We start from the raw sequence: 90,526 nt of genomic DNA on the forward strand, positions 1-90,526 counted from the left end.
CTCCTCGGGGTGTGTTGACCGTCTCACATCCGGGCGCCGCCCCCGACGGCAAACATGTGGGGCGGGGGGCGCCGCAGGTGAGGCTCGTTACGTTGCAGACCGGCGGACGGCCCCGCACACGGCCTCCGCGGGGCCCCAGGGGGCCCCACGTCGCCTTACAGGCCGAGGTCGACCTCGAACTCGCCGGCCTCCAGGATCGCCTTGACGGCCGTCAGGTAACGGGCGGCGTCCGCGCCGTCCACCAGGCGGTGGTCGTAGGACAGCGCGACGTACGTCATGTCGCGGATCGCGATCGTCTCACCCAGGTCCGGGTGGTTGATGACGACCGGACGGCGCACGGTGGCGCCGATGCCCAGGATGGCGACCTGGTTCGGGGGCACGATGATCGTGTCGAACAGCGCGCCGCGCGAACCGGTGTTGGAGATGGTGAAGGTCGCACCGGCCAGGTCGTCCGGCGTGATCTTGCTGGCGCGCACGGCGCCGGCCAGCTCCGCGGTCTTCTTCGAGATGCCGGCGATGTTGAGGTCGCCCGCACCCTTGATGACCGGGGTCATCAGACCCTTCTCGGAGTCCACCGCGATACCGATGTTCTCGGTGTCGAAGTAGGTGATCGTGCCCTCGTCCTCGTTGATCCGGGCGTTGATGACCGGGAACGCCTTCAGCGCCTGGGCCGCCGCCTTCACGAAGAACGGCATCGGGGAGAGCTTGACGCCCTCACGGGCGGCGAACGCGTCCTTGGCACGGGCGCGCAGCTTCATCAGCTTGGTGATGTCGACCTCGACGACCGAGGTCAGCTGAGCCTGGCCGTGCAGCGCCTTCATCATGTTGTCGCCGATGACCTTGCGCATGCGGGTCATCTTGACGGTCTGACCGCGCAGCGGGGAGACCGCGAGGGCCGGGGCCTTCGCCGCGGCGGCCGGAGCGGCGGCGACCGGGGCCGGAGCGGCCTTCTTGGCCTCGGCGGCCGCGAGGACGTCCTGCTTGCGGATACGGCCGCCGACGCCCGAGCCCTTGACGGCCGCCAGGTCGACACCGTTCTCGGTGGCGAGCTTGCGGACCAGCGGGGTCACGTACGCGCCGTCCTCGGCCGGAGCCGCGGCGGGCGTCGCCGGAACCGGGGTCACGACGGCCGGGGCGATCGACGGAGCGGCGGCCACCGGGGCCGGAGCGGCCACGGGAGCGGCGGGCGCGACCGGAGCCGGGGCGGCGACCGGGGCGGCCGGAGCCACCGGGGCCGGGGCCGGAGCCGCGGCGGGGGCGCCCGTGCCGTCGTCGATGATGGCCAGCTCGGCGCCGACCTCGACCGTCTCGTCCTCGGCGACCTTGATGGAGGCCAGGATGCCCGAGGCGGGGGCGGGGATCTCGGTGTCGACCTTGTCGGTCGAGACCTCGAGCAGCGGCTCGTCGGCCTCGACACGCTCACCCTCGGCCTTGAGCCAGCGGGTGACGGTGCCCTCGGTGACGCTCTCGCCGAGCGCCGGCAGGGTTACGGAAACCGACATGGTTTCAGTTGCTCCTAACGAATTGCGGAAAGTGGTCGTCGCGCCCTGTGATGACGTCAGCGTCAGTCGTGGGAGTGCAGCGGCTTGCCGGCCAGGGCCAGGTGGGCCTCGCCGAGCGCCTCGTTCTGCGTCGGGTGGGCGTGGATGAGCTGCGCGACCTCGGCCGGCAGCGCCTCCCAGTTGTAGATCAGCTGCGCTTCGCCGACCTGCTCGCCCATGCGGTCACCGACCATGTGGACGCCGACCACGGCACCGTCCTTGACCTGGACGAGCTTGATCTCGCCCGCGGTCTTGAGGATCTTGCTCTTGCCGTTGCCCGCGAGGTTGTACTTCAGGGCGACGACCTTGTCCGCGCCGTAGATCTCCTTGGCCTTGGCCTCGGTGATGCCGACGGAGGCGACCTCGGGGTGGCAGTACGTCACCCGCGGCACGCCGTCGTAGTCGATCGGGACGGCCTTCAGGCCGGCCAGGCGCTCCGCGACGAGGATGCCCTCGGCGAAGCCGACGTGCGCGAGCTGGAGCGTCGGGACGAGGTCGCCCACGGCCGAGATCGTCGGCACGTTGGTGCGCATGTACTCGTCGACCAGGACGTAGCCGCGGTCCATCGCGACGCCCTGCTCCTCGTAACCGAGACCGGCGGAGACCGGGCCGCGGCCGATGGCGACCAGCAGCACCTCGGCCTCGAAGGTCTTGCCGTCGGCCAGGGTGACCTTGACGCCGTTGTCGGTGTACTCGGCGGACTGGAAGAAGGTGCCGAGGTTGAACTTGATGCCGCGCTTGCGGAACGCGCGCTCAAGAAGCTTCGAGCTGTTCTCGTCCTCGACCGGGACGAGGTGCTTCATGCCCTCGATGACCGTGACGTCGGTGCCGAAGGACTTCCACGCGGAGGCGAACTCGACGCCGATGACACCGCCGCCGAGGATGATCGCGGACTCCGGGACCCGGTCCAGGGTCAGCGCGTGGTCCGAGGTGATGATCCGGTTGCCGTCGATCTCCAGGCCGGGGAGCGACTTCGGCACGGAACCGGTGGCCAGGAGGACGTGGCGGCCCTCGACGCGACGGCCGTCCACATCGACGGAGGTCGGGGACGACAGGCGGCCGGTGCCCTCGATGTAGGTCACCTTGCGGGAGGCGACGAGACCCTGCAGACCCTTGTACAGGCCCGAGATCACGTCGTCCTTGTACTTGTGCACGCCCTTGATGTCGATGCCCTCGAAAGAGGCCCTGACACCGAACTGCTCCGCCTCGCGCGCCTGGTCGGCGACCTCGCCGGCGTGGAGCAGGGCCTTCGTCGGGATGCAGCCGTTGTGCAGGCAGGTGCCGCCGAGCTTGTTCTTCTCGATCAGTGCGACGTCCAGGCCCAGCTGCGCTCCGCGCAGCGCCGCGGCGTAACCGCCGCTACCGCCGCCGAGGATCACTAGGTCGAAAACGGTGCTGGCGTCGTTCGCCACGTCACGTCCTCCATGCATGTGCGCTCGTCGCCGGTCTTCGATGACCGGGCGGCGGCTGGTGTTCGGCCGCTTTATTTCGGCCCTGTGGTGGGGGCCCTGTCCTGCCGAGAACCCATCTTCGCACTTGTTGACGGCTGACGGGACGCGGGGCCGGGCTCTGAGACGGCCGATCGTCCTTACGGGGGGATCGCCGCGGTGTACGAACCTACGGATTTCGTCGCGGGGGACCGCCGGCCGGGAAGGGCGACGGCCCCGGGCACGAAGCCCGGGGCCGTCGCCGTCACGGGGCGGTCAGAGCTCGCCGGCCGCCGTGCGCTCGGCCAGCTTCACCAGGGTGCGGACCGAGGATCCGGTGCCGCCCTTCGGGGTGTAGCCGTACGGGGCGCCCTCGTGGAAGGCCGGGCCCGCGATGTCCAGGTGGGCCCAGGTGATGCCCTCGCCCACGAACTCCTGGAGGAAGAGGCCGGCGACCAGGCCGCCGCCCATCCGCTCGCCCATGTTGGCGATGTCGGCGGTGGGGGAGTCCATGCCCTTGCGCAGGTCCGCCGGGAGCGGCATCGGCCAGGACGCCTCGCCGACCTCGTCGGCGATCTCGTGGATCGCGGAGCGGTAGTCGTCGTCGTTGGCCATGATGCCGAAGGTGCGGTTGCCCAGGGCCAGGACCATCGCGCCGGTCAGCGTCGCCACGTCGACGATCGCGTCCGGGTGCTCCTCGGAGGCCCTGGTCAGCGCGTCGGCGAGGACGAGCCGGCCCTCGGCGTCGGTGTTCAGGACCTCGACGGTCTTGCCGCTGTACATGCGCAGCACGTCACCCGGGCGGGTGGCGGAGCCGGACGGCATGTTCTCGGCGAGCGCCAGCCAGCCGGTGACGTTGACCTCGAGGCCGAGGCGGGCCGCGGCGACGACGGTGGAGAACACGGCGGCGGCGCCGCTCATGTCGCACTTCATCGTCTCGTTGTGGCCGGCCGGCTTCAGGGAGATGCCGCCCGAGTCGTAGGTGATGCCCTTGCCGACCAGGGCGAGGGTCTTCTCCGCCTTCGGGTGGGTGTAGCCGATCCGGACCAGGCGCGGCGGGTTCTCGGAGCCGACGCCGACGCCCAGGATGCCGCCGAAGCCGCCCTTGGCGAGGGCCTTCTCGTCGAGGACCTGGACCTTGAGGCCGTGCTCCTTGCCGGCGGCCTGGGCGGCGGCGGCGAAGGCGGCCGGGGTCAGGTCGTTCGGCGGCATGTTGATCAGGTCGCGGGCGCGGTTGATCTCCTCGGCGACGGCCTGCGCGCGCTCCGCGGCGGCCTTGTACGCCTTGTCGCGGGGCTTGGCGCCGAGCAGGGCGACCTCGGCGAGGGGCTTCTTCGCGTCCTTGCCGGTCTCCTGGTATGCGGTGAAGGCGTACGCGCCGAGCAGCGCGCCCTCGGCGATGGCGGAGGCGTCCTCGGGAGCGGCGATCGGCAGCGCGAAGGCGGCCTTCTTGGTGCCGTGCAGGGTGCGGGCGGCGGTGCCGGCGGCGCGGCGCAGGGTCTCCGCGCCGAACGACTCGCCGTCCTCGGGGGCGACGCCCAGGCCGACGGCCAGGACGAGCGGGGCCTTGAGGCCGGCGGGGGCGGGCAGCTTCGTCGCCTCACCCTCGGCACCCGAGGCGCCCAGGGTCTCCAGGACGGCGGCGAGCCGGCCTTCGAAGGCCGTGTCGACGGCCTCGGCGCCCGGGGCGACGACGAGCGCCTTGCCGGACTTCGCGACGCCGACGACGAGGGCGTCCGCGCGCAGCGTCGCCGCACCGGCAGTGCTGAGAGTGAGAGCAGTCACGGTGGTGAAATCTCGCTTCCATTGAGTTCTGTGGCGGTCGAGGGATGGGCCGACCGTGCCCGCCGCATCGTATTTCGGCCCGGAGAGCGCCGAGAACGAGCCTACGCTCGCTCGCCCGGTTCGCTCACGGCGGCGTTGATTCACTCATCCGTGGTGTCTCTTTCATGTTTACCGTTCCGGCCCGGAGAGCTCCTCCACACTCGCCTCATTCACGCAAGGACGATGCTCTCGCCTTTGCATCATCTGCATCATCTCCACAGGTCCCCCCGATCCGGCGACGGCGGGGCGGGACCTGCCGAGGGGGGACACACCCGATGGACTCCGGCCGAATCCGTACGCCCAGAATCGCGTCCCGCACCGCTCCGGGCGCCCGCACCGCACCCCGTACCGCCGCCGGCGCACCCCGCACGGCCCGGCTCGCGGTCCTCGCCGCCGCCGCGCTCCTCGCCACCGTCGTGCCGTCCGCGCAGGCCGTCGCCGCGCCGGTGCCCCGCGTCGACCTCACCGTCCTCGTCGTCGACGACGGAGGCAGCGCGGTCGAGGCGATCACCGCCGAACTGGCGGGCTCCGGCGTCCCGTACCGCAGGATCGACCTCGACGACCCGAACCGGCCGGTCCTCGACACAGCCTTCCTCAGCGACACGCTCGACGGTCGCCCCCGCGCCAAGTACCAGGGCGTCGTCCTGCCCCACGAGAGCGCCTTCGGCCCCGACTCCGCCGAGTACACCGCCCTGCAGACCTACGAGCGGACCTTCGGCATCCCGCAGGTCGACGCCTACACCTGGTCGCACCCCGGCGTCGGCCTCGACTACACCGACGCGGGCGGCTACTCCGGCGTCCTCGACGGCACCACGGCCGGCGTCACCGCCGCCGGACGGGCCGGCCCCTTCCGCTACCTGGCCGGAGCGCTCACCTTCGAGGACAACGACCCCGCCATCGCCGAGAGTTACGGCTACGCGGGCGGCCCACGGGCCGGCTACACCAGCTACCTCGACATCCCCGTCGACGGCGGCGGCCGGGCCAGCCTCATCGGCGAGTACGCCGCCGACGGGCGCCGCGAGCTCGTCGTCACCTTCGCCTACAACCAGTACCAGCGGCAGTTCCGCGCACTGGCCCGCGGCATCGTCGAATGGCTCACCCAGGGCGTCCACCTCGGCCAGAGCCGCAACTACCTCTCCGTCCACGTCGACGACGTGTTCGCCCCCGACGCCCGCTGGGACGCCGCCCTCGACTGCACCCCCGGCGACTTCGACTGCGTCGGCGACGACGGCGAGGGCGTCGACCCGATCCGGATGACGGTCGCCGACGCGCAGTACGCCGCCGCCTGGCAGAAGTCCTCCGGCTTCACCCTCGACATGGTCTACAACGGCGGCCAGGGCGAGCAGTGGAAGACCGAGCACGGCGGCACCGACCCGCTCACCGACCGGCTCGTCGCGGACCGCGCCCAGTATCGGTGGATCAACCACACCTACACCCACCCCTTCCTCGGCTGCGTCCAGGACAACACCGTCGTCCCCTGGCAGTGCGCCAAGGACACCGCCGGGAACACCCTCTGGGTGAGCCGCTCCGAGCTCTCCGCCCAGATCCGCGACAACCACAACTGGGCCGTCGGCAAGGGCATCTCCGTCGACCGCGCCGAACTCGTCACCGGCGAGCACTCCGGCCTCAGGACCCTGCCCCAGCAGCCCGTCGACAACCCCAACCTGGCCGGCGCCCTCGCCGACAACGGGGTGAAGTGGACCGGCAGCGACAACTCCCGCGAACCGCGCCAGCGGGCCGTCGGCACCGGTTCCGCCGCCGCGAGGACCGTGCCCCGCCACCCGATGAACGTGTACTACAACGTGGGCACCGCCGCCGAGATGGCCGACGAGTACAACTGGATCTACACCTCCCGCGCCGACGGCGGCAGCGGCCTCTGCGAGTCCAACCCGGCCTCCACCTGCCTGCCCGCCCCGCTCGACACCGCCACCGGCTACGCCGACCGGATCGTGCCGCAGGAGGCCCGCACCGCCCTCTCCCACGTGATGAACAACGACCCGCGCCCGCACTACGTGCACCAGTCCAACCTCGCCGAGGAACGGCTCCTCTACCCCGTCCTCGACCGCGTACTCGCCGACTACCGGGCCCTGTTCGCCCCCAGCGCGCCGTTGGTGAACCCCGCCCAGCGGGACGTCGGCACCGAGTTCACCCGCCGCGCCGACTGGGAGCAGGCCCTCGCCGCCGGAAAGGTCACCGCCTACCGCATCGGCACCACCGTCACGGTCAAGGCCCCCGCCGGCGTCACCGCGCCCGTCACCGCCCCCGAGGGCACCCGCAAGCGGCTCCTCCTCGGCACCACCGCCTTCGGCTCGCCCTACGCCGGCACCCGCTCCGCCTGGACCACGCCCGAACTGCTCCAGACCACCGTCACACTCACGCTCCCGACCGCCTGACCAGCACGTTCTGGGGGGAACCGCACATGCCGAGCCGTGGCCGCCATGTCACCATGCTCACCGAAGGCACCTACCCGCATGTCCACGGAGGCGTCAGCACCTGGTGCGACCAGCTCGTCCGCGGCATGCCCGAGGTCGACTTCGAGATCCTCGCCCTCACGGGCAGCGGCCGTGAACCCGTCACCTGGGAGCTGCCGTCCAACGTCACCCGGCACACCGCGTACCCCCTCTGGGGACTCCCGCAGGGGCCGGCGCCCGTCCGCGCGCGCCGGCCCCTGCGGGGGCGCGAACGCCGGCGCTTCCTCGACGCGTACGAAGGGCTCCTGCTCGCCCTCCTCGACCCCGAGGCGGGCCGCGACTTCGGCGCGAGCCTGTACGAACTGGCCGCCCTCGCCTGGCAGGGACGGCTGACCGCCGCCCTCCGCTCCGAGCCGGCCCTGCGCTCCCTCATGTGGATCTGGACCATGCCGCACCTGCCGACGGTCGCTGCCCGGCCCACCGTCCACGACGCCCTCACCGCCACCGACCTGCTGGAACACGCCCTGCGGCCGCTCGCCGCCCGGATAGCCGACGGCAGCGTGGCCCACGCCGTCTCCAGCGGTCTCGCCACCCTGCCCGCACTCGCCGCGCAGCACTTCGAAGGGGTGCCCTTCCTGCTCACCGAACACGGCATCTACCTCCGCGAGCGCTACCTCGGCTACCGCACCGAAGCGCAACGCTGGCCCGTCAAGGCCCTGATGCTCGGCTTCTACCGCGAGCTCAATACCCTCGGATACGTCAAGGCCGACCTCATCACCCCCTGCAACCAGTACAACCGGCGCTGGGAGGAGCGCGGCGGCGCCCCCGCCGAACGCATCCGCACCGTCTACAACGGCGTCGACCCGGCCCTCTTCCCCGAGGCCGGACCGGAACCCGAGACGCCCACCCTCAGCTGGTGCGGCCGCGTCGACCCCATCAAGGACCTCGTGACCCTGATCCGCGCGTACGCGATCTGCCGCGCCGAACTCCCCGAACTGCGGCTGCGGTTGTTCGGCCCCGTCCCCGCCGGCAACGAGGACTACCTGACCCGCCTGGAGAAGCTCGCCGCCGAACTCGGCGTCGCCGACGGGGTGTCCTTCGAGGGCCGGATCTCCGACGTCCCCGCCGCCTACGCGGCCGGCAGCGTCGTCATGCTCTCCTCCATCAGCGAGGGCTTCCCCTTCTCCCTCATCGAGGCGATGTCCTGCGGCCGCGCCACCGTCTCCACCGACGTCGGCGGCGTCCGGGAGGCCGTCGGCGACACCGGGATCGTCGTCCCTCCCCGCGAACCGGCCGTCATGGCGGCCGCCGTCACCGAACTCCTCCGGGACGGGGCCCGGCGCGCCGAACTCGGCCGCCTGGCACGGCAGCGGGTCGTCGACCGGTTCACCCTGAACCGGTCGGTGGACGGCTTCCGCCAGATCTACCTCGAACTGGCCGGCGCCCGACCGTCGCACCCGCTCCCCGCCGTCACCCCCGCCCCGCTCCGCCTCAGCATCCCCGCCCCCCGTCGCACCTCCCCGACCCTCGTCCCCGGAGGCACCCCGGTATGAGCGGCTCCCTCTGGCTGAAACCCCCGCCGGCGGCCCCGGCCACCCTCCCGGCGATCCCCCGCCCCCGCCGCGCACACCCGGCGGCACGCACCACGCCCCCGGCCGCCGCCCCGCCGCCGCCCGCACGCGGTCCCCGGCCCCCCGCCGACGACGGGCTCGCGGGCGACCCGCTCGACGAACTCGCCGAACGGCTCGACGGGTTCGTCGCCGCCGCCGTGCACCCCGACGAGATCGCCGCGATCCTCGAGTCCGACGGGATGACCGACGACCACATCCGGCTCACCTATGGCCGGGCCGACTCCTTCACGCTCGCCGAGGACCTCTACGCGCGCGTGGAGCGGCGCCACCCCGAACCGGAGGCACGGTCCTCCGGCGTCTGGCACAGCGAGCTCGCCGGCTGCCTGCTGCGCGGGCTCGTGTTCGCGCTGCCGGGCCTCGCGTACGTCCTCGCCGCCCCGCTCCTCGCCGGGGCACACGGCCGGGCCGGGCTCCCCGGGGGCACGATCCCGCTCCTCGCCGGGGCCGTCACCGGCTGGGTGTGGAACCAGGCGCTGTCGCACCGCGCGTACACCTGGCTCGGCCTCGGCGACCGGCCCGCCGCCGCCCGCGCCCTGCTCGTCGGGGCCCCGGCGGGCGCCCTCGCCGGAACGGCCGTCGCGTTCGCGGCCGCCGCGCCCGGCGAGACCCCGGCCGCCGTGTTCGCCGCCGGGCAGTCCCTCTACCTGGCCGCCGCGACCGTCCTCCTGGTCCTCGGCCGCGAACGGGCCCTGCTCTGCGCCCTGTCACCGCTCGCCGGGGCGCTCCCCGCGTTCCGCTGGGACCTGCCCGACGTGCTGCGGACCGGCCTGCTCCTCGCCTCGCTCGCCGCCTCCGTCGCCTGCGCCGCGCTCGTCCTGCGGCCGGGGGCCCGGCGCGGCACCGCGGGCCGGGGCGGGCCGCCGCGCGCGGCCTCCCTGCCGTACGGCCTGTTCGGCCTCGGCAGCGGCCTGCTCGTCCTCCAGGCGGGCGTGGGCGACACGTTGATCAGCGGGGCGGGGGCGGTGATGGCGCTCACCCTCTCCATGGGGCCCGCCGAATGGCTGCTGCACCGCTTCCGGGGCGAGAGCCTGACCCGGCTGCGGACCCTCACCACCGCCCGCGAGTTCCGCCGGGCGGTCACCGGCACCCTCGTCCTCTGCCTGGGCGGCTATCTGACCGTCCTCCTCGCCCTCACCCTCGCGGCCACCCTGGTCGGGCCGGACGCCCCCTGGCCGACGCTCCCTCGCCTGACCGCCCTGCTCCTGATCGGCACCGTCCTCTGGCTGGGGCTGCTGCTCCAGGCGTTCGGCGCGGTGCTCAGCGCGGCCGGCGTCTGCCTGCTCGCGGCGGCGGCCCAGGCGGCGGCGCCGGCGGCCGGACCGGTGGCCGCCGGGGGAGCGGCGGCGCTGCTCGCCGTCCTCAGCTGTGTTCTGCTGGTACGACCGACCGTCCACCGCGTCTAGGGGGGACCGTGACGACTCGCTCCCTGCTGGTGCCGTACTACGAGCACCCCGCCGAACGCCCCGAGGAGTGGGCCGCGCTCGTCGACGCGGCCCCCGCCCTCTACGGCGTGGTCCTCAACCCGGCGAGCGGCGCCGGCCAGGCGCCCGACCCGGCGTTCATCGACGCCGCCGGGCAACTGCGGGCCGCCGGGGTGCGGGTCCTCGGCTACGTCGACACCGCCTACGCCCGCCGCCCGCACATCGAGGTCGTCACCGAACTGCTCCGGCACCGCGACTGGTACGGCGCCGACGGGGCCTTCCTCGACCAGGTGGCGACCGCGCCCGAAGCCCTCGCCCACTACCGGCGGATCGCCGTGGCGGCGCGGGCCGCCGGGGCCGCCACCCTCGTCTTCAACCACGGCGCCCACCCGGACCCCGGATACGAGGCCCAGGCCGACCTCCTCGTCACCTTCGAGGGCCCCTGGGAGACGTACCGGACGCTCGACCTCCCCGTCGCCGCCCACTACTGCCACCTCGTCTACGCGGCCCCGCCCGGCGTCCGCCCCGCCACGCCGGTGCACTGCGCCGTCCCCGGCGCGGGCGCGCACCCCTGGGGCACCCTTCCGCACCCCCTGGAGCCCGCCCGATGAGACCCGCCCGCCCGAAGCGGCGCCTCCTTCCCCTGCTCGCGGGGCTGCTGCTCGCCACCGCCTGCACGTCGGCCCCCGGCCCGGACGCCAAGACCGCGGACGACCGCTGGCGGCCGAAGCCCGGCCTCGCCTGGCAGTGGCAGCTCAGCGGCCGCCTCGATCCGGCCGTCGACGTGCCCGTGTACGACATCGACGGCTTCGACCACCCCGCGGCCACCGTGAAGGACCTGCACGCGCGGGGCCGCAAGGTCATCTGCTACCTCTCCACCGGCGCCTGGGAGGACTTCCGCCCGGACGCGGCGAAGTTCCCCCGGTCCCTCCTCGGCAAGGGCAACGGCTGGAAGGGCGAGCGCTGGCTCGACATCCGCCGCACCGACCTCCTCGAACCCCTCATGGCCGCGCGCCTCGACATGTGCCGGGACAAGGGCTTCGACGCCGTCGAGCCCGACAACATGGACGGCTACCGCAACAGCACCGGCTTCCCCCTCACCGCCGCCGACCAGCTCCGCTACAACCGGCTCGTCGCCCGCCTCGCCCACGACCGCGGCCTCGCGGTCGGCCTCAAGAACGACCTGGACCAGATCCCCCGGCTCCTCCCCGACTTCGACTTCGCCGTCAACGAGCAGTGCGCCGAGTACGACGAGTGCGGCCGCCTCGCCCCCTTCGTGGCGGCCGGCAAGGCGGTCTTCCACGTCGAATACGAACTGACCACCTCCCAGTTCTGCCCCCAGGCCCGGAAACTGGGCCTCAGCTCCATGCGAAAGCGGTACGAACTGGGCGTGTGGCGCCAGGCGTGCTGACACCCGCCCCGCCGACCGGGCCGGACACTGCCTAGGCCGCCGAGCGCCGGGTGGAGACGGTGTAGCAGGTGGCGCGTCCCGCGCCCCGGTCGGTCCACTCGTCCTCGGTCGACCAGGTGTACCAGGGGGTGCCGGGGCCCTCGGCCCTGGCGCAGGCCCGCCCGGCGCGGTCCCTGGCGGCCTCGGACCCGGGATAGGCGCCGGGGAGCGGGTGCTGCCCGGTGACCTTCCCGTCGTGGGGGCCGGCGCAGGGCACGCGGGTCACCAGACGGCTGTGCCGCATGCCGGTGTTGAAGTCCATGCACGCGCCGGCCGCGACCTCGTAGCTGGGGCGGACGGCCCCGGCGGCGTCCAGGACCCGGCCGTCCGGAGTGGCGGAGACGGCCGGCTCCGGCGCGCCGAAGCGGCCCAGGGTCAGGTCGGCGCGGAGTGTGGTCACTCCGGCGAGCAGGCTGTCCGGCTCGTGGGAGAGCAGGGAGGAGAGGTCTGCCCGGGCGCGGACGATCCGGCCCTCGCGGTCGACGTCCACGGTCACCGGGACCGGCGGGCTCGGGTCCGTCACGTGCAGGGGGCCGGAGACGAACTCCGTGCGCAGGTCGTACGGGAAGAGGTCCAGGGCCGCGCCGAGCGGGAAGTCGGTCCGGTACGACCGGCCACCGTCGGCCGTCGTCGGCTGCGCGGTGGGCCGTGCGGCGCTCAGCACCTCCAGGAGCGTGCCGCCGATCGCGCCCTCGGTGCCCCGCAGATGGCTGATCGAGTCGATGCCCCAGAGCGGCTCGATGTCGCCCTCGTACCTCAGCCAGTACCCGGCGGAGTCCGCGCGGTAGTGGATGGCGCGGGTGTCCACGGTGTACCGGCCGGCCGCGTCGCCGGTGGCGTGGCCGGGCAGGGTGCCCAGGATCGTCTCCCGGGCGTCCTCGGGGAAGCCCGGGGTGAGGCTCCAGCGGCTCGCCGCCTCGCCGCGCGAGCCCGCGAAGTCCAGCCGTCCGGTGAGGTTCTGGACGGCCGTGTCCTTGCCCGCGCCGAAGGTGACGGTCTGCCGGAAGTCGGCGCCGCCGGTCTCCTGGGTGTGCCGGAGGGCGAGGTTGACCTGCCGGGCGAGCGGCTCGGAGAAGACCGGGTGGGCGGGGGTGCCGGTGCTCGTGGTGCCCCCGCCGCCGCAGGCGGCGAGCGACAGGACCGCGGCGGTGAGCACGGCGGAGGTGCGGGCGAGATGTCTGATCACGCCCTCAAGACCGGACAGCGGACCGGAAGGTTGCCCTCCGCCCGGTCACGGATAGGTCACCCGAAGGTCAGGGCCGCCAGGGCCACCGTCGCCGCCGTCTCCTCCACCGCGCCGAACACGTCGCCGGTCACCCCGCCGAACCGGCGTACGCAGCGGCGCAGCAGCAGCGCCGCCGCGCCGAGGGCGGCGCCGGCCGCGAGGACGTTGCGGACCGCGTCGAAGGGGGAGGAGAGGAGGCCGGCCGCGGCGGCCGCGACCAGGACGAGGGCGGTCGTGAGGGTCGCGGAGCGGACCGGGACCGTCTCGGCGACGATCGCGCCGAGGCCCTCGGGGCGGGCCGCGGGGACGCCCTGGCGGGAGGCGTGGGTGAGGGCGAGGCGGGCGACGGTCGCGGCGAGCGCGGCGGCGACCGTGCCGTGCGCCCAGCTCTCCTCGTACAGCCGGAACAGCGCGGCGACCTGGGCGAGCAGGACGAGGACGAGGGAGATGACGCCGAACGGCCCGATGTCCGACTGCTTCATGATGCGCAGCGCGTCCTCGGCCGGCTTGGCGCTGCCGAGGCCGTCGGCGGTGTCGGCGAGGCCGTCGAGGTGGAGGCCCCGGGTGAGCACGGCGGGGACGGCGGTGGCGGCGACGGCGGCGAGCAGCGGGCCCGAGCCGAGCAGCAGGAACGTGCCGCCGAGCGCGGCGGCGCAGACGCCGACGGTCAGTCCGGCCACGGGGGCGCAGAGCATGCCGGCGCGCGCCGCGTCCCGGTCCCAGCGGGTGATGCGGGCGGGGAACACCGTGAGGGTGCCGAAAGCGAAACGCAGGCCGTCCATCCGGGCAGGGTAATCGCCGCTTCCGGACGATAGATTGCGCATATCGCGCATATCGGAACGGGGTGGCATGGGTCACTGGTTCTCCCGCAACATCGTCGAGCCGGGCAAGCTCCCGATGCTGCTCGCTCTGACCTCCTTCGTCCTGACATTCCTGGTCACCCGCACCGTCACCCGGCTCATCCGGGCGGGGAAGGGACCTTTCCGGAACGTCTCCTCGGGAGGGCTCCACATCCATCACGTCGTGCCGGGCGTGGTCCTCACCGTCATCGGCGGGTTCGGCGCGGTGGGCAGCGACCGGCACGGTGTCGGCGCGGCCGTCTTCGCCGTCGTCTTCGGGGTCGGCGCCGGGCTCGTCCTGGACGAGTTCGCGCTCATCCTCCATCTCGACGACGTGTACTGGACGGACGAGGGCCGCAAGAGCGTCGAGGTGGTCGTCCTCACCGCGGCGCTGGTGGGGCTCACGCTCAGCGGCTTCTCGCCGCTCGGCGTCGACGACATGACCGCCGACGAACGCCAGGACCGGGCCACGTTCATCCTCAGCCTCGCGCTGAACTTCCTCCTCGTCCTGGTCACCCTGGTGAAGGGGAAGTTCCGGATGGCCGTGATCGGGACCCTGGTCCCGTTCGTGGCGATCGTCGGCGCCGTCCGGCTGGCCCGCCCCGGCTCCTGGTGGTCCCGGCGCCTCTACGCCCGGCGCCACCGGGCCAGGGCCCGCTCCACGATCCGTACGTACCGCCACGACAAGCGCTGGACCAGGATCCGGCGCCGCTCTCAGGACTTGATCGGCGGCTTCCAGGAGCGGGTGCCCGGACGGGGCACGCCCCCCTCCTGACGCCGCTCGCGCCAGGCCCGGACCGCGATCAGGACGAGGACGGAGGCGATCGCGGCGAGGTGCTCCTTGCCGGCCAGGTTCGGCTTGATCACCACCTCGACCACCATCGCCAGCACGACGAGCCCGGCCGTCCACCGGGCCCCGTACCGCCAGCAGACGTAGACGGCGAGGCCCACCACGGCCGCCGAGGGGCCGGTGTCGACGACCTGCGCGTCGGAGGCGGGCAGCCCGAACGGACCGTCCGGGCCGAGCGCGATGCCCACGCGCGCGTAGAGCGTGCCGCCCAGCGTCGCCAGGTAGGCGACGGCGAGCGTCCGCCACCGCCCGATGCAGATCTCGGCGATCCCGAACACCAGCAGCACCTGGGCGAGGGCGCCCCACACGGGCAGGTCGAGCGCGGGGACGAAGAGCGAGAGCGGGGTCCGCAGCAGCGCGAGCCACAGTGGGTCCTCGGCCCGTACGGAGCCGAGGTCCTGGACCGGCTGGTACCCCCAGTCCTGGTTCTGCACGAGCTGGCAGAGGGCGGTGAGGCAGACGGCCGTCAGCGTCATCGGGACGGCCCGCCACCCCCTCGTGGCCAGCGCGGTCCGCACGGTGGAGAACAGCGGCCCCCACTCGCGGCGGGCGAACTCCTTCAGGGTCCCGCTCAACGCCCGCTCTCCAGGTGTCTGCGGTGCATCCACTTCGGCAGTCCCGGAGCTTCCAGGAACCCCTCCGCGCGGCCCGCGGCGAGGCCGATGCGCAGCAGGTCCGCACTCTTCTCGAAGAGCATGAATCGGGGCTCCCAGATCGGTCGGTACTTGGCGTTGGCACGGTACAGCGACTCGATCTGCCACCAGCGGGAGAAGAAGCTGAGCAGCGAACGCCACATGCGCAGCACGGGTCCCGCCCCGAGCTTCGAGCCACGTTCGAAGACGGAGCGGAACATGGCGAAGTTCAGCGAGACCTGCGTGATCCCGATCTCCTTGGCGCGCTGGAGGAGTTCGATGACCATGAACTCCATCAGGCCGTTCTCCGACTCCCGGTCACGGCGCATCAGATCGAGCGAGAGACCCTTCGGGCCCCACGGGACGAAGGACAGCACGGCCCGCAGTTCGCCCTTCTCGTCGGTGCACTCCAGCATCACGCAGCGGCCGTCGCGCGGATCGCCGAGCCGGCCGAGCGCCATCGAGAAGCCCCGCTCGGTGGCCCCGTCCCGCCAGTCGTCGGCCTTGCGCAGCAGCTCGGCCATCTCGTCGGCCGGAATGTCCTCGTGGCGCCGGATCCGGACCTCGTACCCGGCCCGCTTGACCCGGTTGTACGCCTGCCGGACCGTGCGCATCGCCCGGCCGTCCAGGGTGAACTCGTCGGTCTCCACGATCGCCTCGTCGCCCAGCTCCAGGGCGTCCAGGCCGTGCCGGGCGTAGATGGTGCCGGCCTCCTCGCTCGCGCCCATCACGGCCGGGATCCAGCCGTGCTCGCGGGCCTCGGCCAGCCAGGGCTCGATCGCGCCGGGCCATGCCTCGGGGTCGCCGATCGGGTCGCCGGAGGCGAGGGACACCCCGCCGACCACCCGGTAGGTGACGGCCGCCTTCTCGCTCGGCGACCACACGACGCTCTTCTCGCGGCGCAGCGCGAAGTAGCCGAGCGAGTCGCGGTCCCCCTGCTTGTCCAGCAGGGCCCGCAGCCGCTCCTCGTCCTCCTCGGTCAGCGGGTCGACGGCCCGCCGGGAGCGGAAGGCCGCGAACAGCACGGCGAACAGGAGCAGCGTGGACAGGACGTTGATGGTGACGTCGACCCAGCCGGGGGTGGAGATGCCGGGCAGGCGGGAGTCGTCGGCGGCCAGGGTGATCAGCCGCATCACGCCGTACCGCCAGCGCTCCAGGAAGGTGGAGGGGACGGTGGAGGTGTTGGTGACGGTGACCAGGACGGCGGCGAGCAGCGAGGTGACGAGCAGTCCGCCCACCGCCACGACCGCGGCGAGCCACGGGTTGGAGCGGTCGCCCTTCGCGTAGAACTCCTTGCGGCTGAGCAGCAGCGCCACGACGAAGGCGGCGGTCAGGGCGAGCGAGATCCAGTTCTGGGCGTGCTGGCGGATCTCCGGGAAGATCATCACGAGCGCGAAGAGCAGCAGGAACAGTCCGCCGAGCACCATGTTGAGGATCCACGCGGCCCGTTTGTGGCGCCGCATGGTGACCGCCAGGAAGAGGGTGAAGACCCCCGAGGCGAAGCCCGCCGTGAGCATGTACGGAGTGAAGTAGTTGTCCTCGTTGTGCCGGCGCAGGTCCTGCCCGAAGGAGACCCAGACGGCGCTCAGGAAATTGATGAACGTGACGACGCGCAGATACCAGACGGCGAACGCGGCGCTGCGCCGCGAACGGACGGTGGTGCCCCGGGGCGCTGCTTCGGCGGACAAACGGACCTCTCCCATGAAAAGCGATCATATGGGGCACCGTTGGCCATGCCGACACCCCGGGGCGGCCGCGCGCGCGTGGCGTGCGACCGCCCCGGAGCCGGTCGGTCCGTCGTTCTCAGTGCTCCTCGTCCACCGCGCCCGACGCGGCCGTCTCCGGACGCTCGGGCAGCTCCGCCGCGAACGCGGCCGCGGCCTGGACGAGGGGAAGCGCGAGCAGGGCACCGGTTCCCTCACCCACATGGACGCCGTGGTCGAGAAGAGGGTTGAGGGCCATCCGGTCCAGCGCCTTCATCTGCGCCGGCTCCCCGCTCACCTGGCCCGCCAGCCACCAGTCCGGCGCCCGGAACGCCGCCCGCTGCGCCACCAGCGCACAGGCCGCGCCCACCACACCGTCCAGGATCACCGGCATCCGCCGCACCGACGCCTGGAGCAGGAAACCGGTCATCGCCGCCAGGTCCGCCCCGCCGACCGCCGCGAGCAGTTCCAGCTGGTCGCCCAGGACCGGCCGGGCCCGCCGCAGCGCGTCCCGGATCGCCGCGCACTTGCGCATCCACGCCAGATCGTCGATCCGGGCGCCGCCCCGGCCCGTCACCACCGAGGCATCCGTCCCGCACAGGGCCGCGATCAGCGTCGACGCCGGGGTCGTCCCGCCGACGCTCAGGTCGCCGAGCACCACCAGATCGGTGCCCGAGTCCGCCTCCTCGTCGGCGATCGCGATACCGAGCCGGACCGCCGCCTCGGTCTCCTCGGCCGTCAGCGCGTTCTCCACGTCGATCCGGCCGCTGCCGCGCCGCACCCGGTGCCGTACCACCTCGGCGGGCAGCAGCTCCGGCTCGCAGTCCAGACCGGCGTCCACGACCCGCACCGGCACCTTCATCGAGCGGGCGAGCACGGCCAGCGGGCTCGCCCCGTCCAGGACCGCCCGCACCAGCTCGTGCGCGGTGCCCGCCGCACGGCCGGAGACGTCGAGCGAGGCCACCCCGTGGTCGCCCGCGAAGAGCACCACCCGCGGCTGCTCGATCGCCCGCACCTTCACCGTCGCCTGCGCCGCCGCCAGCCACTCGCCCAGCTCGTCCAGGCGGCCCAGCGCCCCCGGCGGAACGCTCAGCCGCTCCCGGCGCTCCTCGGCGTCACGCCGGATCCCGCCGTCGGGGCGCTCGATCAGATCGGAGAAGTCGTCCAGGTTCACGGGTTCCGCCTTGGGGCAATCAGCTGGGGCCTGGCCGGTGGCCATCGGTGATCGCACCCTACCCGCGCAGCACCAGTGGCTGACCGGCGACCACGAGGACGACCTGCTCGCACTCGTCGGCGAAGGCCGCGTTCAGCCGCCCCAGTTCGTCCCGGAACCGGCGCCCCGACGCGGTGCCCGGCACCACCCCGGAGCCGACCTCGTTCGTCACCGCCACGACCGTGCGGCCCGTCGCCCGTACCGCCGCCACCAGCTCCGCCGTCCGTTCCCGCAGCGCCGCCTGCCCGCCCGCCGCCCACCGCTCGTCGTCCCAGGCGCCCACCCGGTCCATGGCGTCCGTCAGCCACAGCGACAGACAGTCGATCAGCAGCGCGGGTCCCTCCCCGGCCAGCAGCGGGACGAGGTCGCAGGTCTCGGCGGTACGCCAGGAACCGGGCCGCCGCTCCCGGTGCAGCCCCACCCGCTGGGCCCACTCCGCGTCGCCCTCCCGGGTCCCGCCCGTCGCCACGTACAGCACCTCGGGGAAGGTCTCCAGACGCCGCTCGGCCTCGACCGACTTGCCCGACCGGGCCCCGCCGGTCACCAGCGTCCGCCGCGGCACCTCCGGCACCTCGTGGTACTCGCCCACGTACAGCGTCGTCCCGTCCGGCACCGCCCGCGCGCCCGCCGCCGCGAGCCGCCGGTCCAGCTCGGCCCCGGCCGGAGCGTCGTGGTCCAGGTGCACCGCGATCACCTCGGTGGCCGGCCCGACCGCCCCGGTCGCCCGCAGCCGGGCCAGCGCGTCCGGCCTGCCCGTCACATCGCCGATCAGCATGTCGTACGGCACCTGCTGGTCCTCCGGCAGCCCGGCGGGGGCGCCGCCCGGCGGCAGGTACAGCAGCCGCTCGCCGTCCGCCGACGTCACCTCGTACCCCGTGCCGGGGGAGTCCATCGGCACCGCCCGCACCGTGTGCCCGCTGATCAGCGTCAGCTCCCGGCCGTCCGGCACCCGGCCCGCCGTCGGCAGCCCCGCGGGCACCTCCACCGCCGGCCCGTCGTGCGGATGCGTGAGCAGGACCTGCCGCACCCCCACGAGCGAATGCCCCGAGCGGGCCGCCGCCAGCGCGGCCCCCGGGGTCAGGTCGAGCAGCAGCGCCCCGTCCACGAGCAGCGCGGTCGCGGCCCGCGCCCGGGTCCCTCGGGAGAGCGCGCACACCGCGCAGGGGCAGTCGGGGCGGGGGAGGCCGAGCGGGGCTCCGGTGCCGAGCAGAGTCAGTTCCACCCTCAGATCCTCCCGCGCCACCGCGAGGCGTGCGCGCCCGGCTACGCTGCGGGCAGGATACCGATCATCCGGTGAGCGCCAGGAGGCGGACATGGCATGGACGTGGCGGTTCGAGAAGTCCGACGGCACACAGGTCGAGCCGGTGGTGACCCCCGAGGAGTTCACCACCCAGGGCGACGCCGAGAGCTGGATCGGCGAGCACTGGCGTGACCTCCTCGGCGGCGGCGCCGACCAGGTGACCCTCTCCGAGGACGGCACCAAGATCTACGGCCCCATGCCGCTGGACGCGGAGGGCTAGAGCCGGAGCCGGAACGGGGTGCGGGTCCAGGGCCCGCACCCCGCACGCGCGAAGGCGGGCGATCACGTCACCCGGTTCGAGCCCCGCCTTGCCGGCCGCCCCGTCCGCCGACGACTCGACCGCTCGGGACACCCCCTAGGGGCGGAGCATCTCCGTCATGGGCGACTGCGGCGGGATCAGGCCCGGCAGCAGCCAGGGCTGGAAGAGGCTCAGTACCGCGAGTACGAGGAAGGCGGCACCGGCGACCCGCGAGAAGACGGGGCCCAGCCGCCAGAGCTTCTCCACGAAGATCACCACGGCCACCACGGCCATCGCCAGGACGTTCATGACGCCCAGCGGGACGAGCACGACCATCAGTCCCCAGCAGCAGCCCACGCAGTACGCCCCGTGGTGCGCCCCGACGCGCAGGTCGCGGGCCCGAGGCCGGAAGCCCGCGTAGCGCACGAGCTGGCCCATCGGGCTCCGGCAGTGCCGCAGGCAGAGGTCCTTCCACCGGCCGAACTGGTACAGCCCGGCGACCAGGAAGGCCCCGGCGCCGATCCAGCGCCCGGCGCCCGGGTGCTCGTCCACCAGGGCCCCGGTCCCGGCGAGGAGCCCGTAGGCGATCAGGCCGAAGGCCGTCCAGGCCAGCAGGTACCCGCCGACGAACTGGGCGGTACGCGCCACCCGCACGACTCCCGTGGGCGACTGGCGTCCGATGGCCCGCGCCCAGGTGAGGGCCACCGGGGCCACCGACGGGAACATCATGGCGATCATCATGACCAGCCACAGCAGCAGGAACAGCGGGACGTCCATGCCCATGGTTCCCGGCTCGACCCCCATGTCGCGGGCCTGGTCGACCACCAGCACCCAGGCGAGGAGGGCGATCGACGCCATCACGGACCAGGCGAACGCAAGCTGCCGGGCCGTCAGCAGATTGGCCGGACGCAGAGGGGGTGACAGGGCCTTCCGGTCGAGGCGCACACCTCCAGCACATCACGGCGGACCCGCGCGTGCGCGCGGGAACGCGTGTACGCGGAAAGCACCTCCTCCGGGTGACCCCTGCGGTGGGACAATCGGGGTGGATACCCCGTACGACCCGGGCGTGGGCCGGCGATGGTTCCCGGGGGCTCTGCCGTCCTCCCGAGACCGACGTCCCGGCACGGTCACGAGGAGGCAGGGAGATGTCCGAGACGACGGCGACCGTTCCCCGGTGGCATGCGGCGGGCGACTGGTTCGACACCTGCAAGTGCAACATCCCCTGCCCCTGCTCGTTCGCGCAGCTGCCCACCCACGGCGATTGCGACGGCATCCTGGCCTGGCACATCCGCGAGGGCCGATACGGTGACGTACGGCTGGACGGCCTGAACGTGCTGATGCTGGGCTCGTTCGTCGGCAACGTCTGGGCCGAGCACACGGACACGTACGCCGCGGTCTTCGTCGACGAGCGCGCCGACGACTCCCAGCGCGAGGCGCTTCAGATGATCTTCGGTGGGCAGGCGGGCAGCTGGCCCGCCGAGATGGTGAGCATGATGGGCGCCGAGATGCGCGGCATGGAGTTCGCTCCCATCGAGATCGAGGTCGCCGACGACCTCGCGAGCTGGCGGGCCGTCGTACCGGGCCGGGTCGAGGCGAGCGCGGTCGCGCTCACGGGACCCACGACCCCGGAGGGCGCCCGCGTCCAGTCGACCAACCTGCCGGGTGCGGAGACCGGACCGGGCCAGGTCGCGACCTGGGGCCGCTCGACGGTGGACCGCGCCGATGCCCACGGCTTCCTCTGGAGCCGAGAAGGCCGCTCCAGCAAGCACATCACCTTCGACTGGACCGGGCCCGACTAGCCGGCTCGCCTCTTTCGGGTACGCCTCTTTCGGGTACGCCGCGAGGCGCGGTGCCCGGGGGCGCCTCCCGGCGGTGGCCGGGGGAGCGTCGCGGGTCAGGCAGGATCGGAGGAACCGGCCTGGCAGCCCCCTCGCTAGCCCCGGCGTACCCCGCACAGGTGCAGCAGCGCCGCGATCCGCCGGTACGGCTCGGTGCGCCCGGCCCGGTCCTCGGCGGCGAGCAGCCGCTCCAGTTCCTCGGCGGCCGGAAGTCCCGCCCCGGCGGGGAGGCCGTCCGTGAAGACCCGCACTCCGTACCAGGCGTGCAGCGGCGCGGCGATCCCCGCGAGCGTCGCCGTCAGCGCGTCCAGCCGGTCGGCCCGCACCTTCACGCCGTTGCCGTCGGTGACGACATCGCTGTCGAAGCCCGCGAGCGCGCCCGACCAGTCTCCGGCGAGGCCCGGCCGCATGGCGAGGGACTCGGCGTTGCGCACCACCAGGGAGAGCAGACCGCCGGGGGCCAGCATCCGGGCCAGCCCCGCGAGCAGCGCGTCAGGCTCGTCGGCGTACATGAGGACACCGTGGCAGAGCACCACGTCGAAACTGCCGGGCAGGAAGTGCACGCCGGTCTCGCGCCCGTCGCCCTCGATCATCCGGACCCGCTCACGGATGCCGGCGGGCTCCGTCGCCAGCGACTCGCGCGCCGCCTTGAGGAGCTCCGGGTCGGCCTCCAGGCCGGTCACGGTGTGCCCGGCCCGGGCGAGGCGCAGCGCCTGCGCGCCCTGCCCCATGCCCGCGTCGAGGATCCTCAGCCGCTGCCCCACGGGGTAGCGGCCGGATATCTGCTCGTCGAGCTGGCGGGCGACGATCTCCTGGCGGATGGTGTCGCGCAGACCGCCGGGTCCGGCGGGCTGGGCGACGGCGGGCAGCACCGGGCCGCCCGCCTCCGACGTGGCCGCGCCGAAAGCACCCTCGCCGAGAGTGGGTTCGCCGCGCTCCGAGCTGTCGGCGCTCAGGGCCGCTCTCCGCGCTTGACCTGCGGCTTCGGCAGCCGCAGACGGCGCATCTGGAGCGTACGCATCAGGCCGTAGGCGATCGCGCCGCGCTTGGGCTCGTCCGGGAACCGCTCGTTCAGCTGCTTGCGCAGGCGGATCCAGATACCGACCGAGTCGATGACGATCAGGATGATCACACCGAGCCAGAGCAGCAGCGAGATGTTCTGCAGACTGCGGTTGGCGTTGCCGAACAGCGACAGCACGAGGATCACCACGGCCATCGGCAGGAAGAACTCGGCGATCGCGAACCGGGAGTCGACGAAGTCGCGCACGAAACGGCGGACCGGACCCTTGTCGCGGGCCGGCAGATAGCGCTCGTCGCCACTGGCCAGCGCTTCGCGCTGACGGGCCAGGTCGGAGCGGCGTGCCTCGCGCTGGCGCTTGGCGGCCTCCTTGCGGTCGGTCGGCACCGTCGCGGCGCGTCGGCGCTGGGTCTGCGCGTCACTCCGCTTCGGGGTCGGGCGGCCCTTGGGGGCCTCGGGGTCGCGGGGCTGCTTGGTGGAGAGGTCCGCCGTCACCTTGTCGGTGGGGGCCTTCTCGTCCTTCGAACGGCTACGGAACACAAAACCCAAGGGTACGGGGTGGTGGGCATGGACCCCAGCTCGGGCGGGAACGATCCGCTAACGGACTGCGTCCTGGGGAGTACGTACGCAAGGACGAACAGGGTTTCCCCGAGATCCGTCTACACCCTGGGCCGGAGGGAACACCGGGCGTAGTCGTCCTTGGGGAGGAGCGCATCCCGCTCCGAACAGTGCGGTAATGGAGACAGGGCCCGTACTGTGGATCCTGTTGGAGAGCTGGAGCCGAAGTCCGTCAGAAGGGGGCGCGCGAAGCCCATGAGCGGTGTCATGAAGCGTATGGGGATGATCTTCCGCGCGAAGGCGAACAAGGCCCTTGACCGGGCCGAGGATCCGCGCGAGACGCTCGATTACTCCTACCAGAAGCAGCTGGAGCTGCTGCAGAAGGTGCGGCGCGGTGTCGCCGACGTCGCCACCTCCCGCAAGCGGCTCGAACTCCAGCTGAACCAGCTGCAGGGCCAGTCCGCCAAGCTGGAGGACCAGGGCCGCAAGGCCCTCGCCCTCGGCCGCGAGGACCTGGCGCGCGAGGCGCTGTCCCGGCGCGCCGCGCTCCAGCAGCAGGTCAGCGACCTGGAGGTGCAGCACCAGACGCTGCAGGGCGAGGAGGAGAAGCTCACCCTCGCCGCCCAGCGCCTCCAGGCCAAGGTCGACGCCTTCCGCACCAAGAAGGAGACCATCAAGGCCACGTACACGGCGGCCCAGGCCCAGACCCGGATCGCCGAGTCCTTCTCCGGCATCTCCGAGGAGATGAGCGACGTCGGTCTCGCGATCCAGCGGGCCGAGGACAAGACCGCCCAGCTCCAGGCGCGCGCGGGCGCGATCGACGAGCTGCTCGCCTCGGGCGCCCTGGACGACCAGTCCGGGCTCGCCAAGGACGACATCCAGGCGGAGCTCGACCGGCTCTCCGGCGGCACCGACGTCGAGCTGGAGCTCCAGCGGATGAAGGCCGAGCTGGCCGGAGGCCCGTCGGCGCAGCAGCAGGCGATCGAGGGCGGCGGCGCGGCCGCGCCGCAGGACCGCACCCAGCAGTCCCACCCGCGCTTCGAGAAGTAACGACCGGAAGCGGCGACAGACAGGACGCGTCATGATCGTACGGATCATGGGGGAGGGCCAGTGGAAGCTGGCCGACAGCCACCTCGCCGAGCTGAACAAGCTCGACGACGAGCTGCTCACCGAGATGGAGTCGGGGGACACGGAAGGGTTCCGGCGCACGCTCGGGGCCCTGCTCGACGCCGTCCGGCGGCTCGGCGAACCCCTCCCGGACGAGGCCCTCGAACCCTCCGAACTGATCCTCCCGGCTCCGGACGCGAGCCTTGAGGAAGTCCGGGCGCTGCTCTCCGACGACGGCCTCATCCCGGGCTGACCCTCCCGCACCACGGCCCCGCCCTTCCACACGAAGGTCCCGCCACCCCACGGGGTGACGGGACCTTCGCGCTTCCCGCGACCGCAGGCCCGCCCCTCGCGACGCCGAGCCGCCGGGGCGCGGGCCCCGTACCCCCGTGGCCGGGGGCCCCGTACCGTTGTGCCCCGTGACCCCCACCGGCGCCGCCACCGGGACCCCTTACGTCCGCCTCCGTGACGGGTTCCGCGCCCACCCCCTGGCCTTCGACGCGGTGCTCGCCTTCGGCGTGCTCGTGTCCATGATCGCCGGGTCGTTCACCGACCCCCACGGCAGTCCGGACGGGCCGACGTTCGGCGACCACTCGCCGGACGTGTGGAGCGTGCTGATCATGGTCGTCGGGGCGGCCTCGCTGGTGCTGCGCCGCCGCAACCCCTTCGCCGTGCTCTGCTTCACCGTGACGATCAGCCTCTTCGAGCTGGTCAGCGACAACAGGCCGGCGCCGATCGCGATGAGCGCCGTCGTCGCGCTCTACACGGTCGCCGCCCGCACCGACCGGCCCACCACCTGGCGCGTCGGCCTCGCCACGATGGCGGTGCTCACCGCCGCCGCCATGGCCTTCGGCCCCACGCACTGGTACGCCCAGGACAACCTGGGGGTCTTCGCCTGGACCGGCATGGCCGCCGCGGCCGGGGACGCCGTCCGCAGCCGCCGGGCCTTCGTCGACGCGATACGGGAACGGGCCGAGCGCGCCGAGCGCACCCGCGAGGAGGAGGCGGGCCGCCGGGTCGCCGAGGAGCGGCTGCGGATCGCCCGCGACCTCCACGACGTGGTCGCCCACCACATCGCCCTGGTGAACGTGCAGGCGGGCGTCGCCGCCCACGTCATGGACAAGCGCCCCGACCAGGCCAAGGAGGCCCTCGCGCACGTCCGCGAGGCGAGCCGCTCCGCGCTCGACGAGCTGCGCGCCACCGTCGGCCTGCTGCGCCAGTCCGGCGACCCCGAGGCGCCCACCGAGCCCGCCCCCGGCCTCGCCGTCCTCGACGGGCTGCTCGACAGCTTCCGCAAGGCGGGCCTCCCGGTCGCCCTGGCCCGCACCGACGGCGAGAAGCCGTTGCCCGCGACCGTCGACCTGGCCGCGTACCGGATCGTGCAGGAGGCCCTGACCAACGTCCGCAAGCACGCGGGACCCGACGCCGAGGCCGAGGTGAGCGTCGTCCGGGTGGGCCGGACGGTCGAGATCACCGTCCTCGACAACGGCGCCCCGCCGTCCGGCGTGCCCGACGCCTCCGGCGGCCACGGCCTGCTGGGCATGCGCGAGCGGGTCGGCGCGCTCGGCGGCACCCTGACCGCCGCACCCCGGTACGGCGGTGGCTTCCGCGTGCAGGCGATACTGCCGGTGACGTCCCGTACGGGGGAGGACACATGACGATCCGGGTACTGCTCGCCGACGACCAGGCCCTGCTGCGCAGCGCCTTCAAGGTCCTGGTGAACTCCGAGCCGGACATGGAGGTCGTCGGCGAGGCCGCCGACGGCGCCCAGGCCGTCGCCCTCGCCCGCTCCGAGCGGGCCGACGTGGTCCTGATGGACATCCGCATGCCGGGTACGGACGGACTCGCCGCCACCCGCATGATCACCGCCGATCCCGCGCTCGCCGACGTGCGGATCGTCATGCTGACCACCTTCGAGGTCGACGAGTACGTGGTGCAGTCGCTGCGCGCCGGCGCCTCCGGCTTCCTCGGCAAGGGCGCCGAGCCGGAGGAGCTGCTCGGCGCGATCCGGATCGCGCACGCCGGCGAGGCGCTGCTCTCCCCGGTCGCCACCAAGGGCCTGATCGCCACCTTCCTCGCGCAGGGCGCCGGCATGGGCGCGGACACCGGCGGCGAGGGCGGCCGGGCCCGCTCCGAGCGCCTCGGCGCGCTGACCGCCCGCGAGCGCGAGGTCCTCGTCCTCGTCGCGGGCGGCCTGTCGAACGACGAGATCGCCGAGCGGCTCGACGTCAGCCCGCTCACCGTGAAGACCCACGTCAACCGGACCATGGCGAAACTGGGCGCCCGCGACCGGGCCCAGCTGGTGGTCACGGCCTACGAATCGGGACTGGTACGTCCGAGGGTGGAGTGACGGAACACCCCGGCGTACTCCAGACGCGGTATGCGCGGCATAAGGAAGTGGACCCGGGGGCCGAGGACTTCCGGCCGCCGATGTCGGATCGTATAGACGGGGGGCACCTCCGGCGGATCCCGCGGATCCGTGCCGGGGTCTTGGCTGCTCCCGCCTGCCGACGAGTACGCCACAGAAGAGAGACCCCATGTCCTGGCTGTCCAGATTCAGCCTCGCGCAACGGGCCCTGATCGGGCTGATGTCCATCATCGCGATCGTGTTCGGGGCGATCGCGATCCCGCAGCTGAAGCAGCAGTTGTTCCCCTCGATCGAGCTGCCCATGGTCTCGGTCCTCGCCCCGTACCAGGGCGCCTCTCCCGATGTGGTCGAGAAGCAGGTCGTCGAACCGCTGGAGAGCAACCTCAAGGCCGTCGACGGCCTGAAGTCGGTCACCTCCACCGCCTCCGAGGGCATGGCCGTCATCATGGCCTCCTTCGACTACGGCGACGAGTCGACGAAGCAGCTCGTGGCCGACGTCCAGCAGGCCGTGAACCGCGCCCGCGCGCAGCTGCCCGACTCCGTCGACCCGCAGGTGATCGCCGGTTCGACGGACGACATGCCGACCGTCGTCCTCGCCGCCTCGTCCGGCAAGGACCCCCAGGCCCTGGCCGACCAGCTGGAGCGGACCGTCGTCCCCGCCCTCGAAGGCATCGAGGGCGTCGGCCAGGTCTCCGTCAGCGGGGTCCAGGAGCTCCAGGTCTCGGTCGTCCCGGACGAGCGGAAGCTCGCCGCGGCCGGCCTCAGCTCCATGAAGCTCGCCGAGGCCCTGCGCTCCGGCGGCGCCACCGTCCCGGCCGGCTCCTTCTCCGAGGCCGGCAAGAGCCGCACGATCCAGGTCGGCGGCGGCTACACCTCGCTGCGGCAGATCGAGGACCTGCGCATCCCGGCGGCCGTGCCCGGCAAGGGCAAGGCGGTCCGCCTCGGCGACGTGGCCACCGTGAAGCAGGAGGAGTCGCCGCGCGTCTCCCTCACCCGCACCAACGGCAAGTCCAGCCTCGCCGTCATGGCCACCATGGACAAGGACGGCAGCGCGGTCGCGATCTCCGACGCGGTCGGGGAGAAGCTGCCCGAGCTGCGCCGCGACCTCGGCGTCGGCGCCGAGCTGACCGTCGTCTCCGACCAGGGCCCGGCCGTCGCCAAGGCCGTCTCCGGCCTGACCACGGAGGGCGCGCTCGGTCTGGTCATGGCCGTTCTGGTGATCCTCGTCTTCCTGGCGTCGATCCGCTCGACCCTGGTGACCGCCGTCTCCATCCCGCTCTCGGTCGTCCTGGCCCTGATCGTGCTCTGGACCCGCGACCTCTCGCTGAACATGCTGACGCTCGGCGCGCTCACCATCGCCATCGGCCGGGTCGTCGACGACTCGATCGTGGTCCTGGAGAACATCAAGCGGCACCTGGGCTACGGCGAGGAGCGCCAGAGCGCGATCATCACCGCGGTCCGCGAGGTGGCGGGTGCCGTCACCTCCTCCACCCTCACCACCGTCGCCGTCTTCCTGCCGATCGGTCTGACCGGCGGCATGATCGGCGAGCTGTTCGGCTCGTTCTCGCTGACGGTCACGGCGGCCCTGCTCGCCTCCCTGCTCGTCTCCCTGACCGTGGTCCCCGTCCTGTCGTACTGGTTCCTGCGCGCCCCCAAGGGCACCCCCGCGGACCTGGCGGAGGCCCGCAGGCTGGCCGAGGAGAAGGAGGAGAAGAGCAGGCTCCAGCGGCTCTACGTGCCGGTCCTGCGGTTCGCGACCCGGCGCCGCTTCATGAGCCTGGCCATCGCGCTCGTCGTCCTGGTCGTCACCTTCGGCATGGCCCCGCTCCTGAAGACGAACTTCTTCGACCAGGGCGAGCAGGAGGTGCTGAGCATCCAGCAGGAGCTGGCGCCCGGCACGAGCCTGAGCGCCTCCGACGAGGCCGCGAAGAAGATCGAGAAGGTCCTCGCGGAGACCGAGGGCGTCAAGGACTACCAGGTCACCGTCGGCTCCTCCGGCTTCATGGCGGCCTTCGGCGGCGGCACCGGCTCCAACCAGGCGTCGTACAAGGTCAGCCTGGAGAACGCCGACGCGTACGAGAAGACCCGCGACGCCATCGAGAAGGCGCTCGCCGGCCTCGACGGCATCGGCGACACCACCATCGCGGCCGGCGACGGCTTCGGCAGCCAGGACCTGAGCGTGGTCGTCAAGGCCGCCGACCCGCAGGTCCTCAAGCAGGCGTCCGAGCAGGTCCGCACGGCGATCGCCGGGATGAAGGACGTCACCGACGTCCAGAGCGACCTGTCCCAGTCCGTCCCGCGCATCTCCGTCCGGGCCAACGAGCGGGCGGCCGACGCCGGCTTCGACTCCGGATCGCTCGGCATGATCGTCGCCCAGGCCGTCCGGGGCACCCCGGCCGCCAAGGCGATCCTCGAGGACACCGAGCGGGACGTCCTCATCACCTCGGCGAAGCCGGCCACCACCCTGGCCGAGCTGAAGGCCCTGCCGCTCGGCCCGGTGCGGCTGGGTGACATCGCCACTGTCGAGCTGGTCCCCGGCCCGGTCTCGATGACCCGGATCGACGGCGCGCGCGCCGCCACGATCACGGCCAAGCCGGTCGGCGACAACACCGGCGCGGTGAGCGCCTCGCTCCAGTCGAAGATCGGCGCGCTCGACCTGCCCGAGGGCGCCACCGCCACCATCGGCGGTGTCTCCGAGGACCAGAGCGAGGCGTTCCTCAACCTGTTCCTCGCGATGCTGGCGGCCGTCGCGATCGTCTTCATGCTGCTCGTGGCGACCTTCCGGTCGCTGATCCAGCCGCTGATCCTGCTGGTCTCGATCCCGTTCGCGGCGACCGGCGCCCTCGGCCTGCTGGTGCTCACGGGCACGGCCATGGGCGTTCCGGCGATGATCGGCATGCTGATGCTCATCGGCATCGTCGTCACCAACGCGATCGTCCTGATCGACCTGATCAACCAGTACCGCGCCCAGGGCCTGGGCGTCGTCGAAGCGGTGATCGAGGGTGGCCGGCACCGGCTGCGCCCGATCCTGATGACCGCCCTGGCGACGATCTTCGCGCTGCTGCCGATGGCGCTCGGCATCACCGGCGAGGGCGGCTTCATCGCCCAGCCGCTGGCCGTGGTGGTGATCGGCGGTCTGATCACCTCGACGCTGCTGACCCTGCTGCTCGTGCCGACGCTCTACGCGATGGTGGAGCTCCGCAAGGAGCGCCGCGCGAAGAGGAAGGCGGCGAAGCGGGCGGCGAAGGACGGGGACGCCACCGTCCCGCCGCAGGCGAAGGAGCCGGCCGCGGTCTGATCCGTACGGCACGGAAGGGGCGCCCCGCGACCCGCGGGGCGCCCCTTCCGTCGTATGCCGTGCCCGGTGACGGGAGAACCGTTACGGCAGCGCCAGCATCCGCTCCAGCGCGAGCTTGGCGAAGGTATCCGTCTCCGGGTCGACCGAGATCTGGTTGACCAGGTTGCCCTCGGCCAGCGACTCCAGCGTCCAGACCAGGTGCGGCAGGTCGATGCGGTTCATCGTCGAGCAGAAGCAGACCGTCTTGTCGAGGAAGACGATCTCCTTGTCCTGGTCGGCGAACCGGTTCGCCAGCCGCCGGACGAGGTTCAGCTCCGTGCCGATCGCCCACTTGGAACCGGCCGGGGCCGCCTCCAGGGTGTTGATGATGTACTCGGTCGAACCCACGTAGTCCGCCGCGGCGACGACCTCGTGGCGGCACTCGGGGTGGACGAGCACGTTCACGCCCGGGACGCGCTCGCGGACGTCGTTCACCGAGTCCAGCGAGAACCGGCCGTGCACCGAGCAGTGGCCGCGCCACAGGATCATCTTGGCGGCGCGCAGCTCCTCGACGGTCAGGCCGCCGTTCGGCTTGTGCGGGTTGTAGAGCACGCAGTCGTCCAGGGACATGCCCATGTCGCGGACGGCCGTGTTGCGGCCCAGGTGCTGGTCCGGCAGGAACAGCACCTTCGTCGTGCCGGGCTCTCCCTGCTCGAAGGCCCAGTTCAGGGCCCGCTCGGCGTTGGACGAGGTGCAGATCGTGCCCCCGTGCTTGCCGGTGAACGCCTTGATGTCGGCCGAGGAGTTCATGTACGAGACGGGCACGACCTGCTCGGCGACACCGGCCTCGGTCAGCACGTCCCAGCACTCGGCGACCTGCTCGGCGGTGGCCATGTCGGCCATCGAGCAGCCGGCCGCCAGGTCGGGCAGGACGACCTTCTGGGCGTCGCCGGTGAGGATGTCGGCCGACTCGGCCATGAAGTGCACGCCGCAGAAGACGATGTACTCGGCCTCGGGCTTGGCCGCCGCGTCGCGGGCGAGCTTGAAGGAGTCGCCGGTGACGTCGGCGAACTGGATGACCTCGTCGCGCTGGTAGTGGTGGCCGAGCACGAAGACCTTGTCCCCGAGCTTCTCCTTGGCCGCGCGGGCGCGCTCCACCAGGTCCGGGTCGGAGGGCGACGGGAGGTCGCCGGGACACTCCACGCCGCGCTCGCTCTTCGGGTCGGCCTCGCGGCCGAGCAGAAGCAGGGCGAGCGGCGTCGGCTGTACGTCGAGCTCATGACGGGCTTGGGCCGTGGTCACGTCACGCACCCTTTCTTCGGGGAACCTTTTCGTCTAAATGACGCTATCTATCATAACCGCTTCACGTCACGTTGACGATGTCCATAGTGTCGATGTGACGAATTCGCCGTCCGCACTCGTGGACATGGTGTGCGAGCATGAAAGGAGAAAGACCACGCTCGCCCCGGAATGAATCCGGGACACCGCCGGTTGCAACCGTCGGCAAGCAGTCTCCGTACACACCGGGAGAGAAGCAGATGTCCGTATCGGACGAGAAGACCACTGTCAGCGACGGCATCCTCCTGTCCGACGCCGCCGCGGCCAAGGTCAAGGCCCTCCTCGACCAGGAAGGCCGCGAGGACCTGGCCCTGCGCGTCGCCGTTCAGCCCGGCGGCTGCTCCGGCCTGCGTTACCAGCTGTTCTTCGACGAGCGTTCGCTCGACGGCGATGTCGTGAAGGACTTCGACGGCGTCAAGGTCGTCACCGACCGCATGAGCGCCCCGTACCTCGGAGGTGCCTCGATCGACTTCGTCGACACCATCGAGAAGCAGGGCTTCACGATCGACAACCCGAACGCCACGGGCTCCTGCGCCTGCGGCGACTCGTTCAGCTAAACCTGTACGTACGTGAGGGCGGCGGCCCGGGAGGAATCCCGGGCCGCCGCCCTCACGCATGCACGGGCGACGTCAGCGCCGCGGCACCGGCTCCCCGCTCGCCGCGTCGACCACCGCCCGCTCGCCGAGCGGACTGTCCAGGGCCACCGTCTTCGTGACCTCCACCGCCATCGCGACGCACACCCTGTCCGGATCGGCCGGCGCCTCCGTGATCCTGACCACGACCCGCTCCGGGGTCTCCTTCGCCGTCACCGTGTACGTGCTGCACACCCCGCCCCAGAAGGTGACCGACAGCTTCCGGCCGCCGTCCTCGGTCCGGTACGACTCCACCTGCCGGGCCGGCGCCGTGCCCTCCTCCGGCGGCGACGGCTTGACCGGCGGCGCCAGGTACTCCGGGCTCACCGCCGTCTCCGCCACCGTGTACGGCGCCCCGTCCACCGGGTCCGCGGTGAACAGCCACGCCGGTACGAGCTCCCGCTCGCCCGCCACGTCCCGGGCGGCCAGACCGAACACCGCCCCCGTCACCGGCACCTCCGTCGGCGCCACCCTGTCCACGATCACCTGACAGGGCACGGCCGGGGCAGGCTTCCCGCCGCCGTCCGCCGCCGGTTCGTCCTTCCCGTTCCCGTCGACCCCGGCCGGCGGGTCCGTCGCGCAGCCGCCGATGCCGGTCGGACCGGTGCCCTTCGACTCCTCGTTCAATCGGGTGAGCGCCTTCTGCGCCCCCACCACCGGGTACGTGGCACCTTCGGCGGGCTCCTTGAGCATCCCGCTCCCGGCGACCGTCACCCCGTCCGGCCCGATGTGCAGCCCCGTCGACCAGCCGTAGGTCGGCAGCCCGCCGATCACCGGGTCGGCGTTGACCACCCGCACCGAACCGTCCATGACCTGCGTCGCCGTCAGCTTCGCGTCGTCCTGGCCGAGCGCCTTCAGGACCGGCGCGGCCGCGGCCTTCGCCGCCGCCTCGCTCAGCGGCGTACCACCGCGCGACGGCTTCGCCTCACCCGGCGGCGGGCACGCCCTGCCCTTCAGGCAGGTGTCACCGACCGGACCGCCGTCGTACCAGGAGTACGTCCAGTTCCCCGGCGCCTTCCGCGCCACGTCGAGACGCGGCCCCGAAGCGTCCTTCTCCGGCCGGATCGTCCACACCTGGCCCTCCAGGGCGGGACGGCCGGAGACGCCCAGCGCTTCGGCCAGCCTGGTCACCTCCGCCGAGGTGACCAGGCCCTCGGGCCGGTGGACCGCGGCCGAGGAGGGCCCATGGGGGAGTGGGCCCTTGGCTGTGTAGACGGTCCCGTTCGGGCCGCCGCTCGGGTCGGGCTCACCGGGCGCGATCCCCGGACCGCCACCGGTCGCGCCACCGGTACCGCCGCTCCCGCCCTCCAGCCGCAGCGGCGGCGGCGCGCCCGCTTCGGCGGACCGGCTGCCCGCGCCGTCCGACGCGGAACCGCCGGACCCCGTCGCGGCCACCGCGAGGTAGACCCCACCGCCGCCGGCGACCAGCACTCCCGCCGCCACCGAGGCGGCGATGACGTTCCGTCGCCTCCGTACGCTCTCCGTACCGCTCACCGCAACGCTCCCTCGTCTCGATCGGACAGGGGTGGGACGGAGCGGGAGCGCGGACGGTTCCGTCCGTCAGCCGCCGTACTCGGCGGTGGCGGCGATCAGCCGCGCCGAAGCGGGCGGCACGACCACCCCGTGGATCAGCGCGGGGGACACCGGCGCGGGTGCGGGAGAGACCGGGGTGACCCAGTGCGGGGCCATCCGAGCGCTGTCGCCGCACAGCTGCGCGAGGCTCAGCTCGGACTCGTGTCGCTCGCGAGGAGCGGGGTACGTGGTCATGGGCGCACCGTATGCACCTCACCACTCCGGAGAAAAGCCCTACTCTGAGGTAGTTTCCACTGTTCGGCAGCCGCCGCCCCAGCGGGTAGCGTGAACTGTCGCCCGCCCCTATCGATTTCCGCAGGAGCACCCCGCCGTGCGTATCGCAGTCACCGGCTCCATCGCCACCGACCACCTCATGACCTTCCCCGGCCGGTTCGCCGACCAGCTCGTGGCCGACCAGCTCCACACGGTGTCCCTCTCCTTCCTCGTGGACAACCTGGACGTGCGCCGGGGAGGCGTCGCCGCCAACATCTGCTTCGGCATGGGCCAGCTCGGCAGCCGCCCCTTCCTCGTGGGCGCCGCCGGCTTCGACTTCGACGAGTACCGCGCCTGGCTCGACCGGCACGGCGTCGACACCGGCTCCGTCCGCATCTCCGAGGTCCTGCACACCGCGCGCTTCGTCTGCACCACCGACAAGGACCACAACCAGATCGGCTCCTTCTACACGGGCGCGATGAGCGAGGCCCGGCTGATCGAGCTCAAGGCCGTCGCCGACCGTGTCGGCGGCCTCGACCTGGTCCTCATCGGCGCCGACGACCCCGAGGCGATGCTCCGCCACACCGAGGAGTGCCGCAGCCGGTCCATCCCGTTCGCCGCCGACTTCTCGCAGCAGATCGCGCGCATGGACGGCGAGGAGATCCGCACCCTCCTCGACGGCGCCACCTACCTCTTCTCCAACGAGTACGAGAAGGGCCTCATCGAGTCCAAGACCGGCTGGACCGACGCCGAGATCCTCTCCCGCGTCGGCCACCGGATCACCACCCTCGGCTCGCGCGGCGTCCGCATCGAGCGCGTCGGCGACACCCCCATCGAGGTCGGCTGCCCCGAGGAGAACGCCAAGGTCGACCCCACCGGCGTCGGCGACGCGTTCCGCGCCGGCTTCCTCACCGGGCTCTCCTGGGGCGTCGACCTCGAACGTGCCGCGCAGGTCGGCTGCATGCTCGCCACCCTCGTCATCGAGACGCTCGGCACCCAGGAATACACCCTCGCCCGAGCCAACTTCATGGACCGCTTCACCAAGGCATACGGCCACCCCGCCGCCACCGAAGTCCAGTCCCACCTCCGCTAACCCCCCCGCCGCCCGCCGGAGGACCTCCCCTCCGGCCGGCGAGCCCCTTCCACCCGGCGAGCCCCCGCCCGGTGGGCACCCCCCGGGCCGGTGGGCACCCTCCGTCCCACCGGCTCGCACCGGCTCCCACCGGCTCCCACCGGGCCCCCGACAGCCCCGAGCGGCCTCCGGCCAGTCGGCTCCGCAGGGGCACGGGCCTCCGCCCTCACCGGCGCCTGCCACCCACCGGGCCCTCTGACGGCCCCAGCGGCCTCCGCCCCGCCGGCTTCGCAGGGGCCGGGCCTCCGTCCTCACCGGCTCCCGCCGCCCACCTGGACCCCCGACGACCCTCAGCGGCCTCGGACCCCGGGCACCCGCCGAGGGACCTCCGCCCCGGCGACTCCGCCGACTCTGCCGGGGCCTCCGGCGGCCCCCCAGTGGCCTCCGCCCCCAGGTACCCGCCAGGGTCTCCGTCCCGCTGGCTCCTGCCGGGGTTACGCCCCCGCCGGCTCCCGCCAGGGGCTGCGCCCCCGCCGACTCCCGCCGTATGGCTGGGGGCCCCGGGCCGGGTCGGCCGGGCATAGCGGCTGCCAGCCGCCCCTCGTGGACCGGGCTCCGCCGGTGTCGGGCGGGCCGGGCCCACCCCTCGCCGGCCGCCCCGGGGCGGCGGCGCCGGGCCGTGCCGGGGCCGCCCTCGTTGTGGTCCCCGCTGGGTCGGCGCGGGCCGCTCCCCCTCGTTGTGGGCAACTGTTCCGCTGGGGCGGAACGGGTGGGCACAACGGAACGGTGCCCGTTGCCGGGCCTAGGCTTTCGCGCCCGAACCCGCGCCGACAGCTCGGCGCACGACTTGGTGCGGGTCCGGGCGCAGGGGGCGGAGGCGCCGCTGAGGGCGCCGTCCCGTGTGCCCACCCGTCCCGCCCAGCGGGACGATTGCCCACACGGGGCGGGGGCCCGGTCAGTAGGCGCGAGCCCCGGTCGTGGCGCGGGGCGCCGTCCCGGGCCCACGCGGAGGGTGGCCGGCCGGCGCGCGAGCGCCCGCGGCGGAGCGGTGGGACAAGCCGTCCCGTGCCCACACGGCGGGGGCCGGCCAGCCGGCACGCGGGCACCTGCGGAGGTGGCACGGGCGCCGTCCCGTGCCCGCACGAGGGCGCGGCCGACACGCGGGCTCACACGGCGACGGGGCAAGGCGGTGCGCAGCCCCGTGTCCACACGGAAGTGGTACGGGGCGCGGGCGCCACCCCGTCTCCCCACACGGCGGTAACGCCGCCGGGCGAGCGAGCCTCCCCGAGCGCCGGCCGAGCAGACGGAGCCGCGCCCCAGCGGATCAGCCCGCACGGGCAAGTGCGAGGTCCGCACTCGGATCCTCCGGGCCGCAGGCCCAAACCCACCCCAGGTCCCATACGAGCGCGGGCTCACAGGCCCGGTCTAGCGCACGGGCTCGCCCAAGCCCGGTCACGTCCGCCCGCGGGCCCGACGCGACCGCGGGTCATCGAACGTGCGCGGGCGGCCCGTCCGGGCGGGGGCGCGGACGGGGTCGGCGCGGTTCAGGAGAGGCGGCGGACGACGTAGGCGGTGCCTCCGTGGGGGGACGGGTGTTCGCCGACGTATTCCTGGCCGCGCATCTCGCACCACGCGGGGATGTCGAGGCGTGCGGCCTCGTCGTCGGAGAGGACGGTGATGGTGGCGCCGAGGGGGACGGTGGGGAAGATCTTGGCGAGTTCGATGACGGGGATGGGGCAGCGGCGGCCGAGGGCGTCGACGACGAGGGGGCCGGGGGAGGGGGTGGGGGCGGGGGTGGGTGAGGCGGGGGCGCCGAGGTGTTCGCGGACGGCGGTGACGACGCGGGGCAGGACGTCGAGGAAGCGGTCGACGTCGTCGGCGGGGGTGCCGGCGGGGAGGGAGACGCGGACGTTGCCTTCGCTCAGGACGCCCATGGCGCGCAGTACATGGCTGGGCGTCAGGGTGGAGCTCGTGCAGGACGAACCGGATGAAACGGAGAAACCCTCCCGGTCGAGTTCGTGCAGCAGGGTCTCTCCGTCGACATAGAGACAGGAGAAGGTGACGAGGTGGGGGAGCCGTCGCACCGGGTCGCCCACGACTTCGACGTCCGGGACCAGCTGGGGCACCCGTGCGCGGATGCGGTCCACGAGGTCGCGGAGGCGGGCGCTCTCGGCCGCGGCTTCGGCCCGGACGGCCCGCAGGGAGGCCGCGGCCGCGACGATGGCGGGGAGGTTCTCGAAGCCGGGCGCCCGTCCCGACTCCCTTTCGTCCGAAGGCCCTTGAGGGGCGAACCGGACTCCCTTGCGTACGGCGAGCAGTCCGACGCCCGCGGGGCCGCCCCACTTGTGCGCGCTTGCCGTGAGCAGCGACCAGTCGCCGTCGACGGGTCCCCAGCCGAGGGACTGGGCCGCGTCCACGAGCAGGGGGACGCCCGCGGCCCGGCATGCCTCCGCCACCTCGGCCACCGGCTGTTCGGTGCCGACCTCGTGGTTGGCGGACTGGAGGCACGCCAGGGCGGTGGCGGGGTCGAGGGCGGCGGCGAAGACGGCCGGGTCCACCGCGCCGGACCGGCCCACGGGGACCTCGGTGACCGTGCCGCCGGCGGCCGCGTGGGTCTCGCCCGCGTGCAGTACGGAGGAGTGTTCGACGGCCGACACCACGAGCCGGTCGCCGACACGCCGACGGCCGGCGAGCGCGCCGGAGATTCCCGCGTGAACCGCGCGCGTCCCCGAAGGAGTGAAAACGAGTTCGTCCGGGCGGCAGCCCACGGCCTCCGCCGCGGCCTCCCGCGCCGCGTCGAGCAGCAGCCGGGCCCGACGCCCCTCCCGGTAGAGCCGGGCCGGGTCGGCCCAGCCCTCGTCGAGGGAGGCGAGCAGCGCCTGGCGGGCGACGGGGTGCAGCGGGGCGGCGGACGCGGCGTCGAAGTACGGCATCCGTCCACGGTAGGTCCTGGCCCCGCCCGGATTCCGCCCACCCACGACGAGCCCCGCCCACCACCGGACCCGACCCCCGCCCATCACCCGCCCCGATCCCTGACGGTCACCGGGCCCGACCACGTACGACCACCCCTCCTGTCCCCGTACGGCCACCCCTCCTGTCCCCGTACGGCCACCCCTCCTGCCCCGTACGGCCACCGGGCCCGCCCCCGTACGGCCACCGGGCCCGCCCCTGTACGGCCACCGGTCCGGCCCCGTACGGCCTCCAGGTCCGACCCCTCATACAGCCACCGGCCCGACCCCCGTACGGCCACCGGTTCCGGCCCCTGACCACGGCCGGGTCCAGTTCCTAGCCCCCCCGGGGTCCAGTTCCCCGCCCCCGCCCGGGTCCTGCTCCTGGCCCCCACCAGGTCCAGCTCCCCGCCCCCGCCCGGATCCAGCTCCTGACCCCCACCAGATCCAGCTCCTCGCCCCACACCCAGCCCTGCTCCTGACCCCCACCAGGTCCAGCCCCTCGCCCCCCACCCGGGTCCGGCTCCCGGCACCGCCCGGTCCGTCCCTGCCCACCACCCGCACACCGCCCCCCCCTCCCGGCCCCAGCCCCCGCCCGTCCCGTCCCGGCCCCCCTCATCCCGCCCCTGCCCCCGCCCAAGCGGGCCCCTCCAGCTCCCCCTCCGTCTCCCCCTCCAGCTCCCCTCCGCGGCCCCCAGGCCGAGCCCCCGCCGCCGGGTGGCCGCTTGGGGTGAGGGTTCGTCAGGAGGGGGGTGCGGCGCAGTGGCAGGCCGCCGAACGGGCGTGTGGGACCCCCCTCCGGAACGCCGGAGTCCACCCCTTCGGGGACTCGGACGGCGCGTTGGGCACCCTCCCCGCGCGACCCCAAATAGCGTCCAGTAGGGTTTGGTCCGCATAAACATCCAAACCCCTGCCCGCGGCACGGGGCGGCGACCGACCAGCGAGACGGACGGCCGTGGCCGACCAACGCGGGCCGAGACTCTCGGGAAGGCGCTACGTGAGTCCCAACGGCTCCGACCGCTCGTCGCGGCGCCCGATGCGGCGGAAGCTGCCGCAGGTGCTGACTGCGGGCCTGATCCTGGCGACAGCCACGGGCTGCTCGTACAACTGGGAAGACTTCCCTCGCCTTGGCATGCCCACCCCCGTCACGGAAGAGGCTCCCACGATCCTCTCCCTGTGGCAGGGCTCCTGGGCCGCCGCGCTCATCACCGGAATCCTGGTGTGGGGCCTGATCCTCTGGGCCGTCATCTTCCACCGGCGCAGCCGGACCAAGGTCGAGGTACCTCCGCAGACCCGTTACAACATGCCCATCGAGGCGCTGTACACGGTCACCCCGCTCATCATCGTCTCGGTGCTCTTCTACTTCACCGCACGCGACGAGTCGAAGCTCCTCGAGCTCACCCCGAAGCCGGCTCACACGGTCAACGTGGTCGGCTACCAGTGGAGCTGGGGCTTCAACTACGTCGAGAACGTGCCTGGTGTGACGGGTGACGCCAAGACGGACAAGAACCTCGCGTCGATTCCGGACAAGTTCCTCGCGGACTTCCCGGAGAACGCGGGTGGCGTCTACGACGCCGGCATCCCCGGCGACCGTAACCCGCAGACCGGCAACCCGGGTCCGACCCTGTGGCTGCCGAAGGGTGAGAAGGTCCGGTTCGTCCTGACCTCCCGTGACGTCATCCACTCCTTCTGGGTGGTCCCCTTCCTCATGAAGCAGGACGTCATCCCGGGTCACACCAACTCCTTCGAGGTGATCCCGACGCAGGAAGGCACCTTCCTCGGCAAGTGCGCCGAGCTGTGCGGTGTCGACCACTCCCGGATGCTCTTCAACGTCAAGGTGGTCTCCCCGGAGCGCTACCAGCAGCACCTGAAGGAGCTGGCCGAGAAGGGGCAGACCGGCTACATCCCGTCTGGCATCGAGCAGACGGACCCGGCCAGGAATGCGGAGAAGAACCAACTGTGAGCATCCCCAACGAAACCCAGGGTGCCGCCGCAGCTGAGGACTCGTACGAGAACGAGCTGCCCGTACGGCGCAAGCAGCCCGGTAACGTCGTGATCAAGTGGCTGACCACCACGGACCACAAGACGATCGGGACGATGTACCTGGTCACGTCGTTCGTCTTCTTCTGCATCGGCGGACTCATGGCGCTCTTCATGCGCGCCGAGCTGGCCCGTCCGGGTACGCAGATCATGTCGAACGAGCAGTTCAACCAGGCGTTCACGATGCACGGCACGATCATGCTGCTGATGTTCGCGACGCCGCTGTTCGCCGGTTTCGCGAACTGGATCATGCCGCTGCAGATCGGTGCGCCCGACGTGGCGTTCCCGCGGCTGAACATGTTCGCCTACTGGCTGTACCTGTTCGGCTCGATCATCGCGGTGGCCGGCTTCCTCACCCCGCAGGGTGCGGCCGACTTCGGCTGGTTCGCCTACTCCCCGCTGTCGGACGCCGTCCGCTCGCCGGGTGTCGGCGCCGACATGTGGATCATGGGTCTGGCCTTCTCCGGCTTCGGCACGATCCTCGGTTCGGTCAACTTCATCACCACGATCATCTGCATGCGCGCTCCGGGCATGACGATGTTCCGTATGCCGATCTTCACCTGGAACGTGCTGCTGACCGGTGTCCTGGTCCTGCTCGCCTTCCCGGTCCTGGCGGCCGCGCTGTTCGCCCTGGAGGCGGACCGCAAGTTCGGTGCCCATGTCTTCGACGCCGCCAACGGCGGCGCCTTGCTGTGGCAACACCTCTTCTGGTTCTTCGGACACCCAGAGGTGTACATCATCGCCCTGCCGTTCTTCGGCATCGTCTCCGAGGTCATCCCGGTCTTCAGCCGCAAGCCGATGTTCGGCTACATCGGTCTGGTGGCCGCGACCATCGCGATCGCCGGTCTGTCCGTGACGGTGTGGGCGCACCACATGTACGTCACAGGCGGCGTGCTTCTGCCGTTCTTCTCCTTCATGACGTTCCTCATCGCCGTACCGACCGGCGTGAAGTTCTTCAACTGGATCGGAACGATGTGGAAGGGCTCGTTGTCCTTCGAGACACCGATGCTCTGGACGATCGGCTTCCTGATCACCTTCACCTTCGGTGGTCTGACCGGTGTCATCCTGGCCTCGCCGCCGATGGACTTCCACGTCTCCGACTCGTACTTCGTCGTCGCGCACTTCCACTACGTCGTCTTCGGCACCGTGGTCTTCGCGATGTTCGCCGGGTTCCACTTCTGGTGGCCGAAGTTCACGGGCAAGATGCTGGACGAGCGGCTCGGCAAGATGACGTTCTGGACGCTGTTCATCGGCTTCCACGGCACCTTCCTGGTGCAGCACTGGCTCGGTGCCGAGGGCATGCCGCGTCGTTACGCGGACTACCTCGACGCCGACGGCTTCACCGCGCTGAACACGATCTCGACGATCTCGTCCTTCCTGCTCGGTCTGTCGATCCTGCCGTTCCTCTACAACGTGTGGAAGACCGCCAAGTACGGCAAGAAGATCGAGGTCGACGACCCGTGGGGCTACGGCCGTTCGCTCGAGTGGGCGACGTCCTGCCCGCCGCCGCGGCACAACTTCCTCACCCTGCCGCGGATCCGTTCCGAATCCCCGGCGTTCGACCTGCACCACCCTGAGATCGCCGCTCTCGACCAGCTCGAGAACAAGGGCCACGTGGCCGAGGCCCTCACGGGCGGCAAGGAGGCCGGCAAGTGAAGATCCAGGGCAAGATGTTCATCTGGCTGAGCGTCTTCATCCTTGCCATGGCGATCCTCTACGGCGTCTGGTCCAAGGAGCCGGTCGGTACGACGGCGCTCTTCCTGGCCTTCGGCCTCTCCATCATGATCGGCTATTACCTGGCCTTCACGGCCAAGCGGGTCGACGCGATGGCGCAGGACGACAAGGAGGCCGACGTCGCGGACGAGGCCGGCGAGGTGGGCTTCTTCGCCCCCCACAGCTGGCAGCCGCTCTCGCTGGCCGTCGGCGGTGCGCTCGCCTTCCTCGCCATCGCGATGGGCTGGTGGATCCTGTACTTCTCCGCCCCGCTGATCCTCGTCGGCCTGTTCGGCTGGGTCTTCGAGTTCTACCGCGGCGAGAACCAGAACCAGTAGCGGTACCCCGCTCCGCACCGGAGCACACCGAGGGGCCCGGACACTTCATCACCGAAGTGTCCGGGCCCCTCTTTTGGCGCACTCGACGCGCTGGTGGCGAGTTGTGTCCTTAGCGTGAAGTCATGAACGACACGCCGCGCATTCGGACTGTTCTGAGCTGCACTCTTCTGGCCGTCACCGTCTCCGCAGCCGCCACGGCGTGTGCGGGCTCCGACGGCCATCCGCTGTCCGCGAAGGCATACGACGCGGCGGACCAGCTCGCGGTCAGCACCCCAGCCGACGGTGGCCGGGCGGACCCGGAGAAGCCCCTGGAGATCACGGCCAAGGGCGACGACGGACGGATCACCGACGTCACCGCCACGGACGCCGCCGGACACCACCTGGCCGGTGAACTCACCGCGGACGGCCGTCGCTGGCGCTCCACGGCCGCCCTGGCGGCCGGCGCCCGTTACACCGTCCGGGTGGCCACCGAGGACGAGGACGGCGCCCCAGGCGCCCGTGAGTTCACTTTCGAGACGGCACCGGCCAAACGGGCCCTCACCGCGACCTTCGGGCCGCAGGCGGGCACCTACGGCGTCGGACAGCCCATCACGGCAGACCTCAGCCTCCCCGTCAAGGACCGACAGGCCCGCGCGGTCGTCGAACGGGCCCTCAAGGTCCGCTCCACGCCCGCCGTCGAAGGCACCTGGTACTGGGTGGACGACAAGAAGCTGCACTTCCGGCCGAAGGAGTACTGGCCCGCCGGGGCGCTCGTCACGGTCACCGGCAACCTGGACGGCCTCAAGGTCGGCGACAAGCTCTACGGCGGCGCGTCGAAGCCCCTGAAGCTCACCATCGGCGACCGGATAGAGGCCGTCGCCGACGCCGAGTCGCACTACATGACCGTGAAGCGCAACGGAGAAGTGATCAATACCATTCCGGTGACCACCGGCAAACCGGGCTTCTCCACCCGAAACGGTGTCAAAGTCATCCTCGGCAAGGAGTACTACGTCCGGATGCGGGGCACCAGCGTCGGCATCGCGGAGGGCAGCTCCGAGTCGTACGACCTGCCCGTCTACTACGCCACCCGGGTCACCTGGAGCGGCGAGTACGTCCACGCCGCGCCCTGGTCGGTCGGCTCACAGGGCGTGGCGAACGTCAGCCACGGCTGTGTCGGCATGTCGACCGGGAACGCGGCCTGGTTCTTCGAGACCGTCCGCGCCGGCGACGTCGTCCGCGTCGTCAACAGCATCGGCGAGACGATGGACACCTTCGGCAACGGCTTCGGCGACTGGAACATGCCGTGGGAGAAGTGGCTTCAGGGCAGCGCCCTGGTGGAGGCCGCCGGAACTCCGGTCGCCTCCACCGAGAAGGCCCGCCTCAGGCCGCTCCCTCTCTGAGGGCTCGGTTCGCCCGGCGGCGGCTACGCGTCGATCGAGAGACGCGCCCGCAGCAGGGCGGCCAGGGACGCCGCGAACTCCACCGGGTCCACCGGAAGGGTGACCGCGGCGTCCGCACGGCTCCAGGTGGCCAGCCAGGCGTCCTGCGGGCGCCCGATGAGCAGCAGCACCGGCGGGCAGCGGAAGACCTCGTCCTTGATCTGGCGGCAGACGCCCATGCCGCCGGCGGGCACCGCCTCGCCGTCGAGGACGCACGCGTCGATGCCGCCCTCCTCCAGGCGCTTGAGCACGGCGGGCAGCGTCGCGCACTCCACGAACTCGACCGGGGGAACGTCGGCCGCCGGCCTGCGCCCGGCCGCGAGGCGTACCTGCTCGCGGGTGTTCGCGTCGTCGCTGTAGAGCAGGACCGTGGCACTCGACTGCATCGTTCCTCCGCGTGGAAGTCCGTGGGATGGTCGTCGATCGATGCGCCGGATGCTACTCCGGTCCACACCCCGTCAACACCCGTTCAACACCTGTTCGAAGGGTGCTCGGGGGCCCTTCGGCTGGGCCGTTCGGGCTGGACACGGCCCTCGGACACTCCGAACGGCACCCCCCGGAGTGAGGGCGGGATAAGCGACCGACATAATGTCGGTCGTGGCGACAGTAACGACAGTAGAAACAGGGCACGCGCACCCGTCGGTCAATCGACCGAACCTCACCAGCGTCGGAACCATCATCTGGTTGAGTTCCGAGCTGATGTTCTTCGCGGCCCTCTTCGCGATGTACTTCACCCTGCGATCGGTGACCGGACCCGAGTTCTGGGCGGAACAGGCTTCGGCCTTGAACTTCCCCTTCTCGGCGACCAACACCACGATCCTGGTGCTCTCCTCCCTCACCTGTCAGCTCGGCGTCTTCGCCGCCGAGCGGGGCGACGTGAAGAAGCTCCGGACGTGGTTCATCATCACGTTCGTGATGGGTTCGATCTTCATCGGCGGCCAGGTCTTCGAGTACACCGAGCTGGTGAAGCACGAGGGCCTCTCGCTCTCGTCGGACCCGTACGGCTCGGTGTTCTACCTGACCACCGGCTTCCACGGCCTGCACGTGACGGGCGGTCTCATCGCCTTCCTGCTGGTCCTGGGCCGGACGTACGCCGCCAAGAGGTTCACTCACGAGCAGGCAACCGCCGCCATCGTCGTGTCCTACTACTGGCACTTCGTCGATGTCGTCTGGATCGGCCTCTTCGCCACGATCTACATGATCAAGTAATCGGCGCCGCCGTCACGGCGGACCGAGACATCCAGCAAGCATCGACGCAGAAGATCCTGACACCGGGGTAATCCGTGAAAAAGCTCTCCGCACGACGACGCCATCCGCTGGCGGCGGTCGTCGTCCTACTTCTCGCGCTGGCGGCCACTGGGGGGCTGTACGCCGCGTTCGCGCCCGCGGGCACGGCGAAGGCCGATGAAACCGCCCAGTCCCTCGCCATCGAGGAGGGGAAGAAGCTCTACTCCGTCGGCTGCGCCAGCTGCCACGGAACCGGCGGTCAGGGAACCTCTGACGGCCCGTCCCTCGTCGGCGTCGGTTCGGCCGCGGTCGACTTCCAGGTCGGTACGGGTCGCATGCCGGCCCAGCAGCCGGGCGCCCAGGTCCCGAAGAAGAAGGTCATCTACTCGCAGGCTGAGATCGATCAGCTCGCGGCGTACGTCGCCTCTCTCGGTGCCGGTCCGATCACGCCGGCCGAGGGCCAGTACAGCCCTGACGGTGCCGACATCGCCAAGGGTGGCGAGCTGTTCCGCACCAACTGTGCCCAGTGCCACAACTTCACCGGCGAGGGTGGCGCGCTGACCTACGGCAAGTACGCCCCGAGCCTCGAAGGCGTGAGCCCGAAGCACCTCTACGAGGCCATGCAGACCGGCCCGCAGAACATGCCCTCCTTCCCGGACACGACCATGCCGGAGAAGGAGAAGAAGGACATCATCGCGTACGTCCAGGCCGTCAACAGTGACAAGGCCGACAACCCGGGCGGTCTCAAGCTCGGTGGCCTCGGCCCCGTCAGTGAGGGCCTGTTCGCCTGGGTCTTCGGTCTGGGTGCGCTGATCGCAGTTGCCATCTGGGTCGCGGCCCACACCGCTAAGGCCAAGAAGTCATGAGTAGCCAAGAGATTCCAGAAGAGAACCTGCCGGCAGGGCAGGACACCGCGCACGGCGCGGTGAAGGTCGCCGACGACCCGTTCGCCGACCCGGGCCTCCCGCCCCACAAGCCGCGCGTCCAGGACATCGACGAGCGGGCCGCCCGCCGGTCCGAGCGCACGGTCGCCTTCATGTTCACGCTGTCGATGCTGGCCACCGTCGGCTTCATCGCGTCGTACGTGATCTTCCCGGTCGACGAGATCGTGTACATCTGGCCGCTCGGCCGGGTGTCCGCGCTCAACTTCGCCCTGGGCTGGACCCTCGGTCTGGCGCTCTTCTTCATCGGCGCGGGCGCGGTCCACTGGGCCCGCACCCTGATGTCCGACGTCGAGGTCGCGGACGAGCGGCACCCGATCCAGGCCGACGCCGAGACCAAGGCGAAGGTCATGGCGGACTTCGCGGCCGGTGCCGCCGAGTCGGGCATGGGCCGCCGCAAGCTCATCCGCAACACGATGTTCGGCGCGCTGTCGCTCGTCCCGCTCTCCGGCATCGTGCTGCTGCGCGACATGGGCCCGCTGCCCGAGGAGAAGCTCCGGACCACCATGTGGGCCAAGGGGCTGCAGCTCATCAACATGAACACGAACGAGCCGCTGCGTCCCGAGGACGTCGCCGTCGGTTCGCTCACGTTCGCGATGCCCGAGGGCCTCTCGGAGCACGACCACCACTTCCAGGTCGAGATCGCCAAGGCCGCCCTGATGATCGTCCGGATCCAGCCGGAGGACATCAAGGACAAGCGCGAACTCGAGTGGTCGCACGAGGGCATCGTCGCCTTCTCGAAGATCTGCACCCACGTGGGCTGCCCGATCTCCCTGTACGAGCAGCAGACGCACCACGTGCTCTGCCCGTGCCACCAGTCCACCTTCGACCTCTCCGACGGCGCCCGCGTCATCTTCGGCCCGGCCGGTCACGCCCTCCCGCAGCTGCGGATCGGCGTGAACGACAAGGGCTTCCTGGAGGCGCTCGGCGACTTCGACGAGCCCGTCGGTCCTGCCTTCTGGGAGCGCGGATGAGCACCGTGACCGATACGAAGAAAGCACCCGCCGGTGAGCGGGTGGCCGACTGGGCCGACGGACGCCTGGGGATCTACACGCTGGCCAAGGCCAACATGCGGAAGATCTTCCCGGACCACTGGTCCTTCATGCTGGGCGAGATCTGCCTCTACAGCTTCCTCATCATCATCCTGACGGGCGTCTATCTGACGATGTTCTTCCACCCGTCGATGAACGAGGTGGAGTACGTCGGACCGTACGTCCCGCTCCAGGGACAGCTGATGTCCGAGGCGTTCAACTCGACGATGCACATCTCGTTCGAGGTCCGCGGTGGTCTGCTCATCCGGCAGATCCACCACTGGGCGGCGCTGATCTTCCTCGCCGGCATGTTCGTGCACATGATGCGCGTCTTCTTCACGGGCGCGTTCCGCAAGCCGCGTGAGATCAACTGGCTGTTCGGCTTCCTGCTGTTCTTCCTGGGCATGTTCACCGGCTTCACCGGTTACTCGCTCCCGGACGACCTGCTCTCCGGCACCGGTGTCCGCTTCATGCAGGGCGCGATCCTGTCCGTGCCGGTCCTCGGCACGTACCTGTCGATGTTCCTGTTCGGCGGGGAGTTCCCCGGCGGCGACTTCGTGGCCCGGTTCTACTCGGCCCACGTGCTCCTGCTGCCCGGCATCATGCTCGGCCTCGTGGTGGCGCACCTCATCCTGGTGTTCTTCCACAAGCACACGCAGTTCGCCGGCCCCGGCCGTACGAACAAGAACGTCGTGGGCATGCCGCTGCTGCCGGTCTACATGGCCAAGGCCGGAGGCTTCTTCTTCCTGGTCTTCGGTGTCATCGCGGTCATCGCGGCGATCGCCTCGATCAACCCGATCTGGGCCATCGGCCCGTACCGGCCGGACCAGGTGTCCACCGGCGCCCAGCCCGACTGGTACATGGGCTTCGCCGAGGGTCTGATCCGTGTCATGCCGGGCTGGGAGATCAACCTCTGGGGCCACACGCTCGTCCTGGGCGTGATGATCCCGCTGGCGATCTTCCCGGCGGTCCTGGCCGCGATCGCGGTCTACCCGTTCATCGAGTCCTGGATCACCGGCGACAAGCGCGAGCACCACATCGCGCAGCGCCCGCGCAACGCTCCGACGCGCACCGCCTTCGGCGTCGCCTGGATCACCGCGTACATGATCATGCTCGTGGGTGGTGGAAACGACCTCTGGGCGACCCACTTCCACCTGTCGCTGAACTCGATCACCTGGTTCGTGCGGATCTTCTTCTTCGTCGGTCCGGTCCTCGCGTTCATCGCCACCAAGCGGATCTGCCTCGGCCTCCAGCGCCGCGACAAGGACAAGGTGCTGCACGGCCGCGAGTCGGGCATCATCAAGCGCCTGCCGCACGGTGAGTTCGTCGAGGTCCACCAGCCGCTCAGCCAGGGCGAGCTGCACCGCCTCACCGCTCACGAGCAGTACGACGCCGCGGAGCTTCCGCCGGCCGTCGACGAGAACGGTGTGGAGCGCAAGGTCGGCCCCCTGGAGAAGCTCCGGGTCAAGCTGAACAAGGGCTACTACGGCGGCGACAGCCAGATCGCCAAGCCGACGGCCGAGGAGTACCAGGAGATCCAGAGCGGCCACGGCCACCACTGATCACCTTGATCTCCTGACCCCCTGAAGGTCGCCACGGCGAGAGCCCCGTCCATTCGATGGACGGGGCTCTTTGCCGTCCCTCCGGGTCGATAGGGTGGGTCCGTACCCGTCACGATCACCAGGAGCTGCCATGAGCGCTGCGACCCCCGCTGGAGGACCTACGTCGGCGGGCCGCTCCTGGCCCGTCCTGCTGAACGGACTGCTCGACGGCAGGGACCTCTCGGCCGACGACACGGCCTGGGCGATGGACCTGATCATGAGCGGCGAGGCGACCGACGCCCAGATCGCCGGGTTCATGGTGGCGCTGCGGGCCAAGGGCGAGACCGTGCAGGAGATCGTCGGTCTCGTACGGACCATGTACGCGCACGCCAACGTGATCGAGGTGCCGGGCCCCGCCGTCGACATCGTCGGCACCGGCGGCGACGGCGCCAAGACGGTCAACATCTCCACGATGGCGTCGATCGTGGTCGCCGGCACGGGAACGAAGGTCGTCAAGCACGGCAACCGCGCCGCGTCCTCCGCCTCCGGCTCCTCCGACGTCCTGGAGAAGCTCGGCATCAATCTGAACCTGACCCCGCGGCGGGTCGCCGAGGTCGCCGAGGAAGCCGGCATCACCATCTGCTTCGCGGTGAAGTTCCACCCCTCGCTGCGGCACGTCGCCGCCGCCCGCGGCCAGCTCGGCATCCGGACGACCTTCAACGTCCTCGGTCCGCTGACCAACCCGGCCAAGGTGACGGCCCAGGCCGTCGGCGTGGCCGACCCGCGGATGGCGCCGATCGTCGCCGGAGTCCTCGCCGAGCGCGGCAACTCCGCGCTGGTCTTCCGCGGCGACGACGGCCTGGACGAGCTGACGACCACGTCCACCTCCCGGGTGTGGGTGGTCAGGGACGGCGGCGTCACCGAGGAGCGCTTCGACCCCCGCGACGTCGGCATCGACCTCGTCCCCCTGGAGGCGCTGCGCGGAGCGGACGCCTCGTACAACGCCGACGTCGCCCGCCGGCTCCTCGCCGGGGAGACCGGTCCGGTACGGGACGCGGTGCTGCTCAACGCGGCGGCGGCGCTCACCGCCCTGGAGCCCGGCACGGGCACCCTGGCGGAGCAGCTGAGCGCGGGCATCGCGAGGGCGGCCGAGTCCCTCGACTCCGGCGCGGCCCGCCGTTCCCTGGAAGGCTGGATCGCCGCCACCAACGCCTGATCGGCGCGTATGCCGCGCGTGACCCCGGTCCAGCATCCGGACCGGGGTCTTGCGCCTCGGCGATCATGTGGCAGGATGCTCTACAGGTCACGAGTGACAGCGTTTTGGCCCCGGCTTGCTGTCCGGCAACCCTCCGTCCGTGGCGGGGTGCCCCGGGTGATGACCAGGCCGTAGGCAGCGAGGTCTACGGCAAGCGCGGACCCCTCGAACACCAGGGGTCCTGGTCTCTCGAGGAGCTTTTTCCGTGAGCAAGCGAATGCGATAGGGCGAGTCCGCCCCTACTTCACCCTCGGAACAGGGTCACTTCCGCGTACCCGCGTGCGACCCCGTCGTCTCCGAGGCATCACCCGTACCCCGCCGTGTCCGGCCGCGTACGGGATCACCGAAGCCATTCCGCACCGCCCGCCGGGAGATACCGCCATGTCCGCACGCCCGAACACCGCCACCGTCGAGACCGCCGCCGCCGAGTCCGCCGACCCCTGCTGCGCCGCCCCGCTGGCCGTCCTCGGCCGGGACGTCACCGTCCCGCTCGTCACCGGCGGCGAGGTGACCTACGCGGCGCTCGACTACGCGGCCAGCGCGCCGGCCCTCCAGCGGGTCTGGGACGACGTCGCCGCGTACGCCCCCTACTACGGCAGCGTCCACCGCGGCGCCGGCTACCTCTCCCAGCTCTCCACCGACCTCTTCGAGAACAGCCGCGTCACCGTCGCCGAGTTCCTCGACTGCCGGCCCGGCGACCAGGTCGTCTTCACCCGCTCCACCACCGACTCGCTCAACCTGCTCGCCGCCACGCTCCCCGCCGACTGCCAGGTCTTCGTCTTCGAGACCGAGCACCACGCCTCGCTGCTGCCCTGGCGGGACGCCCGCGTCACCTACCTCAACGCGCCGCGCACCCCGGAGCAGGCCGTCGCCACCCTGGAGCGGGCCCTCGCCGACCGCGACCCCTACGGCCCCGCGCTGGTCTGCGTCACCGGTGCCTCCAACGTCACCGGCGAGCTGTGGCCGGTGCGGGAGCTCGCCGCCGCCGCGCACGCCCACGGCGCCCGGATCGTGCTCGACGCCGCGCAGCTCGCGCCCCACCACCCGGTCTCCGTGCGGGAGTTGGACGTGGACTGGGTCGCCTTCTCCGGCCACAAGCTGTACGCGCCCTTCGGCTCCGGAGTCCTCGCGGGCCGCGCCGACTGGTTCCAGGACGCCGAGCCCTACCTCGCGGGCGGCGGCGCCTCCCGCAAGGTGGCGCGCCGCGCCGACGGCGGTGTGGACGTGGAGTGGCACACCACCGCGGCCCGGCACGAGGCCGGCTCCCCGAACGTCATCGGCGTCTACTCCATCGCCTCCGCCTGCAAGGCGCTCACCGAGGCCGGCTTCGACGGGCTGGTGGCCCGCGAGCAGCATCTGATCGACACGGTGCGCGCGGGTCTCGCGGAGGTCCCCGAGGTCAAGGTGCTGTCGCTCTTCGGCGACGACGCGCCCCGGGTCGGCGTCATCTCCTTCGTCGTGGAGGGCTGGAACAGCTCCCACTTCGCCGCCGCGCTCTCCGCCGAGTACGGCATCGGCGTCCGCGACGGCCTGTTCTGCGCCCACCCGCTGGTCCGCACCCTGCTCGGCAGCGACCCGCAGGACCCGGGCGAGTGCGGCGCCCCGGAGGCCGCTCCCGGCGAGCGTTCGCTCAACGCCATCCGGGTGAGCTTCGGCGCCGGTACGCCGGACGAGCACGTGGAGCGGTTCGTCGGCGCCGTGAAGGAGCTCGTCCGGGACGGCGCGCAGTGGAAGTACCGCACCGAGGACGGCCGCTGCGTCCCCGACCGCGGCTGATCGCTCACTCTTACGGGTGAAGGGGGCCTCCCGTCCGGGAGGCCCCCTTCGTGCGTCTCGCGGTCCGGGTGTCAGGACTCCAGACCGATGGCGAAGGCCGCCTCCAGGTCGTGCTGGGAGTACGTGCGGAACGCCACGTGGGTGTCCGTGGCCTCGACGCCCGGGATCTTGCTGATGCGGCCGGGGATCACGTCCGCCAGGTCGTCGTGGCGGGGCACCCGGACCATGGCGATGAGGTCGTACGTGCCGGTCACCGAGAAGACCTCGCTGACGCTGTCGAGCGCGGCGATCGACTCGGCGATCTCGGGGATGCGGTCCACGCTGGTCTTGATGAGCACGATCGCGGTGATCACGGCTGGCTTTCTCCCTCGGTGGCCGCGGCTGGAGCCTTCACTCTATCCCCACCCCGGTAGCACCCCCAGGCGTAGAGGAAGCCGACGGAGAAGCCCACGACGTGGGCGAGGTAGGCGACGCCCGGACCCGGTCCCGCCGCGCGGGCGGCCATCCACTGGAGCGCGAACCAGAAGATCAGCACGATCCAGGCGGGGAAGCGCAGCGGCAGGAAGAGGAGGAAGGGGAAGAGGCTGGTCACCCGGGCGCGGGGGAAGAGGAAGAGGAAGCCGCCGAGCACCCCGGAGATCGCCCCGGAGGCCCCCACGAGGGTCTGCTCGCTGTCCGCGTGCGCCACCGCGTACCCGAGCAGCGCCAGATAGCCGGTGCCCAGGTAGAAGAGGGCGAACCCGGCCGGGCCCATGCGCTCTTCGACCATGGCGCCGAAGACGTACAGGAAGAGCATGTTCCCCAGCAGGTGGAGCCAGCTGCCGTGGACGAAGAGCGCGGTGAGCGGGGTGATCAGGGCGTGCGGCTCGCCGCTCATCAGCTCGGCGGGGACGACGCCCCAGCGGCGGAAGTACGCCCCCTGCGCCGCCAGGAGCGCGTCCCCCGTGCCGTACGCCGGATTGAGCCCGGCGACGGGACTGGTCGCGAAGAGGAGGCAGCAGGCGGCGATCAGTCCGTACGTCACCGTGGGCCCCTTGCGTGCGCCCTGCCAGGCGCCGCGAGCCGCTCCTCGCCAGTCGATCATGGACAGATCATCGCGTACCGGGGCCGAAGTGGACAGAGTGCCTCGCCGTGCCCCGGGGTACCGGCGAGGCCGTAGGGTTACGGGCACGACGACCGCAGTTCGACGGCGCACCGCGGCTCCCGCACCTGGTCCCACGCAACAGGAAGAAGGACGGCACGATGACGACGGTTCCCCTGCCGACCGCCGAGACCCGCTGGCGCTGCACCCTCTGCGGCAACCTGACCCGCTTCGACGTGACGCGCTCCTCGAAGGTCGTCGAGTACGTCCATCTGGACCTCGCGGGCGATCCGACGGTCGAGGAGCGGCAGGTGGTCAGTGAGACCATCGAGTCGGTCCGCTGCCGCTGGTGCAACGCGGTGGACCAGATCGAACTGGTGGACAGGCCGGGCGCCGCCTCCTGAGGGACGGCGCGGATGACATAGGGGTGTGACGGATCGTGGAGCAGCCCGCGCACGGTGGAGAGCCGGCCGGCGCGGCAGGTGACGCTGCCGAGACGCTCGACCACCCACTGCCGGAAGGCGTCCGGCGGCGGGTCGTCGCGCTGGTCGCCGACGCCTTCGGCGGACTGACCGTCGCCGAGCTCCCCGCACCCCTGCGCCAGTACGCCCGCTTCACCGCCAGCCGGCGGGCCAAGTTCGCCGGCAACGCGATGGCGGCCGCGCTGGAGAGCGACCCGCTGTTCCGGCAGCGGATCGGCGAACGGTTCAAGCAGGGCGAGCCCGAGCTGGCCGGGGCCGTGGAGACCGGCACCCCGCCGGCCGCCGCCGACCCCGTCGACGTGGCGGCCGCCGCCTATGTACTGCGCCCGCCCGGCTGGGTCAAGCTCGTGGCCGCCGCGGGCGAGGAGGCCCAGCGGGTCGACGCCGAGCGGGCCGACGAGGCCGGCCGGCGCGAGCTGGAGCGCCTCCGCGAGGAGCTGGCCGGGGCCCGGGACCGCTCCCGGGGCGAGACCGAGCAGCTGAGGCACGACCTGGAGGCGGCCCGCAAGGAAGCGGAATCGCTTCACCGCAAGCTGCGCAGCGCCCAGAGCGACGTGAAGCGCGGCGAGGCCGCGCTGCGCCGCGTCCAGGGCGAGATCGACGCCGTACGCGCCGAGGGGGCCGCCCAGTTGTCGGTCGCCGAGAGCGAGACCCGGCGGCTCAAGGCCCGGCTCGGCGAGGTCGAGACGGCCCTGGAGGCAAGTCGCCGGACCGCCCGCGAGGGGCGTTCGGTGGAGGACATGCGGCTGCGGCTGCTCCTGGACACGGTGCTCGACGCGGCCCAGGGCCTGCGCCGCGAACTGGCCCTGCCGCCCGTGTCGGTGCACCCCGCGGACACCGTCGACGCGGTGGAGCCGGGGCGCATGTCGCCGAAGGACATCGCGGCGCGCGCGCTCTCGGAGACCGATCCGGCGCTGCTCGACCAGCTCCTCGCGCTGCCGCAGGCCCATCTCGTCGTCGACGGCTACAACGTCACCAAGACCGGCTATCCGACGATGCCGCTGGAGAAGCAGCGGCTGCGGCTGCTCGGCGGTCTCTCGGCCCTCGCGGCCCGTTCGGGCGCCGAGGTCACCTGTGTCTTCGACGGGGCGGAGCTGGCGGCCCCGGTGCTGCTCGCGCCGCCGCGCGGGGTACGGGTGCTGTTCTCCAAGCCCGGTGTCACTGCCGACGAGTTGATCCGGCAGCTGGTGCGGGCGGAGCCGCCGGGACGGCCGGTCGTGGTGGTCTCCACCGACCGCGAGGTGGCCGACGGCGTGGCGAAGGCGGGTGCGCGCCCGGTGGCGTCCGTCTTGTTGCTGAAGCGGCTTTCGCGCCTCTCGTAGCATCATCGCAACTCATGGGCCTTATGCCCGAATTCTGGATGGCGGACCGTCAAGTCGCCATCACTGCCCGTGTGCTGCGTGTGAACAAAGTGCCGTGGGAGCGATATTTTTGCCGGTGGGATTTGAACTGATCACAACTTGGTCACTAGGGTCAGGCATCGAACCTTCGCGCGGTTGATCACCCATCCGGGGTGGCGGCGGAGGAACCGCCTGCCCCTTACCGGTTGGGCGGCTCTGAGGAAGAAGGAGATCGCCTTCGTGGCGTCCCACCGTCGACCCAAGCAGCCGAGCCGCGCCCGTGTGACCGTGCTCACCGTGACCGCGGCCGCCGCCGTGGCCTTCACCGCACAGTCCGGTGCCCAGGCGGCCCCCGCCCAGCCCAAGATCGACGAGGTCAAGTCGAAGGTCGACAAGCTGCACCACGAGGCCGAAGAGGCCACGGAGCAGTACAACCTCGCCGAGGAGCGCCGCGGCAAGCTGCAGACGGAGATCGGCAACCTGCAGGACAAGGTGGCCCGCGGTCAGCAGGAGCTCAACACCCTGCGCGACCAGATCGGTTCGGTCGCCAGCGCCCAGTACCGCTCCGGCGGCATCGACCCGGCGCTCCAGCTCTTCCTCTCCGCCGACCCGGACACCTACCTCGACAAGGCGTCCGCGATCGACCAGCTGAGCGCCCAGCAGGCCGACGTGCTCACCTCGATCCAGGCCAAGCAGCGCACCCTCGCGCAGCAGCGGGCCGAGGCCACCACGAAGCTGGCCGACCTCGAGGACGTCCGCAAGACGCTCGCCGCCAAGAAGAAGAAGTTCCAGGGCAAGCTGGCCGAGGCCCGCAAGCTGCTCAACACGCTCACCGCGGCCGAGAAGGCCAAGATCCAGGAGCAGGAGCAGCGGGCCAGCCGCGACGCCGGCGAGCGCGTCGACCTGGGCAACGAGGTTCCCGCGAACGGCTTCGGCGCCGCGGCGCTCGCCGCCGCCGACACCCGCGTCGGCATGCCGTACGCCTCCGGCCACGAGGGCCCCGGCTCGTTCGACTGCTCCGGTCTGACCCAGTGGTCCTATGGCAAGGCGGGCATCGACCTCACCCGCACCACCTACACCCAGCAGAACGACGGCACGAAGATCGGCCGCAGCCAGCTCAAGCCGGGCGACCTGGTCTTCTTCAACGGCCTGCAGCACGTCGGCCTGTACGCGGGCAACAACACCGTCCTGCACGCCCCCTACTCGGGTGCCTACGTCCGCTACGAGTCGATGAACACCCTGGGCAGCTTCCAGTTCGGGGTCCGCGTCGGCGGCTGACGCCCCCGCGACCCGCTGCGGTATGCCGCCCGAACGGGTGGTTCGCCACGACGCGCGCTGACCTGACGCCCCGCCGGTGACCTGTGTTCTCCGGCGGGGCGTCACTTTGTGTGCCCGGCGCCTTCGTTGGACGCGGAGTGATCAGCGGCTACTGTCTGCCGCGCCAGTCTGCGTCGAGCCGAACGGAGCGCGAATTCGTGGCGTCCCACCGCCGACCCGTCAGGGTCACCGTCCTCACCGCCGCCGCCGCGGCCACCGCGGCGGCGTCCCTCGGGGCCGTCCCCGCGAGCGCCGACCCCGGTGCCGGCCCCGCGGCCACCCGCGCCACGGTCGACCGCCTCTTCGAGGAGGCCGAGAAGGCCACCGAGGGCTACAACAGCGCGGACGAGAAGACGGACGCGCTGCGCCGGACGGTCGCCGAGGCCCGGGACGGCCTCGCCCGCGGCCAGGAGCGGATCAACCGCATGCGGGGCGCGCTCGGCTCGGTCGCCGGAGCCCAGTACCGCTCCGGCGGCATGGACCCCGCCCTCGCCCTGCTGCTCTCCTCCGACCCCGACAGCTACCTCGACCGCGCCTCCGCGCTCGACCGGGCCACCGCCCGGCAGGGCGCCGCGCTCGGCGAACTCCGGCGGGAGCAGCGCCGGCTGGACCAGAAGCGGTCGGAGGCCCGGACGGCCCTGACCGAGCTGGAGCGCAGCCGGGCCGAGGTCGCCCGCCACAAGCGGACGGTCGAACGCAAGCTGGCCGAGGCCCGCCGGGTGCTCGCCTCCCTCACCGCCGAGGAGCGCGCCGACTTCGACCGCGCCACCCGCGACGGCGGGCGCGACGGCGGACCCGCCGAGGAGCTGCCGCCGCTCGGCGACCTCGACCCGGCCTCCTCGCGGGCCTCCGCCGCGGTGATCGCCGCCCGCAGCGCGATCGGCAGGCCGTACGTGTGGGGGGCGACCGGGCCGTCCGCGTTCGACTGCTCGGGCCTGATGGTCTGGTCGTACCGCCAGGCCGGCATCAGCCTGCCGCGCACCTCCTCGGCGCAGCGGTACGCGGGCCGCCAGGTGCCGCTGTCGCAGGCGCAGCCCGGGGACCTGGTCACCTACCGCGGCGACGCCAGCCACGTCGCGATCTACGCGGGCAACGGACAGGTCATCCACGCGCCCTACCCCGGCGCCCGGGTGCGCTACGACCCGGTGAACATGATGTCGCATGTGACGGTGACCCGGGTCTGACCCGGGTCTGACCCGGGACCGGGGGCGACCGCGCCCGGACCGGGAGCGGGTCCGGGCGCTCCACCCGTACGATCGAGGGCGTGGCAGGTCAGGGCAGTGGAGGGGCGCGCGGCGCGGCCGTGTGCCTGCTGGCGGCCCTGCTGGCCCTCGCCGGGTGCACGGCCCCGGCACCGGCCGGCCCGTCCGTCCGGGAGGTCCAGAGCCTGCTCGACCGGCACGCGCGGGCGCTGCTGGACCGGGACGAGGCCGGCTATCTCGCGGACCTGGACCCCTCGCTCGCACCGGCCGCGCGCAGCGAGTTCGACCGGCTCGCGAAGGTCCCGCTGGGTGGCCTGGACTACCGGGTCACCGACGTCGACCCGGCCGGCGAGGGCAAAGCCACCGCCGAGGCCGAGCTGGGGTACCGGATCAAGGGCTACGACTCCGGGCCCGCCACCACCGGCCGCGTCCTGGACCTCGCCGAGCGGGACGGCCGCTGGTACGTCACCGGCGACCGGGCCGCCGAGGGCGCCCCGCAGCAGCTGTGGCAGCAGGGCGAGGTGGAGACGGTGACCGGCCGGCGCAGCCTCGTCCTCGGCGTGGGGCAGAGCACCGAGCGGCTCCGGGAGATCGCGGCGGCCGCGGACCGGGCGGTGCCGGCCGTCGGCGACGCGTGGCGCGGGAACTGGGCGGGCCGGATCGTGGTCCTCGTCCCCGCCTCGCTCGACGCGATGGGCCGGCTCCTCGGCGGTCCCGCCGCCTCCTACCGGGGCATCGCGGCCGTCACCACGGGGCAGCTGGGCGGCGGCCCGAAGGCCCCCGCCGACCGTGTGATCGTGAACCCGGACGCGTACACGGTGCTCGGCGCGTTCGGCCGGCAGCTGGTCCTCACCCACGAGACCACGCATGTCGCGACGCGCACCCAGACGACGAGGGCCACCCCGGTCTGGCTCTCCGAGGGCCTCGCCGACTGGGTCGCCTACCGGGGGACGGGCCGCACCGCGGCCCAGGCCGCGCCCGAGCTGCGCCGCGCGGTCCTCGCGGGCGACGTGCCGGCCGCGCTCCCGGACGACGCCGACTTCCGGTTCGGCGGCGACGCGGAGGCTTTGGCGCGGGCCTACGAGGGCGGCTGGCTCGCCTGCGAGCTGATCGCGGACCGCTGGGGCGCGACGGCGCTGACGGACTTCTACCGGGCGGTGGGCGCGCACCCGGCCCGGGAGGGCGCGGTGGAGAAGGCGCTCCACGACGTCCTGGACACCACCCCGGAGGAGTTCACCGCCGCCTGGCGCGCCTCGCTGCGGGAACGGCTCGGGTAGAAGGCGGCGCCGGCCGGGAGGCGGCGCCGGCCGGGAGGCGGCGCCGGCCGGGAGGCGGCGCCGGCCGGGAGGCGGCGCGGGCCGGGAGCGGTCTGGCCGGGGGTGTCCCGGCCTGGAGCCGTCCGGGCCGCGAGCCGTCCGGGCCTGGAGTCGTCCCGACCAGGAGCCGTCCCGGCTAAGGCGTGTCCTCGCGGCCCGGCTTCGCTTCGAGTTCCCGCAGGGCCTCCACGAGCCATGCCTTCTCGGCCGTGCCCGTCGCGCGGGCGATGCGCAGCATGCCCTGGCGGAAGAGGTCGGGCTCGCGCTCGGCGGTGACGGGGGTGCCGGCCGCGTAGAAGAAGCTGGCGGGGGCGGAGAGGAACTCCTGGCGGCGACGGAGCACCGCCGCCTGGTCGGCCGGGTCGGGGAGGTGGCCGAGGAAGGCGAGCAGGGTGAAGAAGCGCTGGCCGTCGGTGATCTCGGCGTCCTTGGGGGCGCGCAGCCGGGCGAGCAGCTCCCGGCGTCCCTCGGCGGTGAGCGAGAGCGTCCGGCGCGGGGCGGCGCTCGCGCCCGGCTCCGTACGGCTGTCGACCAGGCCGTTCTTCACCAGCCGGGTGATGGCCGGGTAGAGGGCTCCGTCGCTGACCGGGCGGACGTGGCCGCTGAGGCCGTGGATGCGTTCCTTCAGCTCGTACCCGTGCAGCGGCTTCTCGTAGAGGAAGCCCAGGATCGACAGTTCCAGCACCGGGCGGGTCTCCTTCGTGCTTGTCGTGGGGCCGCTCGCCATGCTACCTCTTTTCGAGATGCCTCGAATCGAGGTAGCTCGAAAAGAGGGGGAACCGTCGCATGTCCTCACACCGCCGGACGCTCGTCCGGCTCGCCCGCCCGGTCTATCTGGAACTCCTCGCCGGAGTCGCCGCCGGCATCATCAACATGGTCTGGGTCGCCCGGCTCGGCGGGGACGCCGTCGCCGCGGTCGCCGTCGCCACCAACGTCGAGAACCTGCTGCTCGGCGTCGTCCTCATGGCCGGCTCCGGCACCACCGTCCTCGTCGCCCGGGCCCGCGGAGCCGACGACCCCGGCGCCGTCCGCGCCGCCGTCCGCGGCGGCGCCGCCCTCTGCGCCCTCCTCGTGCCACCGGTCGCCGTCGGCGGATACCTGCTGCGCGACCCGCTCGCCGCCCTCCTGCTCGGCGGCCCGGACCACCCCGCCCACGCCCTGGCCACCGCCTACTTCGCGATCGCGCTCCCCGGCACGGCCGTCTTCTTCGCCACCCACGTCCTCGACGGTGTCCTCAAGGGCGCCGGCGACACCCGCACCCCCATGCGGCTCGCCTTCCTCGCCAACGGACTGATCCTCGTCCTCGACCCGCTGCTCATCCACGCCCACGGGGTGCCGGGCGCGGCCCTCGCCACCGTCACCGGCCGCTCCGTCGCCCTCGCCGCCGGCCTGCTCGCCCTGCGCCGCGACCCCCTGCTGAAGGCCGCCCGGGCGGCCCGGGCCGCCCTGCCCACCGCCGCGGCCCTGCGCCGTACCGCGGCCACCGGACTGCCGATGGCCGTCGACTTCACGGTCCGGATGGCCGGGGCCCTCGCGCTCGTCTCCGTCATCGCCCGGATCGGCGTCACCGAGATCGCCGCCTACGGCATCGCGACCAAGGCCATGTACGTCGCCACCATGGCCTTCTACGCCGTCCGGCAGGCCGCCGCCATCCACAGCGCCCACCTCCTCGGCGCCGGACGGGACGAACGGCGGGCCGTCGGACGGCAGGCGCTCCTCCTCGGCTCCGGCCTCGGCCTCGGGGCCGCCGGACTGCTGCTCGCCGGCGCGGACCCCGTCATGCGCGCCTTCGGCACCGAGCCCGACGTGGCGGCGGCGGGCACGCTCTTCCTGCGCTGCCTCGGCCCCTACCTGCTGCTCATGGCCGGATACATCGCGGTCGCCGGGGTCTTCGAAGGCACCGGCGCCGGCCCGCGGCTCGCCCGGATCACCGTCGCGGGCGTCCTCGTCCAGCTCCCGCTGGCGTACGGGCTCTCAGGGTGGGGCCTCGGCGGGATCTGCCTGGCCATGGCCCTCGCCATGGCCGCCCAGTGCGCGGCGCTCGGCCTGCTGTACCGCCGGACCGCCACCGATCCTCAGAAGGAACCCGAGAGGGCCTTCTCGCGCTCCGGCTGAGCGACCGTCGCCAGGGCGGCGGCCTCCGCGAGCCGCGGCTCCGTCACCGTCTGGCGCCACAGGATCCGGCAGGCGATCAGCGTGGCGGCTATCAGCAGGCCGTTGCGGGTGAACAGCACCGCCACGCCCAGCGGGTCGCTCCGCGTCACGTGCGAGAACCACACCGGGAACTCGAACTGCGTCACCGCCGTCGCCCAGATCACCAGGTGAGCCGGCCGCCGCATCCGGCTCGACCGGTACGCCATGCAGACCGCGGCCAGGCCGACGAGCCACAGCATGTACTGGGGGGAGAGCACCCGGCTCGTCGCCGTGAACAGCAGCACCGCCACGAAGGCCGCGTCCGCCACCGTCGACGAGGTGAAGGCCCGCGCCCGGAGCCGCCACACGAGCAGCCAGCCGAAGGCGGCGATGGTGAGCATCATCGCGGCCGTCGAGACGGCCGACACGTACGGGCCGAGGAACTCGATCGAGCCGTAGTTCATCCGCGCCTCGCCCTCCCAGCCGAAGTGCCGGATGACGTGGAAGACCATCGAGCCCAGCGACTCGACCTCCGTGCCCCGGTCGCGCTGGAAGCCGAGGAAGGCCAGCGCCCCCGGCATCCACAGCACGCACAGCAGCAGCACGGCGGCCGCCGCACCCGCCGCGGTCGTCCAGGACCGGAAGGTCGCCCGGCCCTTCGGGGTGCCCGCGAGCAGCAGCACCGGCCACACCTTCAGGACCGCGCCGAACCCGGCGAGGGCGCCCAGGACGCGCGGGCTCCGGCCGGCCGCCAGCAGCGCCGCCACCGCGACGGCGGTCACCATCACGTCGTACCGGGCGTACGCGGTCGGGCCGAGCAGCGGGACACCCGCGATCCAGAGCCAGGCTCCGTGCGACGACCGGCCCGCACGGCGGCCCGTGTGCAGGAGCAGCCCGAAGACCAGCGCGTCACAGAGGAAGGCGAGGACGAAGAAGGCGGACGCGTAGCCGAGGAACGGCAGCAGTCCGGGCGCGAGGATCGCGAGCGCCGCCGCCGGCGGGTACTGCCAGGTGACGTCGTCCAGCGGATACGTGCCCGTCCGCAGGACCTCGTACCAGCCCTGGTAGATGTTCGAGACGTCGAAGGTGATGTCCGGCCCGGGGATCACCACGACCTTGAAGACGCACAGCAGCAGGATGATCCGGGTCAGACCCCAGAGGCCCAGCGGAAGCCGCAGGCTCGTGCGTGACCCGTTCCCCACCACACCCGTCGTCACTGTCTCGTCCTTGTCCTGTCTGGCCCGCCGGAGCGGGGGAGTGGTGTTGCCGGGCGGTGGAGGCGATCGCGTACTGTCGGCCACGATGCACAAGACCCTGATCGTAACCAACGACTTCCCGCCGCGTCCCGGCGGAATCCAGGCCTTCCTGCACAACATGGCGCTCCGCCTGGATCCCGACCGGATCGTGGTCTACGCCTCCACGTGGAAGCGCAGCCGCGAGGGGATCGAGGCGACGGCCGCGTTCGACGCCGAACAGCCTTTCACGGTCGTCCGGGATCGCACCACCATGCTGCTGCCGACTCCTCGGGTCACCGCCCGTGCCACCGCGCTGCTCCGCGAGCACGGCTGCGAGTCCGTGTGGTTCGGCGCGGCCGCGCCGCTCGGTCTGATGGCCCCGGCGCTGCGCAGGGCCGGGGCCGGGCGGCTCGTCGCCACCACGCACGGGCACGAGGCGGGCTGGGCCCAACTCCCCGCCTCCCGGCAGCTGTTGCGCCGCATCGGCGAGGGTACGGACACGATCACCTACCTCGGCGAGTACACCCGCTCCCGGATCGCGGCGGCCCTCACGCCCGCCGCCGCCGGCCGGATGGTCCAGCTCCCGCCCGGTGTGGACGAGAAGACCTTCCACCCCGATTCGGGCGGCGCCGCCGTCCGCGCCCGCCTCGGGCTCAGCGACCGACCCGTCGTCGTCTGCGTCTCCCGGCTCGTCCCGCGCAAGGGCCAGGACACCCTGATCCGGGCGATGCCGGGCATCCTCCGCCGGGTGCCGGACGCGGTCCTGCTGATCGTCGGCGGCGGCCCGTACGAGAAGGATCTGCGCCGCCTCGCCGCCGAGACCGGTGTGGCCGGATCCGTACGCTTCACCGGCGCCGTCCCCTGGTCGGAGCTCCCCGCCCACTACGGGGCCGGCGACGTCTTCGCCATGCCCTGCCGCACCCGGCGCGGCGGCCTCGACGTCGAGGGCCTCGGCATCGTCTATCTGGAGGCGTCCGCCACCGGCCTCCCGGTCGTCGCCGGCGACTCCGGCGGCGCCCCCGACGCCGTCCTCGACGGCGAGACCGGCTGGGTCGTGCGCGGCGAGTCCGCCGACGACACCGCCGACCGCGTCGCCACCCTCCTGCTCGACCCCGAGCTCCGCGCCCGCATGGGCGAGCGCGGCCGCGCCTGGGTCGAGGACAAGTGGCGCTGGGACCTCCTGGCCGAGCGGCTGCGCGCACTGCTGTAGGGGACGCCCGCCGGGCGGACGGAGACGGCCGGAGGCCCGGAGCGGGGTGTCGCTCCGGGCCTCCGGCCGTGCCTGCGGGTGCGCGGTCAGGCGCTGTAGATCGCCTCGATCTCGTCCGCGAAGTCCTTCGCCACCACGTTCCGCTTCAGCTTGAGGGACGGGGTGATGTGGCCCGCCTCCTCGGTGAACTGGGCGGGGAGGATGCGGAACTTGCGGACCGACTCGGCCTTGGAGACCGCGGCGTTGCCGTCGTCGATCGCGCGCTGGACCTCGGCCATGAGCTCCGCGTCCTCGCGGAGGGAGGCGGCCGTCGAACCGGCGGGCTTGCCGTGCTCCGCGGCCCAGCGGCCCAGGAACTCCTCGTCGATGGTGACCAGCGCGCCCACGAAGGGACGCCCGTCGCCGACCACCATGCACTCCGCGACCAGCGCGTGCGCGCGGATCCGGTCCTCGATGACCGCCGGGGCGACGTTCTTGCCGCCCGCCGTCACCAGGATCTCCTTCTTGCGGCCGGTGATCGCGAGGTAGCCGTCCTCGTCGAGGGTGCCGATGTCGCCCGTGTGGAACCAGCCGTCCGCCAGCGCCTCGGCCGTCGCCGCCTCGTTGTTCCAGTACCGCTGGAAGATGTGCTCGCCGTGCAGCAGCACCTCGCCGTCGTCGGCGATCCGCACCACCGAGCCCGGCAGCGGCTGGCCGACCGTGCCGATCTTCTGGCGGTCCCACGGGTTGAACGCGGTCGCGGCGCACGACTCGGTCAGGCCGTAGCCCTCCAGGACCGTGAAGCCGATGCCGCGGAAGAAGTGGCCGAGACGCTCGCCCAGCGGCGCACCGCCCGAGATCGCGGCCTCGCCGCGCCCGCCGAGCACCGCACGCAGCTTGCTGAAGACCAGCTTGTCGAAGAGCTTGTGCTTGAGCCTGAGGCCGAGGGACGGGCCCTGGGGGGTGCCGATCGCCCGGCTGTACGCGATGGCCGTGTGCGCGGCCTTGTCGAAGATCTTGCCCTTGCCGTCGGCCTGCGCCTTCGCCCGCGCGGAGTTGTAGACCTTCTCGAAGACGCGCGGCACGCCCAGGATCAGCGTCGGCTTGAACGAGGCCAGCTCGTCGGTGAGGTTCTTGATGTCCGGTACGCAGCCCAGCTTGATCGGCGCCATGATGGCCCCGATCTCGACGAGCCGCCCGAAGACGTGCGCGGCCGGCAGGAAGAGCAGCACCGAACACTCGCCGGTGCGGAAGAGCGGCTTCAGGCGCTCCACCACGTTGCCGCACTCGGCGAAGAACGCCCGGTGGGTCAGGACGCAGCCCTTGGGGCGGCCGGTCGTGCCGGACGTGTAGACGATCGTCGCCGGGTCGTCCGCGTTCGCCGCCGACATGCGCTCGTCGAGCAGCTCGTCGGAGACCTCCGCGCCGGTGGCGGTGAGGCGCGCGACCGCGTCGTCCTCGATCTGCCAGATGCCCTTGAGCTCCGGCAGGTTCGCGCGCACGGACTCGACCGACGCCCGGTGGCCCTCGCTCTCGACGAGGACCAGCGTCGCGCCCGAGTCGCCGAGGATCCACTGGATCTGCTCCGGCGAGCTGGTCTCGTACACCGGCACGGTCACGCCGCCGGCGCTCCAGATCGCGAAGTCGAGGAGCACCCACTCGTACCGCGTGCGGGACAGCAGCGCGACCCGGTCGCCCGGCTCGACGCCCGCGGCGATCAGGCCCTTGGCGGCCCCGCGGACCTCCGCGAGGAACTGGGTGGCGGTGACATCGGTCCAGACACCGTCGACCTTGCGCCCCATGACGGCGACGTCTGGGTGCTGGGAGGCGTTGCGGCGGATGAGATCCGTCAGGTTGCCGTCCGCGGGGACCTCGTACAGGGCCGGAAGGCTGAACTCGCGCAAGACTGCTGCTCCTCATCGGGCGCCGGCGCCACGGCTCTGTGTGATGCACCGGTGAAGTCCATGATCGGGCAGGTGCTCAGTGGGGATGAGCACGACTGGACTGCCCGGACGTTACCCACCAGTACATGGTTCCCGAAAGGGGGTCCCGGCCAGATGTTCCGTGCGTCACACATATATGACGGTGCTCTGCGCACAGTAATCCACCGGTTTCCCGACTCCCAAGTAACCGCAGGTGACACCCCCTAAGGTGGGCTCATGCGAGTCCATGTGGTCAGTGACGTGCACGGCAACGCCGGCGATCTCGCCCGGGCCGGAGAGGGCGCCGACGCCCTGATATGCCTGGGGGACCTCGTCCTCTTCCTCGACTACGCCGACCACGGCCGCGGGATCTTCCCCGACCTCTTCGGCGCCGAGAACGCCACCCGGCTCGTCGAGCTGCGCACCGCCCGCCGCTTCGACGAGGCCCGTGACCTGGGGCGCCGCCTCTGGGCCGGGCTCGACGTCGACCGGGACACCGCCATCGAGGCCGCCGTGCGCCGGCAGTACGCCGAACTCTTCGCCGCCTTCCCCACCCCCACCTACGCCACCTACGGCAACGTCGACATCCCCCGGCTCTGGACCGACTTCGCCGGACCGGGCACGACCGTCCTCGACGGGCAGCGGATCGAGCTCGGCGGCCTCACCGTCGGCTTCGTCGGCGGCGGCCTGCGCACCCCCATGCGCACCCCGTACGAGATCTCCGACGAGGAGTACGCGGCGAAGGTCGAGGCCCTCGGCGAGGTCGACATCCTCTGCTCCCACATCCCCCCGGACGTGCCCGAACTGACCTACGACACCGTCGCCCGCCGCTTCGAGCGCGGCAGCCGGGCCCTCCTGGACGCCATCCGCCGCACCAGGCCCCGGCACGCCCTCTTCGGCCACGTCCACCAGCCGCTGGCCCGGCGCATGCGGATCGGCTCGACCGAGTGCGTGAACGTCGGCCACTTCGCCTCGACGGGGAAGCCCTTCGCGCTGGAGTGGTGACGGGCGCGCAGTCGCGGCGCGATAGCCTTCCGTCGGCACGTCTGTGCCCCTTACTTCCGCCGGAACGCACCGTGGAGGAGCCACCGCGATGGCCGAACACACCAGCTCGAGCATCACCATCGAGGCGGCACCGGCCGACGTCATGGGCGTGATCGCCGACTTCGACCGCTACCCGGAGTGGACGGGCGAGGTGAAGGAGGCCGAGGTCCTGGAGACCGACGACGCCGGCCGCGCGGAGAAGGTCCGGCTCCTCCTCGACGCGGGCGCGATCAAGGACGACCACACCCTCGCCTACACCTGGACCGGTGCCAACGAGGTCAGCTGGACCCTGGTCAAGTCCCAGATGCTCCGCTCCCTCGACGGCTCCTACCGGCTCGCCCCGCTCGACGGCGACCGCACCCAGGTCACCTACCAGCTGACCGTCGACGTCAAGATCCCCATGCTCGGCATGATCAAGCGCAAGGCCGAGAAGGTCATCATCGACCGCGCCCTGGCCGGTCTGAAGAAGCGCGTCGAATCCGGCGCGTGACCCCCCGCGGGGCGGAGGTAACGTCCTCGGCATGCGGATCATCCTTGTCACCGGCCTTGGCGGCGCCGGACGCACCACCGTCGCCGCCGCGACCGCCCTCGCCGAGGCGCGGGCGGGCCGCCGGGTCCTGCTCGTCACCGAGGACACCGGACCGCTCCCGGACGGCGACGGGCTGCGGGTGCTCCGCCCCGAACCCGCCGCCGACTTCCGCCGCGAGTTCCTCGCCCTCCAGGCCCGCTCCGGCGCCGCGCTCGACCTGCTCGGTGCCGCGCCCTTCGAGGACGCCGAGCTGACCGAGCTGCCCGGCAGCCGTTCCTTCGCCCTGCTGCGCGCGCTGCGCGACGCCGCCGGGGGCGACCACGACCTCGCCGTCGTCGACCTGCCGCCGCTCCCCGAGGCGCTCGCCGTCCTCGCCCTGCCGGAGCAGCTCCGCCGCTACCTGCGCCGCCTGCTGCCGCCCGAGCGGCAGGCCGCCCGCGCCCTGCGCCCGATGCTGGCCCAGCTCGCCGGAGTCCCGATGCCCGCGCAGTGGCTGTACGAGACGACCGCCCGCTGGGAGGCCGAGCTCGCCGCCGTCCAGGACGTCGTCGACGGCCCCGGCACCACCGTCCGCCTCGTCCTCGAACCCGGCCCCGCCGCCACCCGGGCCCTGCGCACCGCGCGGCTCGGCCTCGCCCTCCAGGGCCTCGCCGTGGACGCCGTCGTCGCCAACCGGCTGCTGCCCGCCGCGTCGGAGGACCCCTGGCTCGCCGGACTGACCGCCGAGCAGCACCGGCACCTGGCCGAGCTCCGGACCGCCACCGACGTCCTGTACGAGCTCCCGCACCTCGGCCGGGACCCGCGCGGGACCGAGGACCTCGCGCTCCTCGCGCCCGTCCGGCCCGACACCCTCCCCGTCCCCGTACCGGAGTGGCCCGTCGAGGACCGGCGGGCCGAGGACGGCGTCCTCGTCTGGCACATCTCCCTGCCGGGGGCCGTCAAGGAGGACCTCTCCCTCGTCCGCCGCGGCGACGAACTGCTCCTGACCGTCGGCCCGTTCCGCCGCAACATCCCCCTGCCGGGCGCCCTGCGCCGCTGCACGGTGACCGGCGCCGGGCTCGTCGACGGCGACCTCCGCGTGCGCTTCACGCCCGACCCGGGACTCTGGCCCCGCACCCCCTGAGGCCGTGTACCGTCGAAGTACCAGCATCGAGGAGTACGCCATGAGCGATTCGGACGCCTGGGCCAAGGCATGCGCCGAGGACCTGGAGGCGGAGAAGGCCCGCCGCCGGGCGGAGCGCGGGGCCGAGCCCGGCTCTCCCGCCGAGGAGTTCCGCAAGCTCTTCGAGGCCGTCGCCGACAAGGTCTCCGGCGGTCTCGGGAACCCCCTCCTCGCGGGCCAGGCCGCGCAGACCGTGCAGCAGCTCGTCAACCAGGCGAAGGCCGTCGTCGAGCCCGTCATCGAGCGCAACCCGCAGGTCTTCGACCACCTCGCCGCCGCCGGAAGCGAACTGCTCGCCGCCTACCGCTCCGCCGTCGAGGGCCACGAGAGCCGCTGGACCCGGGGCGGACCCGTGGCCGAGGACGACCCGCGCCGGGACGCCGACGAGCCCCGCAAGGACGACGAAGGGCCGGGATCCGGCCAGCACATCGACCTGGACTGATCAGTACGCACCTTCCCCTCGGGTACGGTGGGCCTTAGCGGGGCTCGACCGAAAACTGAGGGACACATGGGACTCACCATCGGCGTCGACATCGGCGGCACGAAGATCGCGGCCGGCGTGGTCGACGAGGACGGCAAGATCCTCGACACGCACAAGGTGCCCACCCCGCCGACCCCCGAGGGGATCGTCGACGCCATCAGCGCGGCCGTCTCCGAGGCCGGCAAGGGCCACTCGATCGAGGCCGTCGGCATCGGTGCCGCCGGCTACGTCGACGACAAGCGTGCCACCGTCCTCTTCGCGCCGAACATCGACTGGCGGCACGAGCCGCTCAAGGACAAGGTCGAGCAGCGGGTCGGCCTCCCCGTCGTCGTCGAGAACGACGCCAACGCCGCGGCCTGGGGCGAGTACCGCTTCGGCGCCGGCCAGGGCCACGAGGACGTCATCTGCATCACCCTCGGCACCGGCCTCGGCGGCGGCATCATCATCGGCAACAAGCTGCGCCGCGGACGCTTCGGCGTGGCCGCCGAGTTCGGCCACATCCGGGTCGTCCCGGACGGCCTGCTGTGCGGCTGCGGCAGCCAGGGCTGCTGGGAGCAGTACGCCTCCGGACGCGCGCTCGTCCGGTACGCGAAGCAGCGCGCCAACGCCACCCCGGAGCGGGCGGAGATCCTGCTCGGCCTCGGTGACGGCACCCCGGAGGGCATCGAGGGCAAGCACGTCAGCCAGGCCGCCCGCGCCGGCGACCCGGTCGCCGTCGACTCCTTCCGCGAGCTGGCCCGCTGGGCGGGCGCAGGTCTCGCCGACCTCGCCTCGCTCTTCGACCCCTCGGCCTTCATCGTCGGCGGCGGCGTCTCGGACGAGGGCGACCTCGTCCTCGACCCGATCCGCAAGTCCTTCCGGCGCTGGCTGATCGGCGGCCAGTGGCGTCCGCACGCCCAGGTCCTCGCCGCCCAGCTCGGCAACAAGGCCGGCCTCGTCGGCGCGGCGGACCTGGCCCGCCAGGGCTGACCACCGTACGAAGGCATCCGCCGACCGCCCGCCGCGTCCTCCCGGACCCGGCGGGCGGTCGGCGTATGTTGCCGGTCATGGCGATCAGCGAGCTGCCCAACTCCCGGACCGAGGAAGACGGTTCGGCCGTCCTCCGGGTCATGAGCTACAACGTCCGCTCGATGCGCGACGACGTGGACGCCCTCGCCCGGGTCGTCCGGGCCTGCGCCCCGGACGTCGTCTTCGTGCAGGAGGCCCCGCGCTTCTTCCGCTGGCGCAAACACGCCGCCCGGCTCGCGGCCCGGAGCGAGCTCGTCTTCCTGAGCGGCGGCGCCCCCGCGGCCGGGCCGCTGCTGCTCTGCTCCCTGCGGGCCACCGTCGAACGCACCGAGGACGTGCTGCTGCCGCTCACCCCCGGCCTCCACCGCCGCGGCCTGGCGACCGCCGTGGTCCGCTTCGCGGGCGCCCGCGTCGGGCTGATCAGCTGCCACCTGAGCCTGCGGAAGGACGAGCGGTACGCCCAGGCCGGGATGGTCCTCGACCGGGTCGCCGCCCTGGGCACCCCGTACACCCTGGTCGCCGGCGACCTCAACGAACGCCCCGGCGGCCCCGCCTTCACCCGGCTGACCGGGACGCTCCGGGACGGCTGGGAGGCGGCGCCCTGGGGCGGCGAGTACACCTCGACCCCCGTCGATCCACACCAGCGGATCGACGCGGTCCTCGCGACCCCGGGCGTCGAGTTCCTCGGCTGCGGCGTCCCCCCGCACCTCGACCCGGCGGACCTGCGGGCCGCCACCGATCACCTGCCGGTGCTGGCGGCGGTCCGCGTCCCCGCGACCCGCTGAGCACCGCCGGCGCCGGGGCGGGTCCCAAGGCGCCGGGAGGACGGCGAGGGTCCTACACGACCGCCCCGCGGCCCGGGTCGTCGAAGCCGTCGTCATCGTCGTCGTCGTGCTTCATGCGCCCCACCAGGGTGGCGAAGCCGCCCAGGAAGCCGCCGATGCACAGCGTCGTCAGCCACCAGGTCATGTCCCACTGGAGCAGGACGGCCACCAGCATGAGGACCGGGCCGCCGACCACCGCGAGCCAGGCGAACCGGGTCGTCACGTCCGCCTCGGGCAGCGGCGGCGGCTCCGGCGGCACGAAGTGCCCCTCGTCGGAACCGCCCGGGCCGTCGTCCGGCTCGGCGGGCGCGTAGTCCCGGGGCCCGGCGGGCCGCACCCCGGGCGCGAAGACGATCGAGCTGCCCAGCGCGGGCCGCTCGGGACCCGCCTCCGGCTCCTCGTCCTCGTCCGTGCCGGACTCCCCGGAGGCGTCCGGCCGCGGCTCGGGGGCCACCGGCCTCGGCTTCCAGGGCGTGCCCTCGCCGACCGTCGGCGCCGGCTTCCGGGTCTCCCCGGCGGCCGCGTCCCCCTCGTCGTCCCCCTCGTCGTCCCCCTCGCCGTCCCCGTCGGCGGCCTCGTCCTCGGGCTCCGGCAGCTCCAGGTTCTCTATCGGCCGGAACGGCCTCGCCCCCGGCGGGTCCGCGGGCTCCTTGCCGTAGCCGGCGACGATCGCGGCCCAGGCCGCCTCCTCGTCGATGGGCTGCGGCTCCCGCTCGCCGCCGTCCTGCTGCTCAGCCACCGCTCCTGCTCCCCTTTCCGTCGACCAGCCCCGGGGCGAGACGCTCGACGAAGGCCAGGCTCTCGTCGAAGATCCGCTCCGCGTCATGGTCCAACGTCGCTACGTGGTAGCTCTGTTCCAGCAGGATCTCCCGGACGTCCGTCGAGGAGATACGGGAGAGGATCCGGGCCGAGTCGACGGGCGGCACGACATGGTCCTGGGGACTGTGCAGCAGCACCACCGGCTGCGTGACCTGCGGGAGCTCCCCGTCCACGGTCCTGAAGAACTCACGCAGGGAGTGCGCCGCGTGGAGCGGCACCCGGTCGTAGCCGACCTCGGCCACGCCCTCCTTGGCGATGTCGCTCGCGATGCCCTTGGTCGAGGGGACCAGGTGGCGGACCACCGGCAGCGCGTGCGCCGCCAGACCGTGCACCTTGTTGCCCGGGTTGACCAGGACGATGCCCCGCACCGCGTCCCCGTACTTGGCGGCGAGCCGCAGGGTCAGCGCCCCGCCCATGGAGAGGCCGAAGACGAAGACGGTCGTGCACCGCTCCAGGAGCTCGCGCAGCGCCCGGTCGACCTCCGCGTACCAGTCGTGCCAGGTGGTGAGCTGCATGTCCTCCCAGCGGGTTCCGTGGCCGGGCAGCAGCGGCACCGACACGGTCAGGCCGCGCTCGGCCAGATACTCGGCCCACGGGCGCATCGACTGCGGGGAACCGGTGAATCCGTGACAGAGAAGGACGCCGACCTCTCCGCCGTCATGGCGGTACGGCTCGGCTCCGGGAAGGACCGGCACCGGGGTCTCCTGTTCGGTTGCGACTCCGGCGTCCTCGGGTGGGCCGGAGCGACGGAAAATGGGGAAGGACCTTCACGGTACGCGACCGCACCGACACCGACCAGGGCCGTAGCGAGGGGCGTGCTCGGGTACGGGATAAAGTCGGGGCGACGGCACACGGAAGGCATGGCGAGTTGATCTACGGCGCAATGAAGTTCTCCCTCGGAGGGTCCCTGAAGCTTGCCTTCCGGCCCTGGGTGGAGGGGCTGGAGAACATTCCCGCCGAAGGTCCGGCGATCCTGGCGAGCAACCACCTGTCGTTCTCCGACTCCTTCTTCCTGCCCGCGGTCCTGGACCGCAAGGTCACCTTCATCGCGAAGGCCGAGTACTTCACGACGCCCGGTGTGAAGGGCAAGCTCACCGCGGCCTTCTTCAAGGGCGTCGGCCAGCTCCCGGTGGACCGTTCGGGTGCCCGCGGCGCGGGCGAGGCGGCCATCAAGGCCGGTATCGAGGTCATCGAGGGCGGCGGGCTCTTCGGCATCTACCCGGAGGGCACCCGTTCGCCCGACGGGCGCCTCTACCGGGGCAAGCCCGGCGGCCTGGCCCGGGTCGCCCTGGCCACCGGCGCGCCGGTGATCCCGGTCGCCATGATCGACACCGAGAAGATCCAGCCGCCCGGCAAGGTCGTCCCCAAGCTGATGCGTCCGGGCATCCGGATCGGCAAGCCGCTGGACTTCACCCGCTACCAGGGCATGGAGGGGGACCGCTTCATCCTCCGCTCGGTGACCGACGAGGTCATGTACGAGATCATGAAGCTGTCCGGCCAGGAGTACGTCGACATCTACGCGACCGCCGCCAAGCGGCAGATCGCGGACGCGGAGAAGGCGGCCAAGGAGGCCGTCAAGGCCGAGATCGCGGCCCGCCAGGAGTCCGGCGCGTAAGCGCTCGCAAGGGTCGTAGGCGGTCCCGCGGGGGACCCGCCCGGGGGTGGGGGAGATGGCCAAGCGCGAGCGTGTCGTGCGCATGTCGGTCGAGCAGCCGTTGTGGCGGGCGCTGACCGGATACCGCGTCCTGACGATGGTGTACGCGGTCCTGCTGTTCGCCTTCGGCCGGGAACGGTACGAGCGGCCCTGGATCGCCGTCTGCTATCTCGCGGTGATGTGCGTCTGGACCCTCGCCACCCTGCCCAGGGTGGCGAACGCGGCCAGCTGTACCAAGCGCTTCCTCGGCGCCGACCTCACCGTCGCCGTCGTCGGCATCCTGCTCACCCCGCTCGCCGACGCCCAGGCCCAGTCGGTCGACGGCCCCACCCTGCCGTCGATATGGACCGCCGGCTCCGTCCTCGCCTACGCGATCAAGGGCGGCTGGCGCTGGGCCGGATTCGCCTCCTCCCTCGTCGCCGTCGCCAACATCGTCGAACGCGGCCACCCCAGCCGGGACACCCTCCACAACGTGCTCCTCGTCTGGGTGGCCTCCATCGCCATCGGCTACGTCGTCGAGGTCGCCCGCGCCTCCGAGCGGACCCTCGCCCGCGCCCTGGAGATCGAGGCCGCGACCCGGGAGCGGGAGCGGCTCGCCCGGGACATCCACGACAGCGTCCTCCAGGTCCTCGCCATGGTGCAGCGGCGCGGCACGGCCCTGGGCGGCGAGGCCGCCGAACTCGGCCGGATGGCCGGGGAGCAGGAGGTCGCGCTCCGCACCCTCGTCGCGGGCGGTCTCGCCCGGCCCAGCCTGGTCTCCGAGGACGAGTCCGAGGGAGCGGTGGTCCGGGTCGTCGAGGTGGACGAGGAGACCGGCGACGACAGCCCCGCCGATCTGCGTCTGCTGCTCGCCCCGCGCGCCGGGGCCCGCGTCACCCTCTCCGAGCCGGGCGCACCGGTCCTGCTGCCGGCGCCCGCGGCCCGGGAGCTGGCCGCCGCCGTCGGCGCCGCCCTGGACAATGTGCGGGTGCACGCGGGCGAGGACGCCCGCGCCTGGATCCTGGTCGAGGACTGGCCGGACGAGGTGATCGTCACCGTCCGGGACGACGGACCGGGCATCCCGGAAGGCCGTCTCACGCAGGCGGAGGGCGAGGGCCGGATGGGGGTCGCCCTCTCCATCCGGGGCAGACTGCGGGATCTGGGCGGCACGGCCGAGCTGATCTCGGTCCCGGGCCAGGGCACGGAAGTCGAGTTGAAGGTTCCACGGGGGAAGGCAGGGGAGAAGTGAGCGAGCAGCAGGCCGAGCGCCGGATCAAGGTGATGGTCGTCGACGACCATCCGATGTGGCGGGACGCGGTCGCGCGCGACCTCGCCGAGGCGGGGTTCGACGTGGTCGCCACGGCGGGCGACGGTGAGCAGGCCGTGCGCCGGGCCACGGCGACGGGGCCGGACGTCCTGGTCCTGGACCTGAACCTGCCGGTCAAGCCGGGCGTCCAGGTCTGCAAGGAGCTGGTCGGCGCCCAGCCGGCGCTGCGGGTCCTCGTCCTCTCGGCGAGCGGCGAGCACGCCGACGTCCTGGAGGCGGTGAAGTCCGGAGCCACCGGCTACCTCCTCAAGTCGGCGAGTACGGAGGAGCTGACCGACGCCGTGCGGCGGACGGCCGTCGGCGACCCCGTCTTCACCCCCGGTCTGGCCGGTCTGGTCCTGGGCGAGTACCGCCGCCTCGCCTCCGAGCCCGCCCCGGCGGCCGGCGCGGACGAGCCGAAGGCGCCGCAGCTGACCGAGCGCGAGACGGAGGTCCTGCGTCTCGTCGCCAAGGGGCTGAGCTACAAGCAGATCGCCGAGCGCCTGGTGATCTCGCACCGCACGGTGCAGAACCACGTCCAGAACACCCTGGGCAAGCTCCAGCTGCACAACCGGGTGGAGCTCGTGCGGTACGCCATCGAGCGCGGTCTCGACGACGTGTGAGACGGCCGGGCCGGGCGACGGGCCGTATATTCGCGATATCGGCGCATATGCGGCCCATTGCGATGGTGAGGGGAATCCCGTGGAAATCCTGGCATTCGGTGTGCAGGCGGACGAGAAACCCCTCATGGAGAAGGCGTTCGAGGGGCACCACGACATCCGCTGCCTGGACGTCTTCCTCACCGAGGACACCGCCCCCATCGCCGCCGGCTACGAGATCATCTCCACCAGCGTCAACGCCAGCCTCGACCACCGGGTCCTGCAGACCCTCGCCGCCGGCGGCACCCAGATGATCGCCCAGCGCTCCACGGGCTTCAACAACATCGACCTGGAGGTCGCCGAACGCCTCGGCCTCACCGTCGCCCGGGTCTCGTACTACTCGCCGTACTCCGTCGCCGAGTTCGCCTGGACCCTCGCGATGGCCGTCAACCGCCGGATCGTCCGCGCCTCCAACCGCACCCGCGACTTCGACTTCCGCCTCGACGGACTGATGGGCCGCGACCTGCGCGGCCGTACCGTCGGCGTCGTCGGCACCGGCAAGATCGGCGAGGCGTTCACCCGGATCGCCCACGGCTTCGGCATGGATCTGCTCGGCTGGGACGTCGCCGAGAACCCCGCCTGCACCGCGCTCGGCATGAAGTACGTCGAGAAGGAGCGTCTCTTCGCCGAGGCCGACCTCATCAGCCTCCACGTGCCGCTGCTCCCGGCGACCCATCACCTCATCGACGCCACCGCCCTCAAGGCGATGAAGGGCGACGCGATCCTGGTGAACTCCAGCCGCGGCGGACTCGTCGACACCGAGGCCCTGGTCGCCGAGCTCCGGGCCGGCCGCTTCACCGGCGTCGGCCTGGACGTCTACGAGGCGGAGGCCGGGCTCTTCTTCCTCGACCGGTCCCTGGAGGTCGTCGAGGACGACACCCTGGCCCGCCTGGTCACCTTCCCGAACGTCGTCGTCACCTCGCACCAGGCGTACTACACCGTCGACGCGGTCGGCCAGATCATCGCCACCACGGTCCAGAACGTCCTCGACTACACCGCCGGACGGCGCAGCGAGAACGTCCTGGTCCCCAGGACCGCCTAGAGAGCGACGCCGGTCAGACCAGCACCCCGGCGAGCAGCGAGGCGGTCAGCGCGGCGCCGTCCAGGGTCAGGACCGACTCCGGGTGGAACTGGACGCCCGCGAAGCCCGGCCCTCGCAGGGCGTGCACCTCACCCGTCCCCGCGTCCCGGCTCACCTCGATCCGGTGCAGGGCCAGTTCCGTCGCCGCCCGGTCGTCGCAGCGGGCGGTGAAGCTGTTGTAGAAGCCGACGGTCCGCTCCTGCCCGAAGAGGTCGATCCGCAGCTGGGCCCCCTGGAAGGGGGTCTGCTTCCGGACGATCTCCAGGCCCAGTTCGGCGGCGATCAGCTCGTGCCCGAGGCAGACCCCGAGCAGCCCGTGCCGGTGGTCCCGCACCAGCTCGGCCGTCAGACCCCGCAGGAAGCGCATCTTCGGGTCGGCGGCGTCCGAGGGGTTCCCGGGCCCGGGTCCGAGGACGACGGGCCCCTCGTGGGCCAGGGCCAGCTCCCGCAGCCCCGGCTCGTCGTAGCGGAGCACCGACACCCCGAGGCCCGAGGAGCGCAGCACGTGCGCCAGCATCGCCGTGAAGGTGTCCTCGGCGTCGATCACCAGGGCGTGCCCGGACAGCTCCGCCGACCGCACCTGCATCTTCAGCCAGAACGGCGCGAGGTCCGCCCGGCGCGCGTCAAGCGCGGCCCGCACGCGGGGGTCGTCGGCGAGCCGGGGCGGCACCGGCGCGGCGGCGTCGACCGGGCGCCCCTCCCGGACGCCGAGCGCGGTGAGGACCCCCGCCGCCTTGGCGTGGGTCTCGGCGACCTCGCCCGCCGGGTCCGAGTGGCGCACCAGGGTCGCGCCGACGGGGACCCGCAGGCGTCCGTCGGACGCGATGTCGGCGGTACGGATCAGGATGGGGGAGTCCAGTGTCTGGGCGCCGCTCTCGTCCGTGCCGAGCAGGGCGAGCGCGCCCGCGTAGTAGCCGCGCCCGCCGGTCTCGTGACGCTCGATCACCCGGCAGGCGTTCTGCACCGGCGAGCCGGTCACGGTCGCCGCGAACATCGTCTCGCGCAGCACCTCCCGCACGTCCAGGGAGGAACGGCCCCGCAGCTCGTACTCGGTGTGCGCGAGGTGGGCCATCTCCTTCAGGCGCGGGCCGATCACCACCCCGCCCCGGTCGCCGACCGTGCACATCATCTTCAGCTCCTCGTCCACCACCATGGAGAGCTCCTCGGTCTCCTTCCGGTCGGCGAGGAAGGCGAGGAGGCCGTCGGCGGTCGGGGCGGCGCCGGCCGGGTAGCGGTAGGTGCCGCTGATCGGGTTCATCACGACGGTCCCGCCCGACATCCGCACGTGCACCTCGGGGCTCGCCCCCACGAGCGTCCGGTCGCCGGTGTGGACGACGAACGTCCAGTACGCCCCCCGCTCGCCCGCGAGCAGCCGGCGGAACAGGGCCAGCGCGTCGGCCCGCCCGAAGCCCGGGATCTCCCCGGTGTAGGTGCGCCGGATGACGAAGTTCGCGCCTTCGCCCGAGCCGATCTCCTCGTCGATGACCCGGCGCACGGTCCCGGCGTACTCCTCGTCGGAGACGTCGAACCGGCCGTCCTCGACCCTCACGTCGTGCGCGGGCAGCCGTTCGAGGGCCTCGGCGAGCGGCAGTTCGTACGACTCCTCGGCGACGAGCACCGAGAGCGGGGTGCCGTCGTCCCGCACGTCGAAGCCGCGCTCCCGGATCTGCCGGAAGGGCACGAGGGCGAGCGTCGGCAGCGGGCCCACCGGCAGCTCCGCGAGGCGCTCGGCCTCGTGGACCGGGCCGATCAGCACCTCGACGGTGTCCTGATCACGGCCCGGGGTGCGCCGGCGCAGCAGGGCGAAGGGAGGGCAGGAGTCGTCGAGGAGACGGGAGAGGTCCATGGGGTGCGTCGTTCCTTCCGGTGGAGCGCGGAGAGGAACGGCCCGGGTACGAGAAAGGCCGCCCCTCGGGGCGGCCTGTGTGCGTGAGGTGTACGCGCGATCAGTGGGCCGCCGGATGAGCGGTCCACCACCAGTTCTGGATCTGAGGCGCGAACATGCGAGCACTGTAACCCAGCCGGGAACGGAAAGGGGCCCGGTCCGCACCGTGGACGGTGCGAGCCGGGCCCCCGAGAGCCTGACTAGAAGATCATGTTGTAGATCTGCCAGCCGCCGCCGACCTTCACCCGGGGGGTGAAGAGCGTGCTCGTGCCCGTGCCCGGGAACGTCCACAGCACACCCGAGGAGTCGCGGGTGGTCAGGTCGACCCGGCCGTCGCGGGTCAGGTCGCTCGGACCGACGATCGCGTTGTGGACCTGCCAGCCGTTGCTGATCTTCGCCCGGGGGGAGAAGAGCGTGCCGGTGCCGGTGCCCTTGAAGATCCACATGGCGCCGGAGGTCTCCCGCGCCATCACGTCGGGCTTGCCGTCACCGGTCAGGTCGCCGGTGCCGATCACCTCGTTGTAGATGTTCCAGCCCGCGCTGACCTTCACCCGCGGGGCGAACGGCGTCGCCGGCGTGCCGGTGCCCTTGAACAGCCACAGCACGCCCGACTTCTCCCGCGCCAGCAGGTCGGCCTTGCCGTCGCCGGTGATGTCGCGCACGCCCGAGATACGGTCGTAGATCTGCCAGCCGCCGCTCACCTTGATGCGCGGCTTCCACGGCATCGACGGGTTCCCGCTGCCCGGGAAGTACCAGGTGACACCGGTGGTGTCCCGCGCCAGCAGGTCACCCGTGCCGTCCGCCTTCAGCGCCGTCATCGGCGTCACCACGTTGTACGTGTTCCACCCGGCGCTGATCCGGTACCGCGTCAGGAACGGCGCCGAGACACTGCCCGTGCCCTGGTACTGCCACAGGACACCGGAGGTGTCACGGGCGAGCAGGTTGTAGCGGTTGCTCGTGGCGACCGGGGCGGCGCCGGGCGCCTCCACGATGTCGCTCTGCTTCACCCAGGTGATCTTGTGGTGGAAGCGGATCGGCACGAACAGCGTGCTGCCGACCACGTTCTTCTGAGCGCTGCCGAACCAGTCGTCGCCCTTCACCGCCGGGCCAGCCTTCACGTACGCCTGGTCGGAGGAGAAGGTGAACTTCGACAGCGGGTTGTTCTCGTCGCCCGGCGCGGACAGCCCGGCGGCGGTGTACGCGGCGGTCTCAGGGAAGGAGCGGCCGAAGACCTTCGTCGAGGCGAGCCCCGACTTGAGCTGCACCTTCGTGGCGCCGTTCACGGGCGCGGTGTACTGGCCGCCCGGGTTGTAGAACCAAGCCTTCTCTCCCGCGTACCAGATGGCCGTCCAGTCGTTGCGGGCCTCGGCGACCACGTACAGGCCGCCGGCGCGGACCTTGTTGCCGTAGTTCGAGCCCTCGGTCGCGCCCGAGGTGAAGTACGGGTCCTTCAGCGTCGTCGCGCTCGTCGAGGGCGACGTGTACAGGTAGCCGAAGTTGGATGGACGCGCCGCGACAGCGGTGCCGCCGGTGGTCAGCTTCGGCTGGTTCGCCGTGGTGAAGGGGGGCACCACACGGACGACCTGGCCGGCCTGGAGCAGGCCGCCCGCGCCCTTGTCGCCCTGGGGGGCGCCCAGGAGCGACATGTAGTAGTTCCAGTCCCAGTACGGGCCGGCGTCCCAGTGGAGGTTCGCGACGTTGCCGTCCGTCTGGAGCGCCACCTCGTCGTGGCCGATGATGTGCTCACGGTCGATCGGCACGCCGTACTTGGTCGCCAGGAACTTCACCAGCTCCGCGGAGGAGCGATACTGGGACTCGGTGTACCAGCTGCCCTCCTTGATGGCGTAACCCTCGTGCTCCACGCCGATGGCGTGCATGTTGTGGGTCCAGTTGCCCGCGTGCCACGCCAGGTTCTTGTTCTCGAGCATCTGGGTGACCAGGCCGTCCTGCGCCCGGATCAGGTAGTGGGCGCTGCCCGCACCGTTCGGGTCGGTGAGCACCTTGAGCGAGCCGTCGTAGCCGCCCTCGGTGTCGTGGATGACGATCTGGCGGATGTCCAGGCCCTGGTTGGGGCGGTCACCGGCGGTGTAGTTCTTCTTCCCCGTGGCGTTGGGGACGCTCAGCTTGAGGTCGCAGTTCAGACCGGCGGGGCAGTCGGGGAGCGTGGTGTCCGTCGTGCTCGCGAAAGTCGCGGCCAGCGGCACGTTCGCCGGCTTGACCGGCTCGACCGACGGATCGGCCGACAGTGCGACCTGCTCGCCGTCGAGGGTGAGCTCCCGCTCGCCCGTCTTGATCGACTCGAAGACGCGCTTCGCGAAGAGGTCGGCGCCCTTCTTCTCGGGGGACTGGCTGTAGCGCGCCACGGCCGGGTACCACTCGCCCGGGTCCTCCGACAGCTCGGCGCCCGCCTGCTTCTGGTAGTCGGCGAGCAGCGCCGCGCCGGCCCGGATGGAGGCGGAGGTGTCGTTCTGGACGGCCTCGGTGGAACTGTCGATCAGCTCGGCGGCCTTGTCCAGGGTGTGGAGCCGGGGGTCGTCGGTGTCGACGATCGCCTTCTCCAGGATGCTCCGGACCTTCGCGCGGTCGAAGGTCTTCTCGACCTCCGGCCGGCCGGAGCCGTTGAAGTGCTCGATCTGCTCGTCGGTGACCTGCTGCTCCACGTCCTCCGGGTCGACCTTCGTCAGACCCATGACGTTGTACGCGCCGGTCGTGCTCGGGTCGCCGTCGTGCGACTCCCACCGGGTCTGCTGGTACGAGACCGCCATCAGCACGCTCTGGGGCACGTCGAACTCGCGCGCCGCGTTTGCGAACTGCGACTGGAGGGAAGGATCACCCCCGGTCGCGTCGTCGCCCACGCCGAGGAGGCCCGGCGAGGCGACCGCGAGCGTGCCGATCGTGGCGGTGGCGACGACGGCTGCCGCCGCTCCGTACAAGAGTCGTTTCTTCTTGCGGTCCCTGCGGTGCCTCTGGGTCACGCCCACCCCTGTGGTTCGACTGTGTTCTTGTGAAACGGGCCAGAGGGTAACACCACTCGAAGGCGTGAACGTCACCGGGTGACATTTCGGGCACGCGTCTCAGCCATTGGGCAGACGGACAGGAGTGGACGAAGAACCCCGTAATGTGGTGCGCGTGACCGTGAACGCTGAATCCCACGCCGTCGCCAAGGCGACCTGGCGAGACCTGCCCGCGGCGCAGCAGCCCGAGTACCCCGATGCCGAGGCTCTGCGCGATGTGATCGCGGACCTCGAGTCGTATCCTCCGCTCGTCTTCGCCGGCGAGTGCGACCAGCTGCGCGCCCGGATGGGAGCCGTCGCCCGTGGCGAGGCGTTCCTGCTCCAGGGCGGCGACTGCGCCGAGGCATTCGACGCCGTGTCCGCCGACCACATCAGGGCCAAGCTCAAGACGCTGCTCCAGATGAGCGCCGTCCTCACCTACGCGGCCTCCGTGCCCGTGGTGAAGGTCGGCCGTATCGCCGGGCAGTACTCGAAGCCCCGCTCCAAGGGCACCGAGACCCGTGACGGCGTGACCCTGCCGACGTACCGCGGCGACTCGGTCAACGGCTTCGACTTCGACGAGAAGTCCCGTATCCCGGACCCCGAGCGCCTGAAGCGGATGTACAACGCCTCCGCCTCCACGCTCAACCTGGTGCGCGCCTTCACCACCGGTGGCTACGCCGACCTGCGCCAGGTGCACGCCTGGAACCAGGACTTCGTGAAGTCGTCCCCCTCGGGTCAGCGCTACGAGGCGCTCGCCCGCGAGATCGACAACGCGCTGAACTTCATGAAGGCGTGCGGCACCGACCCGGCCGAGTTCAAGGCCGTCGAGTTCTACGCCTCCCACGAGGCGCTGCTGCTCGACTACGAGGGCGCCCTGACCCGTACGGACTCGCGCACCGGCAAGCTGTACGACACCTCCGGCCACATGGTCTGGATCGGTGAGCGCACCCGGCAGCTCGACCACGCGCACATCGAGTTCGCCTCCCGGATCGCGAACCCGATCGGCATCAAGCTGGGCCCGACCACCTCGGTGGACGAGGCGCTGACGTACATCGACCGCCTCGACCCGGACCGCGAGCCGGGCCGGCTGACCTTCATCGTCCGCATGGGCGCCGACAAGGTCCGCGACAAGCTCCCCGAGCTGGTCGAGAAGGTCACCGCGTCCGGTGCGGTCGTGGCCTGGGTCACCGACCCGATGCACGGCAACACCTTCGAGGCCGCCTCCGGCCACAAGACGCGCCGCTTCGACGACGTGCTCGACGAGGTCAAGGGCTTCTTCGAGGTCCACAAGGAGCTCGGCACCCACCCGGGCGGCATCCACGTCGAGCTCACCGGTGACGACGTCACCGAGTGCGTCGGCGGCGGCGACGAGATCTTCGTCGACGACCTGCACCAGCGTTACGAGACGGCCTGCGACCCGCGCCTCAACCGCAGCCAGTCGCTCGACCTGGCGTTCCTGGTGGCGGAGATGTACCGCGATCAGTAAGTAGGTACCTACGACGACGGGGCGCGGATCCATGTGATCCGCGCCCCATCGTCGTATCCAGGGCTTTTGAGGCTCCGGCCCGCCGGGTAAGGTTAGGTAAGCCTTATCGATCTCGGCGGGAGGTGAACCGCGTGTACGTCTGCTCATGCTTCGGTGTCACGGAGAAGCAGGTCAAGGACCACGCCGACGCGGGCGCCTGCACGCCCCGCCAGATCGCCTCCGCCTGCAAGGCCGGCACGGACTGCGGTTCCTGCGTCCGTCGCATTCAGGCCATTCTCGGGCGCGGCAACTGCCCGCGACGGGAGCTCCTGGACCAGGGCATGCCCGCCCTGGGCGCCGAGAGTGAGACCGTCGCGGAGCTCGGGGAAGCCGCGTAGCGAGCCCTCGCGGCTAGCTCGGCTGCTCGATCAGCGTCGAGATGTACAGCGCCTCGCCCAGGGACTCGATCAGCTCCAGCTGGGTGTCCAGGTAGTCGATGTGGTGCTCCTCGTCGGCGAGGATCTCCTCGAAGAGGTTGGCGGACGTGACGTCCCCCTTGGCGCGCATGACCTCGATCCCGCGCCGGAGCCGGTCGATCGCCTCCACCTCGACCTGGCGGTCCGCCTGGAACATCTCGGTGAGCGTCTGGCCGACGCGCACATGGAAGAGCCGCTGGTAGTTGGGCAGGCCGTCGAGCATCAGGATGCGCTCGGTCAGCTTGTCCGCGTGCTTCATCTCGTCGATGGACTCTTCGCGCGTGTACTTGGCGAGCTTCGTCCAGCCCTTGTTGTCCTGGATGCGGTAGTGCAGCCAGTACTGGTTGATGGCCGTCAGCTCGCCGGTCAGCTGCTCGTTGAGGAACTCGAGGACCTCGGGGTCGCCCTGCATCGCAGAGGCTCCTTCCACCACGCTGTGTGTATATGCCGTCACTGGGCAGGATGGGCCGCATCCTCGCACCCCGAATGGGGGGCGTCCAGTAAGTGCAGGCTTAGTCTGAGTTGCCCCAATCGCATCGCGGGCGCGGTCGGCTGGTCATGACCACCCCTCGCCGTCTGTCACCATGGATGACATGGTTCAGCCGGAGAGCGGAGTACACCGGGAAGCGGGGCAGCCGGATCGTTCGCCGGACCTTCCGCCGGGCCAGCGGCTCCAGCGCGGCTGGCCGGTGACCCATTACGGGCCCGTACCCAAGTTCAAGCCGGACCGCTGGGAGTTCCGCGTCTTCGGGGCGACGGCCGACGGCGACAAGCGCTGCTGGAACCACGAGGCGTTCTCGGCGCTCCCGTTCTCCACGGTCGTGGCCGATCTGCACTGCGTCACGAAGTTCAGCATGATCGGATCCGAATGGGGCGGCATCGCCGCCCGCACGGTCCTGGAACTCGCCCCGCCCGCGCCCTCGGTCACCCATGTGATGGTCTGGGCCGAGTACGGCTACAGCGCCAACATGCGGCTCGCCGACTTCGCCGCCGACGGCACCATCTTCGCCACCCACAAGGACGGGGAGCTGCTCACCGCCGAGCACGGCTTCCCGCTGCGCCTCGTCGTCCCGCACCTGTACGCCTGGAAGGGCCCCAAGTGGGTCCGGGGCGTGGAGTACATGGCGGCCGACCGCCGGGGCTTCTGGGAGGAGCGCGGCTACCACAACCTCGGCGACCCCTGGACGGAGCAGCGCTACTCGTACCAGGAGGAACCGGGAGACGGCCCGGAGCTGTAGGCGCTCCGGACCGTCTCGGGTCGTGTCGTTCAGTGGTGGTACCGGTGGACCACCGCGTGGCCCTTGCCGCGGCCGATCATCCACTTGTTCACCGGAGTGGTGATCACGAAGGCGGCGGCGAGCGCGATGGCGAGCACGATCCAGAAGAGCGGTTCGGTGAGGTGCGCGTCCATGGCGCCCGGCCAGAGGGCGATCACGCCGTTGTCGATGATCTCCATGACCGCGATGGAGAGGGTGTCGGCGGCGAGCGCGACCTTGAAGGCCGTCCTGAAGTCGACGCCGGCGGCCAGGATCCCGCGCAGGGTGAGCGCGTAGCCGAAGAAGAAGGCCAGGATGATCGCCAGGATCATCGTCTGCATGTTGCCCCAGCCGAGCGCGGTGCCGATGATCATGCCCAGGATCTCGCCGATGGCGCAGCCGGTGAGGCAGTGCAGCGTGGCCTTCGCGGCCATGGCCCAGGAGACCGTGCCGTCGCCGTGAGCGGTGTGGTGGCCCTCGTGGTGGCCCTCGTGGTGCGCTGCGCCGTGGCCGGTGTGGTCCTGGACGCCGTGGCTCTCGTGGCCGGTGTGCCCCTCGTGACCCGCGTGGTCGGCGTGACCCGCGTGTTCCGTGTGCGCGGTGTGGTCGTGCGCTTCGTGCTGCATCGGGTGCCCCCCAGGGTCGGGTAGCGGTTCCTGCCGTTACAGGAACCGTATACCCCCCTGGGGTATTCCTCAACGCGAAATCGTGTCAGCCCCTGAGCTTCTTGAGCAGCTCCACGTCCGCCAGGTGCCCCGCCTTGCCGCCGGGGGTCTCGATGATCAGCGGCACGCCGTCGGTCGCCGGGTGGCCCAGGAGGTTCCGGAACCCGTCCTCGCCGATGTGGCCCATGCCGATGTTCGCGTGACGGTCCTTGCGCGCGCCGACCACGTCCTGGGAGTCGTTGGCGTGGATCAGCTTCAGCCGCCCCTCACCCACGGTCCCCACCAGCTGGTCGAGCGTCTGCGTCGCCCCGTGCGGCCCGGTCAGGTCGTGGCCCGCCGCGAAGATGTGGCAGGTGTCGAGGCAGATCCCGAGCTTGGGATGGTGATCGAGGGCGTCGAAGTACGGCCCGAAGTCCTCCGCGCGCGAGCAGAGCGAGAAGCCCTGGCCGGCCGTCGACTCCAGAAGCAGATACGGATCGTCCTCGTGCGTCAGCTCGTCGAGCAGCGGCAGCATCCGCTCCCGCACCTGGGCCAGCGCCACCGCGCGCGGGCGGCCGCCGGTCGCCGAGCCGGTGTGGACCACCACGCCCCGGGCGCCGATCTCCCGGCCCCGCCGCAGCGAGTGCCGCATCGACTCCACCGACTTCTCGACGGTGGCCTCGGTGTGGGAGCCGAAGTTGATCAGATACGGGGCGTGGACCCAGGCCGAGACCGACTCGGCCTCGCACTCGGCCCGGAACCTCTCGTCCTGGGCCGGGTTGCCGACCGGGGTGGCCCAGCCGCGCGGGTTGGCGACGAAGACCTGGACGGTCTCGGCGCCGAGCTCACGGGCGTAGCCGAGGCCGATCGTGGCGAGGCCACCGGCCACGGGGACATGGCCGCCGACGGGATTGCGCATCAGTTCCTACAGTCCCTTGATCGTGATCGTGACGGTGGAGCCCTCGGGGGCGGTCTCGCCGCCCTGCACGGACTGGCCCGACACCGTGTCGCCGAGATAGGGGAAGGACTTCTCGACCTTCACCTCGAAGCCCGCGTCCTCCAGGGCCGCCTTCGCCTCCGCGGTCGTCTCGCCCGTGACGTCCGGGACCTCGACCTGCTTCGGGCCCTTGGAGACGGTGAGGGTGATGCTGTCGCCCTCGGCCGCGCGGCTGCCCTCGGCGAGGGACTGCGCCGCGACGGCGCCCGCCTCCTCGGGGGAGTGCACCCGCTCCGGGGCGACCCGCACGGTGAGCCCGGCCTCCTCCAGCGCCGCCGTCGCGTCGGCGACGGTCTCGCCGGTGACGTCCGGCACGTCGACCGGGGAGCCCTTGCTGACCACCAGGGCGACGGCCGAGTCCGGGGCGCGCTCGGTGCCGGGCTCCGGGTCGGAGCCGATCACGGCACCCTGCGCCACGGAGTCGCTGAACTCCGTCGTGATCACGCCGGGCACCAGGCCCTCCCGCTCCAGGAGGCGTTTGGCCTCCGCGAGCGGCTTGTTCCTGAGGTTGGGCACCTTCACGATCCGGGGGCCGCGCGACAGCGTGAGGGTGACCGGGCCGCTGCCCCGGACGCGTTCGCCGGGCGCCGGGTCCACGGCCGCGACCGTGCCGCGCTCGTAGACGTCGCTGAAGGCCCGCTTGGTCGAGCCGACCTCCAGACCGGCGTCGGCGAGCCGCTGCGTCGCGGCGGCCTCGGTCTGACCGAGGACGGCCGGGACGCGAGTGAACTGGCCGGAATTGATGTACCAGACGCCGGCGCCCAGGCCGAGCGCGAGCAGGACGGCGACCACGGCGAGCAGAGGGCCGCGCGGAGGCAGCCGGCGGGCCGCGGGCGGCTCCGGGACCGGCAGCCGGTTTGTGTGCCGCACCTGCTGCGCGTCGCCCTCGGCCGGCACCGGCCGGGCGATCACACTCGTCCGGTCCTCGGCCGTGTCCCGGGCCTCCGACCGGGCCTGCGGGGGCACGGCGTCGAGCTGGTCCTCGCTCAGCGCGGCACGGGCCTCCCGGAGCAGGGCCAGCAGCGCGACGGCGTCGTGCGGCCGGACGTCGGGGTTCCGGGCGGTGGCGGCCGCGACCAGCTCGTCCAGCTCCAGGGCCAGCCCGGGGACCGCGGCCGACGGGGCGGGCACATCGGTGTTCAGGTGCTGGTAGAGCACCTGGGCGGGGGTGTCGCCGGAGTGCGGCTTGGCACCGGTCAGCATCTCGTACAGCACGACACCGCAGGCGTACACGTCGGCGCGGGTGTCCGCGGTGCCGTGCTCGATCTGCTCCGGCGCCAGGTACGAGACGGTGCCGAGCACCGAGCCGGTGGTCGCGGTCGCCGAACCCACGGCCCGCACCAGACCGAAATCGGCGACCTTCACCCGGCCGTCGTCCCCTATCAGGACGTTCTCCGGCTTCATGTCACGGTGCACGAACCCGGCCCGGTGCGCGGCGCCGAGCGCCGCGAGCACCGGTTCCAGGATGTCCAGCGCCGCGCGGGGCGCCAGGGCGCCGCGCTCGCGCAGCACGTCACGGAGCGTGCAGCCGGCGACGTACTCCATCGCCAGGTAGACGTAGGCGCCCTCGGCGCCCTGGTCGAAGACGCCCACGACGTTCGGGTGCGCCAGCCGCGCCACGGACTTCGCCTCGCGGATGAAACGCTCCACGAACACGGCGTCCGCCGCCAGCGCCGGGTGCATCACCTTGAGCGCGAGCACCCGGTCGAGCCGGGTGTCCACGGCCCGGTAGACCGTGGCCATCCCGCCGACGGCGATGCGCGCCTCGACGCGGTAGCGGCCGTCGAGCAGCCGCCCGACGAGGGGGTCCTGAAGGGTCGTGTCCACGGCGTCGAGTCTACGAGCCGGGCGCGAGCGCCTTGCCCCGCTGCCCCTCACTGCAGCCCACCTGTGACGCATCCCGCCCCACCCCGCCCACCCGGCCAAGGGCGGGGGCCGTACGGGGGTGGGGGTCAGAAGGCGGGGCGTTCGGGGTCCAGGGTGGCGCGGCCGGTGGTGGGGGAGGAGGGGTCGGCGAAGTGGCGGCGGGGGATGCGGCCGGCCCGGTGTGCGAGGCGGCCGGCCTCGACCGCGTGCCGCATGGCGGAGGCCATGAGGACCGGTTCCTGGGCGCGGGTCACCGCGGAGGCCAGCATGACCGCCGCGCAGCCCAGCTCCATGGCCAGCGCCGCGTCCGACGCGGTGCCGGCGCCCGCGTCGAGGATGACGGGGACGCCCGCGCGCTCGGCGATGAGCTGGAAGTTGTGCGGGTTGCGGATGCCGAGGCCGGAGCCGATGGGGGAGCCGAGCGGCATGATGGCCGCGCACCCCACGTCCTCCAGTTTGCGGGCGAGGACGGGGTCGTCGTTGGTGTAGGGGAGGACGGTGAAGCCGTCGTCGACGAGGGTCTCGGCCGCGTCGAGGAGTTCCTCCCCGTCCGGCAGGAGGGTCCGCTCGTCGGCGACGACCTCCAGTTTGATCCAGTCGGTGCCGAGCGCCTCCCGCGCGAGCCGGGCGGTCAGGACGGCCTCTCCGGCGGTGAAGCAGCCCGCCGTGTTGGGCAGGACCCGGATGCCGAGTCGTTCGAGGACGGAGAGGACCGAGCCCTGGACGGTCGGGTCGAGGCGCCGCATGGCGACGGTGGTGAGCTCCGTACCGCTGGCGATCAGGGAGCGTTCGAGCACGTCGAGGCTGGGGGCCCCGCCGGTGCCCATGATCAGGCGGGAGGAGAACTCGGTGCCGCCGAGCCGGAACACGTCGTCGGACATCGCGCTCAGCCTCCCTGCACCGCGGTGAGGACTTCCACCCGGTCGCCGTCGCCGAGCAGGGTCGCCGCCCACTCGCCGCGGGGGACGACCGTCTCGTTGAGGGCGGCGGCGATTCCGGAGCGGGCCGCGGTGAGGGTGGCGACGAGGGCGTCCAGGGAGACGGGGCCGGAGAGCTCGCGGGCCTCTCCGTTCACGGACACGTTCATGCGGGCTGCTCCAGACGTGCGGAGGAGAAACGGCGGGGGGTGAAGGGGCGTGCCTCGTCGGGGAGGGCGCCGGTGGTGAGGACCTCGGCCATGACGTCGCCGGTGACGGGGGTGAGCAGGACCCCGTTGCGGTAGTGGCCGGTGGCGAGGTGGAGGCCGGGCAGGGCGGTGGGCCCGAGCAGCGGGGCGTTGTCCGGCGACGCGGGGCGGAGGCCGGCCCGGGTCTCGGTGAGCGGCAGCTCGGTGAGGCCGGGGACGAGTTCGTGGGCGTCGCGCAGCAGCTCGTACACCCCGCCCGCCGTCACCGTGGTGTCCCAGCCGAGTTCCTCGCTGGTGGCGCCGACGACGAGCTCGCCGTTCTCGCGGGGCACCAGGTAGACGTGGCTGCCGCGGACGACGGCCCGGACGGTCCGGGAGAGGAAGGGGGCGTACGCGGGCGGCACGCGGAGCCGCAGTACCTGCCCTTTCACCGGGCGCACGGGCGGCAGGACGTCGGCGGGGACGCCCGCGAGCCGGCCGCTGAGGCTGCCGGCGGCGAGGACGACCTGGTCGGCCGTCACCTCGTCGCCCCCGGTGAGTACGGCGCCGCGCGCCCGGTCCCGTACGACCGTCAGCCGTTCGGCGAGGGCGCGGTGGAAGACCACGCCGGCCCGTTCGCAGGCGAGGAGGAGCGCGGCGGCGAGCCGGCGCGGGTCGACCTGGTGGTCGCCGTCCACCCGGAGTCCGCCGCGTACCCCGGGGGCGAGCATCGGTTCGAGGCGGCGGCATTCGCGCCCGCTGAGCCACTCGGAGGTGAGTCCGCAGCGGGTCTGGAGGGCGTGGAGTTCGCGGAGGTGGGCGCGGTCGTCGGCGTCGAGGGCGACGGCGAGGGTGCCGCAGGCGCGGTGGCCGACGTCGTGGCCGGGGCCGGTGGCCTCGGCGAGTTCGGCGACGAACGCGGGGTAGCGCTCGGCGGAGGCGAGGTTGAGACCGAGCAGGGTCTCCTCGCCGTAGTGGAGTTCGGTGACGGCGGCGAGCATGCCGGCCGCGACCCGTGCGGCCCCGCCGCCCGGGTCCGGGTCGACGACGGCGGTGCGCAGTCCGCGCTGCGCGGCCCGCCAGGCCGTGACCAGGCCGATGATGCCGCCCCCGACCACGAGGACGTCGGACCCGGAATTGGATGCTCCGTCGCCTCTGAGGACATCGGAAGAACGCATGGGCGTCCAGCCCCTCCCTTCGCCGGCATGACCCGGATCAGGTTCGTACGGTCGGAGGCCGCTCCAGCCTCCCTCTCAGCCCGGTCGTCCGGGCTCCCGCGAGTGCTTTACGCCCGTCAGACTAGCTTCCGCCGTGGAGGGGTCACAGACCCCTCCCTTCCTGATGGTCCGTCAGATACGTAAGGTGGTCGGGTGAGCGAGCAGAAGCAGGCCCAGCAGCGCGTCGTGATCGTGGGTGCGGGGATGGCGGGCGTCCAGACCGCGGTCGCCCTGCGGGAACAGGGCTTCACGGGCCCCGTGACCCTCATCGGGGCCGAACCCCACCAGCCCTACGACCGGCCTCCGCTGTCCAAGGCGATCCTCCTCGGCAAGGCCGAGGACTCGGCCTTCGACGTCGACTTCGAGGAGCTCGGCATCGAACTCCGCCTCGGCCTCGACGTCACCGGCCTGCGCGCCGCCGACCACGAGATCGACACCGAGGCGGGACCGGTCGGGTACGACACCCTGGTGGTCGCCACCGGCGCCCACCCGGTGACCCTGCCCGGCGCCGAGGGCGTCGCGGGCGTCCATCTGCTGCGGACCCTCGACGACGCCGTGCGCCTCGGGCCCGTCCTGGAGCGGCGGCACACCGTCGTGGTCGTCGGTGCCGGCTGGATCGGCGCCGAGTTCGCCACCGCCGCGCGCGAGGCCGGCTGCGCCGTCACCGTCGTCGAGGCGGCCGCCCTCCCCCTCACCGGCGCCCTCCCCGACGAGGTCGCCGCCCCGATGGCCGAGTGGTACGCGGCCAACGGCGCCGAACTCCTCACCCACGCGCGCGTGGACACCGTCGAGCCCGGCCGGGTCGTCCTCGCCGACGGCCGCTCCCTGCCCGCCGACGCCGTCGTCGTCGGCATCGGCGCCCGACCGGCCACCGGCTGGCTCGCCGGCTCCGGCGTCGCCCTGGACCCGAGCGGCGCCGTCACCGCCGACGACCGGCTGCGCACCTCCCTGCCCGACGTGTACGCCGTCGGCGACTGCGCCTCCTTCCCCTCGGCCCGCTACGGCGAGCGGCTCCTCGTCCACCACTGGGACAACGCCCTCCAGGGCCCGCGCACGGTCGCCGCGACGATCGCCGGGGCCGACCCCGGGCCGTACGACCCGGTGCCGTACTTCTGGTCCGAGCAGTTCGGCCGTTTCGTCCAGTACGCGGGGCACCACGCGGGCGCCGACGAGCTGCTGTGGCGCGGCGACCCGGCGGACGAGGCGTGGTCCGTGCTCTGGCTGCGCGACGGCGCCCCGGTGGCCCTCCTCGCCGTCGGCCGACCCCGTGACCTGGCCCAGGGCCGCAAGCTCATCGAGGCGGCCACCCCCGTCGACCCCGCCCGCGCGGCGGACCCGTCCGTCCCCCTGAAGGCGGCAGTCCGGTAGGGCCCGACTACCGGGTGTCAGTCCGGGATGGCAGGCTTGTCCTGTGACCGAGATTGACGTAAAGATCGATGCGCTCGTCCCCGCCTGGCTCTACGTGCCCGACATCGCGGAGATGCTCGATATCGAGGTGACGCGCGTGCGGCAGCTGATCAAGGAAGGTCAGCTCATCGCCGTGCGCCGCGGCCAGAACAACGCCCTGCAGATTCCCGCCGCCTTCATCCAGGACGACAAGATCGTCAAGGGCCTCGTCGGGCTCCTGACCGTGCTGCGGGACGACGGCTTCACCGACGAAGAGATGCTGGAGTGGCTCTTCACTCCGGACGAGAGCCTGCCGGGCACACCCGCGCAGGCGCTCAACGAGAACCGCGGCACGGAGGTGAAGCGCCGCGCCCAGGCGCTCGCCCTCTGACGCCCGCACGCACCGAAGACACCACCAGCGGTGTCGCGGGGGGGGGGGCCCCCCCCGGGCCGCCCCCCCGGCCCCCCCCCCCCAACCGGGGGGCCCCCCCCCCCCCCCCCCCCCCGGGGGGGCGGCCGCCCCCCCCCGCGGCACCGGGGCCCC

81 protein-coding genes and 2 riboswitches are annotated in these 90,526 nt (G+C 72.2%); of the genes, 47 read left to right on the top strand and 34 right to left on the bottom strand.

The features are described 5' to 3' along the window. Positions 1–155: 155 nt before the first annotated feature. From sucB to ACFVZH_RS03395, 3 genes are all read right to left on the bottom strand, one after another. Complete coding sequence (gene sucB / locus ACFVZH_RS03385) at positions 156–1,562, bottom strand: 2-oxoglutarate dehydrogenase, E2 component, dihydrolipoamide succinyltransferase (RefSeq protein WP_384892926.1); 1,407 nt, start codon at positions 1,560–1,562, stop codon at positions 156–158. Between the two features lie 2 nt (positions 1,563–1,564). Next, positions 1,565–2,953, bottom strand: a complete 1,389-nt coding sequence (lpdA, locus tag ACFVZH_RS03390; protein WP_384892437.1) for a dihydrolipoyl dehydrogenase — start codon at positions 2,951–2,953, stop codon at positions 1,565–1,567. A 291-nt stretch (positions 2,954–3,244) separates the two neighbouring features. Next, the gene (locus ACFVZH_RS03395) at positions 3,245–4,753 is read right to left on the bottom strand and encodes a leucyl aminopeptidase (RefSeq protein WP_384892439.1); all 1,509 of its coding nucleotides are present in this window, start codon (positions 4,751–4,753) and stop codon (positions 3,245–3,247) included. 314 nt (positions 4,754–5,067) lie between these two features. On the opposite strand from ACFVZH_RS03395, the gene ACFVZH_RS03400 reads away from it, so the two are divergent. From ACFVZH_RS03400 to ACFVZH_RS03420, 5 genes are read left to right on the top strand one after another with little or no spacing between them, the layout of a single operon-like run. Beyond that, positions 5,068–7,185 carry a hypothetical protein gene (locus tag ACFVZH_RS03400; RefSeq protein WP_384892442.1) on the top strand — a complete coding sequence of 706 codons (2,118 nt, stop codon included), beginning with the start codon at positions 5,068–5,070 and terminating at the stop codon, positions 7,183–7,185. A 26-nt stretch (positions 7,186–7,211) separates the two neighbouring features. Next, positions 7,212–8,756, top strand: a complete 1,545-nt coding sequence (gene pelF / locus ACFVZH_RS03405; protein WP_384892445.1) for a GT4 family glycosyltransferase PelF — start codon at positions 7,212–7,214, stop codon at positions 8,754–8,756. Continuing rightward, entirely contained in the window at positions 8,753–10,237 is a 1,485-nt protein-coding gene (locus ACFVZH_RS03410; protein ID WP_384892448.1) for a hypothetical protein, read from the top strand. The genes pelF and ACFVZH_RS03410 overlap by 4 nt, the downstream gene beginning before the upstream one ends. An 8-nt stretch (positions 10,238–10,245) precedes the next feature. Further along, entirely contained in the window at positions 10,246–10,866 is a 621-nt protein-coding gene (locus ACFVZH_RS03415; protein WP_384892451.1) for a spherulation-specific family 4 protein, read from the top strand. Then, positions 10,863–11,666 carry an endo alpha-1,4 polygalactosaminidase gene (locus ACFVZH_RS03420; RefSeq protein WP_384892454.1) on the top strand — a complete coding sequence of 268 codons (804 nt, stop codon included), beginning with the start codon at positions 10,863–10,865 and terminating at the stop codon, positions 11,664–11,666. The genes ACFVZH_RS03415 and ACFVZH_RS03420 overlap by 4 nt, the downstream gene beginning before the upstream one ends. A gap of 31 nt (positions 11,667–11,697) precedes the next feature. On the opposite strand, the gene ACFVZH_RS03425 is transcribed toward ACFVZH_RS03420, so the two are convergent. Next, positions 11,698–12,891 carry a hypothetical protein gene (locus ACFVZH_RS03425; RefSeq protein ID WP_384892457.1) on the bottom strand — a complete coding sequence of 398 codons (1,194 nt, stop codon included), beginning with the start codon at positions 12,889–12,891 and terminating at the stop codon, positions 11,698–11,700. A gap of 56 nt (positions 12,892–12,947) precedes the next feature. Further along, complete coding sequence (locus ACFVZH_RS03430) at positions 12,948–13,754, bottom strand: adenosylcobinamide-GDP ribazoletransferase (protein WP_384892460.1); 807 nt, start codon at positions 13,752–13,754, stop codon at positions 12,948–12,950. Between the two features lie 25 nt (positions 13,755–13,779). Here ACFVZH_RS03430 and ACFVZH_RS03435 point away from each other — a divergent pair, with 25 nt between their 5' ends. Then, positions 13,780–14,544 (top strand): hypothetical protein, encoded by a 765-nt coding sequence (locus tag ACFVZH_RS03435; RefSeq protein WP_384892463.1) that lies wholly within the window; start codon positions 13,780–13,782, stop codon positions 14,542–14,544. On the opposite strand, the gene ACFVZH_RS03440 is transcribed toward ACFVZH_RS03435, so the two are convergent. The 4 genes from ACFVZH_RS03440 to ACFVZH_RS03455 all read right to left on the bottom strand — a co-directional run bounded on the left by ACFVZH_RS03440 (position 14,484) and on the right by ACFVZH_RS03455 (position 19,389). Then, complete coding sequence (locus ACFVZH_RS03440) at positions 14,484–15,194, bottom strand: hypothetical protein (RefSeq protein ID WP_384892466.1); 711 nt, start codon at positions 15,192–15,194, stop codon at positions 14,484–14,486. The two genes, ACFVZH_RS03435 and ACFVZH_RS03440, sit on opposite strands and share 61 nt — an antisense overlap. Beyond that, a complete protein-coding gene (locus ACFVZH_RS03445; protein ID WP_384892469.1) occupies positions 15,191–16,954 on the bottom strand; it encodes a phosphatidylglycerol lysyltransferase domain-containing protein in 1,764 nt (587 codons plus the stop codon). The genes ACFVZH_RS03440 and ACFVZH_RS03445 overlap by 4 nt, the downstream gene beginning before the upstream one ends. A 100-nt stretch (positions 16,955–17,054) precedes the next feature. Next, positions 17,055–18,128, bottom strand: a complete 1,074-nt coding sequence (gene cobT, locus ACFVZH_RS03450; RefSeq protein WP_384892472.1) for a nicotinate-nucleotide--dimethylbenzimidazole phosphoribosyltransferase — start codon at positions 18,126–18,128, stop codon at positions 17,055–17,057. Between the two features lie 58 nt (positions 18,129–18,186). After that, entirely contained in the window at positions 18,187–19,389 is a 1,203-nt protein-coding gene (locus ACFVZH_RS03455; protein WP_384892475.1) for a bifunctional adenosylcobinamide kinase/adenosylcobinamide-phosphate guanylyltransferase, read from the bottom strand. A 91-nt stretch (positions 19,390–19,480) separates the two neighbouring features. Between ACFVZH_RS03455 and ACFVZH_RS03460 the strand changes: the two genes are divergently transcribed. Beyond that, positions 19,481–19,687, top strand: coding sequence for a hypothetical protein (locus ACFVZH_RS03460; protein WP_366302433.1), 207 nt, complete (start codon positions 19,481–19,483; stop codon positions 19,685–19,687). Between the two features lie 135 nt (positions 19,688–19,822). Here ACFVZH_RS03460 and ACFVZH_RS03465 read toward each other — a convergent pair whose 3' ends face one another. Next, positions 19,823–20,650 carry a DUF2182 domain-containing protein gene (locus tag ACFVZH_RS03465; protein WP_384892478.1) on the bottom strand — a complete coding sequence of 276 codons (828 nt, stop codon included), beginning with the start codon at positions 20,648–20,650 and terminating at the stop codon, positions 19,823–19,825. 200 nt (positions 20,651–20,850) lie between these two features. Between ACFVZH_RS03465 and ACFVZH_RS03470 the strand changes: the two genes are divergently transcribed. After that, the gene (locus ACFVZH_RS03470) at positions 20,851–21,504 is read left to right on the top strand and encodes a DUF1326 domain-containing protein (RefSeq protein ID WP_384892481.1); all 654 of its coding nucleotides are present in this window, start codon (positions 20,851–20,853) and stop codon (positions 21,502–21,504) included. A gap of 134 nt (positions 21,505–21,638) precedes the next feature. Here the strand turns inward: ACFVZH_RS03470 and ACFVZH_RS03475 are convergent, their stop codons facing one another. Together ACFVZH_RS03475 and ACFVZH_RS03480 are read right to left on the bottom strand one after the other, a co-directional pair. Further along, the gene (locus tag ACFVZH_RS03475) at positions 21,639–22,415 is read right to left on the bottom strand and encodes a class I SAM-dependent methyltransferase (protein ID WP_384892484.1); all 777 of its coding nucleotides are present in this window, start codon (positions 22,413–22,415) and stop codon (positions 21,639–21,641) included. 80 nt (positions 22,416–22,495) lie between these two features. Further along, positions 22,496–23,101 (bottom strand): DUF3043 domain-containing protein, encoded by a 606-nt coding sequence (locus ACFVZH_RS03480; RefSeq protein WP_384892487.1) that lies wholly within the window; start codon positions 23,099–23,101, stop codon positions 22,496–22,498. Positions 23,102–23,374: 273 nt separating this feature from the next. On the opposite strand from ACFVZH_RS03480, the gene ACFVZH_RS03485 reads away from it, so the two are divergent. From ACFVZH_RS03485 to ACFVZH_RS03505, 5 genes are all read left to right on the top strand, one after another. Then, positions 23,375–24,169 carry a PspA/IM30 family protein gene (locus tag ACFVZH_RS03485; protein WP_017238869.1) on the top strand — a complete coding sequence of 265 codons (795 nt, stop codon included), beginning with the start codon at positions 23,375–23,377 and terminating at the stop codon, positions 24,167–24,169. A 31-nt stretch (positions 24,170–24,200) separates the two neighbouring features. Then, complete coding sequence (locus tag ACFVZH_RS03490) at positions 24,201–24,479, top strand: hypothetical protein (protein WP_384892490.1); 279 nt, start codon at positions 24,201–24,203, stop codon at positions 24,477–24,479. Positions 24,480–24,645: 166 nt separating this feature from the next. Next, positions 24,646–25,884: a sensor histidine kinase gene (locus tag ACFVZH_RS03495; RefSeq protein WP_384892493.1), complete on the top strand. Its 1,239-nt coding sequence runs from the start codon at positions 24,646–24,648 to the stop codon at positions 25,882–25,884. Continuing rightward, positions 25,881–26,576: a response regulator gene (locus ACFVZH_RS03500; protein WP_384892496.1), complete on the top strand. Its 696-nt coding sequence runs from the start codon at positions 25,881–25,883 to the stop codon at positions 26,574–26,576. The genes ACFVZH_RS03495 and ACFVZH_RS03500 overlap by 4 nt, the downstream gene beginning before the upstream one ends. A 187-nt stretch (positions 26,577–26,763) precedes the next feature. After that, positions 26,764–29,892 carry an efflux RND transporter permease subunit gene (locus ACFVZH_RS03505; protein ID WP_384892498.1) on the top strand — a complete coding sequence of 1,043 codons (3,129 nt, stop codon included), beginning with the start codon at positions 26,764–26,766 and terminating at the stop codon, positions 29,890–29,892. Between the two features lie 81 nt (positions 29,893–29,973). Here ACFVZH_RS03505 and nadA read toward each other — a convergent pair whose 3' ends face one another. Beyond that, positions 29,974–31,182, bottom strand: coding sequence for a quinolinate synthase NadA (nadA, locus tag ACFVZH_RS03510; protein ID WP_384892501.1), 1,209 nt, complete (start codon positions 31,180–31,182; stop codon positions 29,974–29,976). Between the two features lie 227 nt (positions 31,183–31,409). On the opposite strand from nadA, the gene ACFVZH_RS03515 reads away from it, so the two are divergent. Then, positions 31,410–31,766, top strand: coding sequence for an iron-sulfur cluster assembly accessory protein (locus tag ACFVZH_RS03515; protein WP_015033024.1), 357 nt, complete (start codon positions 31,410–31,412; stop codon positions 31,764–31,766). A 72-nt stretch (positions 31,767–31,838) separates the two neighbouring features. Here ACFVZH_RS03515 and ACFVZH_RS03520 read toward each other — a convergent pair whose 3' ends face one another. Beyond that, the gene (locus ACFVZH_RS03520) at positions 31,839–33,335 is read right to left on the bottom strand and encodes a hypothetical protein (protein ID WP_384892504.1); all 1,497 of its coding nucleotides are present in this window, start codon (positions 33,333–33,335) and stop codon (positions 31,839–31,841) included. A 66-nt stretch (positions 33,336–33,401) separates the two neighbouring features. Further along, on the bottom strand, positions 33,402–33,608 hold the full coding sequence (locus ACFVZH_RS03525) for a hypothetical protein (RefSeq protein ID WP_384892507.1): 207 nt from the start codon (positions 33,606–33,608) through the stop codon (positions 33,402–33,404). Positions 33,609–33,744: 136 nt separating this feature from the next. Between ACFVZH_RS03525 and ACFVZH_RS03530 the strand changes: the two genes are divergently transcribed. Next, complete coding sequence (locus ACFVZH_RS03530) at positions 33,745–34,719, top strand: carbohydrate kinase family protein (RefSeq protein WP_384892510.1); 975 nt, start codon at positions 33,745–33,747, stop codon at positions 34,717–34,719. A gap of 1,523 nt (positions 34,720–36,242) precedes the next feature. Here ACFVZH_RS03530 and ACFVZH_RS03535 read toward each other — a convergent pair. Beyond that, entirely contained in the window at positions 36,243–37,631 is a 1,389-nt protein-coding gene (locus ACFVZH_RS03535) for a cysteine desulfurase/sulfurtransferase TusA family protein (protein ID WP_384892513.1), read from the bottom strand. A gap of 1,012 nt (positions 37,632–38,643) precedes the next feature. Here ACFVZH_RS03535 and coxB point away from each other — a divergent pair. From coxB to ACFVZH_RS03555, 4 genes are all read left to right on the top strand, one after another. Further along, entirely contained in the window at positions 38,644–39,609 is a 966-nt protein-coding gene (coxB, locus tag ACFVZH_RS03540; protein ID WP_384892516.1) for a cytochrome c oxidase subunit II, read from the top strand. Beyond that, a complete protein-coding gene (ctaD, locus tag ACFVZH_RS03545) occupies positions 39,606–41,342 on the top strand; it encodes a cytochrome c oxidase subunit I (RefSeq protein WP_384892519.1) in 1,737 nt (578 codons plus the stop codon). Before coxB ends, ctaD begins: the two co-directional genes overlap by 4 nt. Beyond that, a complete protein-coding gene (locus tag ACFVZH_RS03550; RefSeq protein WP_266890999.1) occupies positions 41,339–41,737 on the top strand; it encodes a cytochrome c oxidase subunit 4 in 399 nt (132 codons plus the stop codon). Before ctaD ends, ACFVZH_RS03550 begins: the two co-directional genes overlap by 4 nt. A gap of 122 nt (positions 41,738–41,859) precedes the next feature. Then, complete coding sequence (locus ACFVZH_RS03555; RefSeq protein WP_384892522.1) at positions 41,860–43,116, top strand: Ig-like domain-containing protein; 1,257 nt, start codon at positions 41,860–41,862, stop codon at positions 43,114–43,116. A gap of 23 nt (positions 43,117–43,139) precedes the next feature. On the opposite strand, the gene ACFVZH_RS03560 is transcribed toward ACFVZH_RS03555, so the two are convergent. Continuing rightward, positions 43,140–43,541 (bottom strand): hypothetical protein, encoded by a 402-nt coding sequence (locus tag ACFVZH_RS03560; RefSeq protein WP_384892525.1) that lies wholly within the window; start codon positions 43,539–43,541, stop codon positions 43,140–43,142. Positions 43,542–43,743: 202 nt separating this feature from the next. Here ACFVZH_RS03560 and ACFVZH_RS03565 point away from each other — a divergent pair, with 202 nt between their 5' ends. The 6 genes from ACFVZH_RS03565 to ACFVZH_RS03590 all read left to right on the top strand — a co-directional run bounded on the left by ACFVZH_RS03565 (position 43,744) and on the right by ACFVZH_RS03590 (position 50,926). Further along, the gene (locus ACFVZH_RS03565) at positions 43,744–44,364 is read left to right on the top strand and encodes a heme-copper oxidase subunit III (protein ID WP_189802205.1); all 621 of its coding nucleotides are present in this window, start codon (positions 43,744–43,746) and stop codon (positions 44,362–44,364) included. Between the two features lie 74 nt (positions 44,365–44,438). Then, positions 44,439–45,248, top strand: coding sequence for a c-type cytochrome (locus ACFVZH_RS03570; protein WP_384892527.1), 810 nt, complete (start codon positions 44,439–44,441; stop codon positions 45,246–45,248). Beyond that, a complete protein-coding gene (locus tag ACFVZH_RS03575; RefSeq protein ID WP_384892530.1) occupies positions 45,245–46,297 on the top strand; it encodes a Rieske 2Fe-2S domain-containing protein in 1,053 nt (350 codons plus the stop codon). Before ACFVZH_RS03570 ends, ACFVZH_RS03575 begins: the two co-directional genes overlap by 4 nt. Next, entirely contained in the window at positions 46,294–47,916 is a 1,623-nt protein-coding gene (locus ACFVZH_RS03580) for a cytochrome bc complex cytochrome b subunit (protein WP_384892533.1), read from the top strand. The genes ACFVZH_RS03575 and ACFVZH_RS03580 overlap by 4 nt, the downstream gene beginning before the upstream one ends. Before the next feature lie 130 nt (positions 47,917–48,046). Further along, complete coding sequence (trpD, locus tag ACFVZH_RS03585) at positions 48,047–49,111, top strand: anthranilate phosphoribosyltransferase (protein WP_384892536.1); 1,065 nt, start codon at positions 48,047–48,049, stop codon at positions 49,109–49,111. An 85-nt stretch (positions 49,112–49,196) separates the two neighbouring features. Beyond that, positions 49,197–49,313, top strand: a riboswitch (SAM riboswitch). A gap of 218 nt (positions 49,314–49,531) precedes the next feature. Further along, a complete protein-coding gene (locus ACFVZH_RS03590) occupies positions 49,532–50,926 on the top strand; it encodes an aminotransferase class V-fold PLP-dependent enzyme (RefSeq protein ID WP_384892539.1) in 1,395 nt (464 codons plus the stop codon). A 71-nt stretch (positions 50,927–50,997) separates the two neighbouring features. Here the strand turns inward: ACFVZH_RS03590 and ACFVZH_RS03595 are convergent, their stop codons facing one another. Together ACFVZH_RS03595 and ACFVZH_RS03600 are read right to left on the bottom strand one after the other, a co-directional pair. Continuing rightward, a complete protein-coding gene (locus ACFVZH_RS03595) occupies positions 50,998–51,279 on the bottom strand; it encodes an Lrp/AsnC family transcriptional regulator (protein ID WP_017238849.1) in 282 nt (93 codons plus the stop codon). Continuing rightward, a complete protein-coding gene (locus ACFVZH_RS03600) occupies positions 51,276–52,010 on the bottom strand; it encodes a rhomboid family intramembrane serine protease (protein ID WP_384892542.1) in 735 nt (244 codons plus the stop codon). The genes ACFVZH_RS03595 and ACFVZH_RS03600 overlap by 4 nt, the downstream gene beginning before the upstream one ends. 158 nt (positions 52,011–52,168) lie before the next feature. On the opposite strand from ACFVZH_RS03600, the gene ACFVZH_RS03605 reads away from it, so the two are divergent. The 5 genes from ACFVZH_RS03605 (at position 52,169) to ACFVZH_RS03625 (ending at position 57,625) form a co-directional block, all read left to right on the top strand. Beyond that, positions 52,169–52,411 carry a hypothetical protein gene (locus ACFVZH_RS03605; RefSeq protein WP_017238847.1) on the top strand — a complete coding sequence of 81 codons (243 nt, stop codon included), beginning with the start codon at positions 52,169–52,171 and terminating at the stop codon, positions 52,409–52,411. Between the two features lie 35 nt (positions 52,412–52,446). Further along, a complete protein-coding gene (locus tag ACFVZH_RS03610; protein ID WP_384892544.1) occupies positions 52,447–53,811 on the top strand; it encodes an NYN domain-containing protein in 1,365 nt (454 codons plus the stop codon). A gap of 258 nt (positions 53,812–54,069) precedes the next feature. Further along, the gene (locus tag ACFVZH_RS03615) at positions 54,070–55,107 is read left to right on the top strand and encodes an NlpC/P60 family protein (protein WP_384892547.1); all 1,038 of its coding nucleotides are present in this window, start codon (positions 54,070–54,072) and stop codon (positions 55,105–55,107) included. Positions 55,108–55,304: 197 nt separating this feature from the next. Beyond that, positions 55,305–56,330: an NlpC/P60 family protein gene (locus ACFVZH_RS03620; RefSeq protein WP_384892549.1), complete on the top strand. Its 1,026-nt coding sequence runs from the start codon at positions 55,305–55,307 to the stop codon at positions 56,328–56,330. An 80-nt stretch (positions 56,331–56,410) separates the two neighbouring features. Continuing rightward, entirely contained in the window at positions 56,411–57,625 is a 1,215-nt protein-coding gene (locus ACFVZH_RS03625; protein ID WP_384892552.1) for a hypothetical protein, read from the top strand. A gap of 175 nt (positions 57,626–57,800) precedes the next feature. Here the strand turns inward: ACFVZH_RS03625 and ACFVZH_RS03630 are convergent, their stop codons facing one another. Then, positions 57,801–58,349, bottom strand: a complete 549-nt coding sequence (locus ACFVZH_RS03630; protein ID WP_384892929.1) for a PadR family transcriptional regulator — start codon at positions 58,347–58,349, stop codon at positions 57,801–57,803. 101 nt (positions 58,350–58,450) lie between these two features. On the opposite strand from ACFVZH_RS03630, the gene ACFVZH_RS03635 reads away from it, so the two are divergent. After that, positions 58,451–59,779 (top strand): MATE family efflux transporter, encoded by a 1,329-nt coding sequence (locus ACFVZH_RS03635; protein ID WP_384892555.1) that lies wholly within the window; start codon positions 58,451–58,453, stop codon positions 59,777–59,779. On the opposite strand, the gene ACFVZH_RS03640 is transcribed toward ACFVZH_RS03635, so the two are convergent. Beyond that, on the bottom strand, positions 59,740–61,014 hold the full coding sequence (locus ACFVZH_RS03640; protein WP_384892558.1) for a glycosyltransferase 87 family protein: 1,275 nt from the start codon (positions 61,012–61,014) through the stop codon (positions 59,740–59,742). The genes ACFVZH_RS03635 and ACFVZH_RS03640 overlap by 40 nt on opposite strands. An 85-nt stretch (positions 61,015–61,099) precedes the next feature. On the opposite strand from ACFVZH_RS03640, the gene ACFVZH_RS03645 reads away from it, so the two are divergent. Then, the gene (locus ACFVZH_RS03645; RefSeq protein WP_384892561.1) at positions 61,100–62,242 is read left to right on the top strand and encodes a glycosyltransferase family 4 protein; all 1,143 of its coding nucleotides are present in this window, start codon (positions 61,100–61,102) and stop codon (positions 62,240–62,242) included. 86 nt (positions 62,243–62,328) lie between these two features. Here ACFVZH_RS03645 and ACFVZH_RS03650 read toward each other — a convergent pair whose 3' ends face one another. Next, on the bottom strand, positions 62,329–64,125 hold the full coding sequence (locus tag ACFVZH_RS03650) for an AMP-dependent synthetase/ligase (protein ID WP_384892564.1): 1,797 nt from the start codon (positions 64,123–64,125) through the stop codon (positions 62,329–62,331). 255 nt (positions 64,126–64,380) lie between these two features. On the opposite strand from ACFVZH_RS03650, the gene ACFVZH_RS03655 reads away from it, so the two are divergent. The 6 genes from ACFVZH_RS03655 to ACFVZH_RS03680 all read left to right on the top strand — a co-directional run bounded on the left by ACFVZH_RS03655 (position 64,381) and on the right by ACFVZH_RS03680 (position 69,152). Then, a complete protein-coding gene (locus tag ACFVZH_RS03655; protein WP_384892567.1) occupies positions 64,381–65,148 on the top strand; it encodes a metallophosphoesterase in 768 nt (255 codons plus the stop codon). An 88-nt stretch (positions 65,149–65,236) separates the two neighbouring features. Then, positions 65,237–65,677, top strand: a complete 441-nt coding sequence (locus tag ACFVZH_RS03660) for an SRPBCC family protein (RefSeq protein ID WP_384892570.1) — start codon at positions 65,237–65,239, stop codon at positions 65,675–65,677. A 31-nt stretch (positions 65,678–65,708) separates the two neighbouring features. Continuing rightward, positions 65,709–66,839, top strand: a complete 1,131-nt coding sequence (locus tag ACFVZH_RS03665) for an ArsA family ATPase (protein WP_384892574.1) — start codon at positions 65,709–65,711, stop codon at positions 66,837–66,839. A gap of 40 nt (positions 66,840–66,879) precedes the next feature. After that, the gene (locus ACFVZH_RS03670; protein ID WP_384892576.1) at positions 66,880–67,320 is read left to right on the top strand and encodes a DUF5304 domain-containing protein; all 441 of its coding nucleotides are present in this window, start codon (positions 66,880–66,882) and stop codon (positions 67,318–67,320) included. 66 nt (positions 67,321–67,386) lie between these two features. Beyond that, positions 67,387–68,328, top strand: a complete 942-nt coding sequence (locus tag ACFVZH_RS03675) for an ROK family glucokinase (RefSeq protein ID WP_367826672.1) — start codon at positions 67,387–67,389, stop codon at positions 68,326–68,328. Positions 68,329–68,405: 77 nt separating this feature from the next. Further along, the gene (locus ACFVZH_RS03680) at positions 68,406–69,152 is read left to right on the top strand and encodes an endonuclease/exonuclease/phosphatase family protein (protein ID WP_384892581.1); all 747 of its coding nucleotides are present in this window, start codon (positions 68,406–68,408) and stop codon (positions 69,150–69,152) included. 52 nt (positions 69,153–69,204) lie between these two features. Here ACFVZH_RS03680 and ACFVZH_RS03685 read toward each other — a convergent pair whose 3' ends face one another. Both ACFVZH_RS03685 and ACFVZH_RS03690 read right to left on the bottom strand, forming a co-directional pair. Further along, positions 69,205–69,930 carry a hypothetical protein gene (locus ACFVZH_RS03685; RefSeq protein ID WP_384892584.1) on the bottom strand — a complete coding sequence of 242 codons (726 nt, stop codon included), beginning with the start codon at positions 69,928–69,930 and terminating at the stop codon, positions 69,205–69,207. After that, positions 69,923–70,705, bottom strand: a complete 783-nt coding sequence (locus tag ACFVZH_RS03690; protein WP_384892587.1) for an alpha/beta hydrolase — start codon at positions 70,703–70,705, stop codon at positions 69,923–69,925. Before ACFVZH_RS03690 ends, ACFVZH_RS03685 begins: the two co-directional genes overlap by 8 nt. Before the next feature lie 173 nt (positions 70,706–70,878). Between ACFVZH_RS03690 and ACFVZH_RS03695 the strand changes: the two genes are divergently transcribed. The 4 genes from ACFVZH_RS03695 to ACFVZH_RS03710 all read left to right on the top strand — a co-directional run bounded on the left by ACFVZH_RS03695 (position 70,879) and on the right by ACFVZH_RS03710 (position 74,650). After that, positions 70,879–71,625, top strand: coding sequence for a lysophospholipid acyltransferase family protein (locus tag ACFVZH_RS03695; protein ID WP_384892590.1), 747 nt, complete (start codon positions 70,879–70,881; stop codon positions 71,623–71,625). A 55-nt stretch (positions 71,626–71,680) separates the two neighbouring features. After that, entirely contained in the window at positions 71,681–72,892 is a 1,212-nt protein-coding gene (macS, locus tag ACFVZH_RS03700) for a MacS family sensor histidine kinase (RefSeq protein ID WP_384892593.1), read from the top strand. Between the two features lie 32 nt (positions 72,893–72,924). Next, positions 72,925–73,572: a response regulator gene (locus ACFVZH_RS03705; protein WP_384892932.1), complete on the top strand. Its 648-nt coding sequence runs from the start codon at positions 72,925–72,927 to the stop codon at positions 73,570–73,572. A 79-nt stretch (positions 73,573–73,651) separates the two neighbouring features. After that, a complete protein-coding gene (locus ACFVZH_RS03710) occupies positions 73,652–74,650 on the top strand; it encodes a 2-hydroxyacid dehydrogenase (protein WP_384892596.1) in 999 nt (332 codons plus the stop codon). Between the two features lie 13 nt (positions 74,651–74,663). On the opposite strand, the gene ACFVZH_RS03715 is transcribed toward ACFVZH_RS03710, so the two are convergent. The 3 genes from ACFVZH_RS03715 to ACFVZH_RS03725 all read right to left on the bottom strand — a co-directional run bounded on the left by ACFVZH_RS03715 (position 74,664) and on the right by ACFVZH_RS03725 (position 79,549). Then, the gene (locus ACFVZH_RS03715) at positions 74,664–76,535 is read right to left on the bottom strand and encodes an anthranilate synthase family protein (protein ID WP_384892599.1); all 1,872 of its coding nucleotides are present in this window, start codon (positions 76,533–76,535) and stop codon (positions 74,664–74,666) included. A 100-nt stretch (positions 76,536–76,635) separates the two neighbouring features. Next, positions 76,636–76,692 carry a trp operon leader peptide gene (locus tag ACFVZH_RS03720; protein ID WP_071892416.1) on the bottom strand — a complete coding sequence of 19 codons (57 nt, stop codon included), beginning with the start codon at positions 76,690–76,692 and terminating at the stop codon, positions 76,636–76,638. Positions 76,693–76,774: 82 nt separating this feature from the next. Next, positions 76,775–79,549, bottom strand: a complete 2,775-nt coding sequence (locus ACFVZH_RS03725; RefSeq protein ID WP_384892602.1) for an N-acetylmuramoyl-L-alanine amidase — start codon at positions 79,547–79,549, stop codon at positions 76,775–76,777. 154 nt (positions 79,550–79,703) lie between these two features. On the opposite strand from ACFVZH_RS03725, the gene ACFVZH_RS03730 reads away from it, so the two are divergent. Together ACFVZH_RS03730 and ACFVZH_RS03735 are read left to right on the top strand one after the other, a co-directional pair. Then, a complete protein-coding gene (locus ACFVZH_RS03730; protein WP_384892605.1) occupies positions 79,704–81,056 on the top strand; it encodes a class II 3-deoxy-7-phosphoheptulonate synthase in 1,353 nt (450 codons plus the stop codon). Between the two features lie 122 nt (positions 81,057–81,178). Further along, positions 81,179–81,433, top strand: a complete 255-nt coding sequence (locus ACFVZH_RS03735; protein WP_384892607.1) for a bacterioferritin-associated ferredoxin — start codon at positions 81,179–81,181, stop codon at positions 81,431–81,433. 13 nt (positions 81,434–81,446) lie between these two features. Here the strand turns inward: ACFVZH_RS03735 and bfr are convergent, their stop codons facing one another. Next, positions 81,447–81,923: a bacterioferritin gene (bfr, locus tag ACFVZH_RS03740; protein WP_053640484.1), complete on the bottom strand. Its 477-nt coding sequence runs from the start codon at positions 81,921–81,923 to the stop codon at positions 81,447–81,449. 181 nt (positions 81,924–82,104) lie between these two features. Here bfr and ACFVZH_RS03745 point away from each other — a divergent pair, with 181 nt between their 5' ends. Continuing rightward, positions 82,105–82,749, top strand: coding sequence for a sulfite oxidase-like oxidoreductase (locus ACFVZH_RS03745; RefSeq protein WP_384892610.1), 645 nt, complete (start codon positions 82,105–82,107; stop codon positions 82,747–82,749). 29 nt (positions 82,750–82,778) lie between these two features. Here ACFVZH_RS03745 and ACFVZH_RS03750 read toward each other — a convergent pair whose 3' ends face one another. From ACFVZH_RS03750 to thiO, 6 genes are all read right to left on the bottom strand, one after another. Continuing rightward, positions 82,779–83,393, bottom strand: coding sequence for a DUF4396 domain-containing protein (locus ACFVZH_RS03750; protein WP_384892613.1), 615 nt, complete (start codon positions 83,391–83,393; stop codon positions 82,779–82,781). Between the two features lie 85 nt (positions 83,394–83,478). After that, positions 83,479–84,330 (bottom strand): deoxyribonuclease IV, encoded by an 852-nt coding sequence (locus ACFVZH_RS03755; RefSeq protein WP_384892616.1) that lies wholly within the window; start codon positions 84,328–84,330, stop codon positions 83,479–83,481. A gap of 6 nt (positions 84,331–84,336) precedes the next feature. Next, on the bottom strand, positions 84,337–86,235 hold the full coding sequence (pknB, locus tag ACFVZH_RS03760) for a Stk1 family PASTA domain-containing Ser/Thr kinase (protein WP_384892619.1): 1,899 nt from the start codon (positions 86,233–86,235) through the stop codon (positions 84,337–84,339). Positions 86,236–86,360: 125 nt separating this feature from the next. Beyond that, on the bottom strand, positions 86,361–87,155 hold the full coding sequence (locus ACFVZH_RS03765) for a thiazole synthase (protein WP_384892622.1): 795 nt from the start codon (positions 87,153–87,155) through the stop codon (positions 86,361–86,363). Between the two features lie 5 nt (positions 87,156–87,160). Beyond that, the gene (gene thiS / locus ACFVZH_RS03770; RefSeq protein ID WP_384892625.1) at positions 87,161–87,361 is read right to left on the bottom strand and encodes a sulfur carrier protein ThiS; all 201 of its coding nucleotides are present in this window, start codon (positions 87,359–87,361) and stop codon (positions 87,161–87,163) included. Beyond that, a complete protein-coding gene (gene thiO / locus ACFVZH_RS03775; protein WP_384892629.1) occupies positions 87,358–88,557 on the bottom strand; it encodes a glycine oxidase ThiO in 1,200 nt (399 codons plus the stop codon). The genes thiS and thiO overlap by 4 nt, the downstream gene beginning before the upstream one ends. Continuing rightward, positions 88,555–88,667, bottom strand: a riboswitch (TPP riboswitch). (Overlaps the previous gene by 3 nt.) An 82-nt stretch (positions 88,668–88,749) precedes the next feature. Between thiO and ACFVZH_RS03780 the strand changes: the two genes are divergently transcribed. Together ACFVZH_RS03780 and ACFVZH_RS03785 are read left to right on the top strand one after the other, a co-directional pair. After that, the gene (locus ACFVZH_RS03780) at positions 88,750–89,964 is read left to right on the top strand and encodes an NAD(P)/FAD-dependent oxidoreductase (protein WP_384892632.1); all 1,215 of its coding nucleotides are present in this window, start codon (positions 88,750–88,752) and stop codon (positions 89,962–89,964) included. Between the two features lie 43 nt (positions 89,965–90,007). Continuing rightward, the gene (locus ACFVZH_RS03785) at positions 90,008–90,373 is read left to right on the top strand and encodes an Rv2175c family DNA-binding protein (RefSeq protein WP_384892635.1); all 366 of its coding nucleotides are present in this window, start codon (positions 90,008–90,010) and stop codon (positions 90,371–90,373) included. Positions 90,374–90,526: the final 153 nt, after the last annotated feature.

The organism is Streptomyces sp. NPDC059534, from assembly GCF_042743475.1.
In the GTDB taxonomy this organism is placed as follows: Bacteria; Actinomycetota; Actinomycetes; order Streptomycetales; family Streptomycetaceae; genus Streptomyces.

What these genes read in the sequence shown, in the direction of transcription:
- ACFVZH_RS03410 (WP_384892448.1), top strand. Translation starts at nt 8,753, where the DNA reads ATGAGCGGCTCCCTCTGGCTGAAACCCCCGCCGGCGGCCCCGGCCACC.
- ACFVZH_RS03655 (WP_384892567.1), top strand. Translation starts at nt 64,381, where the DNA reads ATGCGAGTCCATGTGGTCAGTGACGTGCACGGCAACGCCGGCGATCTC.
- ACFVZH_RS03680 (WP_384892581.1), top strand. Translation starts at nt 68,406, where the DNA reads ATGGCGATCAGCGAGCTGCCCAACTCCCGGACCGAGGAAGACGGTTCG.
- ACFVZH_RS03755 (WP_384892616.1), bottom strand. Translation starts at nt 84,330, where the DNA reads ATGCGCAATCCCGTCGGCGGCCATGTCCCCGTGGCCGGTGGCCTCGCC.
- ACFVZH_RS03470 (WP_384892481.1), top strand. Translation starts at nt 20,851, where the DNA reads ATGTCCGAGACGACGGCGACCGTTCCCCGGTGGCATGCGGCGGGCGAC.
- ACFVZH_RS03400 (WP_384892442.1), top strand. Translation starts at nt 5,068, where the DNA reads ATGGACTCCGGCCGAATCCGTACGCCCAGAATCGCGTCCCGCACCGCT.
- ACFVZH_RS03665 (WP_384892574.1), top strand. Translation starts at nt 65,709, where the DNA reads ATGCGGATCATCCTTGTCACCGGCCTTGGCGGCGCCGGACGCACCACC.
- ACFVZH_RS03580 (WP_384892533.1), top strand. Translation starts at nt 46,294, where the DNA reads ATGAGCACCGTGACCGATACGAAGAAAGCACCCGCCGGTGAGCGGGTG.
- ACFVZH_RS03445 (WP_384892469.1), bottom strand. Translation starts at nt 16,954, where the DNA reads ATGGGAGAGGTCCGTTTGTCCGCCGAAGCAGCGCCCCGGGGCACCACC.
- ACFVZH_RS03575 (WP_384892530.1), top strand. Translation starts at nt 45,245, where the DNA reads ATGAGTAGCCAAGAGATTCCAGAAGAGAACCTGCCGGCAGGGCAGGAC.
- ACFVZH_RS03660 (WP_384892570.1), top strand. Translation starts at nt 65,237, where the DNA reads ATGGCCGAACACACCAGCTCGAGCATCACCATCGAGGCGGCACCGGCC.
- trpD (WP_384892536.1), top strand. Translation starts at nt 48,047, where the DNA reads ATGAGCGCTGCGACCCCCGCTGGAGGACCTACGTCGGCGGGCCGCTCC.
- ACFVZH_RS03435 (WP_384892463.1), top strand. Translation starts at nt 13,780, where the DNA reads ATGGGTCACTGGTTCTCCCGCAACATCGTCGAGCCGGGCAAGCTCCCG.
- ACFVZH_RS03750 (WP_384892613.1), bottom strand. Translation starts at nt 83,393, where the DNA reads ATGCAGCACGAAGCGCACGACCACACCGCGCACACGGAACACGCGGGT.
- ACFVZH_RS03705 (WP_384892932.1), top strand. Translation starts at nt 72,925, where the DNA reads ATGGTCGTCGACGACCATCCGATGTGGCGGGACGCGGTCGCGCGCGAC.
- ACFVZH_RS03765 (WP_384892622.1), bottom strand. Translation starts at nt 87,155, where the DNA reads ATGTCCGACGACGTGTTCCGGCTCGGCGGCACCGAGTTCTCCTCCCGC.
- ACFVZH_RS03645 (WP_384892561.1), top strand. Translation starts at nt 61,100, where the DNA reads ATGCACAAGACCCTGATCGTAACCAACGACTTCCCGCCGCGTCCCGGC.
- ACFVZH_RS03420 (WP_384892454.1), top strand. Translation starts at nt 10,863, where the DNA reads ATGAGACCCGCCCGCCCGAAGCGGCGCCTCCTTCCCCTGCTCGCGGGG.
- ACFVZH_RS03715 (WP_384892599.1), bottom strand. Translation starts at nt 76,535, where the DNA reads ATGGACCTCTCCCGTCTCCTCGACGACTCCTGCCCTCCCTTCGCCCTG.
- ACFVZH_RS03505 (WP_384892498.1), top strand. Translation starts at nt 26,764, where the DNA reads ATGTCCTGGCTGTCCAGATTCAGCCTCGCGCAACGGGCCCTGATCGGG.
- ACFVZH_RS03490 (WP_384892490.1), top strand. Translation starts at nt 24,201, where the DNA reads ATGATCGTACGGATCATGGGGGAGGGCCAGTGGAAGCTGGCCGACAGC.
- ACFVZH_RS03565 (WP_189802205.1), top strand. Translation starts at nt 43,744, where the DNA reads ATGTCGGTCGTGGCGACAGTAACGACAGTAGAAACAGGGCACGCGCAC.
- ACFVZH_RS03525 (WP_384892507.1), bottom strand. Translation starts at nt 33,608, where the DNA reads ATGACCACGTACCCCGCTCCTCGCGAGCGACACGAGTCCGAGCTGAGC.
- ACFVZH_RS03590 (WP_384892539.1), top strand. Translation starts at nt 49,532, where the DNA reads ATGTCCGCACGCCCGAACACCGCCACCGTCGAGACCGCCGCCGCCGAG.
- thiO (WP_384892629.1), bottom strand. Translation starts at nt 88,557, where the DNA reads ATGCGTTCTTCCGATGTCCTCAGAGGCGACGGAGCATCCAATTCCGGG.
- ACFVZH_RS03500 (WP_384892496.1), top strand. Translation starts at nt 25,881, where the DNA reads ATGACGATCCGGGTACTGCTCGCCGACGACCAGGCCCTGCTGCGCAGC.
- ACFVZH_RS03515 (WP_015033024.1), top strand. Translation starts at nt 31,410, where the DNA reads ATGTCCGTATCGGACGAGAAGACCACTGTCAGCGACGGCATCCTCCTG.
- ACFVZH_RS03675 (WP_367826672.1), top strand. Translation starts at nt 67,387, where the DNA reads ATGGGACTCACCATCGGCGTCGACATCGGCGGCACGAAGATCGCGGCC.
- thiS (WP_384892625.1), bottom strand. Translation starts at nt 87,361, where the DNA reads ATGAACGTGTCCGTGAACGGAGAGGCCCGCGAGCTCTCCGGCCCCGTC.
- ACFVZH_RS03535 (WP_384892513.1), bottom strand. Translation starts at nt 37,631, where the DNA reads ATGCCGTACTTCGACGCCGCGTCCGCCGCCCCGCTGCACCCCGTCGCC.
- ACFVZH_RS03605 (WP_017238847.1), top strand. Translation starts at nt 52,169, where the DNA reads ATGACGACGGTTCCCCTGCCGACCGCCGAGACCCGCTGGCGCTGCACC.
- ACFVZH_RS03560 (WP_384892525.1), bottom strand. Translation starts at nt 43,541, where the DNA reads ATGCAGTCGAGTGCCACGGTCCTGCTCTACAGCGACGACGCGAACACC.
- bfr (WP_053640484.1), bottom strand. Translation starts at nt 81,923, where the DNA reads ATGCAGGGCGACCCCGAGGTCCTCGAGTTCCTCAACGAGCAGCTGACC.
- macS (WP_384892593.1), top strand. Translation starts at nt 71,681, where the DNA reads ATGGCCAAGCGCGAGCGTGTCGTGCGCATGTCGGTCGAGCAGCCGTTG.
- ACFVZH_RS03485 (WP_017238869.1), top strand. Translation starts at nt 23,375, where the DNA reads ATGAGCGGTGTCATGAAGCGTATGGGGATGATCTTCCGCGCGAAGGCG.
- ACFVZH_RS03745 (WP_384892610.1), top strand. Translation starts at nt 82,105, where the DNA reads ATGGTTCAGCCGGAGAGCGGAGTACACCGGGAAGCGGGGCAGCCGGAT.
- ACFVZH_RS03670 (WP_384892576.1), top strand. Translation starts at nt 66,880, where the DNA reads ATGAGCGATTCGGACGCCTGGGCCAAGGCATGCGCCGAGGACCTGGAG.
- ACFVZH_RS03460 (WP_366302433.1), top strand. Translation starts at nt 19,481, where the DNA reads ATGGCATGGACGTGGCGGTTCGAGAAGTCCGACGGCACACAGGTCGAG.
- ACFVZH_RS03430 (WP_384892460.1), bottom strand. Translation starts at nt 13,754, where the DNA reads ATGCGCAATCTATCGTCCGGAAGCGGCGATTACCCTGCCCGGATGGAC.
- ACFVZH_RS03600 (WP_384892542.1), bottom strand. Translation starts at nt 52,010, where the DNA reads ATGATCGACTGGCGAGGAGCGGCTCGCGGCGCCTGGCAGGGCGCACGC.
- ACFVZH_RS03635 (WP_384892555.1), top strand. Translation starts at nt 58,451, where the DNA reads ATGTCCTCACACCGCCGGACGCTCGTCCGGCTCGCCCGCCCGGTCTAT.
- pelF (WP_384892445.1), top strand. Translation starts at nt 7,212, where the DNA reads ATGCCGAGCCGTGGCCGCCATGTCACCATGCTCACCGAAGGCACCTAC.
- ACFVZH_RS03555 (WP_384892522.1), top strand. Translation starts at nt 41,860, where the DNA reads ATGAACGACACGCCGCGCATTCGGACTGTTCTGAGCTGCACTCTTCTG.